The organism is Pseudomonas sp. C1C7 (assembly GCF_013359595.1).
GTDB lineage: Bacteria > Pseudomonadota > Gammaproteobacteria > Pseudomonadales > Pseudomonadaceae > Aquipseudomonas.
Genome location: NZ_JABFMP010000010.1, coordinates 1 through 109,509 on the forward strand (window position 1 = coordinate 1; position 109,509 = coordinate 109,509).

The following is a 109,509-nucleotide window of genomic DNA, read 5'->3' on the forward strand; positions in this document are numbered from 1 at the left end:
AAGAGGAAGAGGAGCTGGAAGGGATCACTTTGCGGTTGGGGCTGTTTTTTGATGGTACCGGCAACAACATGGCCAATGTTGCGACCACCGCGCAGTGCCGCCTTGAGGATCTGGCGTTGTTCAGTGAAAGCGAACTGGCGAGCATCATCGAGCATTGCAAGGGGTATGGGTTTGGCGAGTTCGATGGTGATGCCTTCAACACTGCGCCGGATAACAGTTATGGGAATGCGCCGAGTAATGTGGTGCATCTGCGGGAATTGTATCCAGACCATTCTACCGAAGGTATCCCGGTTGGGGCCGATACCGGTTATCTGAAGGTTTATCTAGAAGGTATCGGTACCACGAACGACAAAGCTGACTCAGTCTTTTTCGGTCAAGGGTTGGGGTTGGGGAAAACCGGAGTCGTGGCGCGGGTTGAGCAGGCTCCTGGCCTGATTAAGGAACAGTGGGACCTGTTTCAAAAAGCCAATCCCAGTACTTACATCCGAAAAATAGAGTTCGACATTTTCGGTTTCAGCCGTGGGGCCGCCGCTGCACGGCACTGTGTGAACGAGCTACTCAAGCCCGATCGAGGTGTGTTCAACGACTTGCTGCGGGCGGGCCGGTTCACTCTGGTGACAACCTTTGACCCTGCCGCGGACGTTACCCTCAACTTCATCGGCCTGTTCGACACCGTCGCCGCCATCGGCGGAATAGACCTCAACGTCGCGGATGATCACAACCCGGGTGTGAACCTGTACCTCCCGCCCGGTTGCGCCCGGCAAGTCATCCAACTGCAAGCCCGTGACGAATGTCGCAAGAACTTTGCACTCAACAGCGTGCAGAAAGGCCACCGACAAATCTGCCTGCCGGGAGTGCACTCGGACATTGGCGGCGGCTACTTGCCTCGCGCTCGAGAGCGCCTGTGGTTGACCCAGCCAAAACGATTCTCCGTGGAGCGATCCTGGACAGTGGAGTCAACTGGGGCATGGAAACGAGCCCAGGCCGAGGTGCAAACCCTGCATGCCAGTGGCCTGGCCGGCGATGGCAAGATCGGGATCAAGACCTGGCCCCTAGAGCTGGCGCCGCGCGGCAAGCTGGAACCCGCCTATCAGGAGCACATGCTGACCCTCGAACTCGAGCGCACGGTGCGGGGGGAGTTGTCGCTGATAGCCCTGCGTGTCATGCGCGAGTTGGGTGTTTATCACGGTGTGCCTTTCAAAAGTCTGGAGTTACGACCGGATTTGGCGCTGCCGATGGAGTTGCAGCCCATCGCCGCGCGCATTCTTGATCAAGTGCAGGGGGGCAACGAAATCAGCCTTGACCCCGATGAAGAGCGCTTGCTACGCAGCCGCTATATCCACCAGTCCGCGCATTGGATACCCAGCATGGGGATTCTTATCAGCAAACCGGCGGAGAAAAACCAACGTAACGTCTACGACAACCTGCCACAGAAAGGCTACCCACAATGATGCGTTTTATCTTGCTCCTCGGGTTGTTGTTGAGCCTGAGCGCTTGTGCCAGTGGCCCCAAACCACCGGCCTCTCCCCAGTTGCCCTATGACAGTTGGTACGTTGGTCTGGCGGCACCGCGTTTTATGGAAGTGTGGGTCGAGACCGTGGACGTACTTGACCAACGCGGGTTGGCGTTTTTTCGCGTGTCGGCGGGTGTAGCTGGCTACACCCGCCAACCGGTTGGTTGGCATAAAGGTGGAGGGTCGATGATGCCAGTAAAAAACGTTGATCTACCGCAACGGATCTTCCTGCGCTGGCAATCGCTGGTCGAACCACAGGCCTACTTGATCAGAATCCCGATCCCACAGTGGGTACGCGACGAGATGGTCAAACCTGAGCGGGTGTTTTGCCAAGGCTCAAAGGAGTGGAGAGATGACTATCGAAAGATGATCACTTTGGGCATGGCCCCCGGCGGCATCGTCAAAGTCTGGGTGGGTGGGGCTTGTCTGGACTTCAAGGAAGTCGGGCGCTTTCAGGCGGAGATCGAACCGTTAGGGCCTTACAGAGGCAAGAGCAATGGTCAGTACATCCGCATCGAGCCCGAGAACAAGGCCTATGTCGAGAAGCACGGTATTCCCTATGGCTCTTGGTAAATCGTCCCCAATGAAGCGTTTTATCTTGCTTGTTGGGTTGCTGTTAAGCCTGAACGCTTGTGCCAGCGGCCCCAAACCACCGGCCTCTCCCCAGTTGCCCTATGACAGTTGGTATGTCTGTCTGGCGGCTCCTCGTTTCATGGAAGTGTGGGTCGAGACCGTGGACGTACTTGACCAACGCGGGTTGGCGTTTTTTCGCGTGTCGGCGGGTGTAGCTGGCTATACCCGGAAGCCGGAAGGCTGGCACAAAGGGGGAGGGAAAATGAAGCCAGTAAGCAACGTCGATCTGCCGCAACGGATCTTCCTGCGCTGGCAATCACTGGTCGAGCCGCAGGCTTACAAGATCCGGATCCCGATCCCCTTGTAGGAGCTGTCGAGTGAAACGAGGCTGCGATCTTTTGATTTTCTCAAAGCAAGATCAAAAGATCGCAGCCTGCGGCAGCTCCTACAAAGGCTGTTCCGGGCCACCGCCGGCGGTGATGACCTGCACGCTCATGCGCGGCGTTGCCAGGTCCATCCCGGCTTCATCCAGATGACGTTTGAGCGACAGGTTGAACGCCCGTGACACCTCCCACTGCTTGATCGGCGCGGTCTTGAAGCGGGCGCGCAGGATCGCGTTGCCCGACTCGAAACTTTCCACCCCCTGGATTTCCAGCGGCGACCAGATGTTGCGGCGCTGCAGCGGGTCGGTGCGCATTTTCTGGCCGACGTCGCGCATCAGCTTGATCGCGCTGTCGATGTCCATGCTCGCCGGCACCGCCACCCGGAAGATCGCGTAGCCGAACTCCCGGGAGTAGTTCTTGATGCTTTTGATTTCGCTGAACGGGATGGTGTGGACGATGCCGTCGATGTCCCGCAGGCGCACGGTGCGGATGGTCAGGCCTTCGACGGTGCCCAGGTGGCCGCCGACGTCCACGTAGTCGTCGATGGCCAGGGAATCCTCGATGATGATGAACAACCCGGTGATCAGGTCGGCCACCAGCGATTGCGCACCGAAACCGATGGCCAGACCGATCACACCGGCACCGGCCAGCAGTGGCGTGACGTTCATGCCCATGTTCGCCAGGGCGACGATCAGCGCGATGATGAAAATCGCCACGAACAGCACGTTGCGGATCAGCGGCATCATGGTCTGCGCGCGGGCGTTGGCCAGTCCCTTGCGCGAGCGGGTGAGGGCGTGGTGCACGGCGGTGTCGGCGAGAATCCAGATCAGCCAGGCAAAGATCAGCGTGCCGCCGAGGCTGAACAGCTTGACGCTGATTTCATGGCCTTCGCCTTCGGTGAAGCGGATCAGCGACATGCCCCAGACCCGCAGGCCGAGTTCGATGAATGCCAGCCACACCAGCAGGTGGGCGAGGGTATAGAAGAAGCTTTTCAGTCGTTCGGAATACAGCGCGTGACGCTTCACCCCGCGATGGGGCTTGAGGGCATGGCGGCGCACCAGACCGTTGATGACCATGCACAACACCAGCAGCACGGTGCAGATCAGCGACTGGCGCAGGGCGGTGCTGGTATCGCCGGCCGACACGAAGGTGGCGAACAGTGAAATGCCCACCAGCACCAGCGCCGGCACGAACCAGAAGGTACCGAGGATTTCGATGCTGTCGCTCAGGGCGCGGCGGGTCAGGCGCCGGGACAGTGGCTGGTTGCGGATCAAATGGGCAATCGGGCGGCGGAAACGCAGGATGAACAGCCCGGTGGACAGCGCCGCCAGCACGTTGGCCACCGTCGCCGCCGTGTGGGCCAGATGCACGCCCAGGCTGTTGACCAGCCGCGGGTCGTTCAAGGCCTCGCCAAACGCGGCGAAGCTGCCGATCAGCCACAGCGGGTGAAAGGCCTGATGGCGCAGGATGTACAGGGCGCGGTGGCGGTGCGGGCCGTCGAGCAAGGAAAAGGCGATCACGCAGATCGCCGAAAAACAGGTGCCGACCACCAGGGCGTAGGCCAGTACCATGGCCAGGCTCTTGCCTAATGACGGGGGCAGGGCGTAGCTCATGTAAACGGTGATGACCAGCGCGATCAGCCAGGGACCGAGCTTGCGCAGGGCGAAGCGCAGCAAGTCCAGGGCCCGGGGGTGTTGCGGCAGCTCTTCGGTCAGGCCGAAGCGCATGCGCACCCGGTGGCTGATCCAGATCAACGCCGCCGCCAGCAGGCTCCAGACCATCAGGATCATGGCGAAGGCAAAGATGATCGGCAGCCATTCGTTGGCCGGCAGGATCAGGGCGTTCAGTTCGTCACGGGCCAGATCGAACTCGTCGGACCAGCGCGTCAGCGGGCTGTCGGCCCCGGTGAATTGTTTTTCGAAGCTGGCGAGGGTCCCGCCGATCAGGCCCAGCACGCCTTCTTCGGTGGCCGGCTGGGCCTTTTTCGTGGCGTCGCGCAGTTTCTTCAGGTCCGCCAGCAGCTTGGTGCGCTGCTGGTCGTTCTCCAGTGACTTGATCACTTCATCCAGGGATTGCCCGAGGGGTTCCTGGGCCTGGGGCTGGGTGTTGGACGAGCTGTTGAGCAGGCTCGGCAAGCCGGCGGCCTGGGCAGGCGCCATCGACAGCATCAGCAGGCCGATGAGGAAAAAGCACGGTAGGGCAAACAGACGGGCGAGCACTGGGCGGTCAACCTCGGGGTGAACGGGTCGACCGAGTGTACGAGCCCGTCAAAATCAATGCGAGTCGGGCGGGCGTTTATTCGTTGAGCTTGGCGAGGATCTTGATCACGACGGTGGCGAGGATCGTCAGCATGCCGATCCACATGGCGAACACGCCGGCGTTTTTATCGCGGAAGTTGAAGCCGATCGCCAGCAGGATCATGCCGGTGAGAATCGGGACCAGCATGTAGTTGAAGGTGGACAACGAGATCATGGCGACAGCCTTGTCGGGAGGGATAACGTGAGTCTAGGTGGGTTTTCAGCAATCGCCGCCGACTTCTGTGGGAGCGAGCCTGCTCGCGATGGTCGTCAACGATAACGGGGGATGCCTGACACCCAGCGGTGTTCTCGGGTTCATCGCGAGCAGGCTCGCTCCCACCATGGAATGTATTCCAAGGTGGGAGCGAGTTCAGCGGTTATGGCAGTTCGCGACAGGCGTAGAACGCACTCAGCACTTTGACCAGGTGCGCCAGGTCGTGGCTGCCGCACAGTTCGCGGATCGAGTGCATGGCGAAGGTCGGCAGGCCGATGTCCACGGTGCGCACGCCCAGGTGGCTGGCGGTGATCGGGCCGATGGTCGAGCCGCAGCCCATGTCGCTGCGCACCACGAAGCTCTGCACCGGCACTTCTTCGGCCATGCACAGGTGGCGGAAGAAACCGGCGGTTTCGCTGTTGGTGGCGTAGCGCTGGTTGGTGTTGACCTTGATCACGGGGCCTGCGTTGAGTTTCGGGCCGTGGTTGGCGTCGTGCTTCTCGGCGTAGTTGGGGTGCACGCCGTGGGCGTTGTCGGCCGAAACCAGCAGGGATTTCTGAATGGTACGCACGAATTCGTCACCTTCGGGCAGCAGGCGACGCAGGGTCTGCTCGAGCATTGGGCCGTCGGCGCCGCAGGCGGAGCAGGAACCCACTTCTTCGTGGTCGTTGCACACCAGCACGCAGGTTTCGTCGGTGTCGGCGGTCAGCAGTGCCTGCAGGCCGGCGTAGCACGACAGCAGGTTGTCCAGGCGCGCGCCGGCGATGAAATCGCCGTGCAGGCCGATGACGGCGGCGCTTTGGGTGTCGTAGAAGCTCAGCTCGTAATCGAGCACCACGTCGGCGTTCAGGCCGTGTTCGCGGGCCAGCTGGTCAGTGATCACCGCACGGAAATCCACGCGCTCATCGCCAGCGAATTGCGCCAGCACCGGCGGCAGCTCGGTTTGCGCGTTGATCGCCCAGCCCATGTTGGCTTCGCGATTGAGGTGGATGGCCAGGTTCGGAATGATCGCGATCGGCGCCTTGAAGTCGATCAGCTGGCTTTCGACCTTGCCGTCGCGGCGGAAGGTGACGCGGCCGGCCAGCGACAGGTCGCGGTCGAACCACGGTGCCAGCAGCGCGCCGCCATAGACTTCCACGCCCAGCTGCCAGAAGCCCTGGCGTTGCAGTTCCGGCTGCGGCTTGACCCGCAGGCACGGGCTGTCGGTGTGGGCGCCGACCAGGCGAATACCGCCGTGCAGGGGCGAGTGACGGCCCATTTTGATCGCGACGATGGAGGAGTCGTTACGGGTGACGTAGTAGCGGCCGTTGGCTTCGGTGTGCCACGGCTCGCGCTCGTCGAGACGCTGATAACCCGCCGCTTCCAGACGCTGAACAAGGCTGGCGGTGGCATGGAACGGGGTAGGGGAGGCCTTGAGGAAGTCGATCAGGCCTTGGTTCAACTCTTCGCGCATAAGTAGCTCCAGACAGCAATGGCGCCAGTTTAACGTATTGCCTAAAGGGATGGGCGCGATCTTGAGTTCGCAGGGAGCCCCCACAGAGTGTGTATCTCACAGGTCCTGCTTCAGGCGTCAGAAGGGCGCAGGGCACTCGAAGCGCAGGCGCTCGCCGGTTTGCGGGTGGGTGAAGCTGAGCATGCTGGCGTGCAGGCACAGGCGGGGCCAGGCGGTCAGGGCCTGTTCGTGGGCGTAGAGCCCGTCGCCCAGCAACGGATGACCGATGGACAGCATGTGCACGCGCAACTGGTGCGAGCGGCCGGTGATCGGCGTGAGCTCCACGCGGCACCAGTCACCGCAACGCTCCAGCACCCGCCAGAAGGTCAGGGCGTGTTTGCCGAACTCGTGGTCGACCACATGCCGTGGCTTGGTCGGCGGGTCGTAACGCAAGGGCAGGTCGATGCTGCCGCTGTCCAGCTCGGGTTGGCCCCAGGCCAGGGCGGTGTAGGCCTTTTCGGTTTCGCGGTCGTGGAACTGCCGGGACAGTTCACGGTGCGTATCGGCATCCCGGGCCAGCAGGATGATGCCGGAGGTTTCCCAATCCAGCCGGTGGACGATGAGCGCGTCCGGGTAGCCGTTTTCCTGCAGGCGGGTAATCAGGCAATCCTTGTTGTCGTCGGCCCGGCCGGGGACGGAAAGCAACAGGGTCGGTTTGTTCACCACCAGAATGGCGGCGTCCTGATAAAGGATGTGGACGTTGGACAACGGCATTAAAACAGCCTCGTAACAAACGCCAACGGCGGCTCAGAACCTCAGGTGCCCTGATGTGCAGGAGCTGCCGCAAGCTGCTCCTACACAAACAGGGCCCGGAAGACCTGAGCCGCCGTGGCTCCCGCCGGATCGATCAGCGATCTGGCAGGGTGATATTGAGTTCCAGAATCGAGCAACTGCCCTGGCTTTCCAGTGCGACATGCACGTCATCGGTACCGATGTTGACGTACTTGCGAATCACCTCCACCAGTTCCTTCTGCAAGGCTGGCAGGTAGTCCGGGGTGCTGCGTTGGCCGCGTTCGTGCGCCACGATGATCTGTAGACGCTCTTTCGCTACCGACGCGGTGCTTTGCTTTTTGTTGGCACGAAAGAAGTCAAAAAGGTTCATTGCTTAGTTGCCTCCAAACAGGCGCTCGAAGAATCCCTTCTTCTGTACATCGAGGAATCGATGATCCACGGTCTTGCCCAGCAGGCGGTCTACGGTGTCGCTGTAGGCCTGGCCGGCATCGCTCTGGTCGTCGAGGATCACCGGAACGCCCTGGTTGGATGCCTTGAGCACCGCCTGGGATTCGGGGATCACGCCGAGCAGGGTCACCGAGAGGATTTCCTTGACGTCTTCTACGCCGAGCATTTCGCCTTTGCTCACACGCTCCGGGTGGTAACGGGTAATCAGCAGGTGTTCCTTGATCGGATCTTCGCCGCGTTCTGCACGACGGGACTTGCTGGCCAGAAGGCCGAGCATGCGGTCGGAGTCACGTACCGAGGACACTTCAGGGTTGGTCACGACGATCGCTTCGTCGGCGAAGTACATGGCCAGGTGGGCGCCTTTCTCGATGCCCGCCGGGGAGTCGCAGACCACGAACTCGAAGGTTTCCTTGAGTTCCATCAGGACTTTTTCCACGCCTTCGACGGTCAGCGCGTCTTTGTCGCGGGTCTGGCTGGCGGCCAGCACGTAGAGGTTTTCCAGGCGCTTGTCTTTGATCAGGGCCTGTTGCAGGTTGGCTTCGCCGTTGACGACGTTGACGAAGTCGTAAACCACACGGCGCTCGCAACCCATGATCAGGTCGAGGTTACGCAAACCGACGTCGAAGTCGACGATCACTGTTTTGTGCCCGCGCAGTGCGAGGCCGGTACCGATAGCGGCGCTGGTGGTGGTCTTACCCACACCACCCTTGCCGGATGTAACCACGAGAATCTTGGCCAAGGTGTTTCACCCCTAATGAAAAAGGACTTTTTCAGCCCCTGAAAAACATCTCTTGTAACTACTGCAGTCGAACAGCCTTGGCTGGAATTTGGTTTTGGGCTGCGTTTACCGGCGGTAAACACGGCTTTTGGCCTGTTTCCTACTTCGTTTGAGCCATTTTCGCTACGTTTTAGAGATGGTTGGAAAATGCGGCAGTATCCGTTAAAGCCGAATGATGTTCAACACGTCGCCCGACAGGCTGACCTGCACGCCCGAACCCCATAAAGGATCGCGGCGCAGATCCTCGGAGACCTTGTAATGACCGGCGATGGAGACCAGTTCAGCGCTCAATTGCTGACAGAAAATCCTGGCTTTGGTGTCGCCCTTGACCCCGGCCAGGACGCGACCACGCATCGGGCCGTATACATGGATGTTGCCATCGGCCAGAAGTTCCGCCCCCGGGCTGACCGAGGAGACCACCACCAGGTCGCTGCCCTGGGCATAGATCTGCTGGCCGCCGCGTACGGGGGTGGTGATGATTTTCGTCGGTTTGATCGTCGGCTCCGGCGGCTTTTCCGGTTTTTTCGGGGCAACCGGCTCGTTCAGATCCAGGGAACGCTCACGGGCGCCGGACGGCGGCAGCACAGGAATATCGACAGCGATCGCCGCGGCGATGTCTTCGATGCGGCTGGCGCGGATGGCCAGGGTGCGCAGGCCGTGCTGGCGGCACACGCGCATCAGCCCCGGCAGATCGATCACGCCTTCGCTGGGCGGAAGTTTGTCCAGGGCCAGGATCAGAGGCGCATTGCTGAAAAAACCAGGGGCCTGGGCAACCTTGGCGGCCAGTTGCCGGTCGAGGCCTTCCAGATCGTTACGGGCCAGTTCCAACACGGTAATGGCCAGCATGCTGCCCTTCAGCTGGAACACGGAATCCTGGTCTTGCGGTTCGGTTTGGCTCATGGTCGGCATACAACGACTTGTCACTAAAAGTGCCCAGACTTATAACGAGAACGCCCGCAGGCCGCAAGCCGGGTCGAACGATGTAGAATGCGCGGCCATTGTCTTTCCGGAAGCTTTAATGGATCGCCCGCGTTTTCGAAAATCCTTTCTCTCGCCACGTTTCTGGCCGCTGTGGTTGGGCCTGGGGCTGTTGTGGCTGATCGTCCAGCTGCCTTACCCGGCCTTGCTGTGGATCGGCCGAGCCCTGGGTGCCCTGATGTACCGGGCGGCCGGCGAACGGCGGCGCATCGCCAAGCGCAACCTGGAGCTGTGTTTCCCTGAAAAGTCCGCCGCCGAACGCAAGCGCCTGCTCAAGGAAAACTTCGCCTCCACCGGCATCGCCTTCTTCGAGATGGCCATGAGCTGGTGGTGGTCGCGCGAGCGTCTGGCCAAGCTGGCCCACGTCGAAGGCCTGGAGCATTTGCAGAAGGCCCAGCGTGAAGGCAAGGGCGTGATCCTGATGGCGGTGCACTTCACCACCCTGGAAATCGGCGCCGCCCTGCTGGGCCAGCAGCACACCATCGACGGCATGTACCGCGAGCACAAGAACCCGTTGTTCGACTACGTCCAGCGCCAGGGCCGCGAGCGGCACAATCTCGATTCGCTGGCGGTGGAGCGCGAGGACGTGCGCGGCATGCTCAAGCTGCTGCGCGCCGGGCGGGCGATCTGGTACGCACCGGATCAGGACTACGGCGCCAAGCAAAGCATTTTCGTGCCGCTGTTCGGCATTCAGGCGGCCACCGTCACCGCCACCAGCAAATTCGCCCGACTGGGCAAGGCGCTGGTGGTGCCGTTCACCCAGGAACGTCTGGCGGACGGCAGCGGTTATCGCCTGGTGATCCATGCGCCGCTGGAAGGCTTCCCCGGTGAAACCGAGGAAGAAGACTGCCTGCGCATCAACCAGTGGATCGAAGGCGTGCTGCGCGATTGCCCCGAGCAGTACCTGTGGGCCCATCGCCGCTTCAAGAGTCGTCCACCGGGCGAGCCCAAGCTGTACGCCAAACGCGGTTGATCCCTACAGCCCAATGCACCTGGCCTGATGCACCATGGAGGAGCGATGCGATGAGTCCTGCTGAACCGGTAACAGGTTTGATTCTTTCCGGCGGCGGGGCTCGGGCGGCCTATCAGGTCGGGGTGCTGGCGGCGATTGCCGAGCTGTTGCCGCTCGGCGCCGACAATCCGTTTCCGGTGATCGTCGGCACCTCCGCCGGGGCGATCAACGCGGTCAGCCTGGCCAGCGGGGCCATGGATTTTCGTTCTGCCATCGAGCGCCTGACCGAGTTCTGGCAGGGCTTTCGCAGTCATCTGGTGCTGCGCAGCGACTGGCCCGGGGTGATCGGCCAGGCCAGCCGCTTCGTCGGTCACAGCCTGCTGGGCCTGGGCGCTCAGGTGCCGGTGGCGCTGCTTGACAGCTCACCGCTGCGCGACTTGCTCAACGACAAGTTGCAGATGAACGGCATCGCCGAGGCCATCGCCCACCGGCAACTGCATGCGGTGGCCGTCACCGCCTTCGGCTACGAGTCCGGGCAGGCGGTGACCTTCTATCAGGGCGGCGGCACCATCCACGACTGGCTGCGTCACCGCCGCATCGGCGTCCCCGCCCGATTGTCCGTCGAACACCTGCTTGCCAGCTCGGCGATTCCCCTGCTGTTTGCCCCGGTAAAGATCGGCGAAGAGTTTTTTGGCGATGGCGCGGTGCGCCAGTCGGCACCGATCAGCCCGGCGCTGCACCTGGGGGCCAGTCGCGTGCTGGTGGTGGGGGTCAGTGGCAACCCGCGGGGCATCGATCCAGAGCAACCGTTGCAACGGGCGTATACCGGGCAACAGCCGACTCTGGCGCAGATCGGCGGCCATATGCTCAACAGTACCTTCATTGACAGCCTGGAAAGCGACATCGAGTTGTTGCAGCGCTTGAATCAGTTCAGTCGCCTGATGCCCGATGGCACGCCGGTCCGCACCCTGGGCGTGGCGCCGGTGGAAGTGCTGGTGATCTCGCCGAGCCAGCCGATCGACGAGATTGCCGCGCGCCATCGCCATGAGTTGCCGGCGGCATTGCGCCTGTTCCTGCGCGGGCCGGGGGCGACCAGGACGAGCGGGGCGGGAGTGTTGAGTTATCTGCTGTTCGAGGCTGGGTATTGCAGCGAGTTGATCGATCTGGGGCGGCGCGATGCGTTGGCCAAGAAGGATGAATTGTGCAGGTTTCTGGGGTTGCCGGAGCCGGTGCTGTCGGCCTGACATTTGCGGCGCGGCATTCGCGGGCAAGCCTCGCTCCTACGGGGGCACGCGAATCATTTGCGGCGCGGCATTCGCGGGCAAGCCTCGCTCCTACAGGGAGTCACGCGGATCCTGTGGGAGCGAGGCTTGCCCGCGAAGCTTTTCAGATCAGAAATGCACCTTGACCAGGAAGCTGGTCACGCTCTGGTCGGTCTTGAAGCCGTCGGTGTCTTCGATACCGTACTTGTTCTTCCAGTAGTCGTACTCGACACCCACATACAGCTGCTTCTCGCCCAGGTTCAACGCCTTGCCCAGGTCGTACTTGATCTGCGGGTTGAAGTGCAGGTTGGCGTGGTATTCGCCTTTGCTGTTGACGTCGTTGTCGACCACCCAGTCCATGAAACCGTCGATCAGGATGCTCGAGTCGCCCACCGGGATGGTGTAGGACCAGACCGGGGTGATCTGCCAGATATCGTCGCCCGGACGGCTGCCTTCGGTGTGGCGGTTGTAGAAGTTCAGCTGGAAGTAGTCGAAGCCCGGGATGGCCAGGTCGAAGCCAGGACCGATCAGGTAAGACTCGGTATCGTCCTCACCGAACTCGTAGGTCATGGCCAGCAGCACGTCCTTGACCGGGCCGAATTCCAGTTTCTGGTCGAAGATCTTGTTGAACGACAGGCGCGGGCTGAACTCGCCGTAGTAGGTGTTCTCGCCGGCGAAGGCGTCTTCCTTGCCGTTGTAGAAGATCTTGTCGTAGAAGAAGAAGTTGTCGCCGTATTTCCAGCCGTCGGCGTGTTCGAAGGTCACGGTCTGCTGAATGCGCGGATTGACCTGGAAGTCCTTGCCATAAAGGTAAGTCAGGCTGTTGTTCTGCCATTGCAGCAAGTCGCCTGCCATGGCCTGACCCCCTGCCAGCATCGATCCCGCCAGCATCAGGCTAGTGCACGTGCGTTTCATTCGGTTGCTCCCAAAAGTTGTGGTTTCACGTTTTTTCAAAGTCGACGCTCTGGTGTGGCGCCTTTTTCTGTAGCTGTTAAAAATCATCCTTTCGGTCAGCGTCAGTGCTGTCAGCAGGGCTGAGCCAAGGCTTTTCGAAAAGCAAAAAAACTCCCGCTCGGCTGCTCGGGAGCAGTCGATTGAGAGGTTTGGGGGATGCCTTGGTACCGTCCAGCGCCGGGATAAGTTGGCTCGCTGGTCAGGAATTAAATCCGGGCTTTTTTTTAAAGCGGATTCAGGCGGCCGCGCAGAATACTGACTCCGCGGCCAGGTCTCAAGTGCTCCGCAACGGCGCACCGACGACAGGCTTGGGGCACGGTTGCGGATCATCTTAGAAATGCACCTTCACCAGCAGGCTGGTGGTGTTTTCGTTGGTGTCGAGTCGGCCGTTGTTCTCGATGCCGTATTTGTCCTTCCAGTAGCTGTATTCGATGCCGGCATACACCTGCTTCTCGCGCCAGCCCATGGCTTTGCCCAGGTCGTACTTGATCTGCGGATTGAAGTGCAGGTTGGCGTGATAGGTGCCACGGGAGTTCTGGTCGTTGTCGGTCACCCAATCGATGTAGCCGTCGATCAGCAGGCTGGAATTGCCCAGGGGCAGGGTGTAGGACCAGGCCGGGGTGATCTGCCACACGCCGTCGCCGGGGCGCGCGCCCTCGGTGTAGCGCTGATAGATGTTGAGGGTGACGAAGTTGAAGCCGGGCACCTTGAGGTCGAAGCCGGGGCCGATCAGGTAAGCCTCGGTGTCGTCTTCGCCGTTCTCGTAGGTCATGGCGAGCAACACGTCCTTGATCGGGCCGAATTCGATTTTCCTGTCGAAGATCTTGCCGAAGGACAGGCGCGGGCTGAACTCGCCGTAGTAGGCGTGGGAGCCTTTGTTCCGGTCGCCCTTGCCGTTGTAGTAGGTGCTGTCGATGAACATGAAGTTGTCACCGTACTTCCAGCGGTCCGCGTGTTCGAAGGTCACCGTCTGCTGGATCGACGGGTTCACCTTGAAATCCTTGCCGTACAGGTAACTGATGCTGTTGGTCTGCCACAGCAGTAGATCGCCGGCCATGGCCTGGCTGGTGGCCAGCAATCCTGCAACCAACAACATGCTTGTCTGTGTCCGAATCATCTGTTGCTCCTCGTCTTTTTATTTTTCTCAGGCAAAGGCAGCCCCAACCCCCGGGTGGGGGCGGTGCCTGTTCGATCAATGCGAGTGGGCGTGGCAGTCGTTGGCCGCGGCGCGTTCCTTTCCGCCGAGGATGTTGAACAGCAGGTTCAGCGACAGCGCGCTGAGGGTGGCCATGGCGATGCCGCTGTGGGTGATCGGGCTCATCCACAGGGGCAGGTGGGCGAAAAACTCCGGACGCACCACCGGGATCAGGCCCATGCCGATGCTCACCGCCACCAGCAGCTGGTTGCGACGGTCACCGATGTCGGTTTCCTGAAGAATCTTGATACCGGTGGCGGCGACCATGCCGAACATCGCAATCGCCGCGCCGCCAAGTACCGCCGGTGGAATCGAGGCCACCAGGAAAGCGGCCTTGGGCAGCAGGCTGAGGACGATCAGCAGGCCGCCGGCGACGATGGTCACCGAACGGCAGCGCACGCCGGTCATCTGCACCAGGCCAATGTTCTGGGCGAAGGAGGAGTGGGTGAAGGTGTTGAAGAAGCCGGCGAAGAACGACGCGCCGGCATCGCACAGCAAGCCGCGACGCAGCATGCGCGGGCAGACTTCCTGGCCGGTGATCTTGCCCAGGGCCAGGAACATCCCGGTGGACTCGACGAAAATGATCACCACCACCAGGCACATCGACAGGATCGGCGCCAGCTCGAACTTCGGCATGCCGAAGTGCAGCGGGGTGACGAACTGCACCCAGGGCGCGTTGGCCATGCCGCTGAGGTCGACCATGCCGATCACGCCGCAGAGCACGTAGCCCAGGCACATGCCGATCAGCACGGAAATGTTGACCCAGAAGCCGCGCATGAAGCGATGTACCAAGAGGATGGTGCCCAGCACCAGGGCGGCGATGGTCAGGTAGATGGGGGAGCCGAACTGCGCGGCCTGGGCGCCACCGCCGGCCCAGTTCACGGCCACCGGGAACAGCGACAGGCCGATCGAGGTGATGACGGTGCCGGTCACCAGCGGCGGGAAGAAGCGCACCACCTTGGACATGAACGGCGCGATCAGCATGCCGAAGAAACCCGCGGCGATGGTGGCGCCGAAGATCCCTTGCAGGCCGATGCCCGGCATGCCCGCCATGGCCACCATGCTGCCGACAGCGGCAAAGCTGGCGCCCATCATCACCGGCATGCGGATCCCCATCGGACCGATGCCGAGGGATTGCACGATGGTGGCGATGCCGGCGACCAGCAGGTCGGCGTTGATCAGGAAGGCGATTTCTTCACGGCTCAAGCCCGCGGCCTGTCCGATGATCAACGGCACCGCGATGGCGCCGCCGTACATCAGCAGAACGTGTTGCAGGCCAACCAGGATCAGTTGCAGGAGGGGTAAACGCGAAATGGCGGGTGCGTCGGGAATACGGGCCTTGGATAGCTCGGACATGCAACACCTCGGATCTTTTTTATTCTTGTGAGTTACAGCTGTCGGGTGGCTCACAGCTGTTTCTTTGCATCAGGCTGACCGCGTTGCGGCTGTTCGCGGGCAAGCCTCGCTCCTACCGATCGGAGTGGATCCTGTAGGAGCGAGGCTTGCCCGCGAAGCTTTTCAACGATTAATTGGTCGGAGCACCCTGAACGATCCAGGCACCGATCAGATCGCGTTCCTGCTGGGTCATCTGGGTGATGTTGCCCAACGGCATGATCTGGGTGGCGACCGCCTGGGCCTGGATCCGCGCCGCGTTCTGGCGGATCTGCTCAGGGGTGTCGAACATCACGCCGGCCGGGGCCGCGCTGAACAGCGGGCTGGTCGGTTTGGCCGAGTGGCAGACCGCGCAACGTTCCTGGATCACACTGTGCACCTTGTCGAAACCGGGGCCTGCGTTGGAGGCCTGCGCGGGAGCTGCGGCAGGGGCTTCTGCAGGTTTGGTTTCAGCCGGCTTCAAGCCGCCACCCACCGCTGTTTCCGGCAGCGGCTGGTACTCGATCGCCGCAGGTGCCTTGGCCACTTCCGGAGCATTGGACATCGGCTTCGGACCGGTCACGTAGGCCAGGCAGATCATGCCCACCGCTGCCACCGGCAGGGTCCAGGCGAACTTGTGGCTGTCGTGACGGGTGTTGAAGTAGTGACGCACCAGCACCGCGAAAATCGCGATCCCGGCCAGGATCAACCAGTTGTACTGGCTGCCGTAGGTGCTCGGGAAGTGGTTGCTGATCATGATGAACAGCACCGGCAGGGTGAAGTAGTTGTTGTGACGCGAACGCAGCAGGCCCTTGGCTGGCAACGCAGGGTCCGGCGTGCGGTTCTCGGCGATGGCCGCGACCAGTGCGCGTTGCGCCGGCATGATGATGCGGAACACGTTACCGACCATGATGGTGCCGATCAGCGCGCCGACGTGCAGGTACGCACCACGACCGCTGAACACCTTGCTGAAGCCATAGGCCGCGCCGATGATCAGTACGAACAGGATGAAACCGAGCAGGGCAGGGCGTTTGCCCAGGGCCGAGTCGCAGAGGAAGGAGTAGACGAACCAGCCGATGAACAGCGAGCCCAGACCGATGGCCACGCCTTCAGGGCCGCTCAGGGTGCTGCCCGGAGCCAGCAGGTAGAGCGTCGGGTTGGAGTAGAACACCACGCACAGCAGCGCGATACCCGACATCCAGGTGAAGTAGGCTTCCCATTTGAACCAGTGCAGGTTGTCCGGCATGGTCGGTGGAGCCAGTTTGTATTTTTCCAGGTGATAGATGCCGCCGCCGTGGATCGCCCACAAGTCACCAGCCAGACCGCTTTTCGGGTTGACCCGATTGAGGTTGTTCTCCAGCCAGACGAAATAGAACGACGCGCCGATCCAGGCCACACCGGTAATCATATGAACCCAGCGCACGCTCAGGTTCAGCCATTCCAACAGATGTGCTTCCACAGTCTTTACCTCTCGCCTGTCACTCTTGTTGTCGAGTGATCAGACCTTCTCTTATTGGTGGGGGGCGAGGATCAAACGCTCATCCTCTTTGAAGAAATGCTCATCGCAGTTATTGCCTGTGCCACTGCGATCAACCACCAGGAAGTCATCCCGCTTTTCGATCGTCAGCACCGGGTGGTGCCAGACGCCGCGATGGTAATTGATGCCCTGCCTGCCGTTGGTGACGAAGGCGCGGACCAAGCCTGATACAGGTGCATCGCCAAGTGGCGCGACCACGATCAGAAAGGGGTTGCCGAGCAGCGGAATGAAAGCCTGGCTGCCCAGCGGATGGCGCTCCAGCATGCTCACGGTCAGCGGCATGTCCTGCGCGTCGGCGCGGAAGATGCTGATGATCGCGTTGTCCTCTGGCGTGGCGGTCTGGACCGTCGCCAGTTTGTGGAAGCGCATGGTCGAACCGTTGTTGATCATGAAGTGATCGCTGCCGTCGGTTTCGATCACGTCACCGAAAGGGGCGAAGGCTTCTTTGGTCAGCGGTTCAATCGTCAGTGTGCGCATGCTGTTCTTTTCCGAATTCTGTGTTGTTGGTTCTATTGTCATCGCTGGCAAGCCAGCTCCCACAGGTTTTGTGAACACCTCGGTTCTTGTGGGAGCGGGCTTGCCCGCGATTGGGTTCACCGCTTATTTAGCGACCTTGCCCAAAACACGCAGGCGGCTCACGCCACCATCCGGGAACACGTTCAGGCGGATGTGGGTGATCGGGCCCAGGGCCTTGATCTGCTCGGCGAAGGTGTGTTCGGCGTGCATTTCCAGCTTCTGGCTTGGCAGCAGTTCGCGCCAGAACAGCGACTGGGTTTCGATCTGGCTGTCGGTGCCGCCTTTGACGAAGGCGCCCTGGATCGAGCAGCTGTCCGGGTAGTTGCCCTTGAAGTGCAGGGTGTCGACGATGACTTTCTCGACTTCACCGGCATGGCCCAGGGCGACGATCACCCAGTCATTGCCAGGGGTGCGACGACGGGCGGTTTCCCAGCCGTCGCCCATGTTGATGCCACGGCCCGGGTTCAGGATGTTGCTCATGCGGCCGAAGTGCTCGTCGGAGCAAGCCAGGGCGCGACCGCCGTTCAGGGCAGCAGCCAGGTCGACCTGTTCGTTGTCGCCGATGGCCGACCAGTCGCGGAACGGCACGCCGTAAACGCGCAGACGGGCCACGCCGCCATCCGGGTAGATGTTGAAGCGCAGGTGGCTGAAGGCCTGGTCGTTGTTGATTTCGTGGTAGTGGTGGCTGTTGCCTTGCAGCTCGACGGCCGACAGCACTTCAACCCACTGGGTGTTTTCGTTCGGCTCGCCTTCGGCCAGGAAGCAGGCTTCCAGGGATGCCGATGGCGGGAAGTTGCCGGTGAAGAATGAAGTGTCGATGTCCACGCCCTTGATCGAGCCGGGCACGCCCAGGCGGATCACGGCGCTGTCATAGCCTTCGAAGCGCTTGCGGCGCGACTCCCAGCCATCCATCCACTTGCCGTTGTCATCGAACACGCCCTCCTTCCACACGGCCGGGGTCGGTTGGAACAGACGGTTGGCGTCTGCGAACCAGTCATCGGTGACCGAGATGATTTTGGTGCCCAGGCGGGCGTCGGCCAGGTTGACGAACTTCTCGAAAGGTACGGCGTAAGCTTTCATTCTTCTTGTCTGCCTTTAAATAAGTGGCTTGGGATGCTTGCAGTGCCCTGGGTGTCTTTGCGTTTAAGGCACTCGGGCAAGGCTTGCTATAGGGTCAGTAAACGGAACAGGGCAATTTTGTTGATCTGCGCCAGCGCGCACTTGAACTCGGTGTCGACCGGGTTGTGGATGCGCGTTTCGAACGCCGCGAGGATCTGATGCCGGTTGCTGCCTTTTACCGCCATGATGAAGGGAAACTTGAACTTGGCCTTGTAGGCGTCGTTCAGCTCGGTGAAGCGCTGGAACTCTTCGGCCGTGCATTGGTGAATACCGGCGCCAGCCTGTTCATTGGTGCTGGCTTCGGTCAACTGGCCCTGGACGGCGGCTTTGCCGGCCAGGTCCGGGTGGGCGTTGATCAGTGCCAGCTGGCTGGCGTGATCGGCGCTCAACAGGATGTCGCTCATGCGCTGGTGCAGGGTTTCGATCTGGTCGATCGACGCGTCCTGGCCCAGGTCGAAGGCCTTTTCGGCCACCCATGGCGAGTGTTCGTAGATGTCGGCGAAGGCGGCGACAAAGGCGTCGCGGCTCAGGGTCGAGGGTTTGACGGTTTGAAAGGTGCTCATTTGGCAGCCCCTTGGTACGGGTGGGTTTGCTGCCAGTGACGCGCGATGTCGACGCGACGGCTGAACCACACCTGTTCATGACTTTTAGCGTATTCGATAAAGCGCTTGAGCGAAGCCAGACGCGCCGGACGGCCAACCAGGCGGCAGTGCAGGCCGATCGACAGCATCTTCGGCGCTTCCGCGCCTTCGGCGTAGAGCACGTCGAACGCGTCCTTGAGGTATTCGTAGAAGTCTTCGCCCTTGTTAAAACCCTGGACCTGGGTGAAGCGCATGTCGTTGGTGTCCAGGGTGTAGGGGATCACCAGGTGTGGCTTGCCGGTCGGGTTGTTCGGTTCCCAGTAGGGCAGGTCGTCATCGTAGGTGTCGCTGTCGTAGAGGAAACCGCCTTCTTCCATCACCAGGCGACGGGTGTTCGGGCCGGTGCGGCCGGTGTACCAGCCCAATGGGCGCTCGCCGGTGATTTCGGTGAGGATGCGGATCGCTTCGAGCATGTGCTCGCGTTCCTGGGCTTCATCCATGTATTGGTAGTCGATCCAGCGATAGCCGTGGCTGCAGATCTCGTGGCCGGCATCGACCATGGCGCGGATCACGTCCGGGTGACGCTGGGCGGCCATGGCCACGGCGAAGATGGTCAGCGGGATGTCGAATTCCTTGAACAGCTTGAGGATCCGCCAGACGCCGGCGCGGCTGCCATACTCGTAGAGCGATTCCATGCTCATGTTGCGCGCGCCCTGCAGGGGCTGTGCGGCAACCATTTCGGAGAGGAAGGCTTCGGATTCTTTATCGCCGTGCAGGATGTTGCGCTCGCCGCCTTCTTCGTAATTGAGTACGAAAGACAGGGCGATGCGGGCGTTGCCCGGCCAGTGTGGGTGCGGAGGGTTACTGCCGTAACCGGTCAGGTCGCGTGGGTAGTCAGCGCTCACTGCAGTCTTCCTTCTTATTCGTGTTGACAGGTGGTGTGGCGTGCCCGCGAATGAGAAGTCAGGCTGGCGTCACAACGATGGGCTGATTGTATACAACTTTATCTTCACTTTGTAAGCCTGAATTTTTGCATTTTTCGCTAACGGTCATCTTCCGGTGATAGGAGGGGGAGTCTGCAAGAAATCTGCCTGTCCGCCTGGCTTCCGGTTACAGGGCTCGGCCAGTGCGCACTTCGCCGGAAAACCGCCGGGAAATCGGAGGTTGGCGCAGCCGTTGGTAAATATGTCGTTTTTATTGTGTACAATTTTTTTGAAAAGTGTCTTAATCGAAACCTCGCCGCAGCATTTCGGGCTCCGAAACGGTGCGGTCTCCTTTTCAACTGACTTCGGGAGGCGCGAGGTCTGACTGCAGAATGCAGGCAGGCGCGCAGAATCAATGGGACGTTTGACTACACACGTTTTGGACGCTGCACATGGTTGCCCGGGCAGCTCGATCAAGGTCGAGCTGTACCGCGTCGAGGGTTCGCAGCTGGAATTGGTCGCCAGCGCGGTCACCAACAGCGATGGTCGTGTCGATTCGCCGCTGTTGCAGGGCGATGACTACCGCACCGGGGTTTATCAGGTTCAGTTCCATGCCGGCGACTACTACCGCGCCCGTGGCGTCCAGCTGCCGGAGCCTGCCTTCCTGGATGTGGTGGTGCTGCGTTTCGGCATCTCGGCACAGCAGGATCACTATCACGTGCCGCTGCTGATTTCGCCCTACAGCTACTCGACCTACCGCGGCAGCTGATCCCCCAAGCAGCTGCCTCACCCTGGAAGCGACTGCGCATATAGCTTCTTTGGTCTTTCGCCCGCTCACACTGCGGGCTTTTTTTCGCCTGTAGAAAAGTCAAAAGATCGCAGCCTGCGGCAGCTCCTACAGGGAAGCGCATTCCAAATGTAGGAGCTGCCGCAGGCTTCGATCTTTTAATCTTAATGGCTCAACAGCGACGCAGCCCCTGCGCCACTGAACAACCCGGCACTGATCCGGTTGAACCAGCTCTGTCCCTTGCCGCTACGCAGATACCGCGCCGCGCCATGGGCGCCCAGGCCATAGGCAACCTTGCACAGCAGATCCAGCACAGTCCAGGTTGCGATCATCACCAGCAGTTGCGGCAGGAACGCCTGCTCGGCACTCAGGAATTGCGGCAAAAACGCGGCGAAGAACAGGATGTCCTTCGGGTTGCTGGCACCCAGGACGAATGCACGTCCAAACAGTGCGCGAAAGCGCGGCACCGGCGCAGCCTGAGGCACTTCGGCGCCGTGGGACGGCTGGCGCGATTGCTGCCAGCTCTGCCAGGCGAGGTAGAACAGGTACAGCGCGCCGACGATTTTCAAGGCGCTGAACAACTGCTCGGAAGCCAGCAGTAACGCACCCAGCCCCAGCGCCGAAGCGCTCAACAGGCAGATCGAGGCAAACACTCCGCCGAGAAACGCGGGGTAGGAACGGACCAGGCCGTAATTCAGACTGTTGCTGATCATCAGCAAGGACAGCGGTCCCGGGATCAGGATCACTACCAGCGCAGCGCCGCTGAACAGCAGCCAGGTTTCCAGACTCATCACTTTCCTCCATTTGCACAAAAGCCTCACCCGACGGGGTGAGGCTGTTTTGAATCGTGTTCGACTTACAAGAAGATGAACTTGGCGATGAAGATCGCGCAGAGCACCCACAGGCTGACGGAAATTTCCTTGTACTTGCCGGTACCGGCCTTCAGCGCCACATAGGTGATAAAGCCCAGGGCGATACCGTCGGCGACCGAGAAGGTCAGCGGCATCATGATCGCGGTGACGATCGCCGGAATGCTGTCGGTGGCCTCGTCCCATTCGATGTGGGCCATGCCGCCCATCATCAGCATCGCGACGTAGATCAGCGCGCCGGCGGTGGCGTAGGCAGGAATCATCCCGGCCAGCGGCGCGAAGAACATGGCTGCGATAAATAGCACGCCCACGGTCACGGCGGTAAGGCCGGTGCGACCACCTGCGGCTACACCCGCGGCACTTTCCACATAGCTTGTGACGGGAGGAACACCGACCACGGCACCGAATACGCTGGAGGCGCTGTCGGCTTTCATCGCGCGGGAAAGGTTTTCGATCCGGCCGTCAGCGCCTACCAGGTTGGCGCGCTGGGCGACGCCCATCAGGGTGCCGGCGGTGTCGAACATGTGCACGAAGAGGAAGGCCAGCACCACGCTGATCATGCTGACGTTGAACACGCCGGCGACATCCATGGCCATCCAGGTCGGGGCCAGGCTCGGCGGGGCCGACATGATCCCTTCGTAATGCACCAGGCCCAGGCCCCAACCGGCCAGGGTCACGGTGATGATGCTGATGAGGATCGCACCGAATACCTTGTGGTAGCTGAGGATCGCGATCATCAGGAAGCAAATGCCGGCGAGCAGCGGGCCAGCCTCGTGCAAAGAGCCGAGTTTGATCAAAGTGGCCGGGCTATCGACGACGATTCCGGCGGTTTTCAGACCGATCAGCCCCAGGAACAGGCCAACGCCGGCGCCCATGGCGTGACGCAGGCTGACCGGGATGCTGTTGAGCAACCATTCGCGAATCTTCGAGAAGGTCAGGATCATGAACAGCACACCGGACACGAACACCGCGCCCAGGGCGGTTTCCCAGTTGTAGCCCATGGTGCCGACCACGGTGTAGGTGAAGAACGCGTTCAGGCCCATGCCCGGCGCCAGGCCCACCGGCCAGTTGGCGTAGAGCCCCATCAACAGGCAGCCGAGCGCGGCGGCGATGCAGGTGGCGACGAACGCCGCGCCATGATCGATGCCGGCGTCGGCCATGATGTTGGGGTTGACGAAGATGATGTAGGCCATCGTGATGAAGGTTGTCAGACCGGCAATCAGCTCGGTCTTCACCGTGGTGCCATGCAAGCTGAGTTTAAACAGGCGCTCCAGCAAGCCAGTGCGTAGAGGCGGCGAGAGATCCAGCGTCGATGCTTCGGATTTGCGGCTTTCCACAGCGAGTACTCCTCAAGAGTTTTATTTTTATTTCCAGGGCCGGATCCCGAGGGGTGGCAGCGGCCCTTTGAGGTGCTTGCGAATTTGTTGACTCGTTGGTCAGAAACTCGCACGAAGTGGATTATGCTTTTGTATACAAAGAAAGCAAATAATGTTTTTGATTTTGTCGACGAAAAATCTGACAAAGGAGATATATCGTCTGTTCGCGAAGGCGGCGGTACTGGTTCCAGAAAACCAGCGGATTGAATACTCAATCTGCCGACAATTGGTTCTTACCCAAAGCCAGATTCACCGCCAGCCACCCATTCACCGCCGCCTCCCCGGCCTCGGCAAACACCCGCTCCAACAATTTCACCTGCTCTCGACGCAGCGCCTGTTCGAACCGCGCACCTTCATCGGTCAGCTCCAGCAACCGCTTACGCTTGTCCGTCTCGGACGCGACGCTGTTCACCAGGTGCATTTCCAGCAACTGCCGCAACGGCATGTTCAGCGCCTGCTTGGTCACGCCGAGCAATTCCAGCAATTGCTTCACGCTGAGGTTGGGGTAACGGGCGACGAAAAACACGATGCGTTGATGCACCCGGCTCAGGCCTCGGCGTTCGAGCATTTCGTCGGCCTTGGCGGTGAAGGCCTGGTAGCCGAAGAAAAACGCTTCCATGGCCTGTTGCTGGGAATTCGGGTTTTTAAGGTCAAGCATGTTGACGTATCCGCTCGGGCTGTCGTAATTTCGGTCAACCAGTTTGACTCATTTTCCTCATGCCTCGCTACCGGTGATCCCCATGGCTTTTTCCGAACGTGTCTCGCGCCTTAAAAGTTCTCTGATCCGTGAAATCCTCGCCGCCGCCCAGCACCCGCAAGTGATGTCGTTCGCCGGTGGCCTGCCGGCCGAGGCCATGCTGCCCAAGGTCGAGTGGGACCGGATGCCGGTGTCCATGGGCCAATACGGCATGAGCGAAGGCGAGCCGGCATTGCGCGAGGCTTTGGCAGCCGAGGCACGGGCTCTGGGTCTGCCGTGCGACGCGAGTCAGGTGTTGGTGGTCAGCGGCTCCCAGCAAACCCTCGATCTGGCTGCCAAGCTCTACATCGACAAGGGCACGCAGATCGTCCTCGAAGCCCCGACCTACCTGGCGGCGCTGCAGATTTTCCAGCTGTTCGGTGCCGACTGCCTGACCGTGCCGCTGCAAGCCGATGGCCCGAACCTTGTGCAATTGCGCTCGTGTCTGGAGCAGCATCGCCCGGCGTTCATCTACCTGATCCCGACGTTTCAGAACCCGTCGGCGGTGCGTTACAGCGAGGCCAAGCGCGAAGCCGTGGCGAGCCTGCTCGACGAGTTCGGCGTGACCCTGATCGAAGACGAGCCGTACCGCGAACTGACGTTCGATGGCGGCAGCGCCAAACCGATTGCCGGACGCCTGAAGAAATCCAGCTGGATCTACACCGGCACCGTCTCCAAAACCCTGTTGCCGGGTTTGCGCGTGGGGTACCTGATCGCCAGTCCGGACCTGTTCCCGCACCTGCTCAAGCTCAAGCAGTCAGCGGATCTGCACACCAACCGGGTCGGCCAGTGGCAGGCGTTGCAATGGATCGGCAGTGAGTCGTATCGGCAGCATCTGGGCGAGTTGCGCGGTTTTTACCGGGAACGCCGCGATGCGTTTCAGGCGGCGCTGCAAATGCACTTTGCCGATCTCGCGGACTGGAACATGCCCCAGGGCGGGCTGTTTTTCTGGCTGACGCTCAAGCAACCGCTGGATACGCGGACCTTGCTCAATGCGGCGCTGGCCAATGATGTGGCGTTCATGCCCGGTGAGCCGTTCTTTCCGGAGCCGGATAACAACCATGGGCATCTACGGCTGAATTTCAGCCACATTGATCCGGCGCGGCTGAATGAAGGGCTGGGGCGATTGGCGGCGGTGGTGCGCCAGGCACAGGCGGCGCAGGCGGCCTGAGGGTAGAAATGAATAAACCGGCTTTGGGGCCGGTTTATTTTTGGGTGGGATTTGTGGTGTCCGCTCTGACGCCTTCGCGGGCAAGCCTCGCTCCTACGGGAAGATCGCTATCCCTGTAGGAACGAGGCTTGCTCGCGAAGAGGCCCTCAATCACACCACAAAACCATCAGACAGCCGCAAATCGCTTGTCCAGATAATCAATGATCACCTTGGACTCATACATCCAGGTGGTCTTGCCGTCTTCTTCGATACGCAGGCACGGCACCTTGATCTTGCCGCCTTGCTCGAGCAGGGTCTGGCGATCCTGTTCATTGTTCTTTGCATCGCGCAACGCCACCGGCACGTTCAGGCGGCGCAGGGTGCGGCGGGTTTTCACGCAGAACGGGCAGGCGTGGAACTGATACAGGGTCAGGCCCTTGGCGGCGGCTTCGACCTGGGCCTGGGCGGCGGCAGGGCGCTGCTTCTTGCCGGGGCGGGTGATGAAGTCGATGAGGATGATCAGTTGGCCGAGGCCGACACGAAGCGCTTTGACGAGCATGTTGCAAGCCTCACGGGGCAAATGAAGAAAGGCGCGCAGCTTACCTGATTTTTCGCGGACGAAAAAAAACCGGCGATGAATGCCGGTTTTCTTCTGAGCGCGAATTACTTGATCAGGCTGAGGAATTCGCTGCGGGTGGCGGCGTTCTCGCGGAACTCACCGAGCATCACCGAAGTGATCATCGACGAATTCTGCTTTTCCACACCGCGCATCATCATGCACATGTGCTTGGCCTCGATCACCACTGCGACGCCCAAGGCACCGGTCACCTGCTGGACCGCATCGGCGATCTGGCGGCTGAGGTTTTCCTGGATCTGCAGGCGGCGGGCGTACATGTCGACGATCCGCGCGACTTTCGACAGGCCCAAGACCTTGCCGCTCGGGATGTAGGCGACGTGGGCCTTGCCGATGAATGGCAGCAGGTGGTGTTCGCACAACGAGTAGAGCTCGATGTCCTTGACCAGCACCATTTCGCTGTTGTCGGAGCTGAACAAGGCACCGTTGGTGACTTCTTCGAGCGTCTGCTCGTAACCGCGGCAGAGGTACTTCATGGCTTTGGCGGCACGTTTTGGCGTGTCGAGCAGGCCTTCGCGGGAGACGTCTTCGCCCAGTTGGCCGAGGATCGCGGTGTAATTCTGTTCCAGGGACATGAAACTACCTGTGGGATTTACGCAAAAAGCAAGGGTACGGTGGCGGACACGGCGCTGCAAGCGCGACGCATCAGCTTTACTCGTCGCGACCTTCCATCATGGTGCGCTTGAGCATCACATAAACCGCGCCGGCACCGCCATGTCTGGCCTGGCAGGAGGTGAAGCCGAGCACCTGCGGATGCTGGCGCAACCAAGTGTTGACGTGGCTTTTGATCATCGGCCGCTTGCCGTCCAGGCGCACGGCCTTGCCGTGGGTGACGCGCACGCAGCGGATTTCGAATTTGGTCGCTTCGGCCAGGAACGCCCACAGGGTTTCCCGGGCCTTCTCCACGGTCATTCCGTGCAGGTCGAGGCTGCCTTCGAATGGAATCTGGCCGGCCTTGAGCTTGCGTATCTGGCTTTCCTGCACCCCGTCGCGTGCCCACATCAGGTCGTCTTCAGGCCCGACATCGATCACGAACTGATCGGACAGACCGTCTACGGTAGCGACATCCGTGCGCACGGTGGCGGACTGGCGCAGCTTGGCAATCTGTGCGCGGTCAGCTTTGGGTTTGCCGGTTTCGGCGCGATCGTGCTTGATCGGCTTGACGCCTTGGATCGCACTTTTGAACAGGGAAAAATCGTCGTCTTGCATGTCAGCCTCCGCGAAGGGCGGCCAGTTTACCCAACTCCAGGCAATTGGGCGCGCGACAAAACGCGCGGCGTTCGATCCGGGCAGGGTGTCAGTCGTGTTTCTTCATCAGGTGCGGGGACATGTTCAGCTCTCGCGACTGCCGCGAGCGACGGCGGCAACGGCGCCACAGCCATACGCCGATGTACAGCACGAACAGGCCGACCACCAGAACTACCGCAGCACCGCCGCGATTGGTGTTCATCTCGCCCAGGGCAGGGGCGTGGCCCAGCAGTGCGGCAACGCCGGCCATGGCGAGCAGAACGCCGCAGGTTGCCAGCAACGCGGCGAACGCCGCGCCGATTCGAAAACGCCAGTTGCGTTGGCCTTTGGGGCGCAAGCGGCGAGCGTCAAAACCATCGGATAACTTCATTCCGACCTTCCTCAGTGGGTATCGGCCCTTCGACCGGAAGTTGACCGGGTTGTTCCTGAGGCTAAGACAATTACAGCTAATGAGAGGCTTTTGCGGATGAGCGGCGCATGGGCCGCTCATTGAACATCGATCAGATCAGGCTGTTGGTCTGGGCTACGGCGGCGAAGTTGTCGGCCATGATTGCCATTTCAGTCTGCTGAACATGCTCGGCGCTCAGCACGCCACCCTTGTAGGGCAGGTCGCGGGTGGCGCAGGCGTCTTCCACGAGGGTGCAGCGAAAGCCAAGGTTTTTCGCGGCCCGCACCGTGGTGCTGACGCTGGAGTGGCTCATGAAACCGCACACCACCAGGTCCACCGAACCCAGTTCTTCCAGGCGCTTTTTCAGATCGGTGCCGTGGAAGGCACTGGGCAGGATCTTCTCGATCTTGATTTCACCGGCCAGCGGCTCCAGCCCCGGGATGAACTGCCCGCGCTCCCCGCGTGGGTCGAACAGGCCACCGACGGTGCCGAGGTGGCTGACATGCACGATCGGCCGACCGGCCGCACGGGCGGCAGTGACCAATTGTTTGATGTTCGCAACCGCCGAATCCATGCCGCTCAGGGCCAGGGGGCCGCTGAGGTACTCTTTCTGGGCATCGATAATGATCAGGGTCGCATGACTCAGTTTGGCCGCTGGATAACCGCGACCGCTGAGTTGAAACATCGTTTGTGGAACGGACATTCTGGGGCTCCTTGGAGTGGGGCTTTTGCGCCATTGTCCTCTGGCTGAGCGCTTCTGTGAATCGCTACCATCGTAGGCACCGTCGTTATTGGCGTGCAGCGTTGTCAAGTGTTCCGTTTTGTTCAATAGGAAGCTGAAAAAAGAGATTAGTCCTACATCGACATCGGCGTTTTCCCGCGTTCGTCGTGGCGACGATTGGCTGGTAGAATCGCCCGTCGATTTTTCTGGAGTTTGCCGTCGTGATCACTTCCCGCCTTCGCACCCTGCGTGACCATATCCGTTGGGCCGTCAGCCGCTTTCATGGGGAGGATCTGTTTTTCGGCCATGGCACCGACAATGCCTGGGACGAGGCCCGCCAACTGGTGTTGGGGGCGTTGCACCTGCCATGGGAAATCTCTGACAACTACCTGGACTGCAATCTGGAAGAAGACGAAGTCGCGCATTTGCAGCTGCTGCTCAAGCGCCGCATCGAAGATCGCGTGCCGACGGCCTACCTGCTGGGCGAAGCCTGGTTCTGCGGCATGTCGTTCATTGTCGATGAGCGCGTGCTGATCCCGCGTTCGCCGATCGGCGAGCTGATCGAAAACCGTTTTACCCCATGGCTGGGCGCGGAGCCTGCGCGGATCCTCGACCTGTGCACCGGTTCCGGTTGCATCGGTATCGCCTGCGCCTACGAATTCCAGGACGCCGAAGTGGTCTTGGCCGATCTGTCGTTCGAAGCGCTGGAAGTGGCCAACCAGAACATCGAGCGCCATGGCGTCGATGAGCGGGTCTACACGGTGCAGGGTGATGGTTTCGATGGCTTGCCGGGTCAGCGGTTCGACCTGATCGTGTCGAACCCGCCGTATGTGGACGCCGAAGATTTCGCCGACATGCCGGACGAATACCAGCATGAACCGGAGCTGGGCCTGGCCTGCGGTGACGATGGCTTGAACCTGGTGCGCCGCATGCTCGCCGAAGCGGCGGATCACCTGACCGAGAAGGGCTTGTTGATTGTCGAGGTGGGCAACAGCCAGGTTCACGTTGAAGCGCTGTACCCGGAAGTCGACTTCGCCTGGCTTGAATTCGAGCGCGGCGGGCATGGTGTGTTCATGTTGACGGCCGAGCAGTGCCGCGATCATCAGGCGTTGTTCGCGTCCCGCGTCTGACCTTTAAATCCTATCGCGGGCAAGCCCGCTCCCACAGGATTTATGTCGTACGCAAAGGATGCGACAACATAGAACCTGTGGGAGCGAGGCTTGCCCGCGATGGCCGCGCCGCGGTTTCAAGCTTTCAACGGTGCGTCGCAATCCAGATCAACAACCCCGCCTGAAACACCGCAAACGCCACCAGGCAGGTGATAGTGAACCGCAACCCCGCGTCTTCACGCTTGTACTTGCTCACCTTCTCTTCGTGCTTCTTCAGCTTCACTTCCTGCTCGGCCAGGTTCTGCTCGGCCTGCTGGAGCATCTGCGCCGCTTCGAGAATCTCCACGACCTGCAGCTTTTCCGTATTCCAGTCGCCCAGCAGATCGCCAACCCGCACTTCCTGAACGCTGCCCTTCAGATGCTGGGGATCGGCGTACACCACGTCGAAGCCGTGGACCCGCAGAAAGTGGTCGCGGCGCAGGCGGGTGTCTTCGCTCAGCGCATCCTTGTTGTTCAGGTCGGTGCCGTCGACGGTGTAGCCAGGCCAGCGTTTCTTCGCCCAGTTGATGCCTTGCGCCGCCATGTAGCGGCCGATGCCACGGTTCAGCGGTTCGATCTGCAGGCCGCTGTCGGGGCCCAAGTGCACGCGTTTTTCCGTGTGGTCGACCCACACGTCCAGACTGTTCTGCTCCTTGCGCACCCGCTGGCCTGGCAGGGTGATGCTCATGCGCAACAGGCTGCGCTGCTTGTCATGGCGTTCGGCGTAACCGAACTCGACAAAGCGCAGGGGCCGCCCGCCGGTGTTGCGATCGGTCTGCAACGGCGCCAGGCGGAGCATCTTGTGGTGCTCGACGTGGACGTCCGCCCATGGCAGCTCGACCGCTGGCGGTGCTTCTTTTTCAGCGGTGGTGTCGGTTGAAGTCGGGGTGTCTGTCATAACGTCAAGATCCTGTCCAGGCTCAGCTTGTCACCAACCATTGCGTTGGCGACAAAGGCTTATCGGCCGTTTTGTTCAGGACTGGAGGGTAAACAGCGTTTAACGGATGGGAAGTCCGTCAATAAACCCGAGAATGCGCGTACCCAGCTCGGCGGCCAGGGGCAGATTCGGGTCCTTGTAGGAGGCCAACTGGCGTTTGACGTCGTTGGGCACGATGCGCAGGACATGGTTCATGCCTTCGATCAGCGCCAGTTGCGCGTCCGGTTTGGCGGCTTTCAACAAGCGCGCGTCCTCGACCCCGACCTGAATATCGCTGCTGCCCTGAATGATCAGCGCCGGCATTTTCAGGCGGGCAAACGCCGCCGCCGGGTCCTGGCGAAACAGCGTAATCAGGTACGGCTGCACGCTCGGGCGGAAAATCACCTGGAGGGACGGCGGCACGTTGTCATCGGTTTTCCCGGCCTTGAGGCTGTCGAGCAGTTCGTTGCTGCGCAGCATCAAGGGGGGCGGCAGGCTGCGAGCCAGTTGCTCGCGCAGTACCTGATCGATCGGCCGCGCGCTGCCGGACATGGAAATCACCGCCGCCGCATTGACACTCGGCGCGGCGAGGCTGGCGATCAACGCGCCTTCGCTGTGCCCCAGCAGGATCAGCTTGCCGAAGCGCGGGTCGGCCTTGAGCTTGCGACCCCAGGCCTCGGCGTCGGAGACATAGCCTTCGACCGACAGATTGCGCTCGTCCGGAGTAGCCGCCAGGCTCGCCGCCACGCCGCGCTTGTCGTAGCGCACGCTGGCGATGTTGTGTTTGGCCAATACCCAGGCCAGGCGCTTGAGGCTGTCATTGCGCCCGCCGTCGGGATTGTTGCCGTCGCGATCGGTGGGGCCGGAGCCGGAAATGATCAGCACCACCGGCACTGGATTGTCGGACTTGGGCAGCAGCAGCGAGCCGAAAAGCTCGCCGTTGCCGGTGTCCAGGGTAATCGGCCGTTGCAGAACAGTGGCCTGGGCGAAGCCGGTAAACAAGGTCAGGGTCAAGAGCAAAACTCGCAGCATCATCAGGCCATCATCGTCAGGATGCCGGTTGGACTCGCCAATCGGCGTTAGGTTCGAGGATGAACTGATTGGGTAGCCTGCGTATACTGGCGCGCATTACGTATTTGGGTTCGATTTCACGGAGCGTCCTGCATGTCCGGCAATACCTACGGCAAGCTGTTCACTGTCACCACCGCGGGCGAAAGCCATGGCCCGGCGTTGGTCGCCATTGTCGATGGCTGCCCGCCGGGCCTGGAGATTTCCCTTGAGGATCTGCAGCGTGACCTGGACCGGCGCAAGCCCGGCACCAGTCGCCACACCACCCAGCGTCAGGAGGCCGACGAAGTCGAAATCCTCTCCGGCGTGTTCGAGGGTCGTACCACCGGTTGCGCCATCGGCCTGTTGATCCGCAACACCGACCAGAAGTCCAAGGACTACTCGGCGATCAAGGACCTGTTCCGCCCGGCCCACGCCGACTACACCTACCACCACAAATACGGCGAGCGCGATTATCGCGGCGGCGGTCGCAGCTCGGCGCGGGAAACCGCCATGCGCGTGGCGGCTGGCGCCATTGCCAAGAAGTACCTGGCCACCCAGGGCATCGTCATTCGCGGTTACATGAGCCAGCTCGGCCCGATCGAAATCCCGTTCAAGACCTGGGATTCGGTGGAGCAGAACGCCTTCTTCAGCCCGGACCCGGACAAGGTGCCGGAGCTGGAAGCCTATATGGACCAGCTGCGTCGCGACCAGGATTCGGTCGGGGCGAAGATCACCGTGGTTGCCGAAGGCGTGATGCCGGGCCTGGGCGAGCCGATTTTCGATCGCCTCGACGCGGAGCTGGCCCATGCGCTGATGAGCATCAACGCGGTCAAGGGCGTGGAAATCGGCGCCGGTTTCGCCTCCGTAGCCCAGCGCGGCACCGAGCATCGCGATGAGCTGACGCCGGAAGGTTTCCTCAGCAACAACGCCGGCGGCATCCTCGGCGGGATCTCCTCCGGTCAGCCGATCGTTGCCCACCTGGCGCTCAAACCAACTTCGAGCATCACCACCCCGGGCCGTTCCATCGATATCCATGGCAACCCGGTGGAAGTCATCACCAAGGGCCGTCACGACCCGTGCGTCGGCATCCGCGCCACGCCGATCGCCGAAGCGATGATGGCCATCGTGCTGATGGACCACCTGCTGCGTCACCGCGGGCAAAACGCCGATGTGCGCGTGAGCACGCCGGTGCTCGGCCAGCTGTGAATGGCCGATCTGCATGATTGATATGAAAAGCGCCGCAGTCTGATGGCTGCGGCGCTTCCGTACTGGCGGCTCTCCAGTTTCTATCTGTTCTATTTCGCCCTGCTCGGATCGACCGCGCCGTTTCTGGCGCTGTACTTCGATCATCTGGGTTTTTCTGCCGCGCGCATCGGCGAGCTGGTGGCAATCCCGATGCTGATGCGTTGCGTGGCGCCGAACATCTGGGGCTGGCTCGGTGACTACACCGGCCGGCGCCTGGCCATCGTGCGCTTCGGCGCCGTCTGTACGCTGCTGACCTTTTCGCTGATCTTCGTCAGCAAGACCTACGCCTGGCTGGCGATGGTCATGGCCCTGCACGCGTTCTTCTGGCATGCGGTGTTGCCGCAGTTCGAGGTCATTACCCTGGCGCACTTGCAGGGGCAGACCTCGCGCTACAGCCAGATTCGCCTGTGGGGTTCCATCGGTTTCATCATCACCGTGGTCGCGCTGGGGCGCCTGTTCGAATGGCTGAGCCTGGACATCTACCCGGCGGCGCTGGTGCTGATCATGGCCGGCATCGTCCTGAGCAGCCTGTGGGTGCCCAATGCGCAGCCGCCGCAAGGCGCGCGGTTGAGCGGGGAGGGGTTTCTGGCCCAATTGCGCAGCCCCGGCGTGCTGGCGTTCTACGCCTGCGTGGCGCTGATGCAGATGAGCCACGGTCCGTATTACACCTTTCTGACCCTGCACCTCGAGCGCCTGGGTTACAGCCGCGGGGTGATCGGCATGCTCTGGGCCGTCGGCGTGGTGGCCGAAGTGCTGATGTTCATGGCGATGAGCCGGATCCTCGCGCGCTTTTCCCTGCGGCGGGTGTTGCTGGCGAGCTTTCTGCTGGCGGCGTTGCGCTGGTTGTTGTTGGGCTCGCTGGCGGAATTTCTCTGGGTGCTGTTGTTTGCCCAGGTGCTGCACGCCGCCACCTTCGGCAGTTTTCACGCCGCGGCCATTGCCTTCGTGCAACGCAGCTTCGGCCCCCGTCAGCAAGGCCAGGGCCAGGCGTTGTATGCCGCCCTGGCCGGGACCGGCGGCGCCATGGGCGCGCTGTATTCCGGCTACAGCTGGAATGCCCTCGGCGCGGCATCAACCTTTAGTGTTGCCAGTCTCGCAGCCGTCGCGGCAGCCGTTATCATCGCCACACGTATGCAAGAAGGAACGTCCCAATGAGCAGCCTGTCCGTTTTTCACGTCTCAAGCCCCGAAGTTCCCAACAAGGTGCTGACCCATTTCGAAGACATCGCCTCGACCCTGGCCGAACAGGGCGTACGCTTTGACCGTTGGCAAGCTGCGACGAAGCTCCAGCCCGGCGCCAGTCAGGAAGAGGTGATTGCTGCCTATCAGACGCCAATCGACCAGCTGATGACCGAGCGTGGCTACATCACCGTTGATGTGATCAGCTGCAGCAGCGATCACCCGCAGAAAGACGAACTCCTCGACGAACACCGCAAGGGTGAAGACGAAGTACGCTTTTTCGTCGCCGGGCGCGGTTTGTTCAACCTGCACATCGACGATTACGTCTATGCGGTACTGTGCGAGAAGAATGATCTGATCCTGGTGCCGGCCGGCACCAAACATTGGTTCGATAGGGGGGAGAACCCGCATTTCGTGGCGATTCGCCTGTTCAAGAACCAGGAAGGGTTGGTGGCGAACTTCACCGGGGACAACATTGCCAGCCGGTTCCCACGGCTCGATGACTTCACATAACCTGTAGGAGCGAGCATGCTCGCGATGAACGTTCAGACACCGCTGGGCATCAGGTTTCCAGCGTTACCGTTAACGACCATCGCGAGCATGCTCGCTCCTGCAGGAAAGCAGATATCCGCTTTCGTCAGGCCGAATGATAGGTCGGCAACGCAAACCGCTGCTGGCTCTGCAGCATCGAAATCTGCGGCAACTCGCTGGCCTGTTCGGCCAGGTCGCGGCGGATGGCGCTGATGACCCACGACAGCTGGTCGCCATTGTGCAACTGCTGATAGGAAATCGAGCGCTTGAATACCTTGTCCTCTCCACCACGCAAGGTCAGCAGAATCCCGCCGTCCGGGCGAGGCTGGGTAGTGACCTGGAAGTTGGAGAACAGGGATGCGAATTTTTCCTGGATCAGGTTCATGTCTTTCAGCTCCGTGATGACTTGAATAGGCAAGCATGCACAGAGCGTTGCAGTGATTGTGCCAGCATCCGCTCTTGGTTAAATTTCTTTAAAAACAACGGCTTATGTTTTTGGCGGGTTTTTGTTTTCGTGCAATTTGCAAGAACAGCCATCGTGCATCCTGCATTTTGCGAGATTCTCGGCGGTTGGATTGAACCATTTGAAGTCCTCGCGCTCGCGATCTCCAACACCGCTGTTGCAGATACAAAACATTTCAAAAACCGCGTGTACAGCTCAAGAACCCTTGACGTATTTTCGGGCTTCATTCAACGCCGCCCGACAATAAGAAGAGCGAACGGGAGCCGCCATGCGCCGCACGCCAAGCGACACGATCACCTGGAGCATGATGCTCCGCAAGCTGCCTTCCATCGCCAAAGCCCTGCCACGGGTGGTCAAGGGCATGAAGGTCGCAAACGTCAAGGACCCGAACCAACCGTGTGGCCTGGCCTGGAGTTTCGAACAGGCAACCCTGCGCAATCCCGATGGCCCGGCACTGCTGCACGATGCGCTTTCGCTGAGTTATACACAGGTCAACCAATGGGCCAACCGCGTCGCCCATCACCTGATCGAGCGGGGCATCGGCAAGGGCGACGTCGTGGCGGTGTTCATCGAGAACCGTCCTGAGCTGCTGGTGACGATCCTGGCGGTGGCCAAGGTCGGCGCGATCAGCGCCTTGCTCAACACTTCGCAGACCCGCGACACACTTGTCCACAGCCTGAATCTGGTAGCGCCGGCGGCCATCGTCGTCGGCGAGGAATTGGTTCCGGCGTTTCTGGCGGTGCGCGAGTCGGTGTCGATCCCGGCGGCGCACTGCTGGTTCATTGCCGACCAGAACACCTACGATCACCCGGGCATCGCGCCCGAAGGCTTCATCAATCTGATGACCGCCAGCATCGACGGCCCCGTCGACAATCCGGCCAGCAGCCAGCAGATCTTCTTCGACGACACCTGCTTCTATATCTACACCTCGGGCACCACGGGTCTGCCCAAGGCCGGCGTGTTCAAGCACGGGCGCTGGATGCGCAGCTTCGCCAGCTTCGGCATGGTCGCCCTGGACATGCGACCCACGGACATCGTCTATTGCACCTTGCCGCTGTATCACGCCACGGGCCTGTGCGTGTGCTGGGGCTCGGCCATCAGCGGCGCTTCGGGGTTTGCCCTGCGTCGCAAGTTCAGCGCCAGTCACTTCTGGGGCGATGTGCGCAAATACCGCGCGACCACCCTGGGTTACGTCGGCGAACTGTGCCGTTATCTGGTGGATCAACCGACCGGCGAGGACGACAACCGGCACGAAGTGACCAAGATGATCGGCAATGGCCTGCGCCCCGGCGCCTGGCGCGAGTTCAAGACGCGTTTTGGCGTCAGGCACATCTGCGAGCTGTATGCCGCCAGCGACGGCAACATCGGCTTCACCAACATCCTGAATTTCGACAACACGGTGGGGTTCTCCCTGATGTCCTGGGAACTGGCCGCCTACGATCATGACAGCGGCGCGCCGATCCGTGCCGCCAACGGTTTCATGCGCAAGGTCGGCAAGGGCGAGCAGGGCCTGTTGCTGGCGAGGATCGACGACAAGGCGCCGCTGGACGGCTACACCGATCCGCAGAAAACCGAGAAGGTCGTTTTGCACGATGTGTTCGTCAAGGGCGACCGCTATTTCAATACCGGCGATCTGCTGCGCAACATCGGTTTCGGCCACGCACAGTTCGTCGACCGTCTGGGCGACACCTATCGCTGGAAGGGCGAAAACGTCTCGACCACTGAAGTCGAGAACATGCTGCTCAAGCATCCGCTGATCTCCGAAGCCGTGGCCTATGGCGTGGAAATCCTCAACACCAACGGCCGGGCAGGAATGGCGGCGATCACGCCGGCCGAATCCCTGGCGACCCTGGATTTCAGCGCGCTGCTGGCGTTTCTGCGACAGCAACTGCCGGCTTATGCGGTGCCGCTGTTTCTGCGGGTGAAGCTGAAAATGGAGACCACCGGGACCTTCAAGTACCAGAAAACCCGGCTCAAGGACGAAGGTTTCGACCCTGCCCGCACCGGCGGCGACCCGATCTACGCCTGGCTGCCGGGCAGCGACACCTACGTGCAGGTCACCGAGCCCTTGCTGACGGCGATTCAGGACGGTCGTTATCGTTATTGAAAGTGGCTATGGCTGCGTTTCAGAAAAAAGAAGTGACAGTGCCGGGGCCGCTCGGGAAACTGTCGGCTTTCCGAATGACAGAACCTGGAGTGTCCAATGTCAGACCAAAGCCGCCAGATGACCCCCGAAGAAGCCGCCGAGTTTGCCGAACAGGTATTCAACAAGGCTCGCGAGGGCGATGCGGCCATGATGGCAGCGCTGCTGAGCAAGGGCCTGCCGGCGAACCTGCGCAATCACAAGGGCGACACCATGTTGATGCTGGCCGCGTACCACGGCCACGTGGAAACCGTGAAAGTGCTGCTGGAACACAAGGCCGACCCGGAAATCCGCAACGACAACGGCCAGAGCCCGATCGCCGGTGCGGCCTTCAAGGGCGACCTGGCGGTGGTCACGGCGCTGGTCGAAGGTGGCGCGCAGATTGACGGAGCGTCATTCGACGGGCGTACCGCACTGATGATGGCGGCCATGTTCAACCGTGTCGCCATTGTCGATTACCTGATCGGCAAAGGCGCCGATCCACGGGCCAGGGACGCCAACGGTGTAACGGCGCTGGATGCGGCGAAGACCATGGGCGCTACCGATACCGTTGCGCAGCTGGAAAAATTGCTGGGCTAAAAAACAAAACCCTGTGATGAGGGTACAAGCCCCCTCGCCACAGGTTTGCATTCCAACCGAATGACCGGTTCCGCAGCACCTCGCCAAATGCGTTATCCTTCGCGCCCTCAAAATTCCCTAGCGACAGGATCTGCCCCCATGAAAGCCGCACTCGTCGAACTCATCAGCAAAATCAGCTCCGGGTGCATGGGCGAAGACGAAATCCTCAAGGTCGCTGACGAAGCGGCCCAGGCTTATGCGGATCCCGAGGCCTTCCTGGGCGCCAACCCGGACATCAACTACGACGACACCTTCCCGATTGCGCTGGGCGAATGGGTGGTCATCGGCAGTCTTCCCGACACCGTGCTGTTCCAGGCCGATACCTACGTTGACCTGTTCAGCCAGATCGTCGCCTCGTTCGGCCCGGGCGTTGAGTTCAACCTCAAGCCCAAGCAACTGGCCAGGACCGAGGCGCTGACCGCGCTCAATCGCATCCAGGTACAAATGAGCAGCCTGAACAAGGAAAACGGCGGTTACACCCTGATGAACATCAGCCAGTTGCTCGACGATGAGCTGCAGATGGTGCTGGTCTACGGCAACGACGTGCCACGGGTGCTGGAATTGTGCGCGCAGGTCGGCATCTCGGCGGCGCCAGCCCTGGAAGCCCTGAAAGTGGCGATCCACGTCTGAGTCGACAAAGCTGTCAATAAAACGGAACCCCGGACAGAGCCGGCTATCCTAATGGCATACCACTCTTGCGGAGCATCGCCATGGGTTCCACCTTCAACAGCCTGGTTGGCCTGATCATTCTTGCCCTGGATATCTGGGCAATCATCAACGTCCTGAAAAGTGGCGCCGAAACCGGGATGAAAGTCCTCTGGGTGCTGTTGATCGTCCTGCTGCCGGTGCTGGGCCTGATCATCTGGGCCATCGCCGGGCCGCGGGGGGATGTCAGGGTCTGATCCCGACTTACGCCCGATCCTGCAGGAGCGAGGCTTGCGCGCGAAGACGGCGGACCAGACAACATTGATGGTGCCTGACACATCGCCTTCGCGGGCAAGCCTCGCTCCTACGCAGATGCACAGATCCGTCGGAACATTAGCCAGCTAACTTGGTCGAGATAGATGTAAGCCCACTTACGGGTTGATCGAGGAGGCTGCGATGTCAAAGTGGAAAGTCACTTTCGTGGATGATCATGGACAAACGATCAACGAAGTCTTTGAGTGCGAGGAATGCCCGAGTCACGAGCAGGCCGCCAAACTCATCAAGGAGCGGTTTCTTCCTGTGGCTGCAAAGCTGGATCTGAACGATCTGGAGGGGCGAACCGTCGACGCCAGCGTCAAGAACCTCAAGACGCAGAACAGCATTCAAATCCTCGGCATCACGCCAATCTGAACACTTCCTGTCGCATTCTCATCCAGGCCTTGGCAGCGCCTCGGTCCTGGGGCTACTCTGCAATCGAGATCAGCGAATGGATCGCTAAGGTCTGGTCTTGTCAGCTACATGCTTGTTTCCCGCCGGCACCTCGGTGCCGAACCGCCCGCAGTACGGTTGCGCGAGCAGGGAGTACGGAAAGTCTATCCATCGGTTTTTTGAGGAGGACGTTTCATGAGCACAGCCTATCAAGAAGACATCAGCAGCAGCGTGCTGCGCCGCATGAAAGAAGGCGGTTTCGATTTTTCACGGTTCCACCCCATCGAGTTCTACGCCATTTTCCCGGACGAGGAGCGGGCACGCAGGGCGGCGGGTCATTTTCATCACGGTGAGTCCCTCAATTCGCAAATAACCGTGCGCGACGACGGTGCCTGGGCGCTGGAGTTGAGCAAGGTCATGTACGCCACCTACGACGACATCGGCGACTTCGAACAGGGTTTCGAAGCGGTGGTCGAGCCATTGGGCGGCATCATTGAGGGCTGGGGTGTGAAACAGGAGCTACGAGGGCGACTCGCATAACCTTATGAACAGCAGCAATCGCAAACGCGGCTGACCTTCGGGTCGGCCGTTTTGTTTTCAACACGTTTTTGCGCGAGCTGCCGAAGGCTGCGATCTTTTGCTTTTGCGTCGACCAAAAAAAAGGCCACCTGAGCAGGTGGCCAAACGGTAAGACCGGAAAGGAGGGAAAACCGGTCGGGAGGTGGAGGCTGTCAACTTCGCCGCCTTGGATAGACGAAGTTTTTTCAGCGGATGCGCAGATTATCCACAGCCCCGAGCGGGTGGTGAAATCGACTCTGACTATGCGGGCGATAGGCAATTACCGGGGAACCGGATCGGGCGCGAACAGTCAGGGCTTAACCTTGCGGCCCGCCATATGCTTGAGATACCCCACCAACATCCCCAGATCCTCATCCGGCAGCACCTCGGCCGAGAACCCGGGCATCTTCGCCTGGGGCCATTGGCGCAAGCTCTGCGGATCGCGGATATAGCGCTTGAGGAAGTCCGCGCCGAAGTACTCGGTCGGGTTGTACGGAATGTTCAGGTCCGGTCCTAAATGCGAATCCCCGGCACCGTTCAAGCGATGGCAGGCCAGGCAGTTCTTCTGGAACAGCGCAAACCCTTTGCTCACCGGGTCATCCGCTTCAAGCGCCGGATCAGGCAGCAGGGTCGGGAAGCGCTCGGCCACCGGGGCCAGACGCTTGATGCTGGCGACTTCGAACGGCCATTGTTCGGGGCTGATATTGCCGGCTTTGGGATCGGTCCACACCAGATAGAACGGGCCTGCGCTGTGCTTGCCTTCCGACAGCGGCGGCCAGGGTTTGGCCGGGTCTTCGATCGCCAGCCAGGCTCGCGCGCCTCGCGTCTCAAGCAGCGGCGCCGCCGACAACTCCGCGGCAAATCCATCCAGCGCCACTGCCTGCAGATGGTCTTCGGCTTTTACGTTCGTCAACAGCGCCGCCATCGGCACCGCGCGATAACTCATGTCGCGTTTATAGGAAACATCGTTGGGGATGGTGATGGTCTGGGCCTGAGGGTGCTTGAGCAGTTCCTCGGTCTGCCAGGTACGACTGTTCGCGCCCAGCTCCAGGTTCAGCTGTGCGGCATACAGAGGCGTGCTGAGCAGCAGGGCCCCGAACACAATAAGCGTTTTCAAAGGATCGCCGTCCATGTCGTGGAAAATGCCGTAAAGGTTGGCATAGCCACGCTGGCTCGGGTAGCGAGCCAGTCACATTTTTGTTGTGGCGATATACAAGTCTGGCGCCGTGATTGCAAAAACCGACTAGCCGAGCACCTTGGTCAGGTTCGGCAGAATCAACAACAGCGTAGTGGCAAAGAGAATGAGACCCGCTTGACGAATTTTCGATTGTTTGAACATGGCTGACCGCCTTCTTTTTGTTATTTCCTGATGCCTGCCTGCATATCTCCATGTCGGCAAACGATGCACTTCCTGTAAGAACGACCGTCTCGGCAAAACCCGACGACAACTTCGTACACCTTCACCTTAGAGCCCGCGTCACTCGGGCTTTAGATCCATTTAGTATGGTGTTCTGACTCAAAGCTATTAAAACGGCATGAGGCCTATTGCCAGCTTCTTGGACGGCCTTTTGCTAGACACTTGCGTGTGTTCAAGCGGTTCAGCCAAGGGTGGATGACCGTCCGTCTGAGCGTGACCGTCAATGTCGATGAGCGCTGCGGTCATTGAATCGGCGGTGGCTCGGAATAAGGTGAAGGCTCCTTAAAAGAGCGAAAGATCGCAGCCCCTGTAGGAGCGAGCTTGCTCGCGATGGTCGTCAACGATGACGCTGGCGGCCTGACACCCCGCGGTGTTTTGTTGTCCATCGCGAGCAAGCTCGCTCCTGCGGAGGACAACAACAAGATCGAGGACGTCATGACCCAAGCGTTGATTTTCGATGCGTTACGCACGCCCCGCGGCAAAGGCAAGGCCGATGGCGCCCTGCACAGTGTCAAGCCGGTTAACCTGGTGGCCGGGTTGCTCGGCGCGCTGCAACAGCGAACCGACCTCGACACCAGTCAGGTCGACGATGTGGTGCTCGGTTGCGTGACGCCGGTTGGCGATCAGGGGGCCGACATTGCGAAAACCGCGGTGCAGGTGGCGGATTGGGACATCAGCGTGGCCGGGGTGCAGATCAATCGTTTCTGCGCGTCGGGGCTGGAGGCGGTGAACCTGGGGGCGATGAAAGTGCGCTCCGGTTTCGAGGACCTTGTGGTGGTCGGCGGCGTCGAGTCCATGTCACGGGTGCCCATGGGCAGCGACGGCGGGGCCTGGGCGCTGGACCCGGAAACCAACCTGCACAGCCATTTCACCCCGCAAGGTGTGGGCGCCGACCTGATCGCTACCCTCGAAGGCTTCAGCCGTCAGGACGTCGACGCCTACGCGCTGCACTCCCAGCAAAAAGCCGCGCGGGCGCGGGCCAATGGCTCGTTCAGCAAGTCGCTGGTGCCGGTGCAGGACCAGAACGGCATCATCCTGCTCAATCACGATGAGTTCATTCGCGCCGATTCGACGCTGGAAGGTCTGGGCAAGCTCAAGCCGAGTTTCGAAATGATCGGGCAAATGGGCTTCGACGCCACGGCGTTGCGAGTCTACAGCCATGTCGAGCGCATCCATCACGTCCATACCCCCGGCAACAGTTCCGGCATCGTCGACGGCGCGGCCCTGATGCTGATCGGTTCCGAGGCCAAGGGCCAGGCGCTGGGCCTGCGACCACGGGCGCGGATTGTCGCCACGGCCGTGACCAGCACCGACCCGACCATCATGCTCACCGGCCCCGCGCCCGCGACCCGCAAGGCGCTGGCCAAGGCCGGGCTGCGGGTCGAGGACATCGATCTGTTCGAGGTCAACGAGGCGTTTGCCTCGGTGGTCCTGAAATTCATCAAGGACATGGCGGTCGATCCGGATAAGGTCAACGTCAACGGCGGCTCGATCGCCATGGGGCATCCGCTGGGCGCCACCGGCTGCGCGATCCTCGGTACCTTGCTCGATGAACTGGAAAACCGGCACCTGCGTTATGGCCTCGCGACCTTGTGTGTCGGCGGCGGCATGGGCATTGCCACCATCATCGAACGCCTCTGAGCCCGGATTTCAAGGAAACCTTCATGACCCAAGCCATTCGTTACGAAAAGGGCCAGGACCGGATCGTCGTCCTGACCATCGACATGCCCGGCCAGAGCGCCAACACCATGAACGCGGTGTACCGCCAAGCCATGGCCGATTGCGTTGCGCGCCTGGTGGCCGACAAGGAAGACATTGCCGGCGTCATCATCACCTCGGCGAAAAAGACCTTCTTCGCCGGCGGCGACCTCAATGAATTGATCAAGGTCGGCAAGCCCGAAGCCAAAGCCTTCTACGACATGGTGCTGACCCTCAAAGGGCAATTGCGCACCCTGGAAACCCTGGGCAAGCCGGTGGTCGCGGCGATCAATGGCGCGGCATTGGGCGGGGGCTGGGAAATCTGCCTGGCCTGCCATCACCGGGTCGCGCTGGACAATGCTTCGGTGCAACTCGGTTTGCCGGAAGTGACCCTCGGTCTGCTGCCGGGCGGTGGCGGGGTGGTGCGCATGGTGCGCCTGCTCGGCCTGGAAAAGGCGTTGCCGTATCTGCTCGAAGGGAAAAAGCTGCGACCACAACAGGCGCTGCAGGCCGGACTGATCGACGAACTGGCGGCGGACAGCGAGGAACTGCTGGCCAAGGCCCGAGCCTGGATCAACGCCAATCCGACCGCGGTGCAGCGTTGGGACGTGAAGGGTTACCAGATCCCCGGCGGCACGCCGTCGAATCCGAAGGTCGCGCAGATGCTGGCCATCGCGCCCTCGATCCTGCGCAGCAAGACCCAGGGCTGCATGCCGGCGCCGGAGAAGATCCTGTGCGCCGCGGTGGAAGGCGCCCAGGTGGATTTCGACACGGCGCACCTGATCGAAACCCGCTACTTCACCGAGCTGACCACCGGCCAGGTCTCGAAAAACCTGATCGGCACCTTCTGGTTCCAGCTCAATGAAATCAATGCCGGCGGTTCGCGGCCACAGGGTTTCGCGCCCCATGTGACAAAAAAGGTCGGCGTACTCGGCGCCGGGATGATGGGCGCGGGCATTGCCTTTGTCAGCGCATCGGCCGGGATCGAGGTGGTGCTCAAGGACATCAGCCTCGCCGCGGCCGAGAAGGGCAAGGCGCACTCGGCGGCACTGCTGGACAAGAAAGTGGCGCGCGGGCAAATGAGCGCCGAGCAACGCGAAGCGGTGCTGGCTCGTATCCACACCACCGAAAGCGATGCGGATCTGGCCGGTTGCGACCTGATCATCGAGGCTGTGTTCGAGGACCGTGAGCTCAAGGCCAAGGTGTCGCTGGCCGCGCAACGAATCGTCGGCGCGGATGCGGTGATCGCCTCCAACACTTCGACCCTGCCGATCAGCGGCCTGGCCACGGCGGTGCCGGACCAGAGCAAGTTCATCGGCCTGCATTTCTTCAGCCCTGTGGACAAGATGGCGTTGGTGGAAATCATCAAGGGCGTCAATACCAGTGACGAAACCCTCGCGCGCGGATTCGATTTCGTTCTGCAAATCCGCAAAACGCCGATTGTGGTCAACGACAGTCGCGGGTTCTTCACTTCGCGGGTATTCGGCACTTTCACCAACGAAGGCATCGCGATGCTCGGCGAGGGCGTGAGCGCGGCGATGATCGAGACCGAAGCACGCAAGGCCGGCATGCCCGTCGGGCCGCTGGCGATCTCCGATGAAGTGTCCCTGAGCCTGATGAGCCATATCCGCCAGCAGACCGCCAAGGACTTGCTGGCCGAGGGCAAGCCGCTGGTGGAGCACCCGTCATCCGCCGTGATCGACCTGATGCTCAACGAATACAAACGCGCGGGCAGGGCGGCCGGAGGCGGTTTCTATGACTATCCGGCCGGTGCCCAGAAGCATTTGTGGCCGGAACTGAAAAGCCGTTTCGAAAAGGCCGACGGGCAGATTTCAGCCAATGATGTGCGTGATCGTCTGCTGTTCGTGCAGGCGATCGAGACCGTGCGTTGCGTGGAGGAGGGTGTGCTGATGTCGATGGCCGATGCCAACGTCGGCTCGGTGCTCGGCATCGGTTTCGCCGCCTGGACCGGCGGTGCGCTGCAGTTCATCAACCAATACGGGATCGGGGATTTCGTCGCCCGGGCCCAGTATCTGGCCGGGCAATACGGCGAACGCTTCGCACCGCCGGCCCTGTTGCTGGAAAAAGCCGGCAAGGGGGAAGCGTTTTAGGGATGGATGACGCATCTCGGGGCTTGCCTTGTTGCAGTGTTAGAGGCAGGCTCTGGGGTGTGCATTATTCCCATCACGTGTCAGGTATTTTTTATGTCGTTACGCATCTGCATTCTGGAAACCGACAACCTGCGTCCGGAATTGGTCGACCAATATCAGGGCTACGGGCAGATGTTCAAGCGCCTGTTTTCGCAGCAACCGATTGCCGCCGATTTCACCATCTACAACGTGGTGCAGGGTGATTATCCTGCCGATGACGAGACCTTCGATGCCTACCTGGTCACCGGCAGCAAGGCCGATTCCTTCGGTACCGACCCGTGGATCCAGACCCTCAAGCAATACCTGCTGACCCGCTACGAGCGTGGCGACAAGCTGCTGGGCGTCTGCTTCGGCCATCAGTTGCTGGCGCTGTTGCTCGGTGGCAAGAGCGAGCGAGCGACCCAGGGCTGGGGTGTCGGCACCCACAACTACAAAATGGCCGCCAAGGCGCCGTGGATGAGTCCGGTGCGTGAGGAGCTGACGCTGCTGATCAGCCACCAGGATCAGGTGACCTCACTGCCGGAAAACGCCACGGTCATCGCCTCCAGCGATTTCTGCCCGTACGCCGCTTATCACATCAACGATCAGGTGCTGTGCTTCCAGGGCCATCCGGAATTCATCCACGATTACTCCCGCGCGTTGCTGGACATTCGTCAGCAGGCGCTGGGTGAGCAGATTTATTCGAAAGGGATTGCCAGCCTGGACAGTGAGCATCATGGCACCACGGTGGCTGAGTGGATGATGCGGTTTGTGGCGCATAAGCCAGAAGCCGCCTGATCCTCTGCATCGATCCTGTGTAGGAGCTGCCGAAGGCTGCTCCTACACAGGATCGCATTTCAAGGTGCGGTTTGGTATTAAAGCCAGCCGGACTTCTTGAAGCTCGCCCACAAACTCACACACCCTACCGTAATCACCCCCAGCACCCCGAAATACCCGTAATGCCAGCTCAACTCCGGCATGTCCTGGAAGTTCATCCCGTAAATCCCGGCAATCGCCGTCGGGAACGCCAGGATCGCCGCCCAGGCTGCGAATTTGCGCTGCACCACACTTTGCCGTGAGGCCTCCAGCAGCACGCCGACTTCGATGGTCTGGCTGGCGATTTCCGCCAGGGTGGTCAGGTCTTCCAGCTGTCGCTTGACGTGGATCTGCACGTCGCGGAAGTACGGGCGCATATTCTTGTCGATGAACGGGAAGCTGAGTCGCTGCAGTTCCTCGCCGATCTCCACCATCGGCGCCGCATAACGGCGCAGGCGCAGTACATCGCGACGCAGGCCGTGCAGGTTCTGGATGTCGCATTCGTTCAGCGAGCCGCACATCACGTTGTGTTCCAGCTCATCGATCTCGGCGTGAATCGCTTCGCCCATCGGCTGATAGTTTTCAATCACGAAGTCGAGGATGGCATAGAGCACGAAATCTTCCCCGTGCTCCAGCAACAGCGGACGCGCCTCACAACGCTGCCGGACATGGGCGTAGGACGCCGAATGACCGTTACGCGCGGTGATGATGTAGCCGTTGCCGGCAAAGATATGCGTCTCGATGAACTTGAGTTTGCCGTCTTCGCGTATAGGGGAGTAAGTGACGATGAACAACGCGTCGCCGAAGGTTTCAAGTTTCGGGCGGCTGTGTTTTTCCAGGGCGTCTTCGATGGCCAGTTCGTGAAGGTTGAACTGGCGCTGCAGGTTGAACAGTTCTTCGGCGTTCGGCTCTTCCAGGCCGATCCAGACAAAGTGACCGGGCTTCGCGGCCCAGGCCGCGCCTTCATCGAGAGTGATATTGGTGACTTTCTTACCCGCGCTGTAAACCGCAGCAGCAACAACTCGACCCATGATCTTTGTTCACTTCTTCTTGGCAGATTGAGGCAAATAGAGACAGCCTCAAGCTTAGCGCTGTCCAGGAGTTGAGAGTCAGTGAAACTTGCGAAGTTCTGCACAAAAGAAAACCCGCACAAGGCGGGTTTCATGTTCAGGCGGCTTGAAGTTGCCGGTCCATCGAATCGATGCATTCGCGCATCTGTTCCTGGCAGCGGGCAATCAACATGGGCATGTCATCCATGCTCAGGCCCGCAGTCGGAATCGCCGGCAGCGAGCGAATCAGAATTTTCCCACTGCGCCAGCGGTTCAATCGCATGTGCTTGACGTAACTGCTGACACACACCGGGACAATCGGAACTCCCGCAGCGATGGCCATCTGAAAGGCGCCTTTCTTGAAAGGCAACAATTCCTTGCCCAGATTGCGCGTGCCTTCGGGGAAGACCCAGATCGAAGTGTCCTCGTTTTGCAGGGTGTGGGTGGTGGTCAGCATCGACTGGCGCGCCTTGTGCGCGTTGCCACGGTCGATCAGCACGTTGCCGGCCAGCCAGAACAACTGACCGAACAACGGCACCCATTTCAGGCTCTTCTTGCCTATGCACACAGTACGGCGAGGCACCACGTTGCCGAACACGAACAGATCGTAGTTGGATTGGTGATTGGCAATGATCACGCAGCTGTCGGGTTTATCCATCAATGGGCCGACATCGGCCTTCACCCGCAAACGCAAAATGCACATCGCCGGCCAGGCATAGAGGCGGGCGCACAAACGACTGTTATCGGGATTGAAAGGGCGGCAAAGGCCGAGCACCACTCCGAGCACACCCGCCACGATAAAGTGAAGGCCCATCAATGACATACGTAAAACAAACAGCATTTTCAGGCCCCACCGGGACAAAAGGTGGCGCAGTGTACGGATGTGCACTGTTTTCGGCAATTGCCGCTCAGAAGGCGGGAGATAGGCGATGTTTAAGCAATTGTTTCTGACTGATTGGTCAGGGCTGTGCCAGAGCGGCTCAGGTAGGGAAGGCTCAACATGATCAAATGTGGGGGCGAGCCTGCTCGCGAAAAACCTGCGGACAACGCATTCATTCAAAGACTGCGCGTTATCGGTATCGCCCATCGCGAGCAGGCTCGCTCCCACAAAGGTCGTACGGGTTTGTTAACCCATGTGCTCCTGATCCACGATGATCGCGTTGTCCAAGGCATCCAGCAATGCCTTGCGCGCTTTCAACTTGGTGTTCTTGTGGGCGGTCATGTTGATCTTCTTCAACTGACGAGCCGCCGCCAGCGCGGTGTTCTGCAGCTCTTCGGCCGACACCACGACATCGAGGAAACCGGCATCCACGGCCGTCTGAGGGTTGAACATTTCACCGTTGATGACCGAACGGTGGAACGCCGACTTGCGCAGGCGATCACGGGCCAGTTCGATGCCGGCGTGGTGCATGGTCATGCCGATCTGCACTTCGTTCAGGCCGATGCTGAACGGGCCGTCGACACCGATGCGGTAATCCGCCGACAACAGCAGGAACGCGCCCTTGGCCACGGCATGACCGGGGCAGGCGACGATCACCGGGAACGGGTGCGACAGCAGGCGACGGGCCAGGGTCGAGCCGGAGGTGACCAGCGACACGGCTTCCTTGGGGCCGGAGGTCATGACCTTCAAATCGTAACCGCCCGAGAGAATCCCCGGCTGACCGGTGATGATGACTACCGCGCGATCCGTCACCGCCTGATCCAGGGCAGCGTTGAAGGCTGCAATCACGTCCGGAGAGATGGCGTTGACCTTGCCGTTGCTCAGGGTCAGGGTCGCGATACCGTCTTCGAGGTGGTAGGAAATCAACTCACTCATGACGCTATTCCTTTCAATAAAGATGGGCAGACGTTACCCACGGCTACCAGTCAGGTAAAGCGCCATGACTGACCCGCCAGTCACTCTTTGCCCGTCTTTGCGGCGCGGCGCACCATGCTGGCGCTGCGTTGCCTTCTATATGGAAGCGTACGTTGAACCAGAGATTGGCCGGTTTGCCATCATCCGATCGGCCTGAAACAACGAATCGCGTTAAGCGCATGAAAATTCTGAAAAAAATGTTTGCCATCGGAAAAGCTTTCGACTACATTAGCGCGCCTCGACAGACAGAACATGTTTGAAGAGATACGGTGAAGTGTCCGAGTGGCTTAAGGAGCACGCCTGGAAAGTGTGTATACAGGAAACTGTATCGAGAGTTCGAATCTCTCCTTCACCGCCAAATTCGATGTAAACAGAACCCCTGGTTTCGAAAGAAGCCAGGGGTTTTGTGCTTTTCGGGGTCGGTGTTCCTACAGGTGTTTCTGAAAATGATGTAGGAATCTGGAGCGGTGTGTAGGACGTTGCACCGTAAAGCCAGGCAGTACGGGGCTTCCAAGGGGCTGCGCGCTTAAGGTCGCCCGTTCTGGCGGGGAGTGTTCGTTGTACGCGTTCTGTGTCCAGAATGAACCCGCAGGAAACAACCATACCGACTGACCAGGGACGGAGAGCATCGATATGCAGGACACGACCATGAAGCAAGCCGAGTACGAAAAGATCCTTCTGGAAATCGCCAGGCTGAAAGCCGAGCAACGCAAGTTGCGCGCCGAAGCGGGCAAGTTGAATGCCGAAGCGGGCAAGATGACCCGTGAGGTCTTCTGGTATCCGGTCGTCATTGCCATTGGCTTTATCGGCACGGTAGCGACTGCCACCGCGCTCCTGATAAAGCTTCTGGTTCCCTGATATCGTTCCAGCGCGGCGCTGGCCGCTCCATCATCCACTATTCAGTGCAAACAGGAATGCAATGATCACGACCACCACCCACGCTATCGAAGGTCGGCAAATTACCGCTTACCTGGACATTGTCAGCGCCGAGTCGGTGCAGGGCATCAACGTCATCCGCGATGTGTTTGCCGGGATGCGGGACTTTTTCGGTGGGCGCTCCCAGACGCTGGAGCGCGCCTTGAAGGAAGCGCGTATCCAGGCCACCGACGAGATCAAGGAGCGGGCGCGGGCCCTCCAGGCGGATGCGGTGGTGGGACTCGATTACGAGATCAGCATGCCGGCGGGCAAGGGCGGCATGGTCGTGGTTTTCGTGACCGGGACGGCGGTGAAGTTGAGGTAACTGCAGGTGGGTCCATTCGTCGGGCGTTCGGCAATCTGAATCACAAGTCCGGTAATGACCGGCTAGTCTCAAAACCCTTGGTGATCGATATGGTTCGGGCAAATGGGCTTGCCGGTGTCGATCCCGTTTTGAAAAAGGGGTGATGAAATGGTTGATCCGTACATTGAAGATGATGGCGCAGAGTTTCCGATCAACAATTTCGTCCACTGTGGGCAGACTGTGTACGTTGCAAGCTTCGGCGAGGATCAGGTTGAAGTCCGCAGGATCAAGACCCAGGCGAGTCGGGTACTGAAAGGGAAATTTCTCCCGAGAGTGACGCCGCCGGCCAGGAAGTGAATGTGGATTGCGTCAGTGAACCCCGCTCTCGAGCGGGGTTTTTTGTGCTCGGATTTCCGTGCGTTCGGAATGTGTGAACGAATGTTTAAGGTGTCCGTTTTTTCACAAAGTTTTCACAAGACCGTACGTAGGCTGAACCCATCCGTTAGAAAGCAACACCCTGCCCGTTCCCCAGCGGGCTTTTTTTTGCCTGTCATAAAACCTTTTCCATAAAAACTGTCCAACCGTCGCCGATAACGAGGTTGCGCACGCGCATGTCTGGACTTTGTCTGCTCGAAAGCATTCAATCCCGACCCTTTTGATTTTCATCCCTATTTTTGAGGTTTTTGTCATGCGTTTCACTCTGCCTGCTTTGGTTCTGGGTCTTCTGGTCGCTCAAGGCGCGATGGCTGGCGACGGCACTGCCGCAATCGGCGGCGGTCTGGGCGGCGCGCTGGGTAACGTTGTTGGCCAAAGCATGGGCGGCAGCACTGGCGCGGCCATCGGTGCTGGCGTAGCGGGCGCAGCCGGTAGCGCTGTTGCCGCCAAGAAAGGCCACCGCACCAGCGCTGCCATCGGTGGCGGTGTGGGCGCCGCTGGCGGTTCGGTCATCGGCAACAGCCTGGGTGGCAAGACCGGTTCCACCATCGGCGCAGGCCTGGGTGGTGCGTTGGGCGGCGGCGTGGGCAGCAACCTGGCCAAAGGTCACAAGCGTCACTGATCCCGAGCGGTCTTCTGATCGATCAAGGCCAATGCCCGAATCTCGCGATTCGGGCATTTTTCTTTTGTGCGCTCTGGAAAGTCGCGGACAGTGTTGTGCGTCATTCTTGACACCGTCCGGTCAGCTTCTCTAGGATGCTGCTCATGCGCCGATTTAAACAGCTACTTGCGGGGCGCCAGGTGACTCGATCAGTCACTGTAGAAGCCGGAAACGGTTTCGAAATACCGCTAAAGCGCTGGTTCGGTGTTGCCTCTCACCTGCCATGCAGACTTTTGAGGCTGAGACACGACATGATGAATGCACCAAGCCCCGTTGTACGTCCCGCGCCGATCACGGCACATCTCACCCAGCGCAATCCAAAAATCCTGCTTGGCGGTAAGCATCAGCCGACGCTTTTGCGTTATCTCGACGGCTGGCCGCGCCGCACCGGTGGACCGGCAGCGTTTCTGATTCAGTTCGTCGAAGACGGCGAGTCGCTGGCCCGGTTCGCCAGCGACAGTTTCGACCTGGCGGTGATTCAATCTCCAGGCGTTGAAGACGCTCCGCAAGTTATCAGGCAACTGGTCCGTGTTGCCCGACAAGGGCTGATCACCCGTCGCTGAGGGCGATAGCTCAGCTGTTGACGTTCACCACCACCCGTCCGCGTACTTTACCGGCCAGCAATTGACTGGCCGTCTGCACGACTTCGCTCAGGGCGATTTCCCGGGTGATTTCTTTCAGCATGGCAAGATCAAGATCCCGAGCCAGACGACTCCAGGCCTCCAATCGATCCTTGCGCGGGCGCATCACGCTGTCGATGCCGGCCAGGGTCACGCCGCGCAGAATGAAAGGGGCAACGCTGGCGGGAAAATCCATGCCTTGCGCCAGGCCGCAGGCGGCGACAGTGCCACCGTAGCGAGTGCTGGCGCAGACGTTGGCCAGGGTGTGACTGCCCACTGAGTCGATGGCGCCGGCCCAGCGTTCTTTTGCCAGAGGGCGGCCGGGCTCGCTCAGCTGGGCGCGGTCGATGATTTGCGATGCACCGAGTTTTTTCAGGTAGTCCGTCTCCTCGAGGCGACCGGTAGAGGCGACTACCGTGTAACCCAGGCGAGCGAGGAGGGCGATGGAAAAGCTGCCGACCCCACCATTGGCTCCGGTGACCAGAATTTCACCCTTGTCCGGCGTGACGCCGTTTCGCTCAAGAGCGAGCACCGAGAGCATGGCCGTGTATCCAGCGGTGCCGATAGCCATGGCTTGTTGAGCCGTGAACCCTTCGGGCAGAGGAATCAGCCAGTCGCCATTCAATCGAGCCACCTGGGACAGTCCGCCCCAGTGCCCTTCGCCCACTCCCCAACCGTTGAGCAAGACGCTGTCACCCGCCTTGAAATCAGGGTGGTCACTGTGTTCGACGGTGCCTGCCAGATCGATCCCCGGCACCATGGGAAACGCGCGAACCACCGGACCTTTGCCCGTGATCGCCAGGGCATCCTTGTAGTTGAGGGTGCTGCAGGCCACTCGCACCGTTACATTGCCGGGTGGGAGTTGTGATGGCTCCAGCTGTGCGATGCGCGCTTGGCTACCGGTGTCGTCTTTCTCAATCAGGATTGCGTTGAACATGGCTTTTTCCTTTATTGGACCGATCGGCTATAAATTGTAAAAAAGTATTAGACTGGTTGTCTCGAATGTCAACCCGTGAAGTGACCAGCGTGGAAATATCGGCCCTTGCCTCAATGGCAAACCTGTCGACAGGTTGCCTGATCAAGAGCGGTTCAAATATCGTTAGCCGATGTCATCGCCAGTGAGCACCACGCTTTGAGTACGAACATCATCACAACGCAAGGTCATGAAGCTCTGAAGCAGGAGCTCGACTATCTATGGCGAGAGAAACGTCCTGACACCACGCGCAAAGTGACGTGGGCGGCGTCTTTGGGGGACCGCAGCGAAAATGCCGACTATCAGTACAACAAGAAGCTGCTGCGGGAAATTGACCGGCGCGTCCGTTACCTGCGCAAGCGACTTGAGGATGTTCGGGTGGTCGCCTATTCGCCCGAGCAGGAAGGCAAAGTGTTTTTCGGGGCCTGGGTCGAGATCGAAAACGAGGCGGGGGAGATCAAGAAGTTCAGGGTCGTGGGGTACGACGAAATCTATGGTCGCAACGATTACATCTCGATCGATTCGCCGATGGCGCGTGCACTCTTGAAGAAAGAAGTGGGCGATGAGGCTGTGGTGCAGACCCCGAGCGGCGAGGTGCTGTGGTGGATCAACGAGATTCGTTACGAGCAGAATTAGGCGGTAATGCAGGTCATTGTGCATCCGCGCTTCACCTTCAACAGGATCAGCGCGGTGCAATCGAGCTTCAACCTTCGCGCAATACCGTCAGCGGACTGGCATTCAGCGCACGGCGAGTGCCGAACACGCCAGCCCCGCCAATCAACACGGCACCGATCAACGGCAGCACCAGCAGCCATGGGTGTGGATGCCAGGGCAGATCCAGCGCGTATCGGTAGAGCACCAGGCTCACGACCTCCGAACCCAGCGCCGCCAGCAAGCCGCTGACCGCGCCCAGCAAACCGAACTCGATTCTTCGGGCTTTCACCAGCAACTGCCGTTCCGCGCCCAGTGCCCTCAGGAGTGCGCCCTGGCGGATGCGCTCATCGAGCGTCGCCTGCAAGCCGGAAAACAGCACGGCCATGCCTGCCGCGAGGACAAACAACAGCACATATTCCACGGCCAGGGTGACCTGGGCGAGGATGCTGCGCAGCTGCGCCAGCAAGGCCTCCACTTGCAGAATGGTCACCGCCGGAAAGCTTCGGGACAACTCGACGATCTGCTGATCATGACCTGCCGCCAGATAAAAGCTGGTCAGGTAAGTGGCCGGCAGATCCCTCAGCGTGCCCGGCTGGAAGATCATGAAGAAGTTCGGCTGGAAATTGTCCCAGTTGATCTCCCGCAGGCTGGTGACTTTCGCTTCGCGATTGACCCCGCCGACGGTGAAGATCAGGTGATCGCCCAGCTTGAGCTTCAGACTTTCCGCGACCTTGCCTTCCACCGACACACCAGGGATTTCATCCGGCGGCTGATCGGGCCACCAGTTGCCTGCGGTGATCGTGTTACCCGCAGGCAGGTCCGCGGCCCAGGTCAGGCTCAGATCGCGCTGGATCGCCCGGTCTCCCGCCGATTCCTTGGTGACGATCTGCTGCACGGGTTCGCCATTGATGCTGATCAGACGGCCCGGTACGACCGGATACAGCGGCGCCGATTGGGCAGAAAGGGAGAACAGCCGATCGGTGAACGCCTGTTTGTCCGCGGGCAGGATGTTCAGGGCGAAATAGTTCGGTGCGTTTTTTGGCAGCTGGTTCTGCCAGGTGTCGAGCAATTCGCCGCGCAGCAGGGCGATCAGTGCCATCGACAGCAGGATCAGGCCGAATGCCAGGGATTGCCCGGCGGCGGCCAGTGGATGGCGCAACAGTTGGCCAAGACCCAGGCGCCACGGCAACGATGCCCGGGCCAGCATTCGCCGTAGGCTTTTGAGCAGCAACAACAGCAGGCTGCCCAATACCAGTGCCGCGATCACCCCGCCGCCGAGCAGGGCGAAGGTCAGTACCAGGTCCAGGCTCAGGCGCCACATGATCAAGCCCAGGGCGGCCAATGCAGCGCCATAGATCATCCAGGTGCTGGAAGGAATCGGCAGCAGATCCCGGCGCAATACCCGCAGAGGAGGCACCCGGCCCAAGGCCGCCAGTGGCGGCAGGGCGAAGCCGGCCAGTGCCACCAGCCCGGTGCCGATGCCGGCGATGGCGGGGAACAGGCCACCTGGAGGTACGTCGCTGGGTAACAAGTCATGGAGCAGGGCAAACAGCCCAAGTTGTGCCAGCCAACCGATCAGGGCGCCGGCGATGCTGGCGAGCAGTCCGAGGACTGTCAGCTGCAGACTGAACAGCACCATGGTTTCCCGGCGGGACAACCCAAGGCAGCGCAACAGTGCGCTGGCATCGAATCGGCGTGTGGCGAAACGCGTCGCCGACAGGGCTACGGCGACACCCGCCAGCAACACTGCCACCAGACTGGCCATGTTCAGATAACGCTCGGCCTTGCCCAGCGCGCCACCAATCTGCCGGTTGCCGTCGCGGGCATCCTGGATGCGCTGGTTGGCGGCAAGGCCGGGCTTGATGAGTTGGCGATAGGTTTCCAGGGCCGACGCATTGCCGCGCCAGAGATCGCGGTAACTGACCCGGCTGCCGGGCTGCACCACGCCGGTGGCGGCGAGGTCGTCGAGGTTGATCAGGACCCGTGGCGTCAGACTGTAGAAGTTGCCGGCGCGGTCGGGCTCGTAGGTCAGTACCCGGGCGAGCCTCAGGGTTTTCATGCCGACATCGATGCTGTCGCCGATCTTCAGATTGAGCGCAGTCAGTAAACGCCCCTCGACCCAGGTTTCACCGGGATTCGGTCCACCTCCGGACTCCTCGGCAGCGAAAGGCGCGGGCGCGCTTTTCAGCTCACCGCGCAGCGGGTAGACAGCGTCGGCCGCCTTGATGCTGGACAGCTGAATACCGTTGTCCGTGGCAATGACACTGGAAAACTCCACCACCTGCGCATGCTCAAGACCCAGCTCGATGCCGCTCTTGATTTGCTCGTCTCGGGCCGGCGAACTGCCTTCGAGCAGCAGATCCGCCCCCAGGAACTCGGTCGCGCGCAGCATCATCGCGCCGTTGAGGCGAGCGCCGAAGTAGCCAATGGCGGTGCTGGAAGCCACCGCCACCAGCAAAGCGAAGAACAACACGCGCAGTTCGCCGGCCCGGGCATCGCGCAGCAGTTGGCGAATGGCGAGACTGAACAGGCGCAACAGCGGCAGACGTGCCATCAGGCCTCCACGGGGGCGACCAGCAGGCCGGCTTCAAGGCGGATCAGGCGTCGGCAGCGATGGGCCAGACGCTCATCGTGGGTGACCAGGACCAAGGTGGTGCCGCGTTCCTTGTTCAGTTCGAACAACAGATCGCTGATGCGCTCGCCGGTATGGCTGTCGAGGTTGCCGGTGGGTTCGTCGGCGAACAGCACGTCGGGCTCTGCGGCGAATGCCCGGGCAATCGCCACGCGTTGCTGTTCGCCGCCGGAGAGCTGGCGCGGCGAGTGGGTCAGGCGCTGGCCGAGGCCGACCCGCTGCAGCAACTCGCTGGCACGCCCGCGGGCATCTTTGCGGCCGTCGAGCTCCAAGGGCAGCATGACGTTTTCCAGGGCGTTGAGGCTGTCGAGCAACTGGAAGGACTGGAAGACAAAGCCGACGTGCTCGGCGCGGATGCGCGCACGCTGGTCCTCGTCGAGATTGCTCAGGCTCTGTCCGGCCAGGGTGACTTCGCCGCTGCTCGGCAGGTCGAGGCCGGCGAGCAGGCCCAGCAGGGTGGATTTGCCGGAGCCCGAGGCGCCGACGATGGCCAGGCTGTCGCCCTTGTTCAGCTGCAGGCTGAGTTCGTGCAGGATGGTCAGTTCACCTTCCGCGCTGGGAACCACTTTGCTAAGGTTCTTCGCGGTGAGAATGCTTGCGCCCATGGAGAATCCGATGCGTGTGTGGTTTTTGAGTGCTGGCCTGGCCTTGATGTGCATGGCCCAGAACGCAGCGGCGGGTACAGTCCTGATCGTTGGCGATAGTATCAGCGCCGGTTTCGGGCTGGATACCCGGCTGGGGTGGGTGTCGTTGCTCGAGCAACGGCTCAAGCGTGAAGGTTTTGACGATAAAGTGGTCAACGCCTCCATCAGTGGCGACACCAGTGCCGGAGGCCAGGCGCGGCTGCCGGCGCTGCTTGCAGAGCATAAGCCTGAGCTGGTCATCCTCGAACTGGGTGGCAATGACGGCCTGCGCGGACTGCTGCCAACGCAATTGCAACAAAATCTTGCTTCGATGATCGACAGCTCCCGCGCCAGCGGTGCCAAGGTGCTGCTGCTCGGCATGCAGTTGCCTCCCAACTACGGTGCGCGTTACACCAAGGCCTTCGCGGAAGTCTTCAGCAATGTCGCCAGCGAGAAAAACATCCCGCTGGTGCCGTTTTTCCTCGACGGCGTGGGCGGTCATCCCGAGTTGATGCAGGCCGACGGCATCCACCCGGCGGCCGGGGCTCAGGACAAGTTGCTGGAAAATGTCTGGCCTACCTTAAAACCGCTGTTATGACACTTTTCCAGAGGCGGGCTTTCGGCTAATGTGTCGCCCCCGATTTGGAGCCCCCGATGCCGCGTCCCGCCTGGTCACTTTTCTCCTACCAACTGATCGAGCCTGACGAACAGCTGGATCTGTTCGCCTGCCAGGAAGTGCGGGTTCATCTGGTGACCCGTCAGCTGGAGCTGGGAGGTTCGGCGGATCGGACCCTGTGCGGAAGCCTGCTGCCGGCTCAGCCGCGCTGGTCGAGCGTCGATCGCCGGGTGTTCCAGGACCATCGCCTGTGCTCGCTGTGCCGGGCCATTCTCGAGTCGCAAAAGCGCGGCACCTCGCCGATCTGGCCGGAGCTGCGGTTCGAGCTTTGAAGCCTCAAGATTAGCAAGCTATCGGCTGGCTCCCCGAATACCGGGGTGTCGGTGTACAATCGCGCGCCATACCCTCTGTTGATCATGCGAAGGACTTTCCGGATGTTGCCGCGCTTTCCTGCCGTCACCCGCTGCCTGACTCTTGCCGCGCTCTTTGCAGCAGGTCCCGTTGCAGCATTGGAGCTGCCCCTGCCACCACCTGGCGAAGACATCGTTGGCCAGGTGCAAGTGATCAAGGCCAAGTACGAAGATACCTTCGCCGACCTTGGCACCACTTACGACCTGGGCTACACGGAAATGGTCGCGGCCAACCCGGGTGTCGACCCATGGCTGCCGGGCGCCGGCACCGAGATCGTGCTGCCGACCCGTTTCATCCTGCCGCCTGGCCCGCGTGAAGGCATCGTCATCAACCTGGCCGAGTACCGCCTCTACTACTACCCGAAAGGCCGGAACGTGGTTTACACCTTCCCGCTGGGTATCGGCCGTGAAGGCTGGGGCTCGCCGATTGCCCACACCAGCATCACCGCCAAGACGCCGAACCCGACCTGGACACCGCCTGCGTCGATCAAGGCCGAGCACGCCGCCGATGGCGATCCGCTGCCCAACGTGGTGCCGGCCGGTCCCGATAACCCGCTGGGGCCGTTCAAGTTCACCCTCGGTACTCCGGGCTACCTGATTCACGGTTCGAACAAGAAGTTCGGCATCGGCATGCGCACCAGCCATGGCTGTTTCCGCATGTTCAACAACAACGTGCTGGAAATGGCCGGCATGGTGCCGGTGGGCACTTCGGTGCGCATCATCAACGACCCGTACAAGTTCGGCGTAAGTGGCGGCAAGGTTTACCTGGAAGCGCACACGCCACTGGACGACAAGGGCAATCCGTCGGTGGTCGACAAGCACACCTCGGTGATCAACGCGATGCTCAAGCGTGAAGACATCACCAACAACCTGCGCATGAACTGGGATGTAGTGCGTGACGTGGTTGCCGCTGAAGATGGTTTGCCGGTGGAGATCGCTGTACCGAACTCCGCCGCTCCCATGGTGAGCAGTGCGCCACTAGATCCATTGCAGTAACATTTGAGAACAACCCGCTGATGCGCACTGCATCGGCGGGTTTTTTTATGCCTGCACGAAACCGCGGGCAATAAAAAAGCCGACCCAAGAATGGGTCGGCTTGATAACAATCCCGAGGGATTATTACTTGCGGCTAGCTTTTTCCAGCATGCGCAGAGCACGCTCGTTAGCTTCGTCAGCAGTTTGCTGTGCTTTTTGAGCAGCAGCCAGAGCTTCGTCAGCTTTACGGTAAGCTTCGTCTGCACGAGCTTGTGCGCGAGCTGCTGCGTCTTCAGTAGCGGTCAGACGTGCTTCGGTTTCTTTCGATGCGCTGCTGCAACCGGTAGCCAGAACTGCGGCCAGAGCCAGAGCAGAGAATTTCAGAACGTTGTTCATCGTGTTCCCCTTCAAGGACTTTCTATTTAGTGGCTTTCTCCTCCCATTGAGGAAATAGCCGGCGTACATACTACCCATTACTTGTCGTAAGTAAACTGACATAAAGCAGGAAGCCAAAAAAATTGTAGGCGTTGATTCTTTTTCGAGCAACTTTTAACTGCGCTGTTTAAAAAATATTCAGCTGGGAGGCCCGAGATGAGCGAGCCGACGAGGAAAAGTTCCCCACCTAAACAACTGTTTTTCCGGACTTTCCTAAAGTGTATCTAGATGGTTTCGTCTACACTTTCGTTCGGGTTTTGCGCGATGGCTCTCATATCTTTCTCCATGTACTGGTGACTTTAAACGCGGGGGCTCGTCTTAAGTGTCAACATCCGGCAATGATCAGGCTGTCCGACACGGGGGGATCCCTGGTCGAGCCGTTCCTGCGTAACCCGGAGCAGCACCCGCCAACCAGACTGATGACGAGCGCACCTTGAGCATTTGCGCCAATGGTGCCTACTATTTGTACGTGCTCGGTTGCGCGAGATCGGTGTAGCTCTTCTCGGTGTCCATTCAGGCACGGGTGGCGTAGTTGTTCCTTCGCCGGGAAAACATCGGTAAGGTAGGGGTCGGAATTCAAAAGACCCGCGAGGAGTAGTGATGAGCGAGGCGTTGTCCATCCACCATGACCAGGCTGGTCATCAGTTCGAGACCAATGTGGACGGTCATCGTGCCTACCTGACTTATATGGATCTGGGGAAACAGACCCTGGATATCTATCGCACCTTCGTGCCCAATGCATTGCGCGGTCGCGGCATTGCCGCCGCACTGACCGAACAGGCGCTGCAGTACGCCGAGGAGATGGGCTACACCGTCATTCCATCGTGCTCCTACGTCGAGCGCTACATGGAGCGCCACCAGCGGCACGCGGCCAAGCTGAGCGAGTGACCCTCAGCAAAACGAACACATAAAAAAACGCCGGGCTTGCCCGGCGTTTTTTTTTGCTGCACTGAACGGCGATCAGGTGCGATCGCGCTTGGGCAGCACATCCTTGAGCTTGGCGTGCATGCTGCGCAAGGTGTTCTCGGTAGCGGTCCAGTCGATGCAGGCATCGGTGATCGACACGCCGTATTTCAGGTCGGCGAGGTCTTTCGGGATTGCCTGGCAGCCCCAGTTCAGGTGGCTTTCGACCATCAGGCCGATGATCGACTGGTTGCCTTCGAGGATCTGGTTGGCGACGTTCTCCATCACCAGCGGCTGCAGGGCCGGATCCTTGTTCGAGTTGGCGTGGCTGCAATCGACCATGATGTTCGGCTTGATCTTTGCCTTGTTCAGCGCCTGCTCGCAGAGCGCGACGCTGACCGAATCGTAGTTCGGCTTGCCGTTGCCGCCGCGCAGCACGACATGGCCGTAGGCGTTGCCCTTGGTGGTCACGATCGACACGCCGCCTTCCTGGTTGATGCCCAGGAAGCGGTGAGGGCTGGAAACCGATTGCAGGGCGTTGATGGCCACGGTCAGGCCGCCGTCGGTGCCGTTCTTGAAGCCGACGGCCGAGGACAGGCCGGAAGCCATTTCACGGTGGGTCTGGGATTCGGTGGTACGCGCGCCGATGGCCGACCAGCTGATCAGGTCCTGCAGGTACTGCGGGGAGATCGGGTCGAGGGCTTCGGTGGCGGTTGGCAGGCCCATTTCGGCCAGGTCCAGCAGCAATTGGCGACCGATGTGCAGACCGTCCTGGATCTTGAACGAGTCATCCAGGTACGGATCGTTGATCAAGCCTTTCCAGCCGACGGTGGTGCGAGGCTTCTCGAAGTACACGCGCATGACCAGATACAGGGTATCGGAGACTTCCGCAGCCAACACTTTCAGGCGCTCGGCGTATTCGTGGGCGGCCTTGATGTCATGGATCGAGCAAGGCCCGATGACCACGAACAGGCGGTGGTCGGTGCCATCAAGAATGTTGCGAATGACTTCGCGGCCCTTGGTGACGGTGCGCAGCGCGGCGTCGCTCAGAGGGATGTCACGCTTGAGCTGATCGGGGGTGATCAGCGTCTCGTTGGAAGAGACGTTCAGGTCGTTGATCGGTAAATCAGCCATCGTTTACTCGTCAGGTCACGGGTGCAGGCCGCCAGCGAACCCGCGCGGCGGAGCACAGCAAATTAAGCGCGTCGGGGAGCGGAACCTTAGCGCGTTACACCGTGGCTCGACAATGGGCAGACGCGGGTTTGGGGCGTTTAAGGTCGTGTTTGATGCATGCATTTCCCCCTGCAGGGAGGGTTGCAGGGCTGAGAGCTAATCCAGCACAGGCTGCGCAAACGCCTTGCGCACCGTCTCATGGGAAAACTCGTCGGCATGTTGCTGGACCCACTCCAGCGCCCGGGCCTGGACTTCCTGAAGGTCGTCGTGAACGTCATGCTGGCGGCAATAACGCTCTATCCGGCACACCTGCTCGCCCATCCGCGCACTGAACAGCGTCTGCTCGTCAACGAAGGCGATGCCCACCAGGTAACCGTGCTTTCGGCGCAGGCACCAGGCCACATAGCCCAGAAAGCGCATGTCGGGGTTCAAGGTCGGCATGCGCACTTCAAGCGCCGTGCCGTGACGCCATGCGCGGTGATAATTGCAAGCCATGCCCCCGAGGCTGATAGTGTGCAGCTGTTGCCGAGAAAGACATTCGGGCTTGAGCAGCGTCAATTCCACCGGTACATCGTCAGGATGAGGAATGAATCGTCCCATGAACACGGACTCCATGTGTCGGCCATCTGACATTATTTCCCCCAGTATAGTGGTCGAATTGGAGCTGACCGATTTTGACGCCGACCAGCGGCTGCTGACGATGAACGGCGTTTCCCTGGTGATTTTCACCAGTGTTGGCTGTTCGAGTTGCCGCTTTGCCCGCGAGCAATTGCCGAGCCTGGATCTGGCGGTCCATCGGCTGTGCTGGATCGACGCCGGAAACAACGGCGGGGTGGTCGAGCGTTATCAGGTCTTTCATTTGCCGGCGCTGTTTGTGGTGCGCGACGGTGAGTTCTTTGGAGCATTGCATTCGCGCCTGACCGCGTCCGAGCTGAACCGGGCGATCCGCCAGGCGCTGAGTCGAACAGCAGAGGAGTTGCCATGATGGGGGCAGTTGCCAAACCGACAATCGGTATTATCGGGACCGGTGCGATCGGCGGGTTCTACGGATTGATGCTGGCGCGAGCCGGTTTTGATGTGCACTTTCTGCTGCGCAGCGAGTTTTCCGCGGTGGCCGAGCACGGTCTGCAGTTGCACAGTGCGGTACACGGCGCACTCACGTTGAACCCGGTGCAGGCCTATTCGGCCGCCGAAGACATGCCGCCCTGCGACTGGCTGCTGGTGGGGGCGAAAACCTCCAGCAACGCGGACCTGGCGCCGATCATCCAGCAGGCCGCGGCGCCGAACGCCAAGGTACTGCTGTTGCAGAACGGCCTCGACGTCGAGGACAGCCTGCGCGAATGGCTGCCTGATTCGCTGCATGTGCTGGGCGGGCTCTGCTATATCTGCGTCCATCGCGAAGCCCCCGGGGTCATCACCCATCAGGCCCTCGGCGCGGTGCATGTCGGCTATCACAGCGGCCCGGCCGTCGATGGCGCGCAGCGCACCGCGATCGTCGAGGAAGGTGTCGGGCTGTTCCGCAGCGCCGGCATCGATTCACAGGCCATGGCCAACCTGCACCAGGCGCGCTGGCTGAAACTGGTCTGGAATGTTCCTTACAACGGCCTGTCGGTGTTGCTCGGGGCGAGCACCACGCCGTTGATGGCTGACGCCGACAGTCGCGAGCTGATCAAGGCGCTGATGGCCGAAGTGGTGCAGGGGGCCATTGCCTGTGGTCACGAAGTGCCGGCCGGTTATGCCGAGCATCTGTTCATGATGACCGAGAAAATGCCCGACTACTGGCCGAGCATGTACCACGATCATCTGCACAAGCGACCGCTGGAGCTGGACGCCATTTACGCCCGGCCACTGGCAGCGGCAAAGGCCGCGGGTTGCGAACTGCCGCGAATCGAGGCCTTGTATCGCAGTCTGGGTTTTATCGATCGACGCAATCGCTGAGTCGATCAAGCTGAGGGGGAAGGGCATGCCCAAGAACATCGACGACAAACTGGTGCTGGCGATTTCGTCCCGGGCACTGTTCGATTTGAGTGAAAGCCACAAGGTCTATCTGTCGAGCGGCGTCGAGGCCTATCGGCAGTATCAGATCGAGCACGAAGACGAAATTCTCGAACCCGGCGATGCCTTCCCTCTGGTGCAGAAACTCCTCAACCTCAATGCTCACCTCGGCCGCGCCCGGGTCGAGGTGATCCTGGTGTCGCGCAACAGCGCCGACACCGGTCTGCGGGTGTTCAATTCGATCGATCACTACGGGCTGGCGATTTCCCGGGCGGCGTTCGTCGGCGGGCGCAGTCCTTATCCCTACCTCAAGGCCTTTGGCTGCGACCTGTTTCTCTCGACCCATGCCGAAGACGTTCGCAGCGCGCTGGACGCCGGTTTCGCCGCAGCGACCATTCTGTCAGGCGGGGCCAGCCGCGCCGCCAGCGATGAATTGCGCATTGCCTTCGACGGCGATGCGGTGCTGTTTTCCGACGAGTCCGAGCGCGTCTATCAGTCCGGTGGTCTGGAAGCGTTTCAGGCCAAGGAACGCGAGTCGGCTCGCGAACCGTTGCGCGGCGGTCCTTTCAAGGGCTTCCTCGCCGCCCTCAATCTGTTGCAGCGCGAGTTTCCCGATGGCGCCTGCCCGATTCGCACGGCGCTGGTCACCGCCCGCTCTGCGCCGGCCCACGAGCGGGTGATTCGCACCCTGCGCGAGTGGGACATCCGCCTGGATGAGTCGCTGTTTCTGGGCGGCCTGACCAAATCGGCGTTTCTGGAAGCCTTCGCCGCCGACGTGTTTTTCGATGATCAGGCCGGTCATTGCGAGCTGGCCCGGGAAGTCGTCGCCACCGGTCATGTGCCCCATGGCATAAGCAACGAGCAAAAGGTTTAAGCCCGCCGATCAACGTGTTGCGCCAAACGTCGTAGTCTCCAAGGCACTGCTAAGCTGAATCAATCTCCGCCATGTTGGCATTCGAGGAGGTCATATGATTCGCTCGATGCTCTATGCCACTGACCTCGGCCTGTACGCCCCCGTGGTGATGCAACACGCCCTGGAACTGGCACGGACATTCAATGCCGACCTGTACGTAGTGCATGCGGTCGAGCCCATGGGGCTGTTTGCCGAATCGGTGCTGCAGAGCTATCTGGATGAGCAGGCGCTGAACGAATTTCACAGTCAGGGTCTGAATAACGTCATTGCCAATATCGAACAACGGGTACTGGACAGTTTTCGGGAGGAATTGGGAGAAGAGGGCGAGCATGACCTGGAGCGGATTCAGGCGGTACGGGTGCTGCAGGGCGATCCGGCGCAAGTGATTCTGGATCAGGCGCAGAAACTCTCCGTGGATTTACTGATCGTAGGTAGCCATAGCCATGGTGCTGGTGCGGAAACGCCTTTGGGGCGGACCGCAGCGCGTGTGTTGCAGCTGTCGAAGGTGCCGGTTTACCTGGTGCCGCTGGTGCAACGTCGTCGCCAGGGGGATCGCTAGAACGTGAATAGTGGCATTCTGATAAAAAGTTCTAGATTTATTCTTCAAACCATTCATATAGTTATATACCGTCGCTGATGCCCGTGGCGTCTATCTGCTTTGAGGGATTCATATGAAGCTTCAACAACTGCGCTACATCTGGGAAGTGGCGCACCACGACCTCAACGTTTCCGCTACAGCCCAAAGCCTTTACACCTCGCAACCGGGCATCAGCAAACAGATCCGCCTGCTGGAAGACGAACTGGGCGTCGAAGTTTTCGCCCGCAGCGGCAAACACCTGACCCGCGTCACCCCGGCCGGCGAGCGCATCATCACCACCGCCGGCGAGATCCTGCGCAAGGTCGAAAGCATCAAGCAGATCGCCCAGGAATTCTCCAACGAGAAGAAAGGCACCCTGTCGATCGCCACCACCCACACCCAGGCGCGCTATGCACTGCCGCCGGTGATCAGCAACTTCATCAAGCAATACCCGGACGTGGCCCTGCACATGCACCAGGGCTCGCCGATGCAGATCGCCGAAATGGCCGCTGACGGCACCGTGGATTTCGCCATCGCCACCGAAGCGCTGGAGCTGTTCGGTGACCTGGTGATGATGCCGTGCTACCGCTGGAACCGCTGCGTGGTCGTCCCTCACGGTCACCCGCTGACCAAACTGCCGAAGCTGACCCTCGAAGCCCTGGCCGAATACCCGATCGTGACTTACGTGTTCGGTTTCACCGGCCGCTCCAAGCTCGACGAAGCCTTCAGCCATCGCGGCCTGACGCCAAAAGTGGTGTTTACCGCGGCCGACGCCGACGTGATCAAGACTTACGTTCGCCTGGGCCTGGGCGTGGGCATCGTGGCGAAAATGGCGGTGGATACCAAACTCGACAACGATCTGGTCGTACTTGATGCCAGCGAACTGTTCGAATCGAGCATCACCAAGATCGGTTTCCGTCGTGGCACCTTCCTGCGTGGCTTCATGTGCGACTTCATCGAGAAGTTCGCCCCGCACCTGACCCGCGACGTCATGGCCAAAGCCATTCAGTGCCATAACAAGCAGGAACTGGAAGAACTGTTCGAAGGCGTCGAACTGCCCGTCCACTGATCCTTTCTAGACGACCTCGGTGACAGCGAACTGTTGCCGAGCGCCCGCCACCAGAATCTCCACCTCATCGCCCTCGAACTTGCCCAGCAGGCTTTTGCCCAGCGGTGAGCGCGGGGTGATGACGGTGATCGGTTGCCCCACCAGCTCCACCTTCAGCCCTGCGGCATCCGGTGCCAGGAACAGCCACTGTTCGCGACCCTGTTCGTCTTCCAGGCCCAGCAGCGCACCGACCTCGATACCCCGTTGATCGTCATAGGGACGCAGCACCAGGTTCTGGCAAAGCGCCAGGGACTGGCGGATTTCCTCGACGCGCCTGGCTTGCCCGGCCGCCAGATAGGACGCTTCCAGTCCCAGGGTGTCGTACTTGTTTTCGGCGATGTTTTCTTCGTGAGTCGCGGTTTCGTAGGCGGTCAGCGCCGCGCGCTCGGCGATGTCGAGATCGATGCGCAGCTTGTCGAGAATCAGTTGGTGGACGGTCTGTTTATTCATGATCAATCGCAGAATTGCAGGACATTGGCCCGGCTTTTTTCGCTGGGTGCCGTCCGGTCCTGTTGCAGCCAGAACTGGCATTTGGGGTTCGACAGATTACGGTTACTGCTACGGGCCTGATCGAGCCGCGCGGCCTGTTCGCTCTTGCGCAGGTTCTCTTCGTATTGCTCGAACAGCGGGCTCTGAGGAGGAAGATCGGGAACCTGCTGCACCACGGGCGGGTTGGCCAGTTGTTGCACCGCCTGGGCCACCGGCGCCAATTGTTCGTTGAACACAAAGCGTGAGGCGAGCCAGCACGTCAGTGCGATGGCGATGAACCCCAGCCACAGACCCAGGGCAATGCTGCCGGTCAGTTGCAGGGCATTGAGCTGGATCGGCAACGGACGGCGCGGGTTGGGACGGTAGGGCATGGTTGCCTCCTGGCGGTGGGTCGCGGGCATTTGCGATTGTCGCAGAAAGATTAATCGTCGTCGGCTCTTCTGTATGGGGGAATTTATGCGGACAATCGCTGCCTTTGCCAACGGGAGCCTGGAATGTCTGAACTGCCTCAAATGAAAAAAACCAGGCGCTGGGATATTTTTTGCACCGTGGTGGATAACTACGGCGACATCGGCGTGACCTGGCGCCTGGCGCGCCAACTGGTTGCCGAGCATGGCCTGGCGGTGCGCTTGTGGGTCGATGATCTGCGCGCCTTCGAGCGCATGTGCCCGGAAATCGATACCCGCATCGACCAACAATGGCAGCAGGGCGTCGAAGTGCGTCACTGGAGCGCCGACTTCCAGCCGGTCGAGGCCGCGGATGTGGTGATTGCCGCATTCGCCTGCCAATTGCCGAGTGTCTACATGGACGCCATGGCCGAGCGCGAGAAGCCGCCGCTGTGGATGAACCTCGATTACCTGAGTGCCGAGGACTGGGTGATCGGCTGTCACGGCTTGCCGTCGGTCAAATACCGGCACGTGCAGAAGTTCTTCTTCTTTCCGGGCTTCCGCCAGGGGACCGGTGGTTTGCTGCGCGAGGGCGGATTGCTCGATCGGCGCCAGCAGTTCCAGGAGGATCCCGAGGCTCAGCGCGCTTTTCTGCAAGGCCTGGGGATCGATCGTGTTCCGGGTTCACAGCTGATTTCGTTGTTCGCCTACGAAAACGCGGGGCTGGCCAGCTGGATGGACGCGCTGGCGGGCGATTCGACGCCGACGCATCTGTTGGTGCCGGAAGGGCGGATTCTGGGGGACGTCGAGCGCTGGCTGGGGTTAAGCGACCTGACGGCCGGCGCCGTGCATGTGCGCGATGGCCTGACCGTGCAGGTATTGCCGTTCGTCCGGCAGGACGAGTACGACCGCTTGTTGTGGTGCTGTGATTTCAACGCCGTGCGCGGTGAGGATTCGTTCGTCCGGGCGCAGTGGGCGGGGCGGCCGTTGCTCTGGCACATTTATCAGCAGGAAGAAGACGTCCATCTGGACAAGCTCGAGGCCTTCCTCACGCTGTATGTGAAGGATCTTTCGGAGCCTGCGCGGGAGGCCATCAGCGGTTTGTGGCGTGCCTGGAACGCTGGCGAAAAAATGACCGACCACTGGCAATCGACCCGCAAACACTGGCCGGAGCTGCAAAAACACGCCCAGACGTGGTGTCTGGAACAGGCCTCCCGGCCCGATCTCGCCGCGGCGCTGGTACAGTTTTATGTAAATTGGCTATGATACGCGGCCTAGATTTTTGTAAATCCCATCCAAATTCGGATATTCGCAATGAAAACTGGTAAAGAACTCAAACCCGGTACCGTGCTGCGTATCGACAACGATCCATGGCTGGTTCAGAAAGCTGAATTCACCAAATCGGGCCGTAACAGCGCGATCATGAAGACCAAGCTGAAGAACCTGCTGACCGGCTACAAGACCGAAACCGTTTACGGTGCGGACGACAAGCTGGACGACGTGATCCTGGATCGCAAAGAAGCGACCCTGTCGTTCATCAGCGGTGACTCCTACACGTTCATGGACACCACCGACTACACCATGTACGAGCTGAACGCTGAAGACATCGAAGCCGTTCTGCCGTTCATCGAAGAAGGCATGACCGACGTCTGCGAAGCCGTATTCTTCGAAGGCCGTCTGGTTTCCGTAGAGCTGCCGACCACCATCGTGCGTCAGGTTGCCTACACCGAAGGTTCCGCTCGCGGCGACACTTCCGGCAAGGTCATGAAGCCTGCCAAACTGAAGAACGGCACCGAACTGTCGGTTGCTGACTTCATCGAAATCGACGACATGATCGAAATCGACACCCGCGAAGGCGGTTCCTACAAAGGCCGTGCTAAATAAGCACTGCTTGAGGAATGAAAAAGCCCGACCATTGAGTCGGGCTTTTTTGTGCCTGAAAGATTTCCCCTTCCTGTAGGAGCGAGGCTTGCCCGCGAAAGCGTCCTATCAGCCGACTCTGATGTCGATTGATACTACGCCTTCGCGGGCAAGCCTCGCTCCTGCAAGGGATTGTGTTATTTCAGGTGCTCCTTGAGCTCCTGCGAAGCCTGCAACATCGCCGAACGCACCGCCGGCACCTGGCTGACCACGTTGAGCAAACCGTAGTCGTGGATCATACCGTTGTAGCGAACCGAGGTCACCGGCACGCCGGCTTCGTCGAGTTTGCGGGCGTAGGCTTCGCCTTCGTCGCGCAGCACGTCGGCACTTGCCGTCTGCACCAGCGCCGGTGGCAGGCCCTTGAGTTGCGCAGGGGTTGCCCGCAGCGGCGAGGCGTAGATCTCGTTACGCTGGTTGGCGTCGGTGGTGTAGTTGTCCCAGAACCACTTCATCATGTTGCGGGTGAGGAAGTGCCCCTCGGCATACTGATTGTAGGAACCGGTATCGAAGTTGGCATCGGTCACCGGCCACAGCAGAACCTGATACTTGATTGCCGGCGTGCCCTTGTCTTTGGCCATCAGCGCGACCACTGCCGCCATGTTGCCGCCGACGCTGTTGCCGGCTACGGCCAGACGCTTGCCGTCGACGTTGATTTCTTTGCCGTGCTCGGCCACCCATTTGGTTGCCGCGTAAGCCTGGTTGATCGCCACCGGGTAATGCGCTTCCGGTGAAGGGGTGTAGTTGACGAACACCGCCACCGCGCCGGAACCGGCCACCAGGTCACGAACCAGCCGTTCGTGGGTCGGGAAATCCCCCAGCACCCAGCCACCGCCGTGGAAGAACATGAACACCGGCAGCTCGCCCTTGACCCCGGCCGGCCGGACGATGGTCAGACTCAGTGGCTGGCCATCGACCTGGATTGTCTTCTGGCTGACATCGGCTTTCGGTAACGTCAGCTTCACCCCCGACTGTGCGCCCACCAGCACGGCGCGGGCATCCTTGGGCGTCATCTGTTCCATCGGTTTGCCGGTGCCGGCGTTCAACACATCGAGAAATGCCTGGGTGTTGTGTTCAACGTCGCCGGCAAATGCGCTGTGGACGGACAGAGCGAGAAGGGTACCGGTCAAGACTTTGCTGAAAGTATTCATGTTCATTTCCTGTTCGGGCCTGGTTGGACGGCGATGGTTAGACGGTCACGTGCAGACGTACATCGACGTTGCCACGGGTGGCGTTGGAGTACGGGCAGACCTGGTGAGCTGCGTCGACCAGTGCTTGTGCGTCGGCTTGTTCCAGGCCCGGCAGGCTGATGTGCAGGTCGATGTCCAGACCGAAACCGCCAGGGATCTGGCCGATGCCGACATGGGCGGTGATCGAGGCATCGCTCGGGATGCTGCGCTTGGTCTGGCTGGCGACGAACTTCAGGGCGCCGATGAAGCAGGCGGAGTAGCCGGCGGCGAACAGTTGCTCAGGGTTGGTGGCCGCACCGCCTGCACCGCCGAGTTCTTTCGGGGTAGCGAGTTTGACGTCGAGAATGTTGTCGCTGGAGATCGCACGACCGTCACGGCCACCGGTGGAAGTTGCGATTGCGGTGTAGAGAGTTTGCATGGTGAAAGCCTCGTTCGATTGGATTTGACTGGGTTTGTGTTGCGCTAAATGTTTGCGCGCTAACTGAGTGCGAAATAAATGTATCGTGCCAATATTTAGCGCGCAAGATAAATTTTTGAAAAAGTTTCCAGTGAACGAACGATATGGTCGTTAGTTGTTGATTTATAAAGATTTAATCGGCTGAAACTTTTTGTGGGGGCAGAAAGAAATGTGGGAGCGGGCTTGCTCGCGAAAGCGGTGTATCAGTCGGCACATTCGCTGAATGACACACCGCTTTTCGCGAGCAAGCCCGCTCCCACAGGGTTCCAGGGTGTTTTTTAGATCAGGCTGCCCTGCAAATGCCGACGCAGTTCTTGCAGCTCCGCCTGCAGATTCTGCAAACGCTCCAGCGTCATGCCGCTGGCGCCGAGGATGCACTGGGGAATGCCCCGGGCCTTGTCTCGCAAGCCCCGGCCCTGGTCGGTGAGCTCGACGATGACGACGCGCTCGTCTTCACGGCTGCGGGTACGGCTGAGCAGGCCTTCGGCTTCCAGGCGTTTGAGCAGGGGCGTGAGCGAGCCGGGATCGGTCAGCAGGCGTGCGCTGATTTCTCCCACGGTCAAACCATCCTGTTCCCACAGCACCATCATCGCCAGGTACTGTGGATAAGTCAGGCCCAGCGCCTGCAACAGGGGCTTGTAGACCTTGGTCATCATCAGTGACGTGGAATGCAGGGCGAAGCAGGCCTGGTTGTCCAGCAGCAGGTCGTCGCAGTTATCCGGGGTGTCGCGTTCGGTGGTCATTTCGAAGCCTTGAGCAATGATCGTCATGAATCTAGCGGTCAAATCTTTAATGCGCCAGACAATTCCGGACTAGTGGCGATTCAGATGGGTTTGCAGCACCAGATCCCAAGGCGGGATCGGGCTGAAGCGGGTTTTCAGGTACTCCAGCAACAGGCGACTGCGGGAATTGGGTTGTTGTTCCAGGCGCAGGGCATAGATCCCGGCGCTTTCCGGCTTGGGCAGACCGCTTTCGCAGAACAGCGGCAACAACTCGCCACGCACCAGGTATTCGCTGGCCAGCCAGGTCGGCAAATGGGCGATGCCCAGACCGGCTAGTGCGCCGAAAACCAGGGCCTCGGCATTGTTGGCACTCATGCGTATGCGCGAAGGTCGATGCAGTTGCATCTGACCTTCAAGCTCGAAGCGCCATGCGAACTGTGGTGCCAATCCCTCCCAGTCCACGCCGTCGTGTTCGCAGAGTTGCACCGGGCCTCTGGGGACGCCCCGGCGTTGCAGATAGTCCGGGCTGGCACAGGCGATACGCATCATGCTCGCCAGCGGGGTAGCGACCAGTCGGGTATCGGCCAATTGACCGGTACGCAGCACCAGGTCGACTTTACCCAGATTCAGGCCCTGCATATCGACGAAGCTGTCGATCAGATGCAGGTGCACATCAAGGCCAGGATAAAGCGCCAGAAAGTCTGCGATTACCGGTGCCAGATGGCGACGACCGAATGCTGCCGGGGCGTCCACCCGAATCAGACCTTCGGGTGCGCTGCTCAGGGACACCGCCTCGGCTCGCGCCAGCCGCAGTTCCTCGACGATCCGTCGGGCCCGTTCCGCAAATGCCAAACCGGCCGGCGTCGCTCGAACAGCGTGGGTCGTGCGAACGAACAACTGGCTGCCCACGGCGCTTTCGAGGCTGTCGATCCGCCGCGCCACCGCAGAGGGCGTCAGCGGATGACGACGAGAGGCGGCAGAAAAACTTCCGGTTTCCAGAACGTCCAGGAACAGAGCGAGCTGGTCAGTCAATTGATTAGGGTTCATGAAAAGCCGTTTTGCTTATGCGAGTTGGGCATAGCCATTGTGCGCTGCTGTGCGTTTCCCCACCAGAATCATCTGAGTACGATGAGCTCACTATCTGGAGGACCTCGCAGTGATTGATTTTCTGATGTATCTGGTTTTCGGCGCGGCCCTGGGCACTCTGGGCGGCATCTTCGGTATCGGTGGCGGCCTGATTGCCATCCCGCTGCTTGGCGTACTGTTCGGACTGGATCAACAAATCGCCCAAGGCACGGCACTGGTGATGGTGGTTCCCAACGTCATGTTGGCGCTGTGGCGCTACCACCAGCGCAATCGCATCGAAATGCGCCATGCCCTGCCTCTGGCTTCGATGGGGTTCTGTTTTGCCTGGTTTGGCTCGATCTGGGCGGTGGGCATCGATGCGCAAACCATGCGCATGGGCTTCGTCGCTTTCCTGGTCACGCTTACGGCTTACAACCTGCTGCGCATGTTCTCTGGCCGTACGCCAGCCTCTTCGCAGATGAAGTACTCGTGGCCATGGCTGGGTGTGCTCGGTGCCGCATCCGGCACCATGGGCGGTTTGTTCGGAGTGGGCGGGGCGGTGGTGGCGACACCGGTGCTGACCAGTCTGTTCGGCACCACGCAGGTGGTTGCCCAAGGGCTGTCGCTGGCGCTGGCCTTGCCCAGCACCGGTGTCACGTTGATCACCTACGCCGTTCACCATCAGGTCCACTGGACCATCGGTGTGCCTATGGCGGTCGGCGGCCTGCTGAGCATCAGTTGGGGCGTAAAGATCGCCCACGCCATGCCAGAGCGCCTGCTGCGTTCACTGTTCTGCGGGTTCCTGGTGGTAAGCGCAGTGATGCTGGCTTTTAAAGTTTGAAACCGTCGACGATATGTTCGGCCAGGCATTCGGTAATCGGCGACGGATTGTGCAGATTGCGCACCAGCATGATGCTGGCCTCGGGCAATATCGGCAGGTCTTGGGCTTCACCAAGGATGCGCATGTCCTGAGTGATCAGGCTTTCCAGTTGCGCGGTCACCGCAAGGCCCGCGCTGACCACCGCCATGATCGCCGAGAGGCTGTCGCTGTTATAGGCCACGCGGTAATCGCGACCCGCCGCATCCAGAGCGTTGCAGGCCCACATCCGGCAAAAGCAGTCACTGTTGAACATCGCCAGGGGCAAGGGTGTTTGCTCATGGGCGCTGTAGCACTGCGCCTCGGCCCAGACGAACCGTTCCTTGCGCAACAACTGGCCGATTTCGCTGCCCGGTTCGCGGGTGACGATCGAGAGGTCGAGGTCCTGACGCATCAGCAATTGTTTTGATGATTCGCAGTACACTTCGATCTGGATCAGCGGATAAGACTGGGCGAAGCGCCGCAGGATCCCCGGCAAAAAGCGCATCACGTAATCGTCCGGCGTGCCGATGCGCACCGTGCCGACCATGTCCGGCTCGCGCAGGGTGTTGAACACCTCGCTGTGCAGCTTGAGGATGCGCCGCGCATAACCCAGCAGCACCTGGCCTTCAGCCGTGAGCCGCACTTGCCGGCCATCGCGCTGGAACAGCTGGCGCTGCAACACGTCTTCTTCCAGCCGTTTCATCTGCATGCTCACCGCCGATTGCGTGCGATGAACCAATTCGCCGGCGCGGGTGAAGCCACCCTGGTCGGCGATCGCGACGAAGGTGCGCAGCACTTCGGTATCGATAGTCGGGTAGCTCGACATGTATCAATCTCCGAGATGTTTGCCATCAGAAACATTTGTTGGATTGATCTTAGACCCGGCGCGAGACTGGAACCATCCAAACGGAGGGCAACAAGATGAAAGGTCTACATGAGTTCCACGCTGCGGAAAAACACTCGGTTCATTTGATTTCCGATCTGCTGCACAAGGTCAGCCGCTGGTACGAGCTGCATCGCGAGCGCGAACTGCTGGCAAGCCTGAGCGATGAAGCGCTGAAGGACATCGGTATGAGTCGGGCGGATGTCGAGTTCGAGTCGGTCAAGCCATTCTGGAATGATCCGATGCATAAATGAGTTATATCCAACTACACAAACCCACTTATGGTGAGGTAGGTTGCGAGCAGACAAGGAGATGCTCATGCCCGCACCACAGTCCTTATCCCTCAAACAGGCTCGGCGTCTGGCGCTGGCTGCCCAAGGATTCAACGGGCGCCAGCCGCCAGCGACGATCAAAGCGGCGCAACTGAACCGGCTGATCGAACGGCTGGGCATCCTGCAGATCGATTCCGTCAATGCCGTGGTGCGTTCGCACTACCTTCCGCTGTTTTCCCGTCTCGGTCATTACCCTTCTGAATTGCTCGATCAGGCCGCCTGGAGTCAGGGTCGTCGTCGCACCTTGTTCGAATACTGGGGTCATGAGGCTTCTTTGATGCCGCTGTCGCTGTACCCGATGATGCGCTGGCGCATGCAGCGCGCGACCCGGGGCGAAGACATTTATCAACAGCTGGCGCGTTTCGGGCGTGAGCAGCAGGACACCATTCGCCGGGTGCTGGCATGCGTTGAGCAGCAGGGCGCGCTGGGCGCGGGCAGCCTGTCGACGCGCCAGGAACGTGCCGGCCCGTGGTGGGACTGGAGCGCGGAGAAGCATGCGCTGGAATGGCTGTTTGCCGCCGGTGAAGTGACGGTCGCCGGGCGCCGCGGGTTCGAGCGACTCTACGACTTGCCGGAGCGGGTGATTCCCTCGGCGATCCTCACGCAACCGATGCTCGACGAGGCCGAGGCCCAGCGCGGCCTGCTGCTGCATGCCGCGACCGCCCTGGGCGTGGGCACCGAGAAGGACTTGCGGGACTACTTCCGCTTGAATCCCGCCGACAGTCGACCGCGGCTTGCAGAGCTGGTGGAGGCGGGCGAGTTGCTGCTGTGTGAGGTTCAGGGCTGGCGGCAACCGGCCTATTGCCTGCCCGACGCCAGGCCGCCGCGCAAGGTCGAGGCCAGCGCGCTGCTTTCGCCTTTCGATTCATTGGTCTGGGAGCGCAGTCGCACCGAGCGGCTGTTCGATTTTCGCTACCGGCTGGAGATCTACACGCCGCAGCACAAGCGGGTGTATGGGTATTACGTGTTGCCGTTTTTGCACCATGAGCGAATCGCCGCGCGGGTCGATCTGCGGGCTGAGCGGGCGGCGGGGCAGTTGGCGGTGCATGCGGTGCACGAGGAAGAGCAGGGGCTGGATGACGAGGGGATGCGGGCGCTGGCGGTGAATTTGCGGCGGATGGCGGATTGGCTGGGGTTGGAGCGGGTGCAGTTGAATTGTCCGCGGGCGAGTGCCATTCGATTGCGGGCGGCATTGGCTCAAATTGATGGTGAATGAGCCGGCCTCTTCGCGAGCAAGCCCGCTCCCACAAGGATTTGTGGTGTTCACAGATCCTTTGGGAGCGGGCTTGCTCGCGAAAGCGGCCTGTCAGGCGCTGGATTACTGCCTGACTTAACGCCGAACCTGCTTCAACGTCTCGGCAATCAAAAACGCCAACTCCAGCGACTGATCCGCATTCATCCGCGGATCGCAATGGGTGTGATACCGATCCGACAACCCGTCCTCGGTAATCGGCCGCGCACCGCCGATGCACTCGGTCACATTCTGCCCGGTCATTTCGATGTGGATACCGCCGGCATAGCTGCCCTCGGCCTGGTGCACCTGGAAGAACTGCTTCACCTCCCCAAGAATCTGCGCGAAATCCCGGGTCTTATAGCCACTGCTGGCCTTGATGGTGTTGCCGTGCATCGGGTCCGAACTCCACAGCACTTGCTTGCCTTCGCGCTGCACGGCGCGGATCAGTTGCGGCAAGTGGTCGCCGACCTTGTTCGCGCCCATGCGCGCGATCAGGTTCAGGCGGCCGGGATCGTTATCCGGGTTGAGGATGTCGATCAGGCGGATCAGGTCGTCGGTGTTCATGCTCGGGCCGACCTTGACCCCGATCGGGTTGTTCACCCCGCGCAGGAATTCAACGTGGGCGCCGTCGAGCTGACGGGTGCGGTCGCCGATCCACAGCATGTGGGCCGAGCAATCGTAGTAATCGTTGGTCAGGCTGTCGCGGCGCACGAAGGCTTCTTCGTAGTTCAACAGCAGCGCTTCGTGGGCGGTGAAGAAGCTGGTCTCGCGCAATTGCGGCGAGCTGTCCATGCCGCAGGCGCGCATGAAGGCCAGGGTCTCATCGATGCGGTCGGCCAGGTGGCTGTATTTCTCGGCCAACGCGGAGTTGGCGATGAAGTCCAGGTTCCACTTGTGCACCTGGTGCAGGTCGGCAAACCCGCCCTGGGCGAAGGCGCGCAACAGGTTCAGGGTAGCGGTGGACTGGTGATAGGACTGCAGCAGGCGCTCCGGATCCGGCACACGGCTTTGCTCGTCGAAGCCGATGCCGTTGACGATGTCGCCCCGGTAGGCTGGCAAGGTCACGCCGTCGATGGTTTCGTCGTTGGCCGAACGCGGCTTGGCGAACTGGCCGGCCATGCGCCCGACCTTGACCACCGGGCAGCCGGCGGCGAAGGTCATGACGATTGCCATTTGCAGCAACACCTTGAAGGTGTCGCGGATTTTCGCGGCGGAGAACTCGGCGAAGCTTTCGGCGCAATCGCCGCCCTGCAGCAGAAACGCGCGGCCCTGGGTCACTTCGGCAAACTGACGGCGCAATTCCCGGGCTTCACCGGCAAACACCAGCGGCGGATAGCTGGCCAGGGTCTGCTCGACGTGCTGCAAATGCGCTGCATCGGGGTATCGGGGTTGCTGCTGGATCGGCAGGGCGCGCCAGCTGTCAGGGCTCCAGGGTTGGCTCATCACGGTCTCTATTTGTTTTACGCTCGGATAGCCATGTTATCAGCAATTAGTGCGTGACCTGTTCCCGTCGCTTCGCGGACAATCGCGCCTTTGCCGCTGTGCGCAGTGGTGTCAATGTGATGCTTGTTCATTGCAGACAAGGTGAGGGTCGGGAGAGGAAATGACTGAGGAGCGCGTCGAGCTGTTGCTCGCCGAAGTGCAGGACGAATTTGGCGTGATCCGCGTGCTGGAAGTGGCCGATTACCGTTTTCTCGAATTCGGTGACGCCATCGAGCAGAGCTGTGTGTTCACCGCCGACCCGAGCTGGCTCGAATACGATTACACCCGGGCGATGCTGATCGGTGCGCTGTGCCACGAACAGCCGGAGTCCGCGCTGTTCCTCGGGCTTGGCGCCGGCACGCTGACCCAGGCCTGCCTCAAGTTCCTGCCGCTGGAAGACGTCGAAGCCATCGAGCTGCGCCCCGACGTGCCGCGCCTGGCCATCGAGTACCTGGGGCTGGACGACGATCCGCGCCTGTACATTCGCGTCGGCGACGCCCTGGAACTGCTGGACACCGCCGAGCCTGCGGACCTGATTTTCGTCGACCTCTATACCGATGTCGGCCCGGGCGTCGGGCACCTGGCCTGGACTTTCCTGGAGAACTGCCAGAAACGCCTGAATCCGGGGGGCTGGCTGGTGATCAACCAATGGGCCACCGACGACGGCAAGCCGCTGGGCGCCGCGTTGTTGCGCGGGCTCTACCACAGGCATTACTGGGAATTGCCGGTGAAGGAGGGCAACGTGATCCTGATCGTGCCTTCGGAGCTGGATCAGGAGCTGGACATGCAAGGGCTGATCGCCCGGGCCGAAGCGCTGGCGCCGCGGTTGGGGTATTCGCTGGAGTCGCTGATCAAGGCGATTCGGCCTGCGACCTGACGGTTGCGAGTATCCAATGTAGGAGCTGCCGAAGGCTGCGATCTTTTGATCTTGCTTTTAAAAATCAAAATCAAAAGATCGCAGCCTTCGGCAGCTTCTACAAAGAGTTCAGCAGCCTTTGAAAACGCCCGGTCTTTTCTCGATCAACGACCGCACCCCTTCCCGCGCATCCTCGGTCGCCAACAACTTCTTCGCCAACCCCGGCAGATTCTTCGCGGCAGCGAGCTCCCCTTCATAACGCGCCTGCCGAGCCGACATCAACGTGGCCTGAACCCCCAGCGGCGCCTGCCTGGCAATCCGCTCGGCCAACTCGATCGCCCGCGGCAGCAGATCCTCACTGGCTACGACCTCCTGTACCAGCCCCAGGTGCAAGGCGTCATGGGCATCGAACTCATCGCCGGTCAGCATCCAGCGCATGGCATTGCCCCAGCCGGCCACCTGATGCAGGCGCAGGGTGGCGCCGCCAAAGGGGAAGATCCCGCGCTGCACTTCCATCTGGGCGAAGCGGGTATTGCTGGCGCACAGGTTGATGTCGGCGGCCAGCATCAATTCAATGCCGATCGTCAGGCAGTATCCTTGCGCGGCGACGATCACCGGTTTGCTGACCCGAGGGCCTGCAAATACGCCCCACGGATCGCAACCGCCGGACGGCGTTTGCCAGCCTTCGATCAGCGCCGCGCTGGCGCTCGCCAGATCCAGGCCGGCGGTGAAATGCTCGCCATGGCCGAAGACCACCGCTACCCGCGCCTCGCTGTCGGCCTCGAACTCGCCATAGGCCAGGCTCAATCCGTTGAGCAGGTCCATGTCGAAGGCGTTGCGCTTGGCGACCCGGTCCAGGCCGATCAACAGGACATGGCCGCGTTTCTCACGGCTCACACGGCTGGCGTTCAGCTCTTGCATGGGGCATCTCCTGAAGCAGGAAGGGGAGTCGGACCGGCGGTCTGAATCATTCGAGGTGAAACGTTTAAGCGCCATCCCCCGCAGGGCAGGGCCCTTGAAAAATAGTCGCTGGCACGACTATCCGCAAAGCGTATGACAGAACGCCGTACGGACGCGTAAAGCGTCAAAAAAAACTCCCTTTTTCGGCAAATTCCGGTATAGTGCGCGCCGGTCTTTAACCGGGCCACGTTTAGGTAGCGCAATTCCCCGAAGTCAACTTCGGTTGCACGTCCGCTTCGGACTCTTCCTTGACGATTCTTTTCATTCAATCGTTTTCGCAAATCCCCGCCGACAAAGCTGCCAGGGCGACTCTTGAGTCTCAACACGGCATGCGCAGCTTTGGAGCATGGGTCTTTGCGGATGCACTTAGAGGCAGACCCATGACCCAGGAAATCGGCGGCTTCGCCGCTCTTGAACTTCATCCCAATATTGTCGCTGCAGTAGTCGCTACCGGCTATGAAGAGCCTTCGGCCATTCAGCAGCAGTCGATCCCGATCATCCTCGCCGGTCACGATATGATTGGTCAGGCGCAAACCGGTACCGGTAAAACCGCCGCCTTCGCCCTGCCTATCCTGCACCGCATCGATCCGTCCAAGCGCGAGCCGCAAGCTCTGATCCTGGCCCCAACTCGTGAGTTGGCGCTGCAAGTTGCAACCGCTTTCGAAACCTACGCCAAGCAAATGCCGGGCGTGACTGTTGTGGCTGTCTACGGCGGCGCGCCGATGGGCCCACAATTGAAAGCAATCCGTAATGGCGCACAGATCGTTGTCGCCACTCCGGGCCGTCTGTGCGACCACCTGCGTCGCGACGAAAAAGTGCTGCAGACCGTGAACCACCTGGTTCTCGACGAAGCAGACGAAATGCTCAAGCTGGGCTTCATGGACGACCTGGAAGTCATCTTCAAGGCCATGCCGGAAACCCGTCAGACCGTATTGTTCTCGGCGACCCTGCCGCAATCGATCCGTGCCATCGCCGAACGCCACCTGCGCGATCCGAAGCACGTGAAGATCCAGAGCAAGACCCAGACCGTTACCGCGATCGAGCAGGCTCACCTGCTGGTTCACGCCGACCAGAAGACTTCTGCCGTTCTCAGCCTGCTGGAAGTGGAAGATTTCGACGCGCTGATCATGTTCGTGCGTACCAAGCAAGCCACCCTGGACCTGGCCAGCGCCCTGGAAGCCAAAGGCTACAAAGCTGCTGCGCTGAACGGTGACATTGCCCAGAACCAGCGTGAGCGCGTGATCGACTCCCTCAAGGATGGCCGTCTGGACATCGTTGTGGCGACCGACGTTGCCGCTCGTGGCCTGGACGTACCGCGCATCACTCACGTGTTCAACGTCGACATGCCGTACGATCCGGAATCCTACGTTCACCGTATCGGCCGTACCGGCCGTGCCGGACGCGAAGGTCGTGCGCTGCTGCTGGTGACTCCGCGTGAGCGCCGCATGCTGCAAGTGATCGAACGCGTAACCGGTCAGAAGGTTGCCGAAGTACGTCTGCCGGACGCCCAGGCCGTTCTGGATGCCCGCATCAAGAAACTGACCAACAGCCTGTCGCCGCTGGTGGCTGAGGCCGAATCGACCCACGGTGATCTGCTCGATCGCCTGACCGCCGACATCGGTTGCAGCCCGCGTGCCCTGGCCGCAGCCCTGCTGCGCAAGGCTACCAACGGTCAAGCGCTGAATCTGGCCGCTATCGAGAAAGAGCGTCCGCTGGTGCCGAACAGCACGCCGCGTGGCGATCGTCCAGAGCGTTCCGGCGACCGTCCTGAGCGTGGCGACCGCGAGCGTCGTGCTCCGATGCCGCTGGCCGAAGGTCGTGCTCGCTGCCGTACCGCGCTGGGCGCGCGTGACGGTATCGCCGCCAAGAACCTGCTGGGCGCCATCCTCAACGAAGGTGGCCTGGCCCGTGAAGCAATCGGTCGCATCCAGGTGCGTGACAGCTTCAGTCTCGTCGAGCTGCCGGAAGATGGTCTGGAGAAGTTGCTGACCAAGCTGAAGGACACTCGCGTTGCCGGCAAGCAGCTGAAACTGCGTCGCTACCGCGAAGATTGATCGGCTTTCGGGCTGATTGATCGAACAAAAAAATCCCCGACTGGTTCGGGGATTTTTTTTGCCTTGAAAAGATCGCAGCCTTCGGCAGCTCCTACATGGGATCGATTTAGGAGCTGCCGAAGGCTGCGATCTTTTGATTTTCGGTCAACCGAACCGATAGATGTCCATGCCCAACGCCCCCATGGTGAACCCCTGGTGGGCAACGCTGAAATCTCCCCCCGCACTGCGGGCAAAGTACAGCGGCAGCAAATGCTCGTCGCTGGGATGGTTGCGCACGGCGTTCGGCGCCTGCTGGCGATAATCGTGCAAGGCCGCTTCGTCGTTGGCTGCCAGCTTCTCGATCATCCAGTCGCGGAACACTTGAGCCCAGGGCTCGACGCTTTCAGGCCCCGCGTGCCAATCCAGCTCGCGCAGGTTGTGGGTAATGCTGCCGGAACCGATCAACAGAACGTCCTGCCGGCGCAGGCTGGCCAGGGCTTTGCCGACGCGGGTTTGCAGGGCAGGGCCGCCGCGGGTGGGCAGGGACACCTGAACGATCGGAATATCCGCCTGCGGATACATCAATTTCAACGGCACCCAGACGCCATGGTCGAACGGCCGTTGCGTGTCGACCCGCGCGGGAAGATCGGCGGCCTTCAGCAGCTCGACAACCTCTGAGGCCAATTGCGGTTGGCCGGGGGCAGGGTATTGCACTTCGAACAGCGCCCTCGGAAAACCACCGAAGTCGTGCCAGGTTTCCGGCTGTGGATTGGCGCTGACCAGCAGTTCATGGCTTTCCCAGTGCGCGGAAACAATCACGATGGCTTTGGGCCTCGGCATCTGCGCCGCCAGGTGGGCGAGGGCCGGTCCGCTGGCGCCGGGTTCCAGGGCCAGCATCGGGGAGCCATGGGATATGTACAGGCTGGGGAACATGAATGAGCTCCTGAGGGTTAAGATGCTCCATCTTCAATCAGATCATTGATCTAAATCTAATATAAGTTTTAGGGTGTTTTGATCGAATTTTCGGGGTTATTTATGCAGCCGGAATTTTGGCACAAGAAATGGGCGTCGAATCAGATCGGTTTTCACCTGCCGCAGGTGAACCCTTATCTGCAACGGTTCTGGCAACAGCTGGATCTGGAAGACGGTGCGCGGGTGCTGGTGCCGCTGTGTGGCAAGAGCCTGGATCTGCTGTGGCTGGCGCATCAGGGGCATGAAGTCCTTGGCGTCGAGTTGTCGGAGAAGGCCGTGGAGGACTTCTTTGCCGAGCATGGCTTCGATCCCGCCATCAGTGAGCAGGGGCCGTTCAAGGTCTATCGCGCCGGTTCGATCGAGCTGTGGTGCGGCGATTTCTTCGCGCTGACGGCCGGGGACGTGGCTGATTGTTCCGCGCTTTATGACCGCGCCGCGCTGATTGCCTTGCCGCCAGCGATGCGCGAGCGGTACGCGGAGCATCTGAAGCGGATATTGCCCAAGGAGTCTCTCGGGCTGTTGATCACCCTGGATTACGATCAGGAGCAGATGTCCGGACCGCCATTTGCCGTGCTCGATGAGGAAGTGCAGCGTTTGTTCGGGGCTTCGTGGGCGCTGACGGTTCTGGAGGATCAGGATGTGCTGAGCGAGAGCGGGAAGTTTCTGGAGGCCGGTGTTTCGCGGCTTGAGGAGCGGGTTTATCGGGTTTCCAGCCGGTAATCGGGAATGGCTCAGGCCTCATCGCGAGCAGGCTCCCACAAGGGATTGAGGTGACCTCAACCTGAAGCCAGGCGTGCAATTGCAGCAATAAAAAAAGGCCCGCATCGCTGCGGGCCTTCTTGTTTGTTTCAGAGCTTCTTAGCCCCGGCGGCGAGCCAGTGCATCGATACGCTCTTCCAGCGGCGGGTGGCTCATGAACATCCGCGCAAACCCTTGCTTGATGCCACCGTTGATGCCGAAGGCGTTCAGGGTGTCGGGCATGTGCACCGGCAGGCCCTGTTCCGCACGCAGGCGCTGCAGGGCGCCAATCATCGCGGCGGTGCCGGCCAGGTTGGCACCGGCTTCGTCGGCACGGAATTCCCGTTTGCGCGAGAACCACATGACGATGGCGCTGGCCAGGATACCCAGGACCAGTTCGGCGAAGATGGTCGCCACGTAGTAGGCAATGCCCTGGCCTTCTTCGTTCTTGAAGATCACCTTGTCGACGAAGTTGCCGATGATCCGCGCGAAGAACATCACGAAGGTGTTCACCACGCCCTGGATCAGCGCCAGGGTCACCATGTCGCCATTGGCCACGTGACCGATCTCGTGGGCCAGCACGGCTTTCACTTCATCCGGCGAGAAACGTTCGAGCAAGCCCTGGCTGACCGCGACCAGTGCATCGTTCTTGTTCCAGCCGGTGGCGAAGGCGTTCGCCTCGTAAGCCGGGAAAATACCCACTTCGGGCATCTTGATCCCGGCTTCGCGGGACAGTTGCTCGACGGTTTGCAGCAGCCACTGCTCGTGACGGGTGCGTGGCTGGGTGATGATCTGGGTGCTGGTGCTCATCTTCGCCATCCACTTGGAGATGAACAGCGAGAACAGGGAACCGGCGAAACCAAAGACCGCACAGAAAATCAGCAGCTGATTGAGGTTGAGATCAACCCCATTGGCCGCCATGAACCCGTTGAAGCCGAAAAGGCTCAGGGTGATGCTGGCAATCAGCACGACCGCCAGGTTAGTGGCCAAGAACAGCAGGATGCGCATCATGGTTGTAGAAATCTCCTTTTGCTAAAGATGTAGCGTGATGCGGGGTATATAAGGTGATGCACCGGGGTATTCAACCGGGTGACTATTTCAAACTGTGTCCTACGGCAATAGCTTAGCTGCTTGCAGGATATTTCCGAGGTCAGGCCGAGAAGGGTTTTCGAGGCGATGCAGGTCCCAGGCCCTGTGGTTGTTGGACGCAAGCAGGCAGCGGGTTGTTCGTAGAGGGGAAGGGAGGCAGGGCGCAAGCATGTGTTGCTGAATGAATCACCGTGCGATGGCGTGGGGACATCGCACGGTGACAGGTCGCTTACTGGCGGTAGGACTTGAGGAAGTTGCCGATACGGCCGATGGCCATTTCCAGGTCATCGACGCGAGGCAGGGTCACGACGCGGAAGTGATCCGGCCACGGCCAGTTGAACGCCGTTCCCTGCACGATCAGCAGCTTTTCGGACAGCAGCAGGTCGAGGACGAACTTCTCGTCGTTGTGGATCGGGCAGACTTTCGGGTCAATGCGCGGGAACGCGTACAGCGCGCCCATCGGCTTGACGCAGCTGACGCCCGGAATGTCGTTGAGCAGTTCCCAGGTACGGTTGCGCTGCTCGAGCAGGCGTCCTGGCGGCAGCACCAGATCATTGATGCTCTGATAGCCCCCCAGCGCGGTCTGGATCGCGTGCTGGCTCGGCACGTTGGCACACAGGCGCATGTTGGCCAGCATGTCGATGCCTTCGATGTAGCTCTGGGCGTGGTGTTTCGGCCCGGAAATGGCGATCCAGCCGGAGCGGAAACCGGCGACGCGGTAGGATTTGGACAGGCCGTTGAAGGTCAGGCACAGCAGGTCCGGCGCCAGGGACGCGGTGCAGATGTGCACGGCATCGTCGTACAGGATCTTGTCGTAGATCTCGTCGGAGAACACCACCAGGTTGTGCTGGCGGGCCAGTTCCAGCATGCCCAGCAGCACTTCCTTGGAGTACACCGCACCCGTCGGGTTGTTCGGGTTGATGATCACCAGGGCCTTGGTGTTCGGGGTGATCTTGGCCTTGATGTCTTCCAGGTCCGGCCACCAGTTGGCCTGCTCGTCGCACAGGTAGTGCACCGGATTGCCGCCCGACAGGCTCACGGCCGCGGTCCACAGCGGGTAGTCAGGGGCCGGCACCAGCACTTCGTCGCCATTGTTGAGCAGGGCCTGCATCGACATCACGATCAGCTCGGAGACGCCGTTGCCCAGGTAGATGTCTTCAATGCCGACGCCTTCGACCTGCTTTTGCTGGTAGTACTGCATCACGGCCTTGCGCGCGCTGAACAGGCCCTTGGAATCGCTGTAGCCCTGGGCGGTCGGCAGGTTGCGGATCACGTCCTGGAGGATTTCGTCCGGCGCTTCGAAACCAAATGGCGCCGGGTTGCCGATGTTCAGCTTGAGGATGCGATGGCCTTCCTCTTCCAGGCGTTTGGCGTGCTTGAGCACCGGGCCGCGAATGTCGTAGCAGACGTTGGCGAGCTTGTTCGATTTGCTGACCTGCATGGCGATGTGTTCCTGAAAATGAACGATCCAGGCGGCGAGTGAACAACCGTACTGGGAATCCTGCGTAATCTCACAGGCCTGACGCCTTGAGAGGCTGCACCCGTAAATCCGTTTGAATGCGCGTGGTCCGGCTGCCAGACTGGCGTTTTGACGAGGCGCAATCATACGTGCCGCCCGATCCGTGGAAAAGGTACAGATCGGGCTTTTTCAGCTGCCGAGGTGTAACGATGGAAAAGTTGGAAAAAACCCTGGAAGAATGGAAAGCCATGCTCGACCCCGAGCAATACAACGTGTGCCGTCTCAAGGGCACCGAACGGCCGTTCTCCGGCAAATACAACGACAGCAAGGTCGACGGGATCTACCACTGCATCTGCTGCAACGAGCCGTTGTTCGATTCGAAGACCAAGTTCGATTCCGGCTGCGGCTGGCCGAGTTTCTATGCGCCGATCGGCGACAGCGCCATGACTGAAATTCGCGATGTCAGCCACGGCATGATCCGCACCGAAGTGGTCTGCAGCAAATGTGACGCGCACCTGGGCCACGTGTTCCCCGACGGCCCGCCGCCGACCGGTCTGCGGTATTGCATCAACTCGGTGTGCCTGGACCTGGTACCCCGCACATAAAACCCGGCCCTGTAGGAGCACGGCTTGCCGGCGAAAGCGTTCTTGAGGACGCCTTCGCCGGCAAGCCGTGCTCCTACAGGGGGCGGCGCTTCTATAATTGGATTGCACACAATTCAATTGCTCGCTATGTTTGCTCCATTCCCTTCGAAACCGGAGCTTTTCCCATGAGCGACAACCTGCTGAGCATCCCGTGCACCACCATCAAGGGTGAGCAAAAGACCCTGGCGGATTTCGCCGGCAAGGCGGTGCTGGTGGTCAATACCGCCAGCAAATGCGGTTTCACCCCACAATACAAAGGCCTCGAAGAATTGTGGCAGACCTACAAGGACCAGGGCCTGGTCGTGCTGGGCTTCCCCTGCAACCAGTTCGGCAAGCAGGAGCCGGGCAATGAAGGCGCCATCAGCGAGTTCTGCGAACTGAACTACGGTGTCAGCTTCCCGCTGTTCAAGAAGATCGAAGTCAATGGCACCGGCGCCCATCCGCTGTTCGTGCAGTTGAAGAAACGTGCCCCCGGCGTACTCGGCTCCCAGGGCATCAAGTGGAACTTCACCAAGTTCCTGATCGGCAAGGACGGCCAGCTGGTCAAGCGTTTCGCCCCGGCCACCAAGCCGCAGGACCTGAGCCGCGAGATCGAAGCCCTGCTCAAATGAACAGCCTGTCCGCCGACTCCCTGAATCTCGACAGCCAGCTGTGCTTCAAGCTGTACGCCGCGTCCCGGGCGGTGATCCGGGCCTACAAGCCGATGCTCGATCAATTGGGCCTGACCTACCCGCAATACCTGGCGATGCTGGTGCTGTGGGAGTGGCAGGAAAAGGTGCCGGAGCAACCGACCGTCAAAGCCCTGGGCGAGCGGCTGGCGCTGGATTCCGGCACCCTGACGCCGTTGCTCAAGCGCCTCGAGCAATTGCAGCTGGTGCAGCGACAGCGCTCGGCCCGGGACGAGCGTGAGGTGCACTTGAGTGTGACGTCGGAGGGTCTGGCCCTGCGGGATCAGGTCGGCCCGCTGAAGGCGCGCCTGTTGTGCGACAGCGGTGTGGACCTGGATCGCCTGAGCGAGCTGCGCGAAGGCCTGGACCACCTGTTGGGGCAGATCAAGGCACTGTCGTGAGCGGAATCCAGGTATCGAGCAGCGCGCCCAGTTCTTCGCGGCGGAAGGGCTTGGCCAGGTAATCGTTCATGCCCGCCGCGCGGCAGCGCTCGCGCTCCTCGGACATGGCATTGGCGGTCAGCGCAACGATGGGCAGTTGTGGCCAGCGCCCGCTGCGGCGGATCTGTCGGCTGGCCTCATAACCATCCATCACCGGCATGTTGCAGTCCATCAGCACCAGGTCGAATTCGCTGTTCTCCAGCTGATCCAGCGCCTCGACGCCATGGGCGGCGACGATGACCTCGCAACCCAGCTTGCCGAGCATGCCCTTGGCCACCAATTGATTGACCGGGTTGTCCTCCACCAGCAGCACCCGTGCCCGACGCTGCGCAGACGGCGTGTCGATCTGGGTTTCGCTGATCGTGGTCATTTCCGGTTGCAGGATGCGCCGCAGGTTCTGATACAGCGCATTGCGAGCCAGCGGGCGCGCCTGCTGCTGCAAGGGTGCGAGGGCGCTGACCTGTTCGCTGGGCAGGAAGCTGCCGTAGGCGGTCACCAGCAGAATCGGCGCGCTGATGGCCGGACGCAGATTGAACAGGCATTCGGGGCAATCGGTAATCAGCACATCGGGGTCCAGGCCGATCAGCGGATCATCGATGGACCGTTGCTGATACTCCACGCCCCAGACCGGCAAGACGCTGGACAGCAATTCCGCCAGACCACTGCTGGCGGAGGTGATGGCGATGACTTTGCCGCCCAGGGTCGAGGGGACGACGGCCCGGGTATGGCGGGGCAGTGGCAGTTCCGCGCAGAACTGGCTGCCGAAGCCGGCTTCCGAACTGATGCTCAAGCGGCCATTCATGGCTTCGCACAGGTTGTAGGTCAGGGCCAGGCCCAGCCCGGTACCGCCAAACTGCCGGGTAATCCCGGCACCGGCCTGAGTGAAAGGCTGGAAGATCTTGACCTGAGCGTCCTGAGGGATACCGATCCCGGTGTCGCAGACTTCGATCCTGACACCTTCGCCAAAGGTCGACAGGCGCACATCCACACGCCCGAAACGGGTGAACTTGAGTGCGTTGGACAGCAGGTTGCTGACGATCTGCCGCACCCGGGTCGGATCCCCAAGTACCAGCGCGGGAAACTGCGGATCGATCAGGCAAGTCAGCTCGACACTGGGCGCCGCGTTCTGCGACAGCAGGTTGGCGGTGTCTTCGATCAGCGAGCCCAGGTCGAACGGAATGTGTTCGAGTTCGAGCTGACCGGCATCGAATTTCGACAGGTCGAGAATATCGTTGAGCAATTCCACCAGCACCTTGCCCGAGTCATGGGCGATGGACAGCTGTTGTTGTTGCTCGGCCGTCAGCGGTCCGTCGAGGGACAGCGCGATCATCCCCAGCAGGCCGTTGAGGGGCGTACGGATTTCGTGGCTCATGTTGGCGAGGAACACCGAGCGCGCTTCGGCCATGTCCAGAGCGGTGCTGCGGGCGACTTCCAGTTCCTGGTTGGACTGGCTGAGCCGGGCATTGATCGCTTTGAGTTCGGTGGTGCGCGCCGAAACGATGTTTTCCAGTTGACCGAGGTAATCGGTCAGGCGGTTTTCCGCGTTGCGCCGTTGCTGAATCTCGGTGGCGACATTCTCGAATTGCTGATTGGCGACGGTCACCAGCACCCCGATCTCGTCGTTGGCATGCCCCGGCGGACACTCCAGGGCGGTCGGTTCCATGCTGCGCGAATCGCGGCCGCTCAGTTCACGGATCACCCGCACCAGCGGCTTGGTCAGCATCACATAGAACAGCGCCAGCAGGATGCCGGTCAGGATCAGACTGCGGGCAAAGCCGTTGAGCAGGGTCACTTCGGCGCGACGCAGGAAGCGATAGCCAAAGGAATAGGTGTCGACGTCCAGTTGCAGAACGCCAAGGGATTCGTTGGGCAGGTGATCCAGATAGAGGCGGTCCTCGAACCGCCGGTCAGCGCCGAACAGCAGGTCGCTGAGCACGCGATAGCCGCTTTGCAGGCCGGGACGCTTGACGTTGGCCAGCACGTTGCCGTTGTTGTCGGTCAGCTTCGCGCCGATGATCGCCGGGGAACGCAGCAGGCCCATGGTCAGTTCCTGAGCCAGCTCGGCGTCGATGTTGTAGGCGATGCGTGAGGCAGGGTTGTGGCTGATTTCCAGCAAAGACAGGATTTCACGGTTGATGGAGGCGTCTTCGCTGGCATAATCGATGCCTATTTGCAGCAGGCTGAGCAGCGTGCCCAGAATGAAACCCACCAGCACGGTAAGCCGGGCTTGTTTGTAGGACAGCCGGTTGGTGAATTTGATATCCATGGGGTGTTGGACCACTTCCGTTTCCCTTCGCTGCTCAAGCATAGCCGATCATGCTCGATGTTCTCGGGAGCCTTCTACCGGGGCTTTGGCCGGTCATCAAGCGCTATTTGCCATCGCTGTATCACCATCATTATTGTCAACTTGCCCGAGGAAAAGACGTGGATTCCCGATTGAATGCTTTTCTTGAACGCGCCGACGCCGTTCTGGCCCGTATCGAACCGCTGTTGCCCACCCCTCGGCAAGCCATCGACTGGACGACCTGCCTGGCGGCTCGCTGGCAGCGCGAAGGGCGCAGCGGTTTCCTGCTGCCGCTGCAAGTCAGCCTCGACATGCGTCTGTCCGACCTGATCGGTGTCGATCGGCAGGTGGAGCAACTGGGCCGCAACACCCAGCAATTCATCGACGGTCTGCCGGCCAACCACGCCTTGCTCTGGGGCTCGCGTGGCACCGGCAAATCGTCGCTGGTCCGCGCCCTGCTGGCCGAGCATGCGGCAGGCGGCTTGCGCCTGATCGAGATTGAGCGCGACCACCTGGCTGACCTGCCGCGGGTGGTCGAACAGATCGCGAAACTGCCCCAGCGTTTCGTGCTGTTCTGCGATGACCTGTCGTTCGAGTCCGGCGAGGGCGATTATCGCGTGCTCAAAAGCGTACTCGACGGTTCCCTCGAACAGGCGCCGGACAACGTATTGCTGTACGCCACTTCCAACCGTCGCCACCTGGTGCCGGAAAAGGAAAGCGATAACGAAAACTGGAAACGGGTCGATGGCGAATTGCACCCCAGCGAGGCAGTAGAGGACAAGATCGCCCTGTCGGATCGCTTCGGTCTGTGGCTGTCGTTCTATCCGTTTACCCAGGAACACTTTCTCGACGTCGTCGAACACTGGATCGGTCAACTGGCCGACAAGGCCGGCCTTGAGTGGCAACGCACCGAGGAACTGGACATCCTCGCGGTGCGCTGGGCCACCGGGCGCGGCAATCGCAACGGACGTTGCGCGTATCAATTTGCCCGCTATTGGGTCGGGCTGAAACTGTTGGAGCACAAGGCATGATCGATTTACAAATGAGCGGCCAGGGCCTCGAAGGCTACGGCATGCTGCACGCGCAGCTCGAATCGCTGCTGGCGGACGAGCGGGATTTCATCGCCAACGCCGCGCAGTTTTCGGCCTTTCTGTTCAACCAACTCGAAGACCTGAACTGGGCCGGTTTCTACCTCAACCGTAACGAAGAACTGGTGCTGGGCCCGTTCCAGGGCCAGATCGCCTGCGTACGCATTCCCTTCGGTCGTGGCGTGTGCGGCACCGCGGCGGCGACCTTGCAGACGCAGCTGGTCGAGGACGTACACGCCTTCCCCGGTCACATCGCCTGCGACAGCGCCTCGAACAGCGAAATCGTGGTGCCGCTGGTCAAGGACGGTCGCCTGATCGGCGTGCTGGATCTCGACAGCCCGAAACTGGCGCGCTTCACCGCCGAGGACCAGGCCGGTATCGAGCAATTGGCAGCGATTTTCCTGCGCCTGACCGATTGCTGATTACACCGTCAGGCCGGCTTTGATCAGCAGGCCTGACGCGTCCACCGCATCGATCTGCCGAGGATCGAGGAAACGCTCGGCGTACTGCCGATAGATGCGTGCCTCGATGAACAACCTGAACAGCTGCGGATCGATGTGGGCATCGCGGCACATGAACGCCATGATGCCCAGCGCCTCGCTCAGCGACTTGGCCTTCTTGTAAGGCCGGTCGGCGGCGGTCAGGGCTTCGAAGATATCGGCAATCGCCATCATCCGCGCCGGCAGGCTCATCTCTTCGCGTTTCAAGCGTTTCGGGTAACCGGTGCCGTCCATTTTCTCGTGATGGCCGCCGGCGATTTCCGGGACGTTGCGCAGATGGGCGGGGAAGGGCAGCTGATTGAGCATCAGGATCGTCTGCACCATGTGGTGATTGATGATGTAGCGCTCTTCGCTCGTCAGGGTGCCGCGGGTGATGCTCAGGTTGTAGAGCTCGCCACGGTTGTACTTGTAGCGCGGAACATTGAGTTTGAACCCCCAGGGATTGTCCGGCGCGATCAGTTCGGTCGCGGGGCGTTCGAACAGGTGTTCGGCCTTGTCCGCCAGCAGCCATTCGGTCACCGGCAAGGTCGGGGCCGGAGTGCGGGCCTGGCGCTGGTTCTCTTCCCAGGAAACGCCCAGACGGTCATCCAGGGTTCGCGTCCAGGTGCGCTCGGCGATGCGGCGCAGGCGCAGCAGATCGTCCTCGGCCATGGCCTCGCCGCCCAGATTGCAGTTGGCGACAAAGGCGAAATCCTCATCCAGCCCTTGCAGCGTGGCATCGCGCAGCTGTGCCAGCGTTTGCTCATCGCCGCCTTGCGCGAGCGCGCGCCAGTAACTCACCCAGGCATCGCGCTTGAGCACCTCGAAGCGGGTACGGATTTCGTGGATGCGATCGTTCAGGGTTTCCAGTTTCGTGGCTTTATCGACGACGTATTCGGGCGTGGTGACCTTGCCGCAATCGTGCAGCCAGGAGGCGATGTGCAGCGCCTCCCATTCATCCTCGTTGGGTTGGTAGCCACTGAACGCCGGGTCGTTGCTGGTCGCCGCGGCTTGGGCGAGCATCAGCGTCAGGGCCGGTACGCGCTGGCAATGCCCGCCGGTGTAGGGACTCTTGGCGTCGATCGCGCCGGCCAGCAGCTGGATGAACGACTCCATCAGCCGTTTCTGGCGGGCTTGCAGCCGCTTGCTTTCGATACTCACCGCCGCCGCGCCGGACACTGCCTGGAGAAACGCGATGCGATCGGGACGCAGTTTTTCCAGGTCTTCCTTGTTGCCGCTGTCCTCCAGCAGGAACACCAGCAGGCCCACGGTTTCATTGTGGCGATTGTGCAAGCGAATGCCGATCAGATGAACCCGTGGGCATTCCAGTGCGAGCAGCACTTTCTGCAAATCCCCGGCCTGTTCGAAACCCAGATTGCTGACGACATTGTCGGCGGTCCACAACTGCTGCATCCAGTCCGGGCTCTGCGGATTTTGCAGTTCGTGAGTCTGCAGGTCGAAGGACGCCAGGGGTAGAGCCGTCTCCTTGATCACCAGGCCACGGGGTTCCATGCGGTCGTCGTCGCCTTCGCGCAGGTAGATCAGACCGGCCTGGGCCTGGCCGATCTTCACGGTTTCAAACAGCACCCGTTCCAGCAGAGGATCGAAACGGGTTTCGGCGCTCAGGCTGTCGGTGATCTGGAAGAAGCTCGCCAGGGTGTCTTTCATCCGTGACATCGACACGCTCAGTTGATCGATCTCCAGCACCGGAGAGCGCCGGGACAGCGGTCGGTTGAAATCGAAACTGCGGATGGCATCGGCTTCCAGCACCAGGGCTCGCAAGGGTTTGACCAGGATGCGCGAAGTCGCCCAGCCCAGCGGTATGCACAACAGCAACGTCGCCAGGGTAATCAACGCCCCTTGCCAGCGCATGCGGTAGGCATCGACGAGCAATTCATCTTCCGGCACCAGCATTGCCAGTTGCAGGCCGTTGGGTCCGCCTTCCTGCATGCTGCTGCGGGCGACGATCCACTGGCGACCGCCGGCATTCAGGCGATTGCCTTCATGGGGGGCGTTGAGCAGTGCATTCAGGCTGGGGTTCAGGTCGGCGGCCTTGATCAGGCGAGCGGTCTGGTCGTCGATGATCAGGCGGCTGGCGTCGGGATAGGCAACGGCATTGCCGTGGGTATCGAACAGCACGATCTGGGTGGCGGGCGTCACCACGTGCTTGGCCAGGGTGGCACTGAGTTCGGCCAGGGTCAGGTCTGCGCCCATCACCACCTGCTCGCCACCGCGCCGGGCCAGGGTGGTACCAACGTTATGGGTGGAAAAGAACACATAAGGTTCGGTGGTGATCTGATCTTGATCGCGGCTGGCGCTGGTAAACCAGGTACGGCTGCGCGGATCGTAGCTGTCATCGGGGTTGCCGTGGCGACTGATGAAGGTCAGGCCCTGATCGAAAAACAGCGATTGGGAATGCACCTGGCCGCTGCTGTTTCGCTCGATGCTCCAGACTTGATAAGCCGCTGTTGCTGGAGCGTCGAGCAGGGTTTTCAGGGCCTCGGTTCGCAGCGGTCGAACCATGAAAAAATCGCCGTTGCCGTAGCCCAGGTACAGCGACGCCAGATCCGGGTTGTCGATGAGCGACTGGCTGAAGGGTTTGAGCAGTGTCAGGCGCTGTGTCAGGTCGGTGCCGTTGATGGCCGGGTTGACGACTTGCAGGCTCAGCAGGTGGCGGATTGGTTCATAGGTGGCTTTCAGGTCCAGGCGCACGTCCTGCTCGATGCGCTCGAACAGCTTTTCGCTGCTGGACAGGATGATCTGAGTGGTTTGGTGGTAATTGAAGATGCCCAGCACGATTCCGGTAAACAGAAGCAGACAGGTGAACATCACGCTGATGTGAACGTGCAGCGGGAATCGCCGAGGGTCCGGACGCAGTGGGTCAGACATGCAGGTCACTCCGTGATGGTTAACACACTGCTCAGCGTCCAAGCATAGTTAAGCCTCTGTGGTTCTGCTGTGGTCGTTGTCGGCGATTTGTTGCAGCAAAGCCTGGTCCAGTTCCAGCAATGCGCGCTCCACGGCGGCGGCGCAGTGGGCGACCTGCTCGGGAGCAAAGGGCGTTCGGCAAGTGCTTTCGAGGGCTTCGCAGCTGTCGATCAGTCGAGAGGCCTGGACGATCCGGGCGGCGCCCTTGATTTTGTGGGCAATATCGAGAAACGCCTGGGGCTCGGTGGAGTCGCGCAGCGCCAGCAGGCCCTGGCGATCCTGACGATTGCTGTTGAGCAGTTCGGTCAACAGGCGCAGGTTCAACGCCGGGTTGCCTCCCGTCAGCTGCTGCAAACCTTCGAGGCGGAAGGCGGGGGAACGGACCGTCGGTGCCAGGCCTTCGACCCTGTGGCTCAGAGCCGTCAGCGTCAGGGGTTTGAACAGGCAGTCATCCATGCCCGCGCGCTTGCAGCGCTGGACCTCTTCGGGTTGGGCATTGGCGGTGAAACCCAGGACGGTGCACGGCGCTTGTCGCGTCTGTTTTTCGTATTGGCGGATGGCCCGGCACAGCTCGTAGCCATTCATGACCGGCATGTTGCAATCGACGATCACCAGATCGAATGCGTCCGCTTTCCATGCCTCGAAGCCTTCGCGGCCATCCGCTGCGACGCAGAAGCGATGACCGAGAAATTCCAGCTGCTGGCACATCAACAGGCGATTGGCGGCATGGTCATCGACCACGAGCACCTTCAATGGAGCACTCACGGCGTAGACAGGTGGGTCAGCTTCCCTCACTTCAAACTCCCGTTTCAGTGCCGGCAACAGCAGCGACATTTGCACACGCGTACCGACGCTGGGCTGGCTGCTCAGTTGCAGGCTGCCGCCCATCCTTTCACACAGGCTGCGGCTGATCACCAGTCCCAACCCGGTGCCACCCTGAGCTGTCTGCCCGGTGTTGGCGGCCTGGGTGAAAGGCTGGAACAGTCGTTGCTGATCCTGCGGGCTGATACCGATGCCGCTGTCCTCGACCTGCAACTGCATCTGCACCTGATCGGGCTCGTTGGTCGGGTGCAGTTCGACACTGATCCTGACCTGACCCTGTTCGGTAAATTTGATGGCATTGCTGACCAGATTCGACAGCACCTGTTTGAAGCGCAAGGGATCGAGCAGGACGTCGACGGGTGGATCCACCGGATTGAAATCCAGCTGCAGTTCCAGGGCTTTCTGCCGAGCCAGTCCGTCGAATATCCGCACCACGGACGCCACGACTTCCCGTAAATTGACCCGTTCGGGGCTCAGGCTCAGGTGCCCGGACTCGATGCGGGCGATGTCGAGAATGTCGCCGATCAACTCCAAAAGGTCCCTGGCCGAGTTGTAGGCGACATCGATGGCGGGACGATCCGGGTGTTGGTGCTCGATGCGCTTGAGGGTCAGTTCGAGCATGCCGATGATTGCATTCATCGGCGTGCGGATCTCGTGGCTCATGGTTGCCAGAAAGGTACTTTTGGCCCGGTTGGCTTCATCGGCGCGTTCCTTGGCGCAACGCAGATCATCGAACAGTTGTCGGCGTTCGCTGATGTCGATCCAGCCACCGATGATGCCCTGCACCTCGCCGCTGGAGTCGCGGTAGGGCAGGATCCAGTGATAGATCGTCAGCCGGCGGCCGCCGATGTGCATCGGTCGGTCGAGGATCAGCGGCGTGCCCTCGGCCACCACGCGCTGGTAGTCGGCCTGATATTCCCGGGCCTCGAAAGCATTGCTCAGGGAGCCTTCGATGACACTTTTGCCGATGACGTCCTCGCGTCTGGCATTGAAGGCTTGCAGGTAGCTGTCGTTGCAGCTTTGCAGCAGGCCCTGGCGATCACGCACGTAGATCGGATGCGGCGTGCCGTTGACCAGCGAACGCATGAACTCGAATTGATCGCTCAAGGCACGTTCGGCGGCTTTGCGTTGATTGATCTGACGCCGCATGTAGGCGTTCCAGGCAACGGAGATCAGCAACAGGACGCCGGCACCGATGACGATTTGGTAGAACAGCCGGTGGTAGTGACGCCAGGAGTTTTGCGCAGACGCCGAATAACCCCGCCAACGGCTGTTGATGATGCCCAGTTCTTCCGGCGAGATGCTCAGCAGGGCCTTGTTGAGAATGTCATGCAGCTCCTTGGCCCCGTGCTTGGTTGCCAGGGAAAAGGCGGCCTGTTCGGTGCCGATGGTGGTGCTGATCTGCAGGGTATGCTCGAACAGGCGCGAAGAAATGAAGTAATTGGCGATCACCAAAGAATTGACCGCGCCTTCCGCCAGGCCTTCGGCGAGCATTTCCACGGCGCTGAAGGTGTCGGGGGTTTCAATGACCTTGATCAGTGGAAACTCGCGCCGCAGATAGTCCACCAGCGGATGGCCCTGGGCGATGGCCAGGCGCCTGCCTTCAAGCTGCGTCAGGTTAGCGGGGCTGTCTTCGGCCTTGCGCGTCAGCAGGACATAGGAGTTTTGCAGGTAGGGACGGCTGAAATTCAGCAGGGTTTCCCGTTGCGCGCTGGGGAGCAGGGCGGCGATCAGGTCGGCCTGGTTGGCCTCGACTCGCTGGATCATGTCGCTGTCGCTGCGGCTGCGCTGGATGTCGAAGCGCAAGCCGGTGCGCAGCCTGATCAGTTCGAGCAAATCCGCCGCGACACCACGCAGGTTTCCCTCGCTGTCGAAAAAGGTCAGCGGCGCGAACGCTTCGTTGACCACCACGCGCACCACCGGGTGTTGCGCCAGCCAGCGTTCCTCGCTGTAGCTGAGTTCCAGTTTGTGATCGGTGAGCAGAATGTCGCTGCCGGCGCTCCAGCGCCGGGCGATGTTATCGCGAACGCTGGAGGGCACGGCTTCGAGCATCGCGTTGACGATGCCCAGCAGTTCGGGATTGTCCTGGCGCACCGCGAAACTGAAACCATGGGCTTCGTGTTTGCCGAAACTGGCCATGCGGATGTTGTTCAGGTAACCCTTGTTGATGATGTAGTGGGTGGAAATGGTGTCGCCGAGAAACACGTCGGCCTGATCGAAGGCAACCGCGTTGATCGCGTTCTGGTAGGACGGATAGGAGGTGATGAGCGCCTTCGGATACAGGGCCTTGACCTCGTCCAGCGGCAGGTAGTGATAGACCATGCTCAGGCGCATGTCGGCCAGCCCGTCGGTGAGGGCGCGTGATTCGCCTTCGCGGGTCACCAGCACCGGCTGGTCCACGGCGTAGGGTTGGGACAGGACGATATCGCTGTTGCGCGCCTCGAAGCCATTGGCCGTACCCAGCAGGTCGACCTCGCCATTTTCGAGGGCTTCTATGGCTGCGCCCCGGGAAGGGAAGCGCTGCACCCTGATGGGCAAATCGGTGACCTTGCCGAGGATGCCCGCGTAATCGGCGGTGAAGCCCTCGTAGTCGCGGCCGCTCAAGGTCAGGTCAAAGGGTGGATAGTCCGGTGCGGAAGTGCCCAGGACCAGTTCCTGCCTGTTCTTCAGCCAGCGCTTTTGTGCGGCGTCCAGTCGAATGTCCAGGTGCCCGGCCGTCGAACGACTCAGCAAGTCGTAGGTTTCACTGTGCTGTGCCGCGAACGATGAACTGTTGAGGCAAAGGCCGACGGCAATCAGTATCAGATAATCCATTACGCGACTGGGCATCCTGTTTCTCACACGAGTGCGTTGCGTTTGGCCATTTCGATGAGTTCAACCAGCGACCTGGCCTTGAGTTTCTGCATCAGTCTTTTCTTGTAAGTGCTGACGGTCTTGTTACTCAGAAACATGCCCTTGGCGATTTCCTTGTTGGTGCGACCTTGTGCAAAAAGTTGCAGCACCATCAGTTCCCGGTCGTTGACCGACTTGAACAACTCCAGTTCGGCGCAACGGGCTTCGTCGCCACGAACCGGATTCAATGCTTCGCTCGGGAAATAGTTGTAACCCGACAACACGGCTTTGATGGCGCTGACCAGTTCGCTCAGGTCTTCCTGTTTACAGACATATCCGGACGCACCGGATTGCATGCAGCGAATCCCGAAAAGTGTCGGGCACTGTGCTGTCAGTACCAGGGTCTTGAGCGGGGTACTCATTGCGTTGAAGCGCGCCAGCACTTCCAGGCCATCGAGCTTGGGAATGCTGATGTCGAGAATGACCAGGTCCGGCATGCATTCACGGACCATCTGCATGGCATCGACCCCGTTGTCGGTTTCACCGATGACTTTGTAGCCCTCGTGCTCAAGCAGCATACGAACCGCAAGCCGGATGACAGGGTGATCGTCGACAATAAAAACGGAGTTCATAAAAAAGTCCCATGCGAACTGTAATAAAGCGCGCACCTTAGCTCAGATAGTTGGTGTGACGTATGAACGGACTTGGTTGCAAGGGCAAAATAGGAATCTTCCTACAAGCAAAAGAGAATGGGACTACGTGCCAACTAGATTTTTTACGTTGGGTAATGGCGTTTATATAAAGTTAGTTGCAGTGTTTGTAGGTTTTCTTGAAGGGTTATTGTTGTTTTTCTGAGCGCTGTTTTTTAACGGGCTCGAAGTCAATAGTTGTATGAATTCGTCCTGTTTCAGTGGCTTTATCAAATAACCCAGCAATGGGAGATCATGGGCAATTGCCATGTCTTCGATCCTGTCCAGTTCGGCCGCTGTCAGGCTGCTCAGCAGAATGGCCTGTCTGATCATTCCACGCTGACTGGCGAACTTGACCAGCTCAATGCCGGAGATATCAGGCAAACATTGATCGCACAAAAGAATATCGAAAGGTTTATCAGCGCCCAGCATTTTCGTCACTGCACCTTGTGCGCAGTCAGTGGTGATCAATTGGTTGAAGCCATAACTTTCGAGCAGGCATTGAGTTGCCTTGAGCTGGAACGGATGATCTTCCACCAGCAAGATGCGCAGATTGTCCTTGTTCATATTTTTATGCTTCTTTTTGAGCAAAAGAGGCGCGATTGTTTCGCTTCAAAAACCGCCAATCGATCAGTCGTTGCGACATCACTTGTAGGGCGATTCTGCGAACGTTGAATGCCGATGGTGTTCAGGCGGCTGATCGGCCATTACAGCGGCGTAATGGTCGATCAGCAGAACTCATCAGCGATTGGAGCGTCCCGTCATCTCCAGCGCCATGTCGCTGGCGTAGCTGTCCGTCATGCCGGCGATGAAGTCGATCATGCGCAGGAACGATGCATGCAGCGAACCGTGCGGATCCGGCGCATTGTTGCCCAGCAGATCGAGAATCCGCCGGCTCTTGAAGGACGGTGTGCGGCCGTTGTGTTGTTCCACCGCCGCACCACAGAACGCATTGAGCAATATTTCCAGGGTGGTGTAGGCGCCGATTTCGTGCAGGGTCTTGCGTTTGTCCTGGAAGATTTTCTTGCGGGCCATGTCCTTTGCATTGAGCACGCACCGTTTGGCCGGGCCATGCATGTGTTCCACCAGGTCGCCGGGCAGCGCGCCGGCCAGCAAGGCGTCCTGCTGTTCGACGAAGGCACGGGCCGCGGCATTGGTCAGGTGTTCGATGGCTTTGCCGCGCAGGATCGCCAGTTTGCGGCGACGGGAATCCCCGGGGCCGAGCTGGCGATAGGTTTCCGGCAGATCGTCACCCACCAGGTCCAGCAGCAGGGATTCGACTTCGGCGTATTCGAGCAGCGACATTTCCAGGCCGTCTTCGAGGTCGATCAACGCGTAGCAGATGTCATCGGCGGCCTCCATCAGATACACCAGCGGATGGCGCGCCCAGCGCTGATCTTCGAGTTGCGGGAGGCCGAGCTTCTGGGCGATCTGTTCGAGCAATGGCAGTTCGCTCTGGTAGCAGCCGAATTTGTGTTTCTTGTAGCCCAGCGAGTCGGCGTGCCGCGCCGTCCAGGGGTATTTCAGGTAGGTGCCGAGGGTGGCATAGGTCAGCCGGGTGCCACCGTCGAACTGGTGGTACTCCAGCTGGGTCAGTACCCGAAAGCCCTGAGCATTGCCTTCGAAGTTGAGGAAGTCATTGCGCTCGGCTTCGCTCATCGCATCGAGCCAGCCACGCCCGGCGGCTTGCTGGAACCAGTGGCGAATCGCATCTTCGCCGGAGTGGCCGAAGGGTGGATTGCCGATGTCATGGGCCAGACAGGCCGACTGCACCACCATCCCCAGATCGCTGGGATCGCACCACTCGGGCAGGGCGCTGCGGATGGTTTCGCCGACGCGCATGCCCAGGGAGCGGCCAACACAACTGACTTCCAGCGAGTGGGTCAGTCGGGTGTGGATATGGTCGTTGCTGGAGACCGGATGCACCTGGGTCTTGCGTCCGAGGCGACGGAACGCGCCGGAGAAAATGATGCGGTCATGGTCTTTGTGAAAGGGGCTGCGGCCAAGTTCCTGCGAGCTGTGCAGTGGCTTTCCGAGGCGTTCGCGGGTAAGCAGGGTATGCCAATCCAAGGCGGGGGCTCTCCGTCGGGGGCTTGAGTTCCTAGCTTCCCGTTTCAGGCCGGGACCTGCAAGGTTTTCCACAGGCAGCACACGGGATGCCCCTCTGAATAAGGAGGAGCATCCCGTGGGTTTGGCTGAAAGTCAGCTGAAAAGTGACAGTTCAGGGCCTGCGCGAGGAGCCCTGCATCACCAGTTTGATCAACGGGCCCAGGGTTGCGCCGAGGCGAACCAGACGGGTCAGACTGCTGGCACCGCCGCTTTTGGCCCCCTTGCCGGTGAGAAAACCCAACAGGGTGACCGCCGCCACGCCCCAAAGTGGAGCGTGCTTGATGCCCAGGCCTTCGTGCAGGTTTTGCGTCATCCCGCGCATACGGTGCAGGGGTTGCAGCAGTTGCGCGGATTCGTTGCGGATTTCCTGGCGATGCATTTCCATGCGCAGGCGGATCAGCGTCTTGCGCATTTCCGTGCGCGAGGCGTTGCGAGGCAGTTCGGGCAGGTTCATGGCAACAGGCGCTCCCGGTCGTTGGACAATTCTTCCAGGGTGCCGTGGAAGGGCGAGGATTCATCGAAAATCGCCGCTCTCAGGCGAATCCCGCAGAAAATCGCCGCCAGGGTATAGAAGACGCAAAGGCCGATGATCGCCTCCATGCGGTAGGTTTCCCAGAACAGGATCACCACCAGGGTCGACAATCCCACCAGCAACAGCAGGGCGAACACCAGGGCCAGGCCTGCGAACAGCAGCAGGCTGACGGTGCGGGCTTTCTGCTCCTGCAGTTCGATGCCGAACAATTCGACATGACTGTGCAGCAAGCCGAGAACGGCGGCGCCGAGGCGTCGCGATGAGGAACTGGCGCTCGCCGTGGACGCGCCCAAATCTTCGATTGCCATGATCAGCGCCGGGTTGCCAGCAGACCGAGAAGGAAACCCACGCCGGCGGCGATACCGACCGACTGCCATGGGTTGGCCTGGACGTAATCTTCGGTCGCGGTCACAGCGGCCTGGCCGCGTTCGCGCAACGAATCTTCGGTCAGCTTCAGGGTTTCCCGTGCCCGCAGCAGGCTGTCATGGATCTGCCCGCGCAATTCGTCGGCCTGGTCACCCGCCAGGGACGCCGTATGTTCAAGCAACCGCTCGGTGTCGCTGACCAGTGTCTGAAAATCGTTCATCAGAATTTCTTGAGCAGTCTTTGCCTTGGTGCTGGCCATTGGTGATCTCCATAAGTGGCGTCTGAAAGGTTCGAGTATGAGCCCTTCGCGAAGGTTCAGTACAAATGACTGGTACAACTCTTGCTGTGTCGTGGTGCGTCAGCCTGCGGCTCTGCGCTGTTGCTGGGCATGATTTACGCAAAACCCTGATTGCAGCAACCGCAAACCGGATAGAAAAGCCGGTTGAGGTTGGCCTTGAAGAACCCTTGTGCGCCAAAGCGGTTCATCGGGCGTGATGCCCTCGATGTCGGGCGTCACAACTTGGTGCATGGATTGCCCGCGCGAACTGCTTTGGTGCTTTTTTCTGCCTTGAGGTCTGCCTGATCCATGGAAAATCTGCAAAGCGCTGTCGACAGCCTGGTCCATAGCTCCAACACGTTGTTCATTTTGATCGGTGCGGTCATGGTCCTGGCCATGCACGCCGGTTTTGCCTTCCTTGAAGTTGGCACGGTGCGCCAGAAAAACCAGGTCAACGCGCTGTCGAAGATCCTCAGCGACTTCGCCGTTTCGACCCTGGCCTACTTCTTTATAGGCTATTGGATTTCCTATGGGGTGACCTTCATGCAACCGGCGGCGGCGCTCAACGTCGATCACGGTTACGGGCTGGTGAAGTTTTTCTTCCTGCTGACCTTTGCCGCGGCCATCCCGGCGATCATTTCCGGCGGCATCGCCGAACGCGCACGCTTCGTTCCGCAGCTGTGCGCGACGGCACTGATCGTGGCGTTCATCTATCCCTTCTTCGAAGGCATGGTCTGGAACGGCAACTTCGGCCTGCAAGCCTGGTTGCTCGAGCGTTTCGGCGCGGGTTTCCATGACTTCGCCGGCTCCGTGGTGGTGCACGCCATGGGCGGCTGGCTGGCGCTGGCGGCGGTGTTGCTGCTCGGGCCGCGTAACGGTCGCTACCGCGAAGGGCGCCTGGTGGCGTTCGCACCGTCGAGCATTCCGTTTCTGGCGCTGGGCTCGTGGATCCTGATCGTCGGCTGGTTCGGCTTCAACGTAATGAGCGCGCAGACCCTGCAAGGCGTCAGCGGGTTGGTGGCGGTGAACTCGTTGATGGCGATGGTCGGCGGTACAATGGCCGCGTTGATCGTCGGGCGCAATGACCCGGGCTTCCTGCACAACGGTCCGCTGGCCGGGCTGGTGGCGATCTGTGCCGGCTCCGATCTGATGCATCCGGTGGGCGCGCTGGTCACCGGGGCGATCGCCGGGGCGTTGTTCGTCTGGTGCTTTACCGCGGCTCAAAGCAAATGGCACCTCGATGATGTGCTGGGTGTCTGGCCGTTGCATGGTCTGTGCGGTGTGTGGGGCGGCATCGCCTGCGGCATCTTCGGTCAGAGCGCACTGGGCGGGTTGGGCGGAGTCAGCCTGATCAGCCAGTTGATCGGCACGGCATTGGGCGTGGTGGTGGCATTCGTCGGCGGCTATGCGGTGTATGGCGCGATCAAGGCCTTCCACGGCCTGCGCCTGAGCCAGGAAGAAGAGTATTACGGCGCGGACCTGTCGATTCACAAGATCGGTGCGGTCAACCAGGAGTGATCTGCGCCGGTCGGGCGCTCGACGACTTTTCGGGGCGGGCCTAGAATAGTCACTTCATTTTTGTGGTTGAGCGCTCATGCCTCCTGAATGTCAGCTGTTCGGCACCCTGGGGTGCCACCTCTGTGAAGTGGCCGAAGCCCTGCTGATGGAGTTCGTCGAGCGCGGCCTGCTGGTGGAACTGGTGGACATCGCCGACGATGAAACCTGGTTCCAGGCCTATAGCCTGCGGATTCCGGTTTTGCGACGGATCGATACCGGGGCGGAGTTGGGCTGGCCGTTCGGCTCCGACGATGTGGTGGATTTTCTGCGTTAGCCTTTCTTGACGACCGCTCCGCCGGTCGAACTCTACGCTTCATCCTATTGGCTTAAACGGTGCGATTCGGATACTGTATGCGCATACAGTTATTCGGATTGCGCGCTGCTGTTCCTGGATTCAGGGGTGAGCGGGGCGGTCCGGGCGTGAGAGGGATGAATCGTGGTCAATGTCGAACAGTTGAAGAGCAGCGTGAACCGGATGTCGGTGGACGTCGTCCGCGAGGCGGTGCTCGAATTGCGCCTGGACGGGCTGGTCACCGAAGGCAAGACGCCTTTCAACAAACTGCATTTCAATACCTGTTTCGCGGAAATCGAAGCCTTGTTCCAGCGTGCCGGCTATCACCGCCAGCTGGACGTCGTGGGTTATCAGGGCTTGTTGTACGCCCTGTATGACCCGGTACGCTGGGAGGCGGTCGATGTCCTGCGCTGGCTCAAGGAGTACACCGAGGCCGCGGCGCGCACACCGATACCAGCCTGATTCTTCGCTAGGTTCGTGCGCAGCGCTGTTGGATAATGCCGCTCTGCCTGAGATCCAGAGTTTTCAAATGTCCAGTTCATCTTTTTCCGCCGCACACAGCCAGGCCAGCACACTCTGCTTGCCGCCTGGTTCGTGGCAGACCGTTTTCGATTGCCTGTGCGAGCACTTCAGCGCCATCGGTCGTGAACAGTGGCTGGACCGTTTCGCCCGGGGCCGCGTGCTGGACGCACAGGGTGCTCCCATTCCGCTGGACCTGCCGTACAAGCAGGGCCTGCGCATCCATTATTTTCGCGAAGTACCGGACGAGAAACCGATCCCGGTGGTCGAATCGATCCTGTATGCGGACGAGCATCTGGTGGTGGCGGACAAACCGCATTTTCTGCCCGTGACGCCTTCGGGTGGCTATGTCGAACAGACATTGCTCAGACGCCTGATCCGTCGCCTGGACAACCCGCATCTTGTGCCGCTGCATCGCATCGACCGGCATACGGCCGGGCTGGTGCTGTTTTCCGCCAATCCTCAAACTCGCTCGGCGTATCAGTCGCTGTTCCCCACCCGGCAAATCGAAAAGCGCTACGAAGCCATCGCCCCGGCACTGCCTGAGCTTTCATTTCCCCTGGTGCATAAAAGCCGAATGATCAACGGCGAGCCGTTCTTTCGCATGCAGGAAGGGCCGGGCACGCCGAATACCGAAACCCTGGTCGAGGTCAAAGAGCGCAACGGAGAGCTCTGGCGCTATGCGCTTTCCCCGGTCACGGGCAAACAGCATCAGCTGCGAGTCCACATGACCGCGTTGGGCGCGAGCATCTGCAACGACCCGTTTTATCCACAGGTGCTCAAGGATGCGCAGGACGACTACGCTAATCCCTTGAAGCTGTTGGCCCAGGGATTGACGTTCGTGGATCCGGTCACGGGGCAGCAGAGAACCTTCGAGAGTGAGATCACCCTGCAGTGGTAATCCAGGGCGATCCGGCTCATGCGAAGTTCGAATAAATCGAATTTATGATCAGCTTTGCAGTCTTTTGAACAGGCCCCCTGAGGGTGGTGTTCAAAGCACTCGGGACAGCCGCCAGATCGTCCGGCGGCTCCGAGACCTTCCATGCAAGGAGATACCCATGAAACGTACCGTTTTCACTGGAATGTTCATTTGCGCTGCAATATTGGCCTCTCCCGTCCATGCCTCTTCGGACCATGACCTTTGCACGATCAAGCTGCAGGAACTCAAGGACAAGGTAACCACCCTGCCGGCGACCTCTGAAAACACCACCATGGAAGTCAAACGCATGCAGGCCAGCGCGGAAGCGGCCAATGCCGCGAACGACGACAAGAAATGCATCACCGAAGCCACCCAGGCGATCACCCGCGTGGACAAGCTGGCGAAAGAACCGAACCCTTGATTGGCGTCCGCCAGAAAAGCAAATGCCCCGACAAGTCGGGGCATTTTCGTATCCGGTAGTCGCCGCGCGGATTACAACTCTTTAACGGTGCGAACCTGATCCTTGTTGATGCGGGTCTGCTTGCCGTCCAGTTGTTCGAATTCGTAGAAGCCCGAATCCTTGTCATAGCTAGGCGTGTCGACGGCCTGGATCTCGCGGCCGTCATTCAGAGTGATCACTGCAGGCGACGAGCAACCGGCGAGGGTAGCGAGGCCCAGAGCGAGCATGAAAGTGGCCAGGGTCCGTTGAGTCATGGTGTGTCTCCGAAAATGAATACTTGATTACTAAACTTCAGACGTGTGCAGCGCGTGCAAGTTCCTCGGTGCGATCAGTCTGACACAGTGTTGTGGGCGCTTAACAGTTCCGGGGTGTTGAGGTTGGCCAGCCGCGGATCGTTGTCGGGGCACTGCAGGGCGGTGGCGCCGAGTTGGCGCATGAGCCGTCCCGGGCTGCGCTCGCCCTGTTGCCAGGCGCTCTCGACATCATCGCGAAGTGCCACGGGTATGACGCACAGCAAAGGCTCCCAGTGATCGTCATGACGCAGCATCAAGGGCTTGTCCGGATGAAGGCTGGCGGCTTCGCGCATGCTGGCGATCAGCGCCTCATCGACCCGCGGCACATCGCAGGGCAGGACCAGCATGTGGCTGTGGCGCGCCGCTTTCAGGCCCGCCCGGATGCCGGCCAGGGGGCCCGGAAAGTCGCCTTCGTCGTCGTGAACCAACTGGTCGGCGTAGGGCGCGTATTTTTCCAGGTTGCGGTTGCAGGAGATGATCAGGTCATCGCTCAGCGCCCGGGTCTTGCGGTGCAGGTGCGCAATCAGCGGCTCGCCGTGCCATTGCACCAGGCCTTTGTCCTGACCGCCCATGCGTTGGCCGCGGCCGCCCGCCAGGAGGAGAATGGAGCAGGGGGGCAAATGATTCGAGGTCATGGCGGGTTTCCATTAAGCAGGGTGGGGCGGCGAGAAAATGGGGCGCTGTGATATAACACCGGGCTGTTTCTCCTACAACTGGATGAGCCTATGACTACCAAGGCTGAAGTACCTTTCGCACCGCTCAACATCGCGGTTCTGACGGTCAGCGACACCCGAACCCTGGAAACCGATACCTCAGGCCAGGTCTTCGTCGACCGCTTGACCGCCGCCGGCCACAACCTGGCTTCCCGGGTCCTGCTCAAAGATGATCTTTATAAAATCCGTGCGCAAGTCGCCAACTGGATTGCCGACGACGTCGTCCAGGTGGTGTTGATCACCGGCGGCACCGGCTTCACCGGACGCGACAGCACGCCGGAAGCGGTGGCCTGTCTGCTCGACAAGCAGGTGGACGGTTTCGGTGAGCTGTTCCGGCAGATCTCGGTCGCCGACATCGGCACCTCGACCGTTCAATCCCGCGCGCTGGCAGGTTTGGCCAATGGCACGCTGGTCTGCTGCCTGCCGGGCTCGACGAACGCCGTACGCACCGGGTGGGACGGCATCCTCGCCGAACAGCTGGATTCGCGTCATCGCCCGTGCAATTTCGTTCCTCATCTGAAACAGGCGGCTCCCTGTGAATCCCGCGGGTAAGCCGGGCAAGACCGGCAGCCTGATGCCGGTCGAGGTGGCGCTGGCGCGTTTGCTCGAGATGGCCGAGGCCTCGAGCATCGTCGAGCGTGAGCGCTTGCCGCTGGCGCAGGTCCAGGGGCGTGTGCTGGCCGACGATCTGCTGTCGACCCTCGATCTGCCGCCATGGCCCAACAGCGCCATGGACGGCTATGCCCTGTGCGCGGCCGACTGGACCGGCGAGCCGCTGGTGGTCAGCCAGAAGATTTTTGCCGGGCAGGCGCCTGACCCGTTGCAGCCGGGCACCTGTGCCCGGATCTTCACCGGCGCGCCGGTGCCAGCCGGCGCAGACTGCGTCGAGATGCAGGAAAACGCCCAAGTCCAGGCGGATGGGCGCGTGGTCTTCACCGAAAGACTCACGCCGCAGCAAAACATTCGTCCACAGGGGCAGGAGACCACGGTCGGCGAATTGATCCTGTCGGCAGGTACTGTCCTTGGTCCCATCGAAATGGGCCTGGCCGCCTCTCTCGGTTGCGCGGAGCTGGAGGTGATTCGCCGGGTGCGAGTGGCGGTGTTGTCCACCGGCGATGAGTTGATCGAACCGGGGCAGCCGCTGGGGCCCGGGCAGATCTACAACAGCAATCGCGTGGTGCTCTGCAGTTGGTTGCAGCGCATGGGTTGCGAGGTGATCGACGCCGGCATTCTGCCGGACAATCTGGACACCACCCGTGCGCGGCTGGGCGAACTGAAGAATGTCGACCTGATTCTTTCCACCGGTGGCGTTTCGGTGGGCGAGGCGGATTTTCTCGGCATCGCCTTGCGCGAAGAGGGTGAACTGAGTTTGTGGAAGCTCGCGATCAAGCCCGGAAAGCCGCTGACATTTGGGCATTTTCGCGGAGTGCCGGTGATCGGCTTGCCGGGCAATCCGGCATCGACACTGGTGACCTTCGCTCTATTGGCCAGGCCCTATCTGCTGCGTCGCCTGGGCGTGCAACAGGTCGAGCCGCTGAAGATCCAGGTGCCGGCCGGGTTTGACTGGCCTGTCGCGGGCCATCGACGCGAGTACTTGCGCGGTCGCCTGGAGAACGGGCGGGCAATCATCTACAGGAACCAGAGTTCCGGTGTGTTGCGCAGCGCCGCCTGGGCGGATGGGCTGGTTGAAGTGCTGGAGGATCGCACGTTGGTGGCGGGTGATTCGGTGTACTTCATACCGTTGAGCGAAGTGCTCTAACCGTAACTGCAGGAGCCGAGCTTGCTCGCGATGGACGTTAACGATGACGCTGGGGGCCCGACACCCCGCGGCGTTCTCGGGTTCATCGCGAGCAAGCTCGGCTCCTACAGTTCTATTGAGTTCGAAGAGCTCAATGCGCCAGCAACAACGTCACCAGCTGATCAAACCGGCTATTGGCAATCCAGCCCAGCAGACCCAGCAACACCGCCGTCCCGCCCACGGTATAGGCAAGGCGATGCTTGATGGATTTGACTTCGCTGCGCACGTTTTCCATGTCTTTGCGCAGGTACTTGAGGTGTGCCTCCAGTTCGGTGACTCGGGGTTCCATCTCAACTTCTCCTTGGGTTTTTTATTCTGCGGAAGGCTGAAAAATCCGGACACCAAAGTGTATGAATCCCACCTGATGGTCAATTAAGGCAATTCCTCACCTTTTGTAAGAAAAATCCTGTCTTGCATGGCTTGGGCGTGCGCGAAGGAAAATAATTGGATTGGCATCGACTTTTCTTACGGGGTCGAGGGTCAACATCTCCCGTATGGCACTCAAACCCGGGGGGATTGCACATGAGCGAACGCAAAGCGCTGCTGATTCTGCATGGCAAGCAGGCGCTCAACGAAGAGGTCCGCGCCGCCGTCGAGAGCAAACGCCAACAGGGTTGGGAGCTGGCGGTGCGGCTGACGTGGGAGGCGGGCGATGCCCAGCGCCTGGTGAGTGAGGCGCTGGCGGCGGGCTATCGGCAGATCATTGCCGGAGGCGGCGACGGTACGCTGCGGGATATCGCCGAAGCCCTGTCCGAACAGTCGAGCCAGGCCAGTCTGGTCCTGATGCCGCTCGGCACCGCCAACGACTTTGCCCGTGCGGCCGGCGTGCCACTGGAACCGGCCCAGGCACTGAATCTGCTGGACGTTGAGCCCTGTGCGATCGATCTGGGAGAAGTCGGTGGCCAGGTGTTTCTGAACATGGCCACCGGCGGATTCGGCAGCCAGGTCACCGCCAACACCTCCGAGGATCTGAAAAAGGTTCTGGGCGGCGCGGCCTATTTGTTCACAGGATTGTCGCGCTTCAGCGAACTGCACGCCGCCTATGGCGAATTGCAGGGACCGGATTTCCACTGGAGCGGTGATCTGCTGGCCCTCGGGATCGGCAATGGCCGGCAGGCAGGGGGCGGGCATGTGCTGTGTCCACAGGCACTGGCCGACGATGGCTTGCTCGATATCAGCATCCTGCCTGCGCCGCAGGAGCTGGTCGACACTCTGAAGAACCTGCTGGCAGATGGTTTCGGCCTCGACAGCCTGTTTGTGCGGGCCCGGTTGCCGTGGGTCGAGATCAAGGTCTCCGAAGGCCTGTACATCAACCTCGATGGCGAGCCGCTGGAAGGGGACAGTCTGCGTTTTTCGGCGCGACCGGCAGCCCTTCGCGTGCATTTGCCAAAGGATTCGCCGCTATTGAGCGCGACGCAACCTGTCAGTCGTCCAGACTGATGATCTGCTCGCGCACGGCGAACAACACCAGGCCCGCCACATCGAAAATCTGCAGGCGTTTCATGATTTGCGAGCGGTGGGTTTCCACGGTCTTGACGCTCAGGCCCAGGCCGTTGGCGATTTCCCGGGTGGACTTGCCGCGAACGATCAGGCGCAGGATTTCCAGCTGACGGGCCGTCAGGTTGTGAGTATCCGAGGGCTCGGGGGCGGTCTGGTTCCGGGTCAGGGCCTGGGTGATCACGGTGTGGGCAATGGCCGGACTCAGGTAGCGTTCGTTGTTGCGCAAGGCTTCAAGGGCATGTTCCAGCTCGGTCGGGGTGGTGTCCTTGAGCAGGTAGCCATGGGCCCCGGATTCCAGAGCCTGCATGATCAGCGCCGGGTCGGTGTGCATCGACAGGATCAGCACCTTACTGTGGGGACGGATGCGCTTGAGCTGCTGCAACGCCTCAAGGCCACCGGTCTGCTTCATGGAAATATCCAGCAGCACGATATCCGGGGACAGATGTTCGACCATGGCCAGCAGCTGCGAGCCGTCGTTGGCCTCGCCGATCACGGCATAACCAGGAAGGTCCATCACCAGGGCGCGCACGCCAGCCCTGATCAGCGAGTGGTCATCCACCAGAAGTAAGTTACAAGTCAATGCATAACCTTATTCGTACTGGCCCGTTCGAGCGCGCGGGGCGCCCAGGGGAACAGAGCTTCGATTTGAGTGCCTTGGCCCGGCTCGCTGGTGACGCTCAGCGTGCCGCCCAACTGAGTGATCCGCTCCGACATGCCGGCCATGCCGCGCTGTCCCTCGCGACCGGGGTCGGTGGCGGGGGCGAAACCCTGGCCGTCGTCACGGATCGACAGCGAAAGACCCTGAGGCAAGCGCTGCACGCACACCACCAGATTCTGCGCATTGGCGTGGCGCAACATGTTGGTGACGGCTTCCTGGGTAATGCGAAACGCCGCCACGGCCATTTCTTCCGGGATTCCGGTCAGGCGCTGGTGGCATTCCAGGCTCCAGTGCACGGAGGTATTGGCCAGCGTCTTCAGCAGATGCGCCCGCAGGCTGGCTTCCAGGCCCAGGCTGGTCAGCTGCCTCGGATTGAGGATGGCCGACACATCCCGGACCTTGGTCAGGGTTTCTTCCAGGGTGTCGCACAGCACGGCGCATTGTCCCTGGAGTTCTTCGGGCATCCGGCGCTTGAGCCAGGCGCTTTGCAGCTTCGCCGCGGTCAGCAACTGGCCGATGTCGTCATGCAGTTCACGACTGAGCCGGTGCCGTTCGTTCTCTTGAACCTCCAACAAGCGATCGGCCAGTTCCTGCGGCTGAAACTTGATCGATTTGCGCGACAGCCGATATTGCACCCCGACGCAACTCAAAGCCGCGATGTTGAGAATCATCAGACCCAGGGGCAGCGGAATCGAAAGGCAATA

General features: G+C 60.6%; 116 protein-coding genes, 1 tRNA gene and 2 pseudogenes (1 of these 119 only partly in view). 57 read left to right on the forward strand and 62 right to left on the reverse strand.

The features are described 5' to 3' along the window. The 3 genes from HNO86_RS10425 to HNO86_RS10435 form a co-directional block, all read left to right on the forward strand. Window positions 1-1,451 (forward strand): DUF2235 domain-containing protein (locus HNO86_RS10425; protein ID WP_175376917.1); only part of this gene is annotated, 1,451 nt, incomplete at its 5' end. Continuing rightward, window positions 1,448-2,086, forward strand: coding sequence for a DUF2931 family protein (locus tag HNO86_RS10430; RefSeq protein ID WP_306167726.1), 639 nt, complete (start codon window positions 1,448-1,450; stop codon window positions 2,084-2,086). The genes HNO86_RS10425 and HNO86_RS10430, both read left to right, overlap by 4 nt. Before the next feature lie 10 nt (window positions 2,087-2,096). Next, window positions 2,097-2,453, forward strand: a complete 357-nt coding sequence (locus HNO86_RS10435; protein WP_256672602.1) for a DUF2931 family protein — start codon at window positions 2,097-2,099, stop codon at window positions 2,451-2,453. Window positions 2,454-2,531: 78 nt separating this feature from the next. Here the strand turns inward: HNO86_RS10435 and HNO86_RS10440 are convergent, their stop codons facing one another. The 7 genes from HNO86_RS10440 to minC all read right to left on the reverse strand — a co-directional run bounded on the left by HNO86_RS10440 (window position 2,532) and on the right by minC (window position 9,329). Then, entirely contained in the window at window positions 2,532-4,688 is a 2,157-nt protein-coding gene (locus tag HNO86_RS10440; RefSeq protein ID WP_175376918.1) for a mechanosensitive ion channel domain-containing protein, read from the reverse strand. Between the two features lie 76 nt (window positions 4,689-4,764). Further along, window positions 4,765-4,941 carry a hypothetical protein gene (locus HNO86_RS10445; RefSeq protein ID WP_175376919.1) on the reverse strand — a complete coding sequence of 59 codons (177 nt, stop codon included), beginning with the start codon at window positions 4,939-4,941 and terminating at the stop codon, window positions 4,765-4,767. Window positions 4,942-5,143: 202 nt separating this feature from the next. After that, window positions 5,144-6,433, reverse strand: a complete 1,290-nt coding sequence (locus HNO86_RS10450) for a M18 family aminopeptidase (protein ID WP_175376920.1) — start codon at window positions 6,431-6,433, stop codon at window positions 5,144-5,146. Between the two features lie 117 nt (window positions 6,434-6,550). Then, a complete protein-coding gene (locus HNO86_RS10455; protein ID WP_175376921.1) occupies window positions 6,551-7,186 on the reverse strand; it encodes an RluA family pseudouridine synthase in 636 nt (211 codons plus the stop codon). A gap of 133 nt (window positions 7,187-7,319) precedes the next feature. After that, window positions 7,320-7,574: a cell division topological specificity factor MinE gene (gene minE, locus HNO86_RS10460; protein WP_110964248.1), complete on the reverse strand. Its 255-nt coding sequence runs from the start codon at window positions 7,572-7,574 to the stop codon at window positions 7,320-7,322. A 3-nt stretch (window positions 7,575-7,577) separates the two neighbouring features. Next, complete coding sequence (gene minD, locus HNO86_RS10465; protein WP_175376922.1) at window positions 7,578-8,390, reverse strand: septum site-determining protein MinD; 813 nt, start codon at window positions 8,388-8,390, stop codon at window positions 7,578-7,580. Between the two features lie 201 nt (window positions 8,391-8,591). Beyond that, on the reverse strand, window positions 8,592-9,329 hold the full coding sequence (gene minC / locus HNO86_RS10470; RefSeq protein WP_175376923.1) for a septum site-determining protein MinC: 738 nt from the start codon (window positions 9,327-9,329) through the stop codon (window positions 8,592-8,594). A 118-nt stretch (window positions 9,330-9,447) separates the two neighbouring features. Here minC and HNO86_RS10475 point away from each other — a divergent pair, with 118 nt between their 5' ends. Both HNO86_RS10475 and HNO86_RS10480 read left to right on the forward strand, forming a co-directional pair. Further along, window positions 9,448-10,380 (forward strand): lipid A biosynthesis lauroyl acyltransferase, encoded by a 933-nt coding sequence (locus HNO86_RS10475; RefSeq protein ID WP_175376924.1) that lies wholly within the window; start codon window positions 9,448-9,450, stop codon window positions 10,378-10,380. 50 nt (window positions 10,381-10,430) lie between these two features. After that, a complete protein-coding gene (locus HNO86_RS10480) occupies window positions 10,431-11,603 on the forward strand; it encodes a patatin-like phospholipase family protein (protein WP_175376925.1) in 1,173 nt (390 codons plus the stop codon). A 147-nt stretch (window positions 11,604-11,750) separates the two neighbouring features. On the opposite strand, the gene HNO86_RS10485 is transcribed toward HNO86_RS10480, so the two are convergent. The 8 genes from HNO86_RS10485 to puuE form a co-directional block, all read right to left on the reverse strand. Next, complete coding sequence (locus HNO86_RS10485) at window positions 11,751-12,536, reverse strand: outer membrane protein OmpK (protein WP_175376926.1); 786 nt, start codon at window positions 12,534-12,536, stop codon at window positions 11,751-11,753. 370 nt (window positions 12,537-12,906) lie between these two features. Beyond that, complete coding sequence (locus HNO86_RS10490) at window positions 12,907-13,692, reverse strand: outer membrane protein OmpK (protein ID WP_175376927.1); 786 nt, start codon at window positions 13,690-13,692, stop codon at window positions 12,907-12,909. 75 nt (window positions 13,693-13,767) lie between these two features. After that, window positions 13,768-15,126 (reverse strand): nucleobase:cation symporter-2 family protein, encoded by a 1,359-nt coding sequence (locus HNO86_RS10495; RefSeq protein WP_175376928.1) that lies wholly within the window; start codon window positions 15,124-15,126, stop codon window positions 13,768-13,770. Window positions 15,127-15,295: 169 nt separating this feature from the next. After that, window positions 15,296-16,600, reverse strand: coding sequence for a urate hydroxylase PuuD (locus tag HNO86_RS10500; protein ID WP_175376929.1), 1,305 nt, complete (start codon window positions 16,598-16,600; stop codon window positions 15,296-15,298). A gap of 51 nt (window positions 16,601-16,651) precedes the next feature. Then, on the reverse strand, window positions 16,652-17,155 hold the full coding sequence (locus HNO86_RS10505; protein ID WP_175376930.1) for an ureidoglycolate lyase: 504 nt from the start codon (window positions 17,153-17,155) through the stop codon (window positions 16,652-16,654). 123 nt (window positions 17,156-17,278) lie between these two features. Beyond that, the gene (alc, locus tag HNO86_RS10510; protein ID WP_175376931.1) at window positions 17,279-18,274 is read right to left on the reverse strand and encodes an allantoicase; all 996 of its coding nucleotides are present in this window, start codon (window positions 18,272-18,274) and stop codon (window positions 17,279-17,281) included. 86 nt (window positions 18,275-18,360) lie between these two features. Then, window positions 18,361-18,876, reverse strand: a complete 516-nt coding sequence (gene uraD, locus HNO86_RS10515) for a 2-oxo-4-hydroxy-4-carboxy-5-ureidoimidazoline decarboxylase (RefSeq protein ID WP_175376932.1) — start codon at window positions 18,874-18,876, stop codon at window positions 18,361-18,363. Then, window positions 18,873-19,799 carry an allantoinase PuuE gene (gene puuE / locus HNO86_RS10520; RefSeq protein ID WP_175376933.1) on the reverse strand — a complete coding sequence of 309 codons (927 nt, stop codon included), beginning with the start codon at window positions 19,797-19,799 and terminating at the stop codon, window positions 18,873-18,875. The genes uraD and puuE overlap by 4 nt, the downstream gene beginning before the upstream one ends. A gap of 433 nt (window positions 19,800-20,232) precedes the next feature. On the opposite strand from puuE, the gene uraH reads away from it, so the two are divergent. Beyond that, a complete protein-coding gene (gene uraH, locus HNO86_RS10525; RefSeq protein WP_175376934.1) occupies window positions 20,233-20,586 on the forward strand; it encodes a hydroxyisourate hydrolase in 354 nt (117 codons plus the stop codon). Between the two features lie 182 nt (window positions 20,587-20,768). Here uraH and HNO86_RS10530 read toward each other — a convergent pair whose 3' ends face one another. From HNO86_RS10530 to HNO86_RS10540, 3 genes are all read right to left on the reverse strand, one after another. After that, window positions 20,769-21,395: a LysE family translocator gene (locus tag HNO86_RS10530; RefSeq protein WP_175376935.1), complete on the reverse strand. Its 627-nt coding sequence runs from the start codon at window positions 21,393-21,395 to the stop codon at window positions 20,769-20,771. A gap of 65 nt (window positions 21,396-21,460) precedes the next feature. Next, window positions 21,461-22,810: an NCS2 family permease gene (locus HNO86_RS10535; RefSeq protein WP_175376936.1), complete on the reverse strand. Its 1,350-nt coding sequence runs from the start codon at window positions 22,808-22,810 to the stop codon at window positions 21,461-21,463. Between the two features lie 250 nt (window positions 22,811-23,060). After that, window positions 23,061-23,507: a MarR family winged helix-turn-helix transcriptional regulator gene (locus HNO86_RS10540; RefSeq protein ID WP_175376937.1), complete on the reverse strand. Its 447-nt coding sequence runs from the start codon at window positions 23,505-23,507 to the stop codon at window positions 23,061-23,063. An 82-nt stretch (window positions 23,508-23,589) separates the two neighbouring features. On the opposite strand from HNO86_RS10540, the gene HNO86_RS10545 reads away from it, so the two are divergent. Continuing rightward, window positions 23,590-24,756, forward strand: coding sequence for a PLP-dependent aminotransferase family protein (locus HNO86_RS10545; protein ID WP_175376938.1), 1,167 nt, complete (start codon window positions 23,590-23,592; stop codon window positions 24,754-24,756). A gap of 166 nt (window positions 24,757-24,922) precedes the next feature. Here the strand turns inward: HNO86_RS10545 and HNO86_RS10550 are convergent, their stop codons facing one another. From HNO86_RS10550 to HNO86_RS10570, 5 genes are all read right to left on the reverse strand, one after another. Continuing rightward, entirely contained in the window at window positions 24,923-25,294 is a 372-nt protein-coding gene (locus HNO86_RS10550; RefSeq protein WP_175376939.1) for a glutathione S-transferase N-terminal domain-containing protein, read from the reverse strand. 104 nt (window positions 25,295-25,398) lie between these two features. Then, window positions 25,399-25,944 carry a GTP cyclohydrolase I FolE gene (folE, locus tag HNO86_RS10555; protein ID WP_110964232.1) on the reverse strand — a complete coding sequence of 182 codons (546 nt, stop codon included), beginning with the start codon at window positions 25,942-25,944 and terminating at the stop codon, window positions 25,399-25,401. Window positions 25,945-26,020: 76 nt separating this feature from the next. Further along, the gene (locus HNO86_RS10560) at window positions 26,021-26,578 is read right to left on the reverse strand and encodes a Smr/MutS family protein (protein ID WP_175376940.1); all 558 of its coding nucleotides are present in this window, start codon (window positions 26,576-26,578) and stop codon (window positions 26,021-26,023) included. Between the two features lie 88 nt (window positions 26,579-26,666). Then, the gene (locus tag HNO86_RS10565; protein ID WP_175376941.1) at window positions 26,667-26,987 is read right to left on the reverse strand and encodes a hypothetical protein; all 321 of its coding nucleotides are present in this window, start codon (window positions 26,985-26,987) and stop codon (window positions 26,667-26,669) included. A gap of 130 nt (window positions 26,988-27,117) precedes the next feature. After that, complete coding sequence (locus HNO86_RS10570; protein ID WP_175376942.1) at window positions 27,118-27,708, reverse strand: cysteine hydrolase family protein; 591 nt, start codon at window positions 27,706-27,708, stop codon at window positions 27,118-27,120. 239 nt (window positions 27,709-27,947) lie between these two features. Here HNO86_RS10570 and prmB point away from each other — a divergent pair, with 239 nt between their 5' ends. Then, the gene (prmB, locus tag HNO86_RS10575; protein WP_175376943.1) at window positions 27,948-28,856 is read left to right on the forward strand and encodes a 50S ribosomal protein L3 N(5)-glutamine methyltransferase; all 909 of its coding nucleotides are present in this window, start codon (window positions 27,948-27,950) and stop codon (window positions 28,854-28,856) included. Window positions 28,857-28,980: 124 nt separating this feature from the next. Here the strand turns inward: prmB and HNO86_RS10580 are convergent, their stop codons facing one another. Further along, window positions 28,981-29,772 (reverse strand): hypothetical protein, encoded by a 792-nt coding sequence (locus HNO86_RS10580; protein WP_175376944.1) that lies wholly within the window; start codon window positions 29,770-29,772, stop codon window positions 28,981-28,983. A 99-nt stretch (window positions 29,773-29,871) separates the two neighbouring features. Further along, window positions 29,872-30,825, reverse strand: coding sequence for an alpha/beta hydrolase (locus tag HNO86_RS10585; protein ID WP_178131152.1), 954 nt, complete (start codon window positions 30,823-30,825; stop codon window positions 29,872-29,874). Between the two features lie 129 nt (window positions 30,826-30,954). Between HNO86_RS10585 and aroC the strand changes: the two genes are divergently transcribed. The 3 genes from aroC to HNO86_RS10600 are packed head-to-tail and all read left to right on the forward strand — an operon-like array spanning window position 30,955 to window position 33,776. Then, a complete protein-coding gene (aroC, locus tag HNO86_RS10590; protein ID WP_175376945.1) occupies window positions 30,955-32,046 on the forward strand; it encodes a chorismate synthase in 1,092 nt (363 codons plus the stop codon). A gap of 42 nt (window positions 32,047-32,088) precedes the next feature. Further along, entirely contained in the window at window positions 32,089-33,240 is a 1,152-nt protein-coding gene (locus HNO86_RS10595; RefSeq protein WP_175376946.1) for an MFS transporter, read from the forward strand. After that, window positions 33,237-33,776 carry an acireductone dioxygenase gene (locus HNO86_RS10600; protein ID WP_175376947.1) on the forward strand — a complete coding sequence of 180 codons (540 nt, stop codon included), beginning with the start codon at window positions 33,237-33,239 and terminating at the stop codon, window positions 33,774-33,776. Before HNO86_RS10595 ends, HNO86_RS10600 begins: the two co-directional genes overlap by 4 nt. A 124-nt stretch (window positions 33,777-33,900) precedes the next feature. Here HNO86_RS10600 and HNO86_RS10605 read toward each other — a convergent pair whose 3' ends face one another. Next, the gene (locus HNO86_RS10605) at window positions 33,901-34,179 is read right to left on the reverse strand and encodes a DUF3509 domain-containing protein (RefSeq protein ID WP_175376948.1); all 279 of its coding nucleotides are present in this window, start codon (window positions 34,177-34,179) and stop codon (window positions 33,901-33,903) included. Between the two features lie 346 nt (window positions 34,180-34,525). Here HNO86_RS10605 and HNO86_RS10610 point away from each other — a divergent pair, with 346 nt between their 5' ends. The 6 genes from HNO86_RS10610 to HNO86_RS10635 all read left to right on the forward strand — a co-directional run bounded on the left by HNO86_RS10610 (window position 34,526) and on the right by HNO86_RS10635 (window position 38,911). After that, complete coding sequence (locus HNO86_RS10610; protein ID WP_175376949.1) at window positions 34,526-36,364, forward strand: long-chain-acyl-CoA synthetase; 1,839 nt, start codon at window positions 34,526-34,528, stop codon at window positions 36,362-36,364. A gap of 96 nt (window positions 36,365-36,460) precedes the next feature. After that, complete coding sequence (locus HNO86_RS10615; RefSeq protein WP_175376950.1) at window positions 36,461-36,979, forward strand: ankyrin repeat domain-containing protein; 519 nt, start codon at window positions 36,461-36,463, stop codon at window positions 36,977-36,979. Between the two features lie 138 nt (window positions 36,980-37,117). Beyond that, entirely contained in the window at window positions 37,118-37,648 is a 531-nt protein-coding gene (locus HNO86_RS10620; protein WP_175376951.1) for a hypothetical protein, read from the forward strand. A gap of 80 nt (window positions 37,649-37,728) precedes the next feature. Next, window positions 37,729-37,920, forward strand: coding sequence for a PLDc N-terminal domain-containing protein (locus HNO86_RS10625; RefSeq protein ID WP_175376952.1), 192 nt, complete (start codon window positions 37,729-37,731; stop codon window positions 37,918-37,920). Window positions 37,921-38,119: 199 nt separating this feature from the next. Then, window positions 38,120-38,353: a hypothetical protein gene (locus HNO86_RS10630; protein ID WP_175376953.1), complete on the forward strand. Its 234-nt coding sequence runs from the start codon at window positions 38,120-38,122 to the stop codon at window positions 38,351-38,353. Window positions 38,354-38,566: 213 nt separating this feature from the next. Further along, the gene (locus tag HNO86_RS10635; protein ID WP_175376954.1) at window positions 38,567-38,911 is read left to right on the forward strand and encodes a ribonuclease E inhibitor RraB; all 345 of its coding nucleotides are present in this window, start codon (window positions 38,567-38,569) and stop codon (window positions 38,909-38,911) included. A 328-nt stretch (window positions 38,912-39,239) separates the two neighbouring features. On the opposite strand, the gene HNO86_RS10640 is transcribed toward HNO86_RS10635, so the two are convergent. Next, entirely contained in the window at window positions 39,240-40,061 is an 822-nt protein-coding gene (locus tag HNO86_RS10640; RefSeq protein ID WP_175376955.1) for a cytochrome c, read from the reverse strand. A 720-nt stretch (window positions 40,062-40,781) separates the two neighbouring features. Between HNO86_RS10640 and HNO86_RS10645 the strand changes: the two genes are divergently transcribed. The 3 genes from HNO86_RS10645 (at window position 40,782) to HNO86_RS10655 (ending at window position 44,971) form a co-directional block, all read left to right on the forward strand. Continuing rightward, on the forward strand, window positions 40,782-41,987 hold the full coding sequence (locus HNO86_RS10645; RefSeq protein ID WP_175377068.1) for an acetyl-CoA C-acetyltransferase: 1,206 nt from the start codon (window positions 40,782-40,784) through the stop codon (window positions 41,985-41,987). Window positions 41,988-42,010: 23 nt separating this feature from the next. Beyond that, a complete protein-coding gene (locus HNO86_RS10650; RefSeq protein ID WP_175376956.1) occupies window positions 42,011-44,155 on the forward strand; it encodes a 3-hydroxyacyl-CoA dehydrogenase NAD-binding domain-containing protein in 2,145 nt (714 codons plus the stop codon). A 93-nt stretch (window positions 44,156-44,248) separates the two neighbouring features. Next, window positions 44,249-44,971 carry an amidotransferase gene (locus tag HNO86_RS10655; RefSeq protein ID WP_175376957.1) on the forward strand — a complete coding sequence of 241 codons (723 nt, stop codon included), beginning with the start codon at window positions 44,249-44,251 and terminating at the stop codon, window positions 44,969-44,971. A 77-nt stretch (window positions 44,972-45,048) separates the two neighbouring features. On the opposite strand, the gene HNO86_RS10660 is transcribed toward HNO86_RS10655, so the two are convergent. From HNO86_RS10660 to HNO86_RS10670, 3 genes are all read right to left on the reverse strand, one after another. Continuing rightward, entirely contained in the window at window positions 45,049-46,020 is a 972-nt protein-coding gene (locus tag HNO86_RS10660) for a magnesium and cobalt transport protein CorA (RefSeq protein WP_175376958.1), read from the reverse strand. Window positions 46,021-46,156: 136 nt separating this feature from the next. After that, complete coding sequence (locus HNO86_RS10665) at window positions 46,157-46,879, reverse strand: 1-acyl-sn-glycerol-3-phosphate acyltransferase (RefSeq protein ID WP_175377069.1); 723 nt, start codon at window positions 46,877-46,879, stop codon at window positions 46,157-46,159. Window positions 46,880-47,164: 285 nt separating this feature from the next. Then, on the reverse strand, window positions 47,165-47,854 hold the full coding sequence (locus HNO86_RS10670) for a crotonase/enoyl-CoA hydratase family protein (protein WP_175376959.1): 690 nt from the start codon (window positions 47,852-47,854) through the stop codon (window positions 47,165-47,167). A gap of 307 nt (window positions 47,855-48,161) precedes the next feature. On the opposite strand from HNO86_RS10670, the gene HNO86_RS10675 reads away from it, so the two are divergent. The 6 genes from HNO86_RS10675 (at window position 48,162) to HNO86_RS10700 (ending at window position 50,771) form a co-directional block, all read left to right on the forward strand. Then, a tRNA-Ser gene (locus tag HNO86_RS10675) sits at window positions 48,162-48,251 on the forward strand. A gap of 290 nt (window positions 48,252-48,541) precedes the next feature. Next, the gene (locus HNO86_RS10680; protein WP_175376960.1) at window positions 48,542-48,751 is read left to right on the forward strand and encodes a hypothetical protein; all 210 of its coding nucleotides are present in this window, start codon (window positions 48,542-48,544) and stop codon (window positions 48,749-48,751) included. A 61-nt stretch (window positions 48,752-48,812) separates the two neighbouring features. Further along, window positions 48,813-49,133 carry a YbjQ family protein gene (locus tag HNO86_RS10685; RefSeq protein WP_175376961.1) on the forward strand — a complete coding sequence of 107 codons (321 nt, stop codon included), beginning with the start codon at window positions 48,813-48,815 and terminating at the stop codon, window positions 49,131-49,133. Window positions 49,134-49,280: 147 nt separating this feature from the next. After that, window positions 49,281-49,469 carry a hypothetical protein gene (locus tag HNO86_RS10690; protein ID WP_175376962.1) on the forward strand — a complete coding sequence of 63 codons (189 nt, stop codon included), beginning with the start codon at window positions 49,281-49,283 and terminating at the stop codon, window positions 49,467-49,469. Between the two features lie 331 nt (window positions 49,470-49,800). After that, window positions 49,801-50,169, forward strand: coding sequence for a hypothetical protein (locus HNO86_RS10695; RefSeq protein WP_034150136.1), 369 nt, complete (start codon window positions 49,801-49,803; stop codon window positions 50,167-50,169). A gap of 293 nt (window positions 50,170-50,462) precedes the next feature. Next, window positions 50,463-50,771 (forward strand): class I SAM-dependent methyltransferase, encoded by a 309-nt coding sequence (locus HNO86_RS10700; protein WP_175377070.1) that lies wholly within the window; start codon window positions 50,463-50,465, stop codon window positions 50,769-50,771. Between the two features lie 10 nt (window positions 50,772-50,781). On the opposite strand, the gene HNO86_RS10705 is transcribed toward HNO86_RS10700, so the two are convergent. After that, window positions 50,782-51,765, reverse strand: a complete 984-nt coding sequence (locus HNO86_RS10705; protein ID WP_175376963.1) for an MDR family oxidoreductase — start codon at window positions 51,763-51,765, stop codon at window positions 50,782-50,784. 195 nt (window positions 51,766-51,960) lie between these two features. On the opposite strand from HNO86_RS10705, the gene greB reads away from it, so the two are divergent. Next, window positions 51,961-52,437: a transcription elongation factor GreB gene (gene greB, locus HNO86_RS10710; RefSeq protein ID WP_175376964.1), complete on the forward strand. Its 477-nt coding sequence runs from the start codon at window positions 51,961-51,963 to the stop codon at window positions 52,435-52,437. 67 nt (window positions 52,438-52,504) lie between these two features. Here the strand turns inward: greB and HNO86_RS10715 are convergent, their stop codons facing one another. Both HNO86_RS10715 and HNO86_RS10720 read right to left on the reverse strand, forming a co-directional pair. Next, window positions 52,505-55,009: an ABC transporter permease gene (locus tag HNO86_RS10715; RefSeq protein ID WP_175376965.1), complete on the reverse strand. Its 2,505-nt coding sequence runs from the start codon at window positions 55,007-55,009 to the stop codon at window positions 52,505-52,507. Beyond that, a complete protein-coding gene (locus HNO86_RS10720; RefSeq protein ID WP_175376966.1) occupies window positions 55,009-55,692 on the reverse strand; it encodes an ABC transporter ATP-binding protein in 684 nt (227 codons plus the stop codon). The genes HNO86_RS10715 and HNO86_RS10720 overlap by 1 nt, the downstream gene beginning before the upstream one ends. A 10-nt stretch (window positions 55,693-55,702) precedes the next feature. On the opposite strand from HNO86_RS10720, the gene HNO86_RS10725 reads away from it, so the two are divergent. The 3 genes from HNO86_RS10725 to HNO86_RS10735 all read left to right on the forward strand — a co-directional run bounded on the left by HNO86_RS10725 (window position 55,703) and on the right by HNO86_RS10735 (window position 57,732). Then, complete coding sequence (locus tag HNO86_RS10725; protein ID WP_175376967.1) at window positions 55,703-56,308, forward strand: arylesterase; 606 nt, start codon at window positions 55,703-55,705, stop codon at window positions 56,306-56,308. A gap of 56 nt (window positions 56,309-56,364) precedes the next feature. Continuing rightward, window positions 56,365-56,658, forward strand: coding sequence for a hypothetical protein (locus HNO86_RS10730; protein WP_077044623.1), 294 nt, complete (start codon window positions 56,365-56,367; stop codon window positions 56,656-56,658). Between the two features lie 102 nt (window positions 56,659-56,760). Then, entirely contained in the window at window positions 56,761-57,732 is a 972-nt protein-coding gene (locus HNO86_RS10735; protein ID WP_175376968.1) for a L,D-transpeptidase family protein, read from the forward strand. Window positions 57,733-57,855: 123 nt separating this feature from the next. Here the strand turns inward: HNO86_RS10735 and oprI are convergent, their stop codons facing one another. Continuing rightward, on the reverse strand, window positions 57,856-58,107 hold the full coding sequence (gene oprI, locus HNO86_RS10740) for an outer membrane lipoprotei OprI (RefSeq protein ID WP_011335311.1): 252 nt from the start codon (window positions 58,105-58,107) through the stop codon (window positions 57,856-57,858). Window positions 58,108-58,746: 639 nt separating this feature from the next. On the opposite strand from oprI, the gene HNO86_RS10745 reads away from it, so the two are divergent. After that, window positions 58,747-59,034: a GNAT family N-acetyltransferase gene (locus tag HNO86_RS10745; protein WP_175376969.1), complete on the forward strand. Its 288-nt coding sequence runs from the start codon at window positions 58,747-58,749 to the stop codon at window positions 59,032-59,034. Window positions 59,035-59,106: 72 nt separating this feature from the next. On the opposite strand, the gene HNO86_RS10750 is transcribed toward HNO86_RS10745, so the two are convergent. Both HNO86_RS10750 and HNO86_RS10755 read right to left on the reverse strand, forming a co-directional pair. Continuing rightward, window positions 59,107-60,183, reverse strand: a complete 1,077-nt coding sequence (locus HNO86_RS10750; protein WP_175376970.1) for a 3-deoxy-7-phosphoheptulonate synthase — start codon at window positions 60,181-60,183, stop codon at window positions 59,107-59,109. Window positions 60,184-60,378: 195 nt separating this feature from the next. Further along, the gene (locus HNO86_RS10755) at window positions 60,379-60,822 is read right to left on the reverse strand and encodes a PilZ domain-containing protein (protein ID WP_175376971.1); all 444 of its coding nucleotides are present in this window, start codon (window positions 60,820-60,822) and stop codon (window positions 60,379-60,381) included. On the opposite strand from HNO86_RS10755, the gene HNO86_RS10760 reads away from it, so the two are divergent. The 5 genes from HNO86_RS10760 (at window position 60,821) to cysB (ending at window position 64,776) form a co-directional block, all read left to right on the forward strand. Further along, window positions 60,821-61,207, forward strand: a complete 387-nt coding sequence (locus tag HNO86_RS10760) for a co-chaperone YbbN (protein WP_175376972.1) — start codon at window positions 60,821-60,823, stop codon at window positions 61,205-61,207. The genes HNO86_RS10755 and HNO86_RS10760 overlap by 2 nt on opposite strands. Then, complete coding sequence (locus tag HNO86_RS10765; protein WP_175376973.1) at window positions 61,204-62,160, forward strand: putative 2-dehydropantoate 2-reductase; 957 nt, start codon at window positions 61,204-61,206, stop codon at window positions 62,158-62,160. Before HNO86_RS10760 ends, HNO86_RS10765 begins: the two co-directional genes overlap by 4 nt. A 25-nt stretch (window positions 62,161-62,185) precedes the next feature. After that, complete coding sequence (locus HNO86_RS10770) at window positions 62,186-63,091, forward strand: 5'-nucleotidase (RefSeq protein ID WP_175376974.1); 906 nt, start codon at window positions 62,186-62,188, stop codon at window positions 63,089-63,091. A 94-nt stretch (window positions 63,092-63,185) separates the two neighbouring features. Beyond that, complete coding sequence (locus HNO86_RS10775; protein WP_175376975.1) at window positions 63,186-63,689, forward strand: universal stress protein; 504 nt, start codon at window positions 63,186-63,188, stop codon at window positions 63,687-63,689. 112 nt (window positions 63,690-63,801) lie between these two features. Next, window positions 63,802-64,776: an HTH-type transcriptional regulator CysB gene (cysB, locus tag HNO86_RS10780; RefSeq protein WP_175376976.1), complete on the forward strand. Its 975-nt coding sequence runs from the start codon at window positions 63,802-63,804 to the stop codon at window positions 64,774-64,776. 6 nt (window positions 64,777-64,782) lie between these two features. Here cysB and HNO86_RS10785 read toward each other — a convergent pair whose 3' ends face one another. Next, window positions 64,783-65,265: a GreA/GreB family elongation factor gene (locus HNO86_RS10785; RefSeq protein ID WP_175376977.1), complete on the reverse strand. Its 483-nt coding sequence runs from the start codon at window positions 65,263-65,265 to the stop codon at window positions 64,783-64,785. Between the two features lie 2 nt (window positions 65,266-65,267). Then, complete coding sequence (locus HNO86_RS10790; protein ID WP_175376978.1) at window positions 65,268-65,675, reverse strand: hypothetical protein; 408 nt, start codon at window positions 65,673-65,675, stop codon at window positions 65,268-65,270. A 123-nt stretch (window positions 65,676-65,798) separates the two neighbouring features. Here HNO86_RS10790 and earP point away from each other — a divergent pair, with 123 nt between their 5' ends. Together earP and HNO86_RS10800 are read left to right on the forward strand one after the other, a co-directional pair. Beyond that, window positions 65,799-66,956, forward strand: a complete 1,158-nt coding sequence (earP, locus tag HNO86_RS10795; protein ID WP_175376979.1) for an elongation factor P maturation arginine rhamnosyltransferase EarP — start codon at window positions 65,799-65,801, stop codon at window positions 66,954-66,956. A 48-nt stretch (window positions 66,957-67,004) separates the two neighbouring features. Then, complete coding sequence (locus tag HNO86_RS10800) at window positions 67,005-67,574, forward strand: elongation factor P (RefSeq protein WP_110964190.1); 570 nt, start codon at window positions 67,005-67,007, stop codon at window positions 67,572-67,574. A gap of 173 nt (window positions 67,575-67,747) precedes the next feature. On the opposite strand, the gene HNO86_RS10805 is transcribed toward HNO86_RS10800, so the two are convergent. The 4 genes from HNO86_RS10805 to HNO86_RS10820 form a co-directional block, all read right to left on the reverse strand. Further along, on the reverse strand, window positions 67,748-68,758 hold the full coding sequence (locus HNO86_RS10805; protein WP_175376980.1) for an alpha/beta hydrolase: 1,011 nt from the start codon (window positions 68,756-68,758) through the stop codon (window positions 67,748-67,750). Between the two features lie 37 nt (window positions 68,759-68,795). Then, the gene (locus HNO86_RS10810) at window positions 68,796-69,215 is read right to left on the reverse strand and encodes an organic hydroperoxide resistance protein (RefSeq protein WP_175376981.1); all 420 of its coding nucleotides are present in this window, start codon (window positions 69,213-69,215) and stop codon (window positions 68,796-68,798) included. Window positions 69,216-69,532: 317 nt separating this feature from the next. Then, window positions 69,533-69,997: a MarR family winged helix-turn-helix transcriptional regulator gene (locus HNO86_RS10815; RefSeq protein ID WP_175377071.1), complete on the reverse strand. Its 465-nt coding sequence runs from the start codon at window positions 69,995-69,997 to the stop codon at window positions 69,533-69,535. A 69-nt stretch (window positions 69,998-70,066) separates the two neighbouring features. Then, window positions 70,067-71,023 carry a LysR family transcriptional regulator gene (locus HNO86_RS10820; RefSeq protein WP_175376982.1) on the reverse strand — a complete coding sequence of 319 codons (957 nt, stop codon included), beginning with the start codon at window positions 71,021-71,023 and terminating at the stop codon, window positions 70,067-70,069. A gap of 124 nt (window positions 71,024-71,147) precedes the next feature. Between HNO86_RS10820 and HNO86_RS10825 the strand changes: the two genes are divergently transcribed. Continuing rightward, entirely contained in the window at window positions 71,148-71,882 is a 735-nt protein-coding gene (locus HNO86_RS10825; protein WP_175377072.1) for a sulfite exporter TauE/SafE family protein, read from the forward strand. Here the strand turns inward: HNO86_RS10825 and HNO86_RS10830 are convergent. After that, window positions 71,872-72,726 carry a LysR substrate-binding domain-containing protein gene (locus HNO86_RS10830; RefSeq protein ID WP_175376983.1) on the reverse strand — a complete coding sequence of 285 codons (855 nt, stop codon included), beginning with the start codon at window positions 72,724-72,726 and terminating at the stop codon, window positions 71,872-71,874. The genes HNO86_RS10825 and HNO86_RS10830 overlap by 11 nt on opposite strands. Window positions 72,727-72,821: 95 nt before the next feature. On the opposite strand from HNO86_RS10830, the gene HNO86_RS10835 reads away from it, so the two are divergent. Both HNO86_RS10835 and HNO86_RS10840 read left to right on the forward strand, forming a co-directional pair. Then, window positions 72,822-73,037 carry a DUF1127 domain-containing protein gene (locus HNO86_RS10835; RefSeq protein WP_175376984.1) on the forward strand — a complete coding sequence of 72 codons (216 nt, stop codon included), beginning with the start codon at window positions 72,822-72,824 and terminating at the stop codon, window positions 73,035-73,037. 64 nt (window positions 73,038-73,101) lie between these two features. Beyond that, entirely contained in the window at window positions 73,102-74,331 is a 1,230-nt protein-coding gene (locus tag HNO86_RS10840) for a winged helix-turn-helix domain-containing protein (RefSeq protein WP_175376985.1), read from the forward strand. Between the two features lie 114 nt (window positions 74,332-74,445). Here HNO86_RS10840 and HNO86_RS10845 read toward each other — a convergent pair whose 3' ends face one another. After that, window positions 74,446-75,792, reverse strand: coding sequence for a class II 3-deoxy-7-phosphoheptulonate synthase (locus HNO86_RS10845; RefSeq protein WP_175376986.1), 1,347 nt, complete (start codon window positions 75,790-75,792; stop codon window positions 74,446-74,448). Between the two features lie 160 nt (window positions 75,793-75,952). On the opposite strand from HNO86_RS10845, the gene HNO86_RS10850 reads away from it, so the two are divergent. Beyond that, a complete protein-coding gene (locus HNO86_RS10850; protein ID WP_175376987.1) occupies window positions 75,953-76,708 on the forward strand; it encodes a spermidine synthase in 756 nt (251 codons plus the stop codon). Between the two features lie 108 nt (window positions 76,709-76,816). Here the strand turns inward: HNO86_RS10850 and HNO86_RS10855 are convergent, their stop codons facing one another. After that, complete coding sequence (locus HNO86_RS10855; protein WP_175376988.1) at window positions 76,817-77,608, reverse strand: crotonase/enoyl-CoA hydratase family protein; 792 nt, start codon at window positions 77,606-77,608, stop codon at window positions 76,817-76,819. 419 nt (window positions 77,609-78,027) lie between these two features. On the opposite strand from HNO86_RS10855, the gene HNO86_RS10860 reads away from it, so the two are divergent. Beyond that, window positions 78,028-79,701 carry a DEAD/DEAH box helicase gene (locus HNO86_RS10860; RefSeq protein WP_175376989.1) on the forward strand — a complete coding sequence of 558 codons (1,674 nt, stop codon included), beginning with the start codon at window positions 78,028-78,030 and terminating at the stop codon, window positions 79,699-79,701. Window positions 79,702-79,845: 144 nt separating this feature from the next. Here HNO86_RS10860 and HNO86_RS10865 read toward each other — a convergent pair whose 3' ends face one another. Beyond that, window positions 79,846-80,613, reverse strand: coding sequence for a class III extradiol ring-cleavage dioxygenase (locus HNO86_RS10865; RefSeq protein ID WP_175376990.1), 768 nt, complete (start codon window positions 80,611-80,613; stop codon window positions 79,846-79,848). A gap of 102 nt (window positions 80,614-80,715) precedes the next feature. Between HNO86_RS10865 and HNO86_RS10870 the strand changes: the two genes are divergently transcribed. Then, window positions 80,716-81,372, forward strand: a complete 657-nt coding sequence (locus HNO86_RS10870; RefSeq protein ID WP_175376991.1) for a thiopurine S-methyltransferase — start codon at window positions 80,716-80,718, stop codon at window positions 81,370-81,372. A gap of 138 nt (window positions 81,373-81,510) precedes the next feature. On the opposite strand, the gene htpX is transcribed toward HNO86_RS10870, so the two are convergent. Then, complete coding sequence (gene htpX, locus HNO86_RS10875; protein WP_007973520.1) at window positions 81,511-82,401, reverse strand: protease HtpX; 891 nt, start codon at window positions 82,399-82,401, stop codon at window positions 81,511-81,513. 307 nt (window positions 82,402-82,708) lie between these two features. Further along, window positions 82,709-83,920: a pyridoxal phosphate-dependent aminotransferase gene (locus HNO86_RS10880; RefSeq protein WP_175376992.1), complete on the reverse strand. Its 1,212-nt coding sequence runs from the start codon at window positions 83,918-83,920 to the stop codon at window positions 82,709-82,711. A 227-nt stretch (window positions 83,921-84,147) separates the two neighbouring features. Here HNO86_RS10880 and msrB point away from each other — a divergent pair, with 227 nt between their 5' ends. The 3 genes from msrB (at window position 84,148) to HNO86_RS10895 (ending at window position 85,651) form a co-directional block, all read left to right on the forward strand. Continuing rightward, a complete protein-coding gene (msrB, locus tag HNO86_RS10885; protein WP_175376993.1) occupies window positions 84,148-84,543 on the forward strand; it encodes a peptide-methionine (R)-S-oxide reductase MsrB in 396 nt (131 codons plus the stop codon). 164 nt (window positions 84,544-84,707) lie between these two features. Further along, complete coding sequence (locus HNO86_RS10890; RefSeq protein ID WP_175376994.1) at window positions 84,708-85,193, forward strand: glutathione peroxidase; 486 nt, start codon at window positions 84,708-84,710, stop codon at window positions 85,191-85,193. Continuing rightward, window positions 85,190-85,651: a MarR family winged helix-turn-helix transcriptional regulator gene (locus HNO86_RS10895; protein ID WP_175376995.1), complete on the forward strand. Its 462-nt coding sequence runs from the start codon at window positions 85,190-85,192 to the stop codon at window positions 85,649-85,651. The genes HNO86_RS10890 and HNO86_RS10895 overlap by 4 nt, the downstream gene beginning before the upstream one ends. Here HNO86_RS10895 and HNO86_RS10900 read toward each other — a convergent pair. Beyond that, window positions 85,635-87,998 (reverse strand): response regulator, encoded by a 2,364-nt coding sequence (locus HNO86_RS10900; protein WP_175376996.1) that lies wholly within the window; start codon window positions 87,996-87,998, stop codon window positions 85,635-85,637. The genes HNO86_RS10895 and HNO86_RS10900 overlap by 17 nt on opposite strands. A 116-nt stretch (window positions 87,999-88,114) precedes the next feature. On the opposite strand from HNO86_RS10900, the gene HNO86_RS10905 reads away from it, so the two are divergent. Both HNO86_RS10905 and HNO86_RS10910 read left to right on the forward strand, forming a co-directional pair. Then, window positions 88,115-89,005, forward strand: coding sequence for a DUF815 domain-containing protein (locus HNO86_RS10905; protein ID WP_175376997.1), 891 nt, complete (start codon window positions 88,115-88,117; stop codon window positions 89,003-89,005). Beyond that, the gene (locus HNO86_RS10910) at window positions 89,002-89,484 is read left to right on the forward strand and encodes a GAF domain-containing protein (protein ID WP_175376998.1); all 483 of its coding nucleotides are present in this window, start codon (window positions 89,002-89,004) and stop codon (window positions 89,482-89,484) included. Before HNO86_RS10905 ends, HNO86_RS10910 begins: the two co-directional genes overlap by 4 nt. On the opposite strand, the gene HNO86_RS10915 is transcribed toward HNO86_RS10910, so the two are convergent. From HNO86_RS10915 to HNO86_RS10950, 8 genes and pseudogenes are all read right to left on the reverse strand, one after another. Continuing rightward, the gene (locus HNO86_RS10915) at window positions 89,485-92,430 is read right to left on the reverse strand and encodes an HD domain-containing phosphohydrolase (RefSeq protein WP_175376999.1); all 2,946 of its coding nucleotides are present in this window, start codon (window positions 92,428-92,430) and stop codon (window positions 89,485-89,487) included. 48 nt (window positions 92,431-92,478) lie between these two features. Beyond that, a complete protein-coding gene (locus HNO86_RS10920; RefSeq protein ID WP_175377000.1) occupies window positions 92,479-96,120 on the reverse strand; it encodes a transporter substrate-binding domain-containing protein in 3,642 nt (1,213 codons plus the stop codon). An 8-nt stretch (window positions 96,121-96,128) separates the two neighbouring features. After that, window positions 96,129-96,755, reverse strand: coding sequence for a response regulator transcription factor (locus tag HNO86_RS10925; protein ID WP_175377001.1), 627 nt, complete (start codon window positions 96,753-96,755; stop codon window positions 96,129-96,131). 237 nt (window positions 96,756-96,992) lie between these two features. Then, window positions 96,993-97,379, reverse strand: a pseudogene (locus HNO86_RS10930) (response regulator); the annotation flags it as partial. Window positions 97,380-97,553: 174 nt separating this feature from the next. After that, window positions 97,554-98,882 (reverse strand): deoxyguanosinetriphosphate triphosphohydrolase, encoded by a 1,329-nt coding sequence (locus HNO86_RS10935; protein WP_175377003.1) that lies wholly within the window; start codon window positions 98,880-98,882, stop codon window positions 97,554-97,556. 151 nt (window positions 98,883-99,033) lie between these two features. Continuing rightward, window positions 99,034-99,375: a hypothetical protein gene (locus HNO86_RS10940; RefSeq protein ID WP_175377004.1), complete on the reverse strand. Its 342-nt coding sequence runs from the start codon at window positions 99,373-99,375 to the stop codon at window positions 99,034-99,036. Continuing rightward, window positions 99,372-99,761, reverse strand: a complete 390-nt coding sequence (locus tag HNO86_RS10945; protein ID WP_175377005.1) for a phage holin family protein — start codon at window positions 99,759-99,761, stop codon at window positions 99,372-99,374. The genes HNO86_RS10940 and HNO86_RS10945 overlap by 4 nt, the downstream gene beginning before the upstream one ends. A gap of 2 nt (window positions 99,762-99,763) precedes the next feature. Beyond that, complete coding sequence (locus HNO86_RS10950; protein WP_175377006.1) at window positions 99,764-100,078, reverse strand: YqjD family protein; 315 nt, start codon at window positions 100,076-100,078, stop codon at window positions 99,764-99,766. Between the two features lie 327 nt (window positions 100,079-100,405). Between HNO86_RS10950 and HNO86_RS10955 the strand changes: the two genes are divergently transcribed. The 5 genes from HNO86_RS10955 (at window position 100,406) to HNO86_RS10975 (ending at window position 103,804) form a co-directional block, all read left to right on the forward strand. Beyond that, the gene (locus HNO86_RS10955) at window positions 100,406-101,614 is read left to right on the forward strand and encodes an ammonium transporter (RefSeq protein WP_175377007.1); all 1,209 of its coding nucleotides are present in this window, start codon (window positions 100,406-100,408) and stop codon (window positions 101,612-101,614) included. Window positions 101,615-101,690: 76 nt separating this feature from the next. Continuing rightward, a complete protein-coding gene (locus tag HNO86_RS10960; RefSeq protein WP_175377008.1) occupies window positions 101,691-101,927 on the forward strand; it encodes a glutaredoxin family protein in 237 nt (78 codons plus the stop codon). A 162-nt stretch (window positions 101,928-102,089) separates the two neighbouring features. After that, window positions 102,090-102,407, forward strand: coding sequence for a transcriptional regulator (locus tag HNO86_RS10965; protein ID WP_175377009.1), 318 nt, complete (start codon window positions 102,090-102,092; stop codon window positions 102,405-102,407). Between the two features lie 67 nt (window positions 102,408-102,474). Then, entirely contained in the window at window positions 102,475-103,365 is an 891-nt protein-coding gene (locus tag HNO86_RS10970; RefSeq protein WP_175377010.1) for a pseudouridine synthase, read from the forward strand. Window positions 103,366-103,522: 157 nt separating this feature from the next. Next, on the forward strand, window positions 103,523-103,804 hold the full coding sequence (locus tag HNO86_RS10975) for a hypothetical protein (RefSeq protein ID WP_175377011.1): 282 nt from the start codon (window positions 103,523-103,525) through the stop codon (window positions 103,802-103,804). A gap of 71 nt (window positions 103,805-103,875) precedes the next feature. Here the strand turns inward: HNO86_RS10975 and HNO86_RS10980 are convergent, their stop codons facing one another. Together HNO86_RS10980 and mobA are read right to left on the reverse strand one after the other, a co-directional pair. Next, entirely contained in the window at window positions 103,876-104,097 is a 222-nt protein-coding gene (locus tag HNO86_RS10980; RefSeq protein WP_110964155.1) for a YgdI/YgdR family lipoprotein, read from the reverse strand. Between the two features lie 74 nt (window positions 104,098-104,171). Then, on the reverse strand, window positions 104,172-104,771 hold the full coding sequence (gene mobA, locus HNO86_RS10985; RefSeq protein WP_175377012.1) for a molybdenum cofactor guanylyltransferase MobA: 600 nt from the start codon (window positions 104,769-104,771) through the stop codon (window positions 104,172-104,174). Between the two features lie 90 nt (window positions 104,772-104,861). On the opposite strand from mobA, the gene moaB reads away from it, so the two are divergent. Beyond that, window positions 104,862-105,401, forward strand: a complete 540-nt coding sequence (moaB, locus tag HNO86_RS10990; RefSeq protein WP_175377013.1) for a molybdenum cofactor biosynthesis protein B — start codon at window positions 104,862-104,864, stop codon at window positions 105,399-105,401. Further along, window positions 105,385-106,608, forward strand: a complete 1,224-nt coding sequence (gene glp / locus HNO86_RS10995; RefSeq protein WP_175377014.1) for a gephyrin-like molybdotransferase Glp — start codon at window positions 105,385-105,387, stop codon at window positions 106,606-106,608. Before moaB ends, glp begins: the two co-directional genes overlap by 17 nt. Before the next feature lie 130 nt (window positions 106,609-106,738). On the opposite strand, the pseudogene HNO86_RS11000 reads toward glp, so the two are convergent. Continuing rightward, window positions 106,739-106,957, reverse strand: a pseudogene (locus HNO86_RS11000) (hypothetical protein); the annotation flags it as partial. 212 nt (window positions 106,958-107,169) lie between these two features. Here HNO86_RS11000 and yegS point away from each other — a divergent pair. Further along, window positions 107,170-108,087: a lipid kinase YegS gene (gene yegS / locus HNO86_RS11005; protein ID WP_175377016.1), complete on the forward strand. Its 918-nt coding sequence runs from the start codon at window positions 107,170-107,172 to the stop codon at window positions 108,085-108,087. On the opposite strand, the gene HNO86_RS11010 is transcribed toward yegS, so the two are convergent. Together HNO86_RS11010 and HNO86_RS11015 are read right to left on the reverse strand one after the other, a co-directional pair. Then, window positions 108,071-108,727 carry a response regulator transcription factor gene (locus HNO86_RS11010; protein ID WP_175377017.1) on the reverse strand — a complete coding sequence of 219 codons (657 nt, stop codon included), beginning with the start codon at window positions 108,725-108,727 and terminating at the stop codon, window positions 108,071-108,073. The genes yegS and HNO86_RS11010 overlap by 17 nt on opposite strands. After that, on the reverse strand, window positions 108,724-109,509 hold the 3' portion of the coding sequence (locus HNO86_RS11015; RefSeq protein WP_175377018.1) for a sensor histidine kinase. The gene runs 108 nt beyond the window's last position; 786 of the gene's 894 nt are visible here — the last part of the coding sequence; the start codon falls outside the window, past its right edge; the stop codon is at window positions 108,724-108,726. Before HNO86_RS11015 ends, HNO86_RS11010 begins: the two co-directional genes overlap by 4 nt.

Bases quoted from the DNA above. Each gene is read 5' to 3' on its own strand.
- HNO86_RS10925 (WP_175377001.1), bottom strand. From the start codon at position 96,755: ATGAACTCCGTTTTTATTGTCGACGATCACCCTGTCATCCGGCTTGCG.
- HNO86_RS10615 (WP_175376950.1), top strand. From the start codon at position 36,461: ATGTCAGACCAAAGCCGCCAGATGACCCCCGAAGAAGCCGCCGAGTTT.
- HNO86_RS10870 (WP_175376991.1), top strand. From the start codon at position 80,716: ATGCAGCCGGAATTTTGGCACAAGAAATGGGCGTCGAATCAGATCGGT.
- HNO86_RS10650 (WP_175376956.1), top strand. From the start codon at position 42,011: ATGACCCAAGCCATTCGTTACGAAAAGGGCCAGGACCGGATCGTCGTC.
- HNO86_RS10785 (WP_175376977.1), bottom strand. From the start codon at position 65,265: ATGAATAAACAGACCGTCCACCAACTGATTCTCGACAAGCTGCGCATC.
- HNO86_RS10915 (WP_175376999.1), bottom strand. From the start codon at position 92,430: ATGTCTGACCCACTGCGTCCGGACCCTCGGCGATTCCCGCTGCACGTT.
- uraD (WP_175376932.1), bottom strand. From the start codon at position 18,876: ATGAGCACCTTTCAAACCGTCAAACCCTCGACCCTGAGCCGCGACGCC.
- HNO86_RS10760 (WP_175376972.1), top strand. From the start codon at position 60,821: ATGAACACGGACTCCATGTGTCGGCCATCTGACATTATTTCCCCCAGT.
- HNO86_RS10910 (WP_175376998.1), top strand. From the start codon at position 89,002: ATGATCGATTTACAAATGAGCGGCCAGGGCCTCGAAGGCTACGGCATG.
- HNO86_RS10975 (WP_175377011.1), top strand. From the start codon at position 103,523: ATGAAACGTACCGTTTTCACTGGAATGTTCATTTGCGCTGCAATATTG.
- HNO86_RS10545 (WP_175376938.1), top strand. From the start codon at position 23,590: ATGGCTTTTTCCGAACGTGTCTCGCGCCTTAAAAGTTCTCTGATCCGT.
- HNO86_RS10825 (WP_175377072.1), top strand. From the start codon at position 71,148: ATGTATCTGGTTTTCGGCGCGGCCCTGGGCACTCTGGGCGGCATCTTC.
- HNO86_RS10630 (WP_175376953.1), top strand. From the start codon at position 38,120: ATGTCAAAGTGGAAAGTCACTTTCGTGGATGATCATGGACAAACGATC.
- HNO86_RS10940 (WP_175377004.1), bottom strand. From the start codon at position 99,375: ATGAACCTGCCCGAACTGCCTCGCAACGCCTCGCGCACGGAAATGCGC.
- HNO86_RS10445 (WP_175376919.1), bottom strand. From the start codon at position 4,941: ATGATCTCGTTGTCCACCTTCAACTACATGCTGGTCCCGATTCTCACC.
- HNO86_RS10750 (WP_175376970.1), bottom strand. From the start codon at position 60,183: ATGGCTGATTTACCGATCAACGACCTGAACGTCTCTTCCAACGAGACG.
- HNO86_RS10850 (WP_175376987.1), top strand. From the start codon at position 75,953: ATGACTGAGGAGCGCGTCGAGCTGTTGCTCGCCGAAGTGCAGGACGAA.
- HNO86_RS10475 (WP_175376924.1), top strand. From the start codon at position 9,448: ATGGATCGCCCGCGTTTTCGAAAATCCTTTCTCTCGCCACGTTTCTGG.
- earP (WP_175376979.1), top strand. From the start codon at position 65,799: ATGTCTGAACTGCCTCAAATGAAAAAAACCAGGCGCTGGGATATTTTT.
- HNO86_RS10480 (WP_175376925.1), top strand. From the start codon at position 10,431: ATGAGTCCTGCTGAACCGGTAACAGGTTTGATTCTTTCCGGCGGCGGG.
- HNO86_RS10745 (WP_175376969.1), top strand. From the start codon at position 58,747: ATGAGCGAGGCGTTGTCCATCCACCATGACCAGGCTGGTCATCAGTTC.
- HNO86_RS10540 (WP_175376937.1), bottom strand. From the start codon at position 23,507: ATGCTTGACCTTAAAAACCCGAATTCCCAGCAACAGGCCATGGAAGCG.
- HNO86_RS10855 (WP_175376988.1), bottom strand. From the start codon at position 77,608: ATGCAAGAGCTGAACGCCAGCCGTGTGAGCCGTGAGAAACGCGGCCAT.
- alc (WP_175376931.1), bottom strand. From the start codon at position 18,274: ATGAAAGCTTACGCCGTACCTTTCGAGAAGTTCGTCAACCTGGCCGAC.
- HNO86_RS10720 (WP_175376966.1), bottom strand. From the start codon at position 55,692: ATGGGCGCAAGCATTCTCACCGCGAAGAACCTTAGCAAAGTGGTTCCC.
- HNO86_RS10895 (WP_175376995.1), top strand. From the start codon at position 85,190: ATGAACAGCCTGTCCGCCGACTCCCTGAATCTCGACAGCCAGCTGTGC.
- HNO86_RS10435 (WP_256672602.1), top strand. From the start codon at position 2,097: ATGAAGCGTTTTATCTTGCTTGTTGGGTTGCTGTTAAGCCTGAACGCT.
- HNO86_RS10950 (WP_175377006.1), bottom strand. From the start codon at position 100,078: ATGGCCAGCACCAAGGCAAAGACTGCTCAAGAAATTCTGATGAACGAT.
- HNO86_RS10455 (WP_175376921.1), bottom strand. From the start codon at position 7,186: ATGCCGTTGTCCAACGTCCACATCCTTTATCAGGACGCCGCCATTCTG.
- HNO86_RS10880 (WP_175376992.1), bottom strand. From the start codon at position 83,920: ATGCAGGTCAGCAAATCGAACAAGCTCGCCAACGTCTGCTACGACATT.
- HNO86_RS10690 (WP_175376962.1), top strand. From the start codon at position 49,281: ATGGTTGATCCGTACATTGAAGATGATGGCGCAGAGTTTCCGATCAAC.
- HNO86_RS10665 (WP_175377069.1), bottom strand. From the start codon at position 46,879: ATGCTGTTTGTTTTACGTATGTCATTGATGGGCCTTCACTTTATCGTG.
- HNO86_RS10570 (WP_175376942.1), bottom strand. From the start codon at position 27,708: ATGTCCGTTCCACAAACGATGTTTCAACTCAGCGGTCGCGGTTATCCA.
- HNO86_RS10970 (WP_175377010.1), top strand. From the start codon at position 102,475: ATGTCCAGTTCATCTTTTTCCGCCGCACACAGCCAGGCCAGCACACTC.
- HNO86_RS10765 (WP_175376973.1), top strand. From the start codon at position 61,204: ATGATGGGGGCAGTTGCCAAACCGACAATCGGTATTATCGGGACCGGT.
- mobA (WP_175377012.1), bottom strand. From the start codon at position 104,771: ATGACCTCGAATCATTTGCCCCCCTGCTCCATTCTCCTCCTGGCGGGC.
- HNO86_RS10580 (WP_175376944.1), bottom strand. From the start codon at position 29,772: ATGACAGACACCCCGACTTCAACCGACACCACCGCTGAAAAAGAAGCA.
- HNO86_RS10725 (WP_175376967.1), top strand. From the start codon at position 55,703: ATGCGTGTGTGGTTTTTGAGTGCTGGCCTGGCCTTGATGTGCATGGCC.
- HNO86_RS10980 (WP_110964155.1), bottom strand. From the start codon at position 104,097: ATGACTCAACGGACCCTGGCCACTTTCATGCTCGCTCTGGGCCTCGCT.
- HNO86_RS10625 (WP_175376952.1), top strand. From the start codon at position 37,729: ATGGGTTCCACCTTCAACAGCCTGGTTGGCCTGATCATTCTTGCCCTG.
- HNO86_RS10920 (WP_175377000.1), bottom strand. From the start codon at position 96,120: ATGCCCAGTCGCGTAATGGATTATCTGATACTGATTGCCGTCGGCCTT.
- HNO86_RS10815 (WP_175377071.1), bottom strand. From the start codon at position 69,997: ATGACCACCGAACGCGACACCCCGGATAACTGCGACGACCTGCTGCTG.
- HNO86_RS10790 (WP_175376978.1), bottom strand. From the start codon at position 65,675: ATGCCCTACCGTCCCAACCCGCGCCGTCCGTTGCCGATCCAGCTCAAT.
- HNO86_RS10860 (WP_175376989.1), top strand. From the start codon at position 78,028: ATGACCCAGGAAATCGGCGGCTTCGCCGCTCTTGAACTTCATCCCAAT.
- HNO86_RS10550 (WP_175376939.1), bottom strand. From the start codon at position 25,294: ATGCTCGTCAAAGCGCTTCGTGTCGGCCTCGGCCAACTGATCATCCTC.
- HNO86_RS10655 (WP_175376957.1), top strand. From the start codon at position 44,249: ATGTCGTTACGCATCTGCATTCTGGAAACCGACAACCTGCGTCCGGAA.
- HNO86_RS10490 (WP_175376927.1), bottom strand. From the start codon at position 13,692: ATGATTCGGACACAGACAAGCATGTTGTTGGTTGCAGGATTGCTGGCC.
- HNO86_RS10530 (WP_175376935.1), bottom strand. From the start codon at position 21,395: ATGAGTCTGGAAACCTGGCTGCTGTTCAGCGGCGCTGCGCTGGTAGTG.
- HNO86_RS10605 (WP_175376948.1), bottom strand. From the start codon at position 34,179: ATGAACCTGATCCAGGAAAAATTCGCATCCCTGTTCTCCAACTTCCAG.
- HNO86_RS10805 (WP_175376980.1), bottom strand. From the start codon at position 68,758: ATGAATACTTTCAGCAAAGTCTTGACCGGTACCCTTCTCGCTCTGTCC.
- HNO86_RS10705 (WP_175376963.1), bottom strand. From the start codon at position 51,765: ATGTTCAACGCAATCCTGATTGAGAAAGACGACACCGGTAGCCAAGCG.
- HNO86_RS10595 (WP_175376946.1), top strand. From the start codon at position 32,089: ATGGCTGCGGCGCTTCCGTACTGGCGGCTCTCCAGTTTCTATCTGTTC.
- uraH (WP_175376934.1), top strand. From the start codon at position 20,233: ATGGGACGTTTGACTACACACGTTTTGGACGCTGCACATGGTTGCCCG.
- HNO86_RS10840 (WP_175376985.1), top strand. From the start codon at position 73,102: ATGCCCGCACCACAGTCCTTATCCCTCAAACAGGCTCGGCGTCTGGCG.
- cysB (WP_175376976.1), top strand. From the start codon at position 63,802: ATGAAGCTTCAACAACTGCGCTACATCTGGGAAGTGGCGCACCACGAC.
- HNO86_RS10495 (WP_175376928.1), bottom strand. From the start codon at position 15,126: ATGTCCGAGCTATCCAAGGCCCGTATTCCCGACGCACCCGCCATTTCG.
- HNO86_RS10820 (WP_175376982.1), bottom strand. From the start codon at position 71,023: ATGAACCCTAATCAATTGACTGACCAGCTCGCTCTGTTCCTGGACGTT.
- HNO86_RS10735 (WP_175376968.1), top strand. From the start codon at position 56,761: ATGTTGCCGCGCTTTCCTGCCGTCACCCGCTGCCTGACTCTTGCCGCG.
- HNO86_RS10560 (WP_175376940.1), bottom strand. From the start codon at position 26,578: ATGCAAGACGACGATTTTTCCCTGTTCAAAAGTGCGATCCAAGGCGTC.
- HNO86_RS10485 (WP_175376926.1), bottom strand. From the start codon at position 12,536: ATGAAACGCACGTGCACTAGCCTGATGCTGGCGGGATCGATGCTGGCA.
- HNO86_RS10960 (WP_175377008.1), top strand. From the start codon at position 101,691: ATGCCTCCTGAATGTCAGCTGTTCGGCACCCTGGGGTGCCACCTCTGT.
- HNO86_RS10640 (WP_175376955.1), bottom strand. From the start codon at position 40,061: ATGGACGGCGATCCTTTGAAAACGCTTATTGTGTTCGGGGCCCTGCTG.
- HNO86_RS10835 (WP_175376984.1), top strand. From the start codon at position 72,822: ATGAAAGGTCTACATGAGTTCCACGCTGCGGAAAAACACTCGGTTCAT.
- HNO86_RS10565 (WP_175376941.1), bottom strand. From the start codon at position 26,987: ATGAAGTTATCCGATGGTTTTGACGCTCGCCGCTTGCGCCCCAAAGGC.
- HNO86_RS10685 (WP_175376961.1), top strand. From the start codon at position 48,813: ATGATCACGACCACCACCCACGCTATCGAAGGTCGGCAAATTACCGCT.
- HNO86_RS10700 (WP_175377070.1), top strand. From the start codon at position 50,463: ATGAATGCACCAAGCCCCGTTGTACGTCCCGCGCCGATCACGGCACAT.
- HNO86_RS10715 (WP_175376965.1), bottom strand. From the start codon at position 55,009: ATGGCACGTCTGCCGCTGTTGCGCCTGTTCAGTCTCGCCATTCGCCAA.
- HNO86_RS10845 (WP_175376986.1), bottom strand. From the start codon at position 75,792: ATGAGCCAACCCTGGAGCCCTGACAGCTGGCGCGCCCTGCCGATCCAG.
- HNO86_RS10775 (WP_175376975.1), top strand. From the start codon at position 63,186: ATGATTCGCTCGATGCTCTATGCCACTGACCTCGGCCTGTACGCCCCC.
- HNO86_RS10730 (WP_077044623.1), top strand. From the start codon at position 56,365: ATGCCGCGTCCCGCCTGGTCACTTTTCTCCTACCAACTGATCGAGCCT.
- HNO86_RS10645 (WP_175377068.1), top strand. From the start codon at position 40,782: ATGACCCAAGCGTTGATTTTCGATGCGTTACGCACGCCCCGCGGCAAA.
- HNO86_RS10505 (WP_175376930.1), bottom strand. From the start codon at position 17,155: ATGCGCACACTGACGATTGAACCGCTGACCAAAGAAGCCTTCGCCCCT.
- HNO86_RS10830 (WP_175376983.1), bottom strand. From the start codon at position 72,726: ATGTCGAGCTACCCGACTATCGATACCGAAGTGCTGCGCACCTTCGTC.
- HNO86_RS10945 (WP_175377005.1), bottom strand. From the start codon at position 99,761: ATGGCAATCGAAGATTTGGGCGCGTCCACGGCGAGCGCCAGTTCCTCA.
- HNO86_RS10890 (WP_175376994.1), top strand. From the start codon at position 84,708: ATGAGCGACAACCTGCTGAGCATCCCGTGCACCACCATCAAGGGTGAG.
- HNO86_RS10755 (WP_175376971.1), bottom strand. From the start codon at position 60,822: ATGGGACGATTCATTCCTCATCCTGACGATGTACCGGTGGAATTGACG.
- minE (WP_110964248.1), bottom strand. From the start codon at position 7,574: ATGAACCTTTTTGACTTCTTTCGTGCCAACAAAAAGCAAAGCACCGCG.
- HNO86_RS10800 (WP_110964190.1), top strand. From the start codon at position 67,005: ATGAAAACTGGTAAAGAACTCAAACCCGGTACCGTGCTGCGTATCGAC.
- HNO86_RS10620 (WP_175376951.1), top strand. From the start codon at position 37,118: ATGAAAGCCGCACTCGTCGAACTCATCAGCAAAATCAGCTCCGGGTGC.
- aroC (WP_175376945.1), top strand. From the start codon at position 30,955: ATGTCCGGCAATACCTACGGCAAGCTGTTCACTGTCACCACCGCGGGC.
- htpX (WP_007973520.1), bottom strand. From the start codon at position 82,401: ATGATGCGCATCCTGCTGTTCTTGGCCACTAACCTGGCGGTCGTGCTG.
- HNO86_RS10900 (WP_175376996.1), bottom strand. From the start codon at position 87,998: ATGCTTGAGCAGCGAAGGGAAACGGAAGTGGTCCAACACCCCATGGAT.
- HNO86_RS10635 (WP_175376954.1), top strand. From the start codon at position 38,567: ATGAGCACAGCCTATCAAGAAGACATCAGCAGCAGCGTGCTGCGCCGC.
- HNO86_RS10680 (WP_175376960.1), top strand. From the start codon at position 48,542: ATGAAGCAAGCCGAGTACGAAAAGATCCTTCTGGAAATCGCCAGGCTG.
- HNO86_RS10450 (WP_175376920.1), bottom strand. From the start codon at position 6,433: ATGCGCGAAGAGTTGAACCAAGGCCTGATCGACTTCCTCAAGGCCTCC.
- HNO86_RS10865 (WP_175376990.1), bottom strand. From the start codon at position 80,613: ATGTTCCCCAGCCTGTACATATCCCATGGCTCCCCGATGCTGGCCCTG.
- HNO86_RS10430 (WP_306167726.1), top strand. From the start codon at position 1,448: ATGATGCGTTTTATCTTGCTCCTCGGGTTGTTGTTGAGCCTGAGCGCT.
- HNO86_RS10770 (WP_175376974.1), top strand. From the start codon at position 62,186: ATGCCCAAGAACATCGACGACAAACTGGTGCTGGCGATTTCGTCCCGG.
- folE (WP_110964232.1), bottom strand. From the start codon at position 25,944: ATGTCCCTGGAACAGAATTACACCGCGATCCTCGGCCAACTGGGCGAA.
- minC (WP_175376923.1), bottom strand. From the start codon at position 9,329: ATGAGCCAAACCGAACCGCAAGACCAGGATTCCGTGTTCCAGCTGAAG.
- HNO86_RS10810 (WP_175376981.1), bottom strand. From the start codon at position 69,215: ATGCAAACTCTCTACACCGCAATCGCAACTTCCACCGGTGGCCGTGAC.
- HNO86_RS10610 (WP_175376949.1), top strand. From the start codon at position 34,526: ATGCGCCGCACGCCAAGCGACACGATCACCTGGAGCATGATGCTCCGC.
- HNO86_RS10695 (WP_034150136.1), top strand. From the start codon at position 49,801: ATGCGTTTCACTCTGCCTGCTTTGGTTCTGGGTCTTCTGGTCGCTCAA.
- HNO86_RS10660 (WP_175376958.1), bottom strand. From the start codon at position 46,020: ATGGGTCGAGTTGTTGCTGCTGCGGTTTACAGCGCGGGTAAGAAAGTC.
- HNO86_RS10585 (WP_178131152.1), bottom strand. From the start codon at position 30,825: ATGATGCTGCGAGTTTTGCTCTTGACCCTGACCTTGTTTACCGGCTTC.
- HNO86_RS10600 (WP_175376947.1), top strand. From the start codon at position 33,237: ATGAGCAGCCTGTCCGTTTTTCACGTCTCAAGCCCCGAAGTTCCCAAC.
- msrB (WP_175376993.1), top strand. From the start codon at position 84,148: ATGGAAAAGTTGGAAAAAACCCTGGAAGAATGGAAAGCCATGCTCGAC.
- moaB (WP_175377013.1), top strand. From the start codon at position 104,862: ATGACTACCAAGGCTGAAGTACCTTTCGCACCGCTCAACATCGCGGTT.
- yegS (WP_175377016.1), top strand. From the start codon at position 107,170: ATGAGCGAACGCAAAGCGCTGCTGATTCTGCATGGCAAGCAGGCGCTC.
- oprI (WP_011335311.1), bottom strand. From the start codon at position 58,107: ATGAACAACGTTCTGAAATTCTCTGCTCTGGCTCTGGCCGCAGTTCTG.
- HNO86_RS10955 (WP_175377007.1), top strand. From the start codon at position 100,406: ATGGAAAATCTGCAAAGCGCTGTCGACAGCCTGGTCCATAGCTCCAAC.
- HNO86_RS10670 (WP_175376959.1), bottom strand. From the start codon at position 47,854: ATGAGTGAGTTGATTTCCTACCACCTCGAAGACGGTATCGCGACCCTG.